At 45.2% G+C, this 91,188-nt stretch carries 92 protein-coding genes and 1 tRNA gene (1 of these 93 cut by a window edge); 23 read left to right on the forward strand and 70 right to left on the reverse strand.

Features of this window, described 5'->3' with window-relative positions; translation table 11 throughout:
- Positions 1 to 347, forward strand: the 3' portion of a protein-coding gene (locus ACUC6J_RS24495) for a TetR/AcrR family transcriptional regulator (protein ID WP_025366224.1). It extends 235 nt beyond the left edge of the window; the window shows 347 of its 582 coding nt (coding positions 236-582); its start codon lies beyond the left edge, outside the window; it ends in the stop codon at positions 345 to 347.
- 146 nt (positions 348 to 493) lie between these two features.
- Here the strand turns inward: ACUC6J_RS24495 and ACUC6J_RS24500 are convergent, their stop codons facing one another.
- Positions 494 to 904, reverse strand: coding sequence for a YjdF family protein (locus tag ACUC6J_RS24500; RefSeq protein WP_016822512.1), 411 nt, complete (start codon positions 902 to 904; stop codon positions 494 to 496).
- A gap of 286 nt (positions 905 to 1,190) precedes the next feature.
- Between ACUC6J_RS24500 and ACUC6J_RS24505 the strand changes: the two genes are divergently transcribed.
- Positions 1,191 to 2,636: a DEAD/DEAH box helicase gene (locus ACUC6J_RS24505; protein ID WP_102997389.1), complete on the forward strand. Its 1,446-nt coding sequence runs from the start codon at positions 1,191 to 1,193 to the stop codon at positions 2,634 to 2,636.
- Between the two features lie 62 nt (positions 2,637 to 2,698).
- Here the strand turns inward: ACUC6J_RS24505 and ACUC6J_RS24510 are convergent, their stop codons facing one another.
- Positions 2,699 to 3,778 carry an elongation factor G gene (locus ACUC6J_RS24510; RefSeq protein WP_447249566.1) on the reverse strand — a complete coding sequence of 360 codons (1,080 nt, stop codon included), beginning with the start codon at positions 3,776 to 3,778 and terminating at the stop codon, positions 2,699 to 2,701.
- A 241-nt stretch (positions 3,779 to 4,019) separates the two neighbouring features.
- Here ACUC6J_RS24510 and ACUC6J_RS24515 point away from each other — a divergent pair, with 241 nt between their 5' ends.
- Together ACUC6J_RS24515 and ACUC6J_RS24520 are read left to right on the forward strand one after the other, a co-directional pair.
- On the forward strand, positions 4,020 to 4,610 hold the full coding sequence (locus ACUC6J_RS24515; RefSeq protein ID WP_113050661.1) for an RNA polymerase sigma factor: 591 nt from the start codon (positions 4,020 to 4,022) through the stop codon (positions 4,608 to 4,610).
- Positions 4,571 to 5,638 (forward strand): DUF4367 domain-containing protein, encoded by a 1,068-nt coding sequence (locus ACUC6J_RS24520; RefSeq protein WP_113050662.1) that lies wholly within the window; start codon positions 4,571 to 4,573, stop codon positions 5,636 to 5,638. The genes ACUC6J_RS24515 and ACUC6J_RS24520 overlap by 40 nt, the downstream gene beginning before the upstream one ends.
- A gap of 89 nt (positions 5,639 to 5,727) precedes the next feature.
- Here ACUC6J_RS24520 and ACUC6J_RS24525 read toward each other — a convergent pair whose 3' ends face one another.
- The 4 genes from ACUC6J_RS24525 to ACUC6J_RS24540 all read right to left on the reverse strand — a co-directional run bounded on the left by ACUC6J_RS24525 (position 5,728) and on the right by ACUC6J_RS24540 (position 9,703).
- Entirely contained in the window at positions 5,728 to 6,303 is a 576-nt protein-coding gene (locus ACUC6J_RS24525) for a histidine phosphatase family protein (protein ID WP_107733658.1), read from the reverse strand.
- A gap of 166 nt (positions 6,304 to 6,469) precedes the next feature.
- On the reverse strand, positions 6,470 to 7,180 hold the full coding sequence (locus tag ACUC6J_RS24530; protein WP_113050663.1) for an SDR family oxidoreductase: 711 nt from the start codon (positions 7,178 to 7,180) through the stop codon (positions 6,470 to 6,472).
- Between the two features lie 79 nt (positions 7,181 to 7,259).
- Positions 7,260 to 7,838: a TetR/AcrR family transcriptional regulator gene (locus ACUC6J_RS24535; protein WP_016822504.1), complete on the reverse strand. Its 579-nt coding sequence runs from the start codon at positions 7,836 to 7,838 to the stop codon at positions 7,260 to 7,262.
- A 365-nt stretch (positions 7,839 to 8,203) separates the two neighbouring features.
- Positions 8,204 to 9,703, reverse strand: a complete 1,500-nt coding sequence (locus tag ACUC6J_RS24540) for a malate:quinone oxidoreductase (RefSeq protein WP_016822503.1) — start codon at positions 9,701 to 9,703, stop codon at positions 8,204 to 8,206.
- 544 nt (positions 9,704 to 10,247) lie between these two features.
- Here ACUC6J_RS24540 and ACUC6J_RS24545 point away from each other — a divergent pair.
- On the forward strand, positions 10,248 to 10,604 hold the full coding sequence (locus ACUC6J_RS24545; RefSeq protein ID WP_016822501.1) for a hypothetical protein: 357 nt from the start codon (positions 10,248 to 10,250) through the stop codon (positions 10,602 to 10,604).
- A gap of 137 nt (positions 10,605 to 10,741) precedes the next feature.
- Here ACUC6J_RS24545 and ACUC6J_RS24550 read toward each other — a convergent pair whose 3' ends face one another.
- The 5 genes from ACUC6J_RS24550 to ACUC6J_RS24570 all read right to left on the reverse strand — a co-directional run bounded on the left by ACUC6J_RS24550 (position 10,742) and on the right by ACUC6J_RS24570 (position 17,131).
- Positions 10,742 to 12,304, reverse strand: coding sequence for a sigma-70 family RNA polymerase sigma factor (locus ACUC6J_RS24550; protein ID WP_090889189.1), 1,563 nt, complete (start codon positions 12,302 to 12,304; stop codon positions 10,742 to 10,744).
- Positions 12,305 to 12,397: 93 nt separating this feature from the next.
- Positions 12,398 to 13,261, reverse strand: coding sequence for a hypothetical protein (locus ACUC6J_RS24555; RefSeq protein WP_017426028.1), 864 nt, complete (start codon positions 13,259 to 13,261; stop codon positions 12,398 to 12,400).
- Between the two features lie 94 nt (positions 13,262 to 13,355).
- Complete coding sequence (gene araA, locus ACUC6J_RS24560; protein WP_016822498.1) at positions 13,356 to 14,780, reverse strand: L-arabinose isomerase; 1,425 nt, start codon at positions 14,778 to 14,780, stop codon at positions 13,356 to 13,358.
- A 40-nt stretch (positions 14,781 to 14,820) separates the two neighbouring features.
- Positions 14,821 to 15,516: an L-ribulose-5-phosphate 4-epimerase gene (locus tag ACUC6J_RS24565; RefSeq protein ID WP_031462514.1), complete on the reverse strand. Its 696-nt coding sequence runs from the start codon at positions 15,514 to 15,516 to the stop codon at positions 14,821 to 14,823.
- Position 15,517: 1 nt separating this feature from the next.
- Positions 15,518 to 17,131 carry a xylulokinase gene (locus tag ACUC6J_RS24570; protein WP_017426026.1) on the reverse strand — a complete coding sequence of 538 codons (1,614 nt, stop codon included), beginning with the start codon at positions 17,129 to 17,131 and terminating at the stop codon, positions 15,518 to 15,520.
- 290 nt (positions 17,132 to 17,421) lie between these two features.
- Here ACUC6J_RS24570 and ACUC6J_RS24575 point away from each other — a divergent pair, with 290 nt between their 5' ends.
- From ACUC6J_RS24575 to ACUC6J_RS24585, 3 genes are all read left to right on the forward strand, one after another.
- A complete protein-coding gene (locus ACUC6J_RS24575) occupies positions 17,422 to 18,510 on the forward strand; it encodes a GntR family transcriptional regulator (RefSeq protein ID WP_016822495.1) in 1,089 nt (362 codons plus the stop codon).
- 215 nt (positions 18,511 to 18,725) lie between these two features.
- Positions 18,726 to 18,965, forward strand: coding sequence for a hypothetical protein (locus ACUC6J_RS24580; RefSeq protein WP_025366236.1), 240 nt, complete (start codon positions 18,726 to 18,728; stop codon positions 18,963 to 18,965).
- A gap of 315 nt (positions 18,966 to 19,280) precedes the next feature.
- Positions 19,281 to 20,702, forward strand: a complete 1,422-nt coding sequence (locus ACUC6J_RS24585) for an MDR family MFS transporter (RefSeq protein ID WP_447249567.1) — start codon at positions 19,281 to 19,283, stop codon at positions 20,700 to 20,702.
- A gap of 38 nt (positions 20,703 to 20,740) precedes the next feature.
- Here ACUC6J_RS24585 and ACUC6J_RS24590 read toward each other — a convergent pair whose 3' ends face one another.
- From ACUC6J_RS24590 to ACUC6J_RS24600, 3 genes are all read right to left on the reverse strand, one after another.
- Entirely contained in the window at positions 20,741 to 21,274 is a 534-nt protein-coding gene (locus ACUC6J_RS24590; RefSeq protein ID WP_017426023.1) for a YceI family protein, read from the reverse strand.
- Between the two features lie 425 nt (positions 21,275 to 21,699).
- Entirely contained in the window at positions 21,700 to 22,254 is a 555-nt protein-coding gene (locus ACUC6J_RS24595; protein WP_017426022.1) for a GNAT family N-acetyltransferase, read from the reverse strand.
- Positions 22,255 to 22,410: 156 nt separating this feature from the next.
- The gene (locus tag ACUC6J_RS24600) at positions 22,411 to 23,745 is read right to left on the reverse strand and encodes an SMI1/KNR4 family protein (protein WP_242211437.1); all 1,335 of its coding nucleotides are present in this window, start codon (positions 23,743 to 23,745) and stop codon (positions 22,411 to 22,413) included.
- A gap of 275 nt (positions 23,746 to 24,020) precedes the next feature.
- Here ACUC6J_RS24600 and ACUC6J_RS24605 point away from each other — a divergent pair, with 275 nt between their 5' ends.
- Positions 24,021 to 24,401, forward strand: coding sequence for a hypothetical protein (locus tag ACUC6J_RS24605; protein ID WP_017426020.1), 381 nt, complete (start codon positions 24,021 to 24,023; stop codon positions 24,399 to 24,401).
- A gap of 72 nt (positions 24,402 to 24,473) precedes the next feature.
- Here ACUC6J_RS24605 and ACUC6J_RS24610 read toward each other — a convergent pair whose 3' ends face one another.
- From ACUC6J_RS24610 to ACUC6J_RS24630, 5 genes are all read right to left on the reverse strand, one after another.
- Positions 24,474 to 25,001: a hypothetical protein gene (locus ACUC6J_RS24610; RefSeq protein WP_017426019.1), complete on the reverse strand. Its 528-nt coding sequence runs from the start codon at positions 24,999 to 25,001 to the stop codon at positions 24,474 to 24,476.
- Positions 25,002 to 25,122: 121 nt separating this feature from the next.
- Complete coding sequence (locus ACUC6J_RS24615) at positions 25,123 to 25,764, reverse strand: hypothetical protein (RefSeq protein ID WP_017426018.1); 642 nt, start codon at positions 25,762 to 25,764, stop codon at positions 25,123 to 25,125.
- Positions 25,765 to 25,797: 33 nt separating this feature from the next.
- Positions 25,798 to 26,151, reverse strand: a complete 354-nt coding sequence (locus tag ACUC6J_RS24620) for a DUF4303 domain-containing protein (protein ID WP_017426017.1) — start codon at positions 26,149 to 26,151, stop codon at positions 25,798 to 25,800.
- Positions 26,152 to 26,256: 105 nt separating this feature from the next.
- Positions 26,257 to 28,221 carry an elongation factor G gene (locus tag ACUC6J_RS24625; RefSeq protein ID WP_017426016.1) on the reverse strand — a complete coding sequence of 655 codons (1,965 nt, stop codon included), beginning with the start codon at positions 28,219 to 28,221 and terminating at the stop codon, positions 26,257 to 26,259.
- Positions 28,222 to 28,458: 237 nt separating this feature from the next.
- Positions 28,459 to 28,923, reverse strand: coding sequence for a VOC family protein (locus tag ACUC6J_RS24630; protein ID WP_447249568.1), 465 nt, complete (start codon positions 28,921 to 28,923; stop codon positions 28,459 to 28,461).
- Between the two features lie 102 nt (positions 28,924 to 29,025).
- Between ACUC6J_RS24630 and ACUC6J_RS24635 the strand changes: the two genes are divergently transcribed.
- Together ACUC6J_RS24635 and ACUC6J_RS24640 are read left to right on the forward strand one after the other, a co-directional pair.
- On the forward strand, positions 29,026 to 29,949 hold the full coding sequence (locus tag ACUC6J_RS24635) for a helix-turn-helix transcriptional regulator (RefSeq protein ID WP_019689064.1): 924 nt from the start codon (positions 29,026 to 29,028) through the stop codon (positions 29,947 to 29,949).
- A gap of 66 nt (positions 29,950 to 30,015) precedes the next feature.
- Positions 30,016 to 30,168: a DUF4062 domain-containing protein gene (locus ACUC6J_RS24640; protein ID WP_447249569.1), complete on the forward strand. Its 153-nt coding sequence runs from the start codon at positions 30,016 to 30,018 to the stop codon at positions 30,166 to 30,168.
- A gap of 20 nt (positions 30,169 to 30,188) precedes the next feature.
- Here ACUC6J_RS24640 and ACUC6J_RS24645 read toward each other — a convergent pair whose 3' ends face one another.
- Complete coding sequence (locus ACUC6J_RS24645; protein ID WP_447249570.1) at positions 30,189 to 31,568, reverse strand: FAD-binding oxidoreductase; 1,380 nt, start codon at positions 31,566 to 31,568, stop codon at positions 30,189 to 30,191.
- A 276-nt stretch (positions 31,569 to 31,844) separates the two neighbouring features.
- Positions 31,845 to 33,563: a methyl-accepting chemotaxis protein gene (locus ACUC6J_RS24650; RefSeq protein WP_447249571.1), complete on the reverse strand. Its 1,719-nt coding sequence runs from the start codon at positions 33,561 to 33,563 to the stop codon at positions 31,845 to 31,847.
- A gap of 722 nt (positions 33,564 to 34,285) precedes the next feature.
- On the opposite strand from ACUC6J_RS24650, the gene ACUC6J_RS24655 reads away from it, so the two are divergent.
- Positions 34,286 to 34,837, forward strand: a complete 552-nt coding sequence (locus ACUC6J_RS24655; protein WP_257126515.1) for a DUF421 domain-containing protein — start codon at positions 34,286 to 34,288, stop codon at positions 34,835 to 34,837.
- A 101-nt stretch (positions 34,838 to 34,938) separates the two neighbouring features.
- Here the strand turns inward: ACUC6J_RS24655 and ACUC6J_RS24660 are convergent, their stop codons facing one another.
- The gene (locus tag ACUC6J_RS24660) at positions 34,939 to 35,781 is read right to left on the reverse strand and encodes a helix-turn-helix transcriptional regulator (protein ID WP_340866030.1); all 843 of its coding nucleotides are present in this window, start codon (positions 35,779 to 35,781) and stop codon (positions 34,939 to 34,941) included.
- A 141-nt stretch (positions 35,782 to 35,922) separates the two neighbouring features.
- On the opposite strand from ACUC6J_RS24660, the gene ACUC6J_RS24665 reads away from it, so the two are divergent.
- Both ACUC6J_RS24665 and ACUC6J_RS24670 read left to right on the forward strand, forming a co-directional pair.
- Complete coding sequence (locus ACUC6J_RS24665; protein WP_447249572.1) at positions 35,923 to 36,525, forward strand: isochorismatase family protein; 603 nt, start codon at positions 35,923 to 35,925, stop codon at positions 36,523 to 36,525.
- Positions 36,526 to 36,686: 161 nt separating this feature from the next.
- The gene (locus tag ACUC6J_RS24670) at positions 36,687 to 36,938 is read left to right on the forward strand and encodes a response regulator transcription factor (protein ID WP_306459322.1); all 252 of its coding nucleotides are present in this window, start codon (positions 36,687 to 36,689) and stop codon (positions 36,936 to 36,938) included.
- A gap of 280 nt (positions 36,939 to 37,218) precedes the next feature.
- Here ACUC6J_RS24670 and ACUC6J_RS24675 read toward each other — a convergent pair whose 3' ends face one another.
- Positions 37,219 to 37,878 (reverse strand): TetR/AcrR family transcriptional regulator, encoded by a 660-nt coding sequence (locus ACUC6J_RS24675; RefSeq protein ID WP_231124970.1) that lies wholly within the window; start codon positions 37,876 to 37,878, stop codon positions 37,219 to 37,221.
- Positions 37,879 to 38,002: 124 nt separating this feature from the next.
- On the opposite strand from ACUC6J_RS24675, the gene ACUC6J_RS24680 reads away from it, so the two are divergent.
- A complete protein-coding gene (locus ACUC6J_RS24680; protein WP_019689072.1) occupies positions 38,003 to 38,830 on the forward strand; it encodes an SDR family NAD(P)-dependent oxidoreductase in 828 nt (275 codons plus the stop codon).
- Between the two features lie 302 nt (positions 38,831 to 39,132).
- On the opposite strand, the gene ACUC6J_RS24685 is transcribed toward ACUC6J_RS24680, so the two are convergent.
- Entirely contained in the window at positions 39,133 to 39,921 is a 789-nt protein-coding gene (locus tag ACUC6J_RS24685) for an ABC transporter permease (protein WP_031462530.1), read from the reverse strand.
- Between the two features lie 14 nt (positions 39,922 to 39,935).
- Positions 39,936 to 40,865: a daunorubicin resistance protein DrrA family ABC transporter ATP-binding protein gene (locus ACUC6J_RS24690; RefSeq protein WP_017426002.1), complete on the reverse strand. Its 930-nt coding sequence runs from the start codon at positions 40,863 to 40,865 to the stop codon at positions 39,936 to 39,938.
- Positions 40,866 to 41,009: 144 nt separating this feature from the next.
- Here ACUC6J_RS24690 and ACUC6J_RS24695 point away from each other — a divergent pair, with 144 nt between their 5' ends.
- Positions 41,010 to 41,471 (forward strand): MarR family winged helix-turn-helix transcriptional regulator, encoded by a 462-nt coding sequence (locus tag ACUC6J_RS24695; protein ID WP_123797855.1) that lies wholly within the window; start codon positions 41,010 to 41,012, stop codon positions 41,469 to 41,471.
- A 197-nt stretch (positions 41,472 to 41,668) separates the two neighbouring features.
- On the opposite strand, the gene rlmH is transcribed toward ACUC6J_RS24695, so the two are convergent.
- The gene (gene rlmH, locus ACUC6J_RS24700; protein ID WP_447249573.1) at positions 41,669 to 42,148 is read right to left on the reverse strand and encodes a 23S rRNA (pseudouridine(1915)-N(3))-methyltransferase RlmH; all 480 of its coding nucleotides are present in this window, start codon (positions 42,146 to 42,148) and stop codon (positions 41,669 to 41,671) included.
- 179 nt (positions 42,149 to 42,327) lie between these two features.
- Positions 42,328 to 43,161 carry a DNA-binding protein gene (locus ACUC6J_RS24705; protein WP_447249574.1) on the reverse strand — a complete coding sequence of 278 codons (834 nt, stop codon included), beginning with the start codon at positions 43,159 to 43,161 and terminating at the stop codon, positions 42,328 to 42,330.
- A 165-nt stretch (positions 43,162 to 43,326) separates the two neighbouring features.
- Here ACUC6J_RS24705 and ACUC6J_RS24710 point away from each other — a divergent pair, with 165 nt between their 5' ends.
- On the forward strand, positions 43,327 to 43,671 hold the full coding sequence (locus ACUC6J_RS24710; RefSeq protein ID WP_016822479.1) for a helix-turn-helix domain-containing protein: 345 nt from the start codon (positions 43,327 to 43,329) through the stop codon (positions 43,669 to 43,671).
- Positions 43,672 to 43,734: 63 nt separating this feature from the next.
- Entirely contained in the window at positions 43,735 to 44,079 is a 345-nt protein-coding gene (locus tag ACUC6J_RS24715; RefSeq protein WP_447249575.1) for a helix-turn-helix domain-containing protein, read from the forward strand.
- Positions 44,080 to 44,159: 80 nt separating this feature from the next.
- Here ACUC6J_RS24715 and ACUC6J_RS24720 read toward each other — a convergent pair whose 3' ends face one another.
- The 4 genes from ACUC6J_RS24720 to ACUC6J_RS24735 form a co-directional block, all read right to left on the reverse strand.
- Entirely contained in the window at positions 44,160 to 44,648 is a 489-nt protein-coding gene (locus tag ACUC6J_RS24720; RefSeq protein ID WP_290409636.1) for a DinB family protein, read from the reverse strand.
- Between the two features lie 4 nt (positions 44,649 to 44,652).
- Complete coding sequence (locus ACUC6J_RS24725) at positions 44,653 to 45,618, reverse strand: DUF6597 domain-containing transcriptional factor (RefSeq protein ID WP_447249576.1); 966 nt, start codon at positions 45,616 to 45,618, stop codon at positions 44,653 to 44,655.
- Between the two features lie 81 nt (positions 45,619 to 45,699).
- Positions 45,700 to 45,867 carry a CxxH/CxxC protein gene (locus ACUC6J_RS24730; protein ID WP_013373879.1) on the reverse strand — a complete coding sequence of 56 codons (168 nt, stop codon included), beginning with the start codon at positions 45,865 to 45,867 and terminating at the stop codon, positions 45,700 to 45,702.
- Positions 45,868 to 45,972: 105 nt separating this feature from the next.
- Positions 45,973 to 46,737, reverse strand: a complete 765-nt coding sequence (locus tag ACUC6J_RS24735; protein ID WP_447249577.1) for a class I SAM-dependent methyltransferase — start codon at positions 46,735 to 46,737, stop codon at positions 45,973 to 45,975.
- Positions 46,738 to 46,970: 233 nt separating this feature from the next.
- Between ACUC6J_RS24735 and ACUC6J_RS24740 the strand changes: the two genes are divergently transcribed.
- On the forward strand, positions 46,971 to 48,692 hold the full coding sequence (locus ACUC6J_RS24740) for a cellulase family glycosylhydrolase (protein ID WP_447249578.1): 1,722 nt from the start codon (positions 46,971 to 46,973) through the stop codon (positions 48,690 to 48,692).
- 86 nt (positions 48,693 to 48,778) lie between these two features.
- Here ACUC6J_RS24740 and ACUC6J_RS24745 read toward each other — a convergent pair whose 3' ends face one another.
- Entirely contained in the window at positions 48,779 to 50,014 is a 1,236-nt protein-coding gene (locus ACUC6J_RS24745) for a S1C family serine protease (RefSeq protein ID WP_102997369.1), read from the reverse strand.
- Between the two features lie 503 nt (positions 50,015 to 50,517).
- Here ACUC6J_RS24745 and ACUC6J_RS24750 point away from each other — a divergent pair.
- Positions 50,518 to 50,724, forward strand: a complete 207-nt coding sequence (locus tag ACUC6J_RS24750; protein ID WP_013373883.1) for a hypothetical protein — start codon at positions 50,518 to 50,520, stop codon at positions 50,722 to 50,724.
- On the opposite strand, the gene ACUC6J_RS24755 is transcribed toward ACUC6J_RS24750, so the two are convergent.
- From ACUC6J_RS24755 to rpsF, 24 genes are all read right to left on the reverse strand, one after another.
- On the reverse strand, positions 50,693 to 51,499 hold the full coding sequence (locus ACUC6J_RS24755) for an MBL fold metallo-hydrolase (protein WP_016822471.1): 807 nt from the start codon (positions 51,497 to 51,499) through the stop codon (positions 50,693 to 50,695). The two genes, ACUC6J_RS24750 and ACUC6J_RS24755, sit on opposite strands and share 32 nt — an antisense overlap.
- A 6-nt stretch (positions 51,500 to 51,505) precedes the next feature.
- Positions 51,506 to 52,270, reverse strand: a complete 765-nt coding sequence (gene yycI, locus ACUC6J_RS24760) for a two-component system regulatory protein YycI (RefSeq protein ID WP_016822470.1) — start codon at positions 52,268 to 52,270, stop codon at positions 51,506 to 51,508.
- 21 nt (positions 52,271 to 52,291) lie between these two features.
- The gene (locus ACUC6J_RS24765) at positions 52,292 to 53,629 is read right to left on the reverse strand and encodes a YycH family regulatory protein (RefSeq protein WP_019689082.1); all 1,338 of its coding nucleotides are present in this window, start codon (positions 53,627 to 53,629) and stop codon (positions 52,292 to 52,294) included.
- The gene (walK, locus tag ACUC6J_RS24770; protein WP_025366252.1) at positions 53,626 to 55,455 is read right to left on the reverse strand and encodes a cell wall metabolism sensor histidine kinase WalK; all 1,830 of its coding nucleotides are present in this window, start codon (positions 55,453 to 55,455) and stop codon (positions 53,626 to 53,628) included. Before walK ends, ACUC6J_RS24765 begins: the two co-directional genes overlap by 4 nt.
- Positions 55,452 to 56,183, reverse strand: a complete 732-nt coding sequence (gene yycF, locus ACUC6J_RS24775) for a response regulator YycF (protein ID WP_447249579.1) — start codon at positions 56,181 to 56,183, stop codon at positions 55,452 to 55,454. Before yycF ends, walK begins: the two co-directional genes overlap by 4 nt.
- Before the next feature lie 232 nt (positions 56,184 to 56,415).
- Entirely contained in the window at positions 56,416 to 57,939 is a 1,524-nt protein-coding gene (locus ACUC6J_RS24780; RefSeq protein ID WP_447249580.1) for a peptidoglycan DD-metalloendopeptidase family protein, read from the reverse strand.
- A gap of 309 nt (positions 57,940 to 58,248) precedes the next feature.
- Positions 58,249 to 58,905: a hypothetical protein gene (locus ACUC6J_RS24785; protein ID WP_025366254.1), complete on the reverse strand. Its 657-nt coding sequence runs from the start codon at positions 58,903 to 58,905 to the stop codon at positions 58,249 to 58,251.
- A gap of 229 nt (positions 58,906 to 59,134) precedes the next feature.
- Entirely contained in the window at positions 59,135 to 60,421 is a 1,287-nt protein-coding gene (locus ACUC6J_RS24790) for an adenylosuccinate synthase (protein ID WP_016822464.1), read from the reverse strand.
- Positions 60,422 to 60,798: 377 nt separating this feature from the next.
- Positions 60,799 to 62,157, reverse strand: a complete 1,359-nt coding sequence (gene dnaB, locus ACUC6J_RS24795; protein ID WP_013373892.1) for a replicative DNA helicase — start codon at positions 62,155 to 62,157, stop codon at positions 60,799 to 60,801.
- Positions 62,158 to 62,159: 2 nt separating this feature from the next.
- Positions 62,160 to 62,603, reverse strand: coding sequence for a 50S ribosomal protein L9 (gene rplI, locus ACUC6J_RS24800; RefSeq protein ID WP_016822463.1), 444 nt, complete (start codon positions 62,601 to 62,603; stop codon positions 62,160 to 62,162).
- Positions 62,600 to 64,588: a DHH family phosphoesterase gene (locus tag ACUC6J_RS24805; protein ID WP_016822462.1), complete on the reverse strand. Its 1,989-nt coding sequence runs from the start codon at positions 64,586 to 64,588 to the stop codon at positions 62,600 to 62,602. Before ACUC6J_RS24805 ends, rplI begins: the two co-directional genes overlap by 4 nt.
- 11 nt (positions 64,589 to 64,599) lie before the next feature.
- Entirely contained in the window at positions 64,600 to 65,517 is a 918-nt protein-coding gene (locus ACUC6J_RS24810) for a DUF2232 domain-containing protein (RefSeq protein ID WP_016822461.1), read from the reverse strand.
- Between the two features lie 5 nt (positions 65,518 to 65,522).
- Positions 65,523 to 65,825 carry a MazG-like family protein gene (locus ACUC6J_RS24815; protein WP_013373896.1) on the reverse strand — a complete coding sequence of 101 codons (303 nt, stop codon included), beginning with the start codon at positions 65,823 to 65,825 and terminating at the stop codon, positions 65,523 to 65,525.
- Between the two features lie 189 nt (positions 65,826 to 66,014).
- Positions 66,015 to 66,443 carry a CBS domain-containing protein gene (locus tag ACUC6J_RS24820; RefSeq protein ID WP_013373897.1) on the reverse strand — a complete coding sequence of 143 codons (429 nt, stop codon included), beginning with the start codon at positions 66,441 to 66,443 and terminating at the stop codon, positions 66,015 to 66,017.
- A gap of 45 nt (positions 66,444 to 66,488) precedes the next feature.
- A complete protein-coding gene (locus ACUC6J_RS24825) occupies positions 66,489 to 67,550 on the reverse strand; it encodes an LCP family protein (protein WP_447250319.1) in 1,062 nt (353 codons plus the stop codon).
- A gap of 233 nt (positions 67,551 to 67,783) precedes the next feature.
- Positions 67,784 to 68,725, reverse strand: a complete 942-nt coding sequence (locus tag ACUC6J_RS24830; protein ID WP_016822459.1) for a D-alanyl-D-alanine carboxypeptidase family protein — start codon at positions 68,723 to 68,725, stop codon at positions 67,784 to 67,786.
- A 160-nt stretch (positions 68,726 to 68,885) separates the two neighbouring features.
- Positions 68,886 to 69,851: an ABC transporter ATP-binding protein gene (locus ACUC6J_RS24835; protein WP_447249581.1), complete on the reverse strand. Its 966-nt coding sequence runs from the start codon at positions 69,849 to 69,851 to the stop codon at positions 68,886 to 68,888.
- Positions 69,848 to 70,831: an ABC transporter ATP-binding protein gene (locus ACUC6J_RS24840; RefSeq protein WP_016822457.1), complete on the reverse strand. Its 984-nt coding sequence runs from the start codon at positions 70,829 to 70,831 to the stop codon at positions 69,848 to 69,850. Before ACUC6J_RS24840 ends, ACUC6J_RS24835 begins: the two co-directional genes overlap by 4 nt.
- A gap of 13 nt (positions 70,832 to 70,844) precedes the next feature.
- Entirely contained in the window at positions 70,845 to 71,768 is a 924-nt protein-coding gene (opp4C, locus tag ACUC6J_RS24845) for an oligopeptide ABC transporter permease (protein WP_016822456.1), read from the reverse strand.
- 11 nt (positions 71,769 to 71,779) lie between these two features.
- Positions 71,780 to 72,742 (reverse strand): ABC transporter permease, encoded by a 963-nt coding sequence (locus tag ACUC6J_RS24850; RefSeq protein WP_016822455.1) that lies wholly within the window; start codon positions 72,740 to 72,742, stop codon positions 71,780 to 71,782.
- 68 nt (positions 72,743 to 72,810) lie between these two features.
- Positions 72,811 to 74,550, reverse strand: coding sequence for an ABC transporter substrate-binding protein (locus tag ACUC6J_RS24855; RefSeq protein WP_447249582.1), 1,740 nt, complete (start codon positions 74,548 to 74,550; stop codon positions 72,811 to 72,813).
- 529 nt (positions 74,551 to 75,079) lie between these two features.
- Complete coding sequence (gene rpsR, locus ACUC6J_RS24860) at positions 75,080 to 75,352, reverse strand: 30S ribosomal protein S18 (protein WP_013312800.1); 273 nt, start codon at positions 75,350 to 75,352, stop codon at positions 75,080 to 75,082.
- A 21-nt stretch (positions 75,353 to 75,373) separates the two neighbouring features.
- A complete protein-coding gene (gene ssb, locus ACUC6J_RS24865; protein ID WP_010346813.1) occupies positions 75,374 to 75,865 on the reverse strand; it encodes a single-stranded DNA-binding protein in 492 nt (163 codons plus the stop codon).
- A 49-nt stretch (positions 75,866 to 75,914) separates the two neighbouring features.
- A complete protein-coding gene (gene rpsF / locus ACUC6J_RS24870; RefSeq protein ID WP_025366259.1) occupies positions 75,915 to 76,199 on the reverse strand; it encodes a 30S ribosomal protein S6 in 285 nt (94 codons plus the stop codon).
- A gap of 318 nt (positions 76,200 to 76,517) precedes the next feature.
- On the opposite strand from rpsF, the gene ACUC6J_RS24875 reads away from it, so the two are divergent.
- Both ACUC6J_RS24875 and ACUC6J_RS24880 read left to right on the forward strand, forming a co-directional pair.
- Entirely contained in the window at positions 76,518 to 76,712 is a 195-nt protein-coding gene (locus ACUC6J_RS24875) for a YjzC family protein (protein WP_013373906.1), read from the forward strand.
- Between the two features lie 366 nt (positions 76,713 to 77,078).
- Positions 77,079 to 77,396 (forward strand): hypothetical protein, encoded by a 318-nt coding sequence (locus tag ACUC6J_RS24880; protein ID WP_016822453.1) that lies wholly within the window; start codon positions 77,079 to 77,081, stop codon positions 77,394 to 77,396.
- A 207-nt stretch (positions 77,397 to 77,603) separates the two neighbouring features.
- Here ACUC6J_RS24880 and ACUC6J_RS24885 read toward each other — a convergent pair.
- The 3 genes from ACUC6J_RS24885 to ACUC6J_RS24895 form a co-directional block, all read right to left on the reverse strand.
- A tRNA-Ser gene (locus tag ACUC6J_RS24885) sits at positions 77,604 to 77,694 on the reverse strand.
- A 77-nt stretch (positions 77,695 to 77,771) separates the two neighbouring features.
- Entirely contained in the window at positions 77,772 to 77,996 is a 225-nt protein-coding gene (locus tag ACUC6J_RS24890) for a DUF951 domain-containing protein (protein ID WP_016822452.1), read from the reverse strand.
- Positions 77,986 to 78,936, reverse strand: a complete 951-nt coding sequence (locus ACUC6J_RS24895; RefSeq protein WP_019689092.1) for a mechanosensitive ion channel family protein — start codon at positions 78,934 to 78,936, stop codon at positions 77,986 to 77,988. The genes ACUC6J_RS24890 and ACUC6J_RS24895 overlap by 11 nt, the downstream gene beginning before the upstream one ends.
- A 250-nt stretch (positions 78,937 to 79,186) precedes the next feature.
- Here ACUC6J_RS24895 and yyaC point away from each other — a divergent pair, with 250 nt between their 5' ends.
- Positions 79,187 to 79,789, forward strand: a complete 603-nt coding sequence (gene yyaC / locus ACUC6J_RS24900) for a spore protease YyaC (RefSeq protein ID WP_019689093.1) — start codon at positions 79,187 to 79,189, stop codon at positions 79,787 to 79,789.
- Here yyaC and ACUC6J_RS24905 read toward each other — a convergent pair.
- From ACUC6J_RS24905 to rpmH, 11 genes are all read right to left on the reverse strand, one after another.
- Positions 79,743 to 80,264: a DUF4446 family protein gene (locus tag ACUC6J_RS24905; RefSeq protein WP_016822449.1), complete on the reverse strand. Its 522-nt coding sequence runs from the start codon at positions 80,262 to 80,264 to the stop codon at positions 79,743 to 79,745. The genes yyaC and ACUC6J_RS24905 overlap by 47 nt on opposite strands.
- 204 nt (positions 80,265 to 80,468) lie before the next feature.
- A complete protein-coding gene (locus tag ACUC6J_RS24910) occupies positions 80,469 to 81,311 on the reverse strand; it encodes a ParB/RepB/Spo0J family partition protein (protein WP_016822448.1) in 843 nt (280 codons plus the stop codon).
- The gene (locus ACUC6J_RS24915; RefSeq protein WP_013373915.1) at positions 81,304 to 82,065 is read right to left on the reverse strand and encodes a ParA family protein; all 762 of its coding nucleotides are present in this window, start codon (positions 82,063 to 82,065) and stop codon (positions 81,304 to 81,306) included. The genes ACUC6J_RS24910 and ACUC6J_RS24915 overlap by 8 nt, the downstream gene beginning before the upstream one ends.
- A gap of 186 nt (positions 82,066 to 82,251) precedes the next feature.
- On the reverse strand, positions 82,252 to 83,070 hold the full coding sequence (gene noc, locus ACUC6J_RS24920; protein WP_447249583.1) for a nucleoid occlusion protein: 819 nt from the start codon (positions 83,068 to 83,070) through the stop codon (positions 82,252 to 82,254).
- Positions 83,071 to 83,456: 386 nt separating this feature from the next.
- Positions 83,457 to 84,179 carry a 16S rRNA (guanine(527)-N(7))-methyltransferase RsmG gene (gene rsmG / locus ACUC6J_RS24925; RefSeq protein WP_044786764.1) on the reverse strand — a complete coding sequence of 241 codons (723 nt, stop codon included), beginning with the start codon at positions 84,177 to 84,179 and terminating at the stop codon, positions 83,457 to 83,459.
- Positions 84,179 to 86,068, reverse strand: a complete 1,890-nt coding sequence (gene mnmG, locus ACUC6J_RS24930) for a tRNA uridine-5-carboxymethylaminomethyl(34) synthesis enzyme MnmG (RefSeq protein WP_016822445.1) — start codon at positions 86,066 to 86,068, stop codon at positions 84,179 to 84,181. The genes rsmG and mnmG overlap by 1 nt, the downstream gene beginning before the upstream one ends.
- Positions 86,069 to 86,165: 97 nt before the next feature.
- Positions 86,166 to 87,542, reverse strand: coding sequence for a tRNA uridine-5-carboxymethylaminomethyl(34) synthesis GTPase MnmE (gene mnmE / locus ACUC6J_RS24935; RefSeq protein ID WP_016822444.1), 1,377 nt, complete (start codon positions 87,540 to 87,542; stop codon positions 86,166 to 86,168).
- 130 nt (positions 87,543 to 87,672) lie between these two features.
- On the reverse strand, positions 87,673 to 88,431 hold the full coding sequence (gene jag / locus ACUC6J_RS24940; protein WP_016822443.1) for an RNA-binding cell elongation regulator Jag/EloR: 759 nt from the start codon (positions 88,429 to 88,431) through the stop codon (positions 87,673 to 87,675).
- Positions 88,428 to 89,297: a YidC/Oxa1 family membrane protein insertase gene (locus ACUC6J_RS24945; protein WP_016822442.1), complete on the reverse strand. Its 870-nt coding sequence runs from the start codon at positions 89,295 to 89,297 to the stop codon at positions 88,428 to 88,430. Before ACUC6J_RS24945 ends, jag begins: the two co-directional genes overlap by 4 nt.
- 71 nt (positions 89,298 to 89,368) lie before the next feature.
- Entirely contained in the window at positions 89,369 to 89,719 is a 351-nt protein-coding gene (rnpA, locus tag ACUC6J_RS24950; protein ID WP_013373922.1) for a ribonuclease P protein component, read from the reverse strand.
- A 256-nt stretch (positions 89,720 to 89,975) separates the two neighbouring features.
- Positions 89,976 to 90,110: a 50S ribosomal protein L34 gene (rpmH, locus tag ACUC6J_RS24955; protein ID WP_007433250.1), complete on the reverse strand. Its 135-nt coding sequence runs from the start codon at positions 90,108 to 90,110 to the stop codon at positions 89,976 to 89,978.
- Positions 90,111 to 91,188: the final 1,078 nt, after the last annotated feature.

Genomic DNA, 91,188 nt, shown 5'->3' on the forward strand with positions numbered 1-91,188 from the left:
CTGTAAAAGAAGCATTTCGTACTTTTTTTGAGGGTGTAGTTGAAGAGGAGTATGCGGAAAATCCTAGAAAAGGATGCTTTTGCATTAATACAATGGTTGAACTTGCGCCCCATGATGAGAAGTTTGAAATTCTTACAAGGGAGCATCAAATGTACCTAGCGGTCATTTTTCAAGAAACCATTGAACGAGGTATACAATTAGGTGAGCTTGAGATCGAACTAGATGCGAAGGCTGTATCACAGGCACTAGTTGTATCGTTAATTGGTCTGACCGTCATGATAAAGTCTCGTCCAGAACGATCATTTATTGATAATACAATAGAGGTAACACTGACACTGCTTAAGTAAGTTGAATGGATTCTTTTAGCGGATAACAATCTCTATAAGACAGTTTAAAGGGCACCCAGTCGGGTGCCCTTTGTGCGTAACACATATTTTCACATATGTTGATATAAAACAATGCGTTACAATTGCGGATAAGGATGGAGGTTTTATTAATGTCCACGATGTTTTTCTTTCGCTTTTTTCTCCTTTAATTCCCTTATCCGTGCCTTCATAGATTCCTTTTGTTGTTTGGAGTAAGTACGTTTCTCCAACTTACGCTTCTCATACTCTAACTTTAAGGCCTCTTGTGCGTTGGAGGAGACTCCCTTTCGCCTTAATTCATACGCTGCCTGCCTTGCTAGCCGCTTTGGATTGATCTTCTTCGTTTCAGACCCCTTTACAGCCACCTCTTGTGACAGCCGACTAACAAGTTCACACATTTCCTCTCGGATAAAATGGAGAATTTCTTCGTCTTTAGGCTCTGTACCAAAAATGTACCTGGCTGCCTTCAATTTCCCTTGGTCCTGCTCCTCCACGACTCCAACCCAATACTGTCCATCATGATAAATCGTAAGCTTCATTTGAATCCCCCTCATTTTAAATCGAAACGATGGACATCCCGAGGGGGGAAGGTTACTGACATGGCACTCTTGCTAATATAGAGTCGTCCATGCGTCTGGACTACCAACCAGACTGTGTTTTTTCGTCTCAGAAAAAGTATAGTTGCCTTACTGGAAAACAGCAAGTTAATCGCTGATATGTATTAGAGTGAACCTGGATATAGAGTATACTAGATGAGTATAAGTTCGGTACACGATGACATGATATATGTAATGGTACTTAAATACAGCGCAGAAGAGGTTGAGAATGAGTCAGAAGCATTTTGCAGATTATCCATTAAGTGAAGAAATTGTGAGGGCTCTGAATAGCTTGGGCTATGAGACGCCAACAGAAATTCAAACGGAGGTTATTCCCGTTGCGCTTGCGAAGAAGGATCTTGTGGCCAAATCGCAAACAGGCAGCGGCAAAACGGCAGCATATGGTATTCCACTTTGTGAGCTAGTAGATTGGAATGAGAATAAGCCCCAAGCTTTAATCCTGACACCAACTCGTGAACTCGCATTACAGGTTACTGAAGACATCACGAATATTGGACGCTTTAAGCGGATCAAAGCAACGCCCCTTTATGGTAAACATCCTTTTCATATACAAAAGGCCGAGCTAAAACAAAGAACACATGTGGCTGTAGGTACGCCTGGACGTGTACTGGATCACATTGAACGAGGCACGCTATCCTTAAATCGAATTGCCTATCTCGTGATTGATGAAGCTGATGAGATGCTGAATATGGGCTTTATCGAGCAGGTTCAGTCGATTATTCAGGCGTTGCCTAGTGACCGGGTTACGATGTTGTTTTCCGCTACTTATCCCGAAGATGTAGCCAAATTATCACGTAAATATATGAAAGATCCTGTGGAAATTGAGATTAAGGCAACAGGTGTAACGACTGCTACAATTGATCACTCTCTTATTCAGGTGCGAGAGGCGGACAAACTGGCTCTGCTCCAGGATCTGCTCATTGTTGAGAACCCTGACAGCTGCATCATTTTCTGCCGTACGCAAGAGCATGTAGATACACTATTCAGAGCATTGGCTGACCTCGAATATCCATGTGATCGCATTCATGGCGGCATGGAGCAGGATGAGCGATTTGAGGTAATGAACGCATTCAGAAGGGGACAATTCCGTTACTTGATCGCAACGGATGTAGCCGCCAGAGGGATTGATATCACAAATATCACCCATGTCATCAACTACGATATTCCCCTTGAAAAGGAAAGCTATGTTCATCGTACAGGCCGTACAGGACGTGCTGGCAAAACGGGGAAAGCCATTACTCTAATCACTCCTAAAGATAGCAACCGATTAGCTGATATTGAAGCATATATTGGATTTGCAATTCCGCAAGTAAAAGCCCCTACAGAAGAGGCTGTAGATCTCCGCAGAGAAGATTTCGAGCGGAACCTACATGTAAAAACTGTACTCAAAAACGACAAGCGCGAGCAATTAAACCAACAGATTATGAAGCTCAATTTTAACGGCGGTAAGAAGAAAAAACTTAGAGCTGTCGACTTTGTGGGTACCATCGCTAAGCTTGACGGGGTAACAGCAGATGATATCGGGATCATTACGATTCTGGATAATGTGACAGATGTTGAGATTCTGAATGGCAAGGGCCCACTTGTGCTTGAAATTATGAAGAATACGACCGTAAAGGGCAAGCTGTTAAAGGTACGCAAAGGGCATAAGTAGAAGGTACGCTGCATAAAAAGAGTGAGGCCATCCCGTCAAGAACAGCCGAAGGTTTTCGTAAGCTATACAGGCGGGATGGCCGAGTTCATCTCTTGCTCCTCTAATTCATCTTTCCATTTACCGATATTATAAATGACTTTGAATTTCTCTTTTAACTGAGTAACACCTTCAACTGGCACATAGCTGTCCAATTCTATATGGAAGTCCGAAATATCTTTTTTATGGTTATACATCTCTTCTAGAATATCAATGATTGTGGAAAGTCTAGATTTAAACGATAACTTATAATCATCTTCGTCCTCGAGTATACATAGATTTTCTACCCCTCTAAAAAAGGAGTTCTCTTCAAAATATAGCTTGTTACAGATCATATGGACCTGCATCAATGGTTCGCATATTTGCCAATCTGCTTGCTGCATGGCGGTTTTGAGTGATATATGTGCTCCACTAATGTAATAATAATCTCGATAAAAACACATTGAACAAGAGGCCTTCATTATTTTAATTTTAGAATCTACAGCAGGATACCCTAATACAAATCCTTCAGCTAACAATTTCTTGGAAAAGTAATCTAACGATTTTACGAATAATTGGTATCCAAGCCCCTTACCTTCCTCATCATCTTTATGACAGCAATAATGAATAATATCTTCATTCACTTGTGTATTTTCATATCGATATCCCATTCCAGCCTCTAAACGATCAATATGAATTTCGACTCCAGCAAAGAGGTCATTCAAACTTGTTATTCTGGAATGATTGCCTTTCAAATTTATGTTTAAGTCGGCAGTACATTCTCTATAAAGTATGCAGGTGTCTTTGATATTCAGGTTAACGTCTTGTCTATTCATAAAATTAGCGATTCTCTTGAGATGCAAGTAATCCATTCCTATAAAAATTATGTTCTCATATTCAATAGCCCCAGCATCAGATTGATTAAAATGAACAGCAATACAAACGTCCCCATCGTGTGCTATCAATGTCTCAATACTCTCAATCATCCTATTCCGTAGTGCAGCTTGTCGAGGAAATGGCATGGTTAATCCAATGTATTTTGATTCCAGGTTAGGCAGCAGCTTCATTTGATCATGAAGGTAAAGCATCACACGATCAAAATTATATTTCTTAGCACTTTCATTCATTAGAAACCGTAGACCTCCTTCTTATCAATATCTAATTTCATTTTACCATTCCCTCACTTCCACAATATACCTTTAACTCTATAAAACTAACTACGTGGGTGATAATTGTTCTGCTTTATCGTATTCTCTTAAAGAGTTGATAGAACACTTAAAAAAATTTTAGACAAGGTGTCCCTTTTGGTCATCTTCGTTTGTTATACAGATATAGTTTGCTTTTTGATCAGAGGGGGTGCCTAAATCTTTGAATGAGGACATCGAATACAGAATCAAACGAGTTCAAGCTGGCGAGATCCAGGACTACGCCTACATTGTAAAAGAGTACCAGCGTCAGATTTTTGTGTACTGCTGGAGGCTATTAGGAAGTGAGCAGGAGGCGGAAGAGGCTGTGCAGGATATTTTCGTCAATGCTTTTGAGAAAATCAGCAAGTACAAGCCGACAGTGGGCTTCTCCTCCTGGCTGTATAAAATGGCCTATCATCACTGCCTGAACCTGATTCGCAGGAAGAATCTACAACGCAAATTTAAACTTACCCTGTTCACCTCAGCTGACATGACTTCAGACAGTGCAGCGCAGGTTATGGAACGTCAGCTTTTCAGTGAACCGCTGAGCCGAGCGTTGGACCAACTGAACGCGGAGGAGCGTAACCTGCTGGTGCTGCGCATTTTTGAAGAAAAAACGTTTGGAGAAATCGGGGAAATCATGAACAAAAGCGAGGATGCTATCAAGAAAAAATACGGCAGGACAAAAACAAAGCTCAAAAAAATAATGGAGCCCCTAAAGGAGGACCAAAAATGCGTGAGTTACAAGACAGAATTCAAAAACAAAGCCTGAAATACACCGATCTGCAAGACAGGGGATTAAAAAACATGGACAAGCTAACCGAGCCAGAGAACGCTTTGAAAATTCAGGCTTTTGACGTCTCTGACAAAGTGATGGAACAGGTCTACCAAAAGGCGATGCCCAAAAAAGGAAATATCGGAAAAATCCATTTTCAGCCTCGCTTGACTGTCCCCATCATGATTTTGCTTTTTGTAGTAGGGGCCTCTGTGACCGGATACGCAGCTTCACAATATCTTGAGTTCCGCAACAGTAAGGGCGCCGTTGTATTAAATACCGCCAAACCCCCTACCGAAACGGACGCCTCCAAAGCATATACCTCGACCTACGCACAGTGGGACAAAGAGGTGAAAGGCCGTTTGCAGCCAGGAGAGTATGCTGCCTATTACGTCAAGGACGATTCTATGAATCAAAAAAACCTATCTAATCCGGCCCTGTTTGCGTACAAACCGGCTGAACTCTCAAGTTTCAACAGCTTACAAGATGAAATCAAGCGGACTGAGGCTCCATTACTCAGCAATCCCACTCATCTACCGGATGGCTACAAGTTTGAATTTGGATACGTCTATCCAGTCGCTGCATATCCTGGAATGATGGATAAAAAGGAATATCGCGCTTTAACCGATCAACTGATGCAACAGGCCAAAGCTGCACCGGAGGGTGAAAATCTGTTTATTCAAAAGCTAAGCTGGGACAAGTCAGACTCCTCCTTTGCCCGGTATGCGAAAGGAAACGACTATGTAAACATTACCGTCACCAAATACACTCCTGAAGTCACGAAGACGACCATCATGCAAAATGAACAGGATTCGGCTGAGCAAGTGACAATCAAAGGAACCAAGGTCTATTACATCAGGGCAAGTGAAGCAAGCAAGCCCTTGGAAGCAGGAAAAAACCGACTGGGATGGCTCGATGAAAAAAGACATTTACACTACAACATATCCGATAACCAAGACAGCCCGCTGACCAAAGAAGATTTGGTTAAAATAGCCGAAGATTTGCTTAATGGTTCACCACAATAGCTGCAACGGTAAGATTTAAAAAGAGACTGCCCTTCGCCAAGGGTAGTCTCTTTTTAAAGAATAGTCCCTATACCTTTCCTCACAAACCACTACCGCATACACCATAATCTTTTTACCTCGACTAACTCCTGATCGTTGAACTTCATTCTGTATACATCTGGTTTGGATGTGTGTAGTAGAAAATCCAAGTCGTACTGCTTGTCATAATACCCCATCATTAAAGTCATAACTGCCCCATGAGTGCCTAATGCAACTTTCTGTCCTCGATAGGTTTTTAACAATTCTTTTAGAACTGCTATACTTCGGTTCTGACAAATCGTATTAGACTCTCCTCCCTGTAAAGCAAAGTTTGGATCAGAAAATGACTTATCTAATAAAGGGAATAATTCCTCATCGGGCATTCGGTGGTCTTCATTCAAAAAGATCCTTTCTTTAAGATCCTCGAATACCAAAACTTCTTGTCCTGAACATCGGGCTAATTCTTGGATGGTTAGGATTGCTCGTTGATATGGACTTGAAACGAAGACCCCGATCCCCTCTCCTTTCAGTAATTCCGTTATTCGATAGGCATCTGACTTCCCTTTATCCGTCAACCCTCTAGTTCTTTCATTTCCTTCCGTCTTCGGTGATTCGCCATGTCTCACCATGTAAATGAAAGTTTCCAAAATAGCCTCCTTAAAGGATATCGTTTTGCTCTCGTGATTCCTGAAACCGCCCATTGTTTTAGAGCAAATCTTTCGGTATGACCAATCCAGTCTGCACTCACCATACACGAACTGATAATTGCTGTTACGATGTCATATATTATCTTTTTCTTTCATGCATAATGCTTTACCACGGAAGCTGATCATCCATGTAATAGAATCCGCCTGTTGGACCATCCTCTGGCAGGGTCGCCAGTCGGACCGCCGTTTTTGCTCCATCCTCCACCGACAGTTCCGCCTTTTCCCCACCCATCTGCGTTTTGACCAAGCCGGGGTGTACGGAGTTAACCTTCAGATGCGTCCCACTGTTTTTTTGTGCCCAGTAGGCCGTCAGCATATTCAAAGCTGCTTTGGAAGCTGCATAAGCCGGGGTAGCAAGCCGCTGCACCCGTTTATTGGAAAGTTGGAACTGAATCGAGCCTATAGCGCTGCTTTGGTTGACGATTCTGCCTGCTTCGCTCTTTAACAGTAATGGCAACAGTGCTTCTGTAATCAAATAGGGTGCGAACGTGTTCACCTCAAAAGTATCTCTGAAAGCATCCCCGTCATAACCCGCTTTTTCTGCCAAAATGCCTGCATTGTTGACCAAAATGTCCAGCCGACCGTAAGTCTTCTCAATGAATTGCGCCAATTCCGCGATATGTGCAGAATTCGTAACCTCCAGCTTCACGCCGACTGCCTGAATGCCATCTTGCAATAGCCCGGCCGCTGCTTCATCTGCTGCTGTTTTCGTGCGCGCAGCAACCAATACCGTTATGCCTTGCCGCCCCAATTGTCTGGCAATCTCCAGTCCGATTCCTTTGCTTGCTCCGGTAATTAACGCGATTTTGTTTGTCATGATTTATTTCCTCCTCATTTTTATAAAATTGAGAATGATCGTTCTAATAACATGAAAAAAATTTGTTTTCGTGTATCGTCTATGTCTCTAAAATACGTAGATTTAACTCGGCTATCCGTTGCAGCTTTTCTTTCGGAACGGAAGTCCGCACCATCACCCTCAGTCCCGCTAAGGCATTTTGCAGATACTCAGCCAATTCCTTCGCTTCGTACTGCTGTGTGAATTCGCCATTTTGCTGTCCCCACGTTACGATTTCTGCAAGCAGCTCCTCCGATTTTGCAAAGGCCTTCGTCGCTATCGCATCAATCTCCTCATCCCGAGCTGCTAATTCGACAGCCGAATTCACGAACATGCAACCGGGCGGTACGTCCTCTTCACCATTAATGATAAAGTCGAAAATGAACTGAAGTGCCTGCTTAGCCGTCTGGGATTGCTTGATCCCTGCCGACCATCTACCACTAACTCGCTCTCCGAATCGGTCCATCACTTTAAGAAACAGGGTGTGCTTGTCGGTAAAAGTATCATAGATACTTCTTCGATGGATCCCCATGTGCTCGACAAGATCATTCATCGAGGTTTTCTCATACCCCTGCTCCCAGAACAGCTTCATAGCTTTTTCCAGAACAACGTTTTCCTCAAATTCTTTGCTCCTGGCCATCGTAGCTACCCCCTGACCACTTAGAATAGGTTTGGATTAATTTGCATGACCTTTTGGAAACGATCGTTCTACATTGGTCGCTGATATGTCTTTCTTCTCTGTCTGGCTTTATCCTAACATATCGGGAACGATCGGTAAAGAATTACTTTTCCTCCTTTATAGCCCGCTCCATGATTACTGTAATCGCTTTAGCAAACACCAATAAACACAGAAGGATTACAAAGTTTCGCACTCGTAAGCAAGCATTTTAGCGGTGGGAGCTCCCCACCGCTTCACGTTGTTGCTTATGCGACTGAATACGTATTGTAAGATTACTTTGTATTTTATTAAAATATTTGGATGATCGAGTTACTAGCCATGTAAAATTAACGATGCAGCGGTTCTTTTTCGCCCAGACCCAGCACCTCTGTAGTGGTATTGTGGATCTGTTGGTAAAGCTCTGAGTTTTCCGCTAACGACAATCCATAAGAAGGAATCATCTCTTTTATTTTTGGTTCCCATTTTTCCATATGTTGTGGGAAGCATTTCTCTAATACCTCCAGCATAACGTGAACAGCAGTAGAAGCCCCCGGAGAAGCACCGAGCAATGCAGCCACCGAGCCGTCAGCGGAACTAACCACTTCCGTACCAAATTGAAGGGTTCCTTTACCGCCCTCTGTATCTTTGATCACCTGCACACGCTGACCTGCTACCACGATATCCCAGTCCTCAATTTTGGCGTTGGGAATAAACTCGCGTAATTCCTCCAGGCGCTTTTCATTCGATAACATCACTTGCTGAATCAGGTATTTGGTCAATGCCATCTCTTTTGCCCCTGCCGCCAACATCGTGATGAGGTTATTGGGTTTTACGGAACCAATCAGGTCCAGATTTGAACCCGTTTTCAGGAACTTTGGTGAGAAGCCGGCAAACGGTCCAAACAGCAGCGCTTTTTGGTTACCGATGTATCTAGTATCCAGATGCGGGACAGACATAGGAGGAGCACCGACCTTCGCTTTACCGTATACTTTTGCATGATGCTGGGCGACCACTTTAGAATTGTTACATACCATAAATAGTCCACTTACCGGGAATCCCCCGATATATTTGGACTCAGGAATGCCAGTTCTTTGGAGTAAAGGTAGACTTCCGCCCCCACCACCGATAAAAACGAATTTGGCAGTATGATATTCGATTTTTCCGTTATCCAGATTATGCACTTTGACTTTCCACGAGCCATCGCTCGCACGTTTAATATCCTTTACACTATGCTTGTATTTAATCTCGACGTTTTTGCTTTTTAAATGGTCAAACAACATGCGTGTTAAAGCACCAAAGTTGACATCTGTTCCAGAGTCGATTTTGGTTGCCGCAATCGGTTCATTCAATGTACGACCTTCCATAATTAGCGGAATCCATTCCTTCAGCTTTTCAGGGTCATCGGAAAATTCCATGCCTTGAAATAGCGAAACACTTGAAAGCGCTTTAAAGCGCTTTTTTAAAAAAGATACGTTTTTTTCACCCATTACCAAACTCATATGGGGTATGGGCCTGATAAAGTCCTGTGGATTACGAATCAAATTACTGTTGACAAGAAAAGACCAAAACTGTCTTGAGAGCTGAAACTGTTCGTTGATATTAACCGCTTTACGAATATCTACAGATCCGTCCGCTTTTTCGGATGTGTAGTTCAGCTCGCACAGTGCAGCATGACCCGTGCCTGCATTATTCCATTCGTTAGAGCTTTCTTCTCCTGCACTTGCCAGTTTCTCAAACACTTTAATTTCCCATTCCGGTGCTAACTCTTTCAGCAATGATCCCAGAGTCGCGCTCATGACTCCGGCACCAATTAAGATAACGTCTGTATTTTTCTGAATACTATTCATAAAAACCTTCCTTATCTCTTATATTTGCAAAAAAGAGCAGGCCCTCCTGCTTAACTGACTCAAGAAGCAAGGCTCCACTCAGGAACATACCTTTTCTATCTCCATTATAACTTAAATATAATCATTTAAAAATTATATCTACTTTTATCTGATAATTATAAATCATTTCTGCTAAAAAGTGAGAATTTTCTTGCGAAAATAAAAATTGAACTCAGCTTTTTATAAGAAACATAGCTGATTTTGTTACTCTCGTGGAATACAGCTTCCCAATAATTAAATCAACAGTTTATGTATATGAATAACCAGGAATTGTTATGTAGGATTTCAAGAATTAATGCGCGATCCATCTTGGGACTGTACGCAAACTGTACAATGCATAGAAATCAAGTAAAATAAGGGACATAAGGCGAAGATCCCCCATGACCTGGACTATTGTTGGAATATTTTCTTTTGTCAGGGAAGAACGGTTTTCGGACTGAAATGCTGAAGAAGCAGAATCTGTAATGATTCTGTAAACCTTGTAGGAATGGGGGACTAGAGTGCTATGAGGAAAATAGTAGTTAGTGGGAATACGTACTTGTGGAGTTATAAAACAGTCAGAGATATTTACTGTAGATCCAAGTTGACTATTATTTCTGAAAATAAAGATATAAAATTTATAATTCAGTTTACTACTAAAGATACAATTGTCACTGGTAGCCCTTTGAATGAGGGATTACGGGTGATGAAAGAGGGTAAACAATATTCTATTAATCTGAACCAACCTAAGTATGTTGCTGAAGTGTTGCAGTATATACTTGATATGGAGTTAGATGTGACAGTGAAGAAAGTGCATGAGCTAAATGGTAATGAATTGTTGGTTAGTATGGGGTATCAGGATGTGACTGGACTTTTGATATGAACTAAGCCTGTTCCACATTCTAAATCAAGCAAAGGGCCTCCCCCGAAGGAATGGCCTATTTGTTATGGAAAGACACCTCATTTTTCATGCCTCACTCTTAGTCACTTTATAGAGAACTTGCTGTTATTTAGGATAAGTTACGTATACACCAACTGCTTTCCCTCTGAATCCCAACGCCATGCCAAATCACCTTGTAGCCATAAACCACCATAGCACTCGTCTATTCCCTTTATCTTCACCCAGTCATGTACTCCTGCCACTGTATTCCTCCCTACTTCCGATAATGCAACAACGCATTGGTCAAAGGATGGGGTTGTTTTCTTTTGATGATCAGAAAATGAGTGGCGACCTTGAATCTCCAATAGTGCATGTGGTTGCTCCGACATATTCCTCAAACGATACCAAAATTCCAAATCACCCAGGCCCAAACCACTTATTCGGTTCCCAATCTGCTTAAACAATTCTTGTGGAGTATTTACTCCTTGCTGGATGAGTTCCAAAGTTGTCTGCTCTACGATGCCCAGCCCATTGGCGGTAGAAGGTAGACGAGATAGGTGCAGTTCAAGTGCCGCATGAGCAAAAGGCAGGGCAGATGTGTCTTCGTGCAAAATATCAATATGCCGCGTTATATCCGGGGAGGTATATGCTTCCCAGATTCTTTTGCCCATCTCAAGCTCCTGCTGGCCAATCTGCTGCCACGTGCCTGACAATTTTTCTAACTGCTTCGTTGTAAGCTGTCCCAAGCCCCTAAACGGTTCAATACCTGGGTAGTTGCCGATGCACAGCAAGCTCAGTTTGGTTTGGCCTAGAGTTTGCATTGAAAACCAGTACAACAAGTAACTTAGCATCAGCTGGTCGAACAAATCGTGCTCAAACCATAGCACGACTTCGTCGTACTTATGAAAGTTATGCAGAGTCTGCTCCTGAGCCTTGCAATTGGATACATATTCTTCTGCTGGAATCCCGAGAGTTCTCTCCAAATATTCCACTCTTGCTGCTCTAGATGAGGGCTCGCCCATTTCAAGGAACACCGGACCTACCGGATACACTTCTCTCCAGACCAGGATATCTCCGCGAATGTTCCCTTTCCTCAGCTTGTCACCAACATGGTCACCGTTGACTATATGTAGCACCGATTCTCCTCCTTCGTAAATATCGTTAAACATGGATACAAAGTCGCTGACAAGCAGTGAAGCTCTCAGCTTATTGCGGGCATCGAACAACCGTTTCTTCAACACGGATGGAGATACACATAGATAGCTTGATATTTCACCGATTGAATACCCTTGAAAATAGTACAGCTGAACTGCCAGTTTCAACTTGTCAGATAAACCCTCGACGGATTGATGAAGCTTTTGGTGCCATTCCCTTCTTTCAGCGATAAGCTCCACATCAAATTTTCCTACATCCATGACTATAGTTTCGTCCAACGGCATCATCGTCGGCTTCTTGCGGCGCAGAAGACGATGACATTGGCGTTCGACAATGACCTTGAACCATCCAGGGAACGCCTCTGCTTCCTGTAATTTATGGAGGTTGGCAAAAGCCTCAGCGAACGCCTCCTGAACTGTATCCTCAACCAGACCCCAATCCCCCAACCTCGTATATGCTACTGAAAAAGCCATCCCACTGAAATGCTGTACAATTTGCTCCCATGCGATTTGATCGCCTAGCCGGGCTTCCTCAATCCAACGCTGCACCTCTTGCACCTCCTCTGTATGTAAATTCTATATATAAGTGCCGGTAAGGCTGCAAATGGTTACTTTGTCTAATTAAACTATCGTTTCCCGAGATTATAAATACTTCATCATGATGTTCGAAACAGTCCGCTGTTGATTCTCCCAATCATAATCGGAGTTATCCATTATAAAAGTTTGAAAAGGAAGCTGCTCAATAATGTGCAATTCTAGCTCTCGTCGATGTTCAAGGAACTGTATATATCCATCGTACCCGTGCAACCCCTTATTTTTTCCATAATCCTGCTCCGTATGGTACCAAATCACAAAATCTAGCCACTCTTGAGGCCTCATCGTTTTCACTCGCTCAATCGTCTCACGGACACTAGGTTGCTTCAGATAGAACAAAATTGGATTAAGGTCCTGAATTTGCTCCGCAATCTGTAATACGTGCTGAACAAATCGATCATTTCCAGTATCATGTCGAGCGAGTAATGCACACCCTGGGTTCTGTAAAAAACAGCATTCGAGTATGACCAGCTTATCCTTTTCTCGCTGATTCTTAGCAAAAGAACTCCAACGTTGAACCATCAACTCGCAATATTTTTCTACAGGTATTCCATCGTAGATTTCATAGCGCCGGATTTCCTCATACAAACTAGAAGGAATTTCATTTTGTGCTGATTGCTGCGCAAGCGCGTATGCGATTAATGAGTCGTTACCGCTTAGCGATACAAATGGATCAATATCATGAAATACATCGGCATAGCTAGACCGGAGCCTATCAAGTTCCTCATTCGGCACACATGCAACCGATTCATAATCAGCGGGATGTCGTAAGTTCCCTTCTAAAAATAGCTCTGATTCTATTCGATGCGTGTTTAAGGTGTCCTGTATATATTGGGATAATGTAGATTTTCCAGAGCCAGGTATACCTTCAACCATAACCAATTTTGTTGCCGCAGATGGTAAATTCGCCATAGTATCACATCCTTAAGAATTAAAATCCTCTGAGAAACAATAAAAAGCATTGGGTCCTGAGGACTGACCCAATGCTGTTATAGATGATCTATAATTACTTAATAATTACGTATTCCAGGTTAACCAGTTTTGCATAAGCAACAATTTGGTCTGTAGTTAGATTCAAGGAAACTACAGTATGGTGACCACCACCGTTTTCAATCCACGCTTTAACTCCATCTTGGAAGTTTGGCTTCACATTCCACAGTACACGAGCCACTGGAAGTTTGGGAGCAGGAACTGTTGGTTCAAATGCAGTAACCTCATTGATCAGCAGTTTGTAATGTGTGCCAAAGTCAGCCATGGAAACAACCACACCGTCTCCTGCCTTACCGTCAAATACCAGACGGGCTGGATCTTCACGATCGCCGATACCTAACGGAGAAACGATAATTTTAGGCTTGTTGCTTGCCAACGTTGGATCAACTTCAAGCATATGCGATTGAAGGATCGATTCCTGACCAGCCGCTAATTCATAGGTGTAGTCTTCCATAAAGCCAGTGGATTGGTTATGGCTCATGACTTTAAGCAGACGATCCAGCGCTGCAGTCTTCCAGTCTCCTTCACCAGCGAAGCCGTATCCTTGTGCCATCAAACGTTGAACGGCAAGACCAGGAAGCTGTTTCATACCGTAGAGATCTTCAAAGTTTGTAGTGAAGGCAGTATAACCACCATCATCCAGGAATCGTTTAATAGCAATTTCATAGCTTGCTTGCACTCTTACGCTGGATTCCCAAGCTTCCTTGCTGTAAGTACCATAATCAAATTCATACAGTTCGGAATATTCCGCGAACAAAGCATCAATTTCTTCTTCCTTCACAGCATTGACGTACTGAACAAGGTCGCCAATTCCGAAGTAGTCAACGGTCCATCCAAATTGGATTTGGGCTTCGACCTTATCCCCTTCCGTAACACCAACGTTACGCATGTTGTCGCCAAAACGGGCAACTTTGATATTGAAGCTTTCGTTATAAGCAACCGCTACATCCATCCACTCTGCGATTTGCTTTTGCACTTCCGCGCGTTCCCAATACCCTACGACCACTTTATTCTGTTTTTTCAGACGGGCATTGATAAATCCATATTCACGGTCACCATGAGCTGCCTGGTTGAGGTTCATGAAGTCCATGTCAATTGTAGCCCAAGGAATGCTTTCATTATACTGAGTAGCCAAATGAAGCAGCGGTTTTTGCAACAATTTAGTACCGCGAATCCACATTTTTGCAGGTGAGAAAGTATGCATCCAAGTGATGACACCAGCAACCTCATCACGATAGTTGACTTCTTTCATGAGGCTGGTGATTTTGTCTGCACTAACTGCCAGATCCTGCAATACGAGCGGATAAGGCAACACACCGCTTTTATTTAAGGCATCGGTCATTTCTTGTGCGTGTGCTTTCACTTCTGCTAATGCTTCTTCCCCATACAGATGTTGTGAACCTACGACAAACCAGAACTGTTTTGTACCTACTGTTGACATAACATTCATCCTCTTTTCTTCGTTTGTTAGTATAGTTGTCTTATTTTTGCCCGTAGTAAGCGTCTTTCCCATGTTTGCGCAAATAGTGTTTATCTAGAATACGCTGCGGCAATTCTTCAGCAAAATGATTCAATTCCCGTGCGAATAGGTTCATTTTCGAAACTTCTTCCAACACGACGCTATTCATAACTGCGGATTTCGCATCTTTTCCCCAAGTGAAGGGAGCATGACCCTTAAGCAGGACACCTGGCACTGCTAAAATATCCAGCCCACGCTGCTCAAAAGTTTCGATGATGACACGGCCTGTTTCGGCTTCGTAACCACGATCAATCTCGTCTTGTGTCAAGAAACGAGCGCAAGGAACAGAACCATAGAAGGTGTCTGCATGAGTAGTCCCCATTACAGGTACGTCCAGGCCGGCTTGAGCCCAAACGGTCGCCCAGGTCGAATGCGTGTGCACAATACCGCCGATTTCTGCATAGTGCTTGTAAAGTACGGCATGAGTCGGTGTATCCGATGAAGGTCTCATCTCTCCTTCAACAACATTGCCGTCAAAATCAACAACTACCATATCGCTAGGTTTCATCGTGTCATAGCTAACACCACTCGGTTTGATAACGAATAAGCTGCGCTCACGATCAACAGCACTTACGTTACCCCAGGTGTATTTCACGAGTCCATGTTTAGGCAAATCCAGATTGGCTTGAAATACTTCTTCTTTCAGCTGCTCTAACACGTCAATTCCTCCAGTTTTCCACTAGATTATCTACAGCAGCCTGCTCAATCGCCAGGCCTTGTGTGTAGCGTTCCAAGAATGTTTCGAATCCCTTAACATCGGAACCGTCGGGATGAATTTCTTGTCCCTCAACATCTCTGAATACTTTTTGGTCGAGGAAGTCTTCCAGACTTTCTTGCTGATCCTTGTTCATCATGTAAGAAGCCAGAATAGCCATACCCCACGCTCCGCCTTCTCCAGCTGTTGCCATCACGGATACCGGAACATCCATAGCTGCCGCGACAATTTTTTGTCCGACGATAGGAGTTTTGAATAAACCGCCGTGAGCCAGAATGCTGTCAATTGCGACATTTTCTCTCTTCGTCAAAATATCCATCCCGATTTTCAAAGCAGCAAATGCAGTGAACAGATGAGTGCGCATGAAATTGGCCAAATTGAAACGGCTCTCAGGGGAGCGGACAAACAATGGCCGACCTTTCTCTATTCCGGTGATATTCTCTCCTGACAAATAGCCGTAGCTAAGTAAGCCGCCGCCATCTGGATCTGCTTCTAAAGCCTTGTTCAGCAACACGCTGAATAATTGATTCGGGTCCGCCTTTTGCCCCATGGCCTCATAGAACTCACGGAACAAGCCCAGCCAAGCATTGAGATCACTTGAGCAGTTGTTGGCATGAACCATTCCGACTGGATTACCATTCGGTGTGGTCACCAGATCAATTTCCGGATATACCGCCGAAAGATCCTTCTCTAATACGATCATGGCAAAAACTGAGGTTCCCACAGACACGTTGCCAGTACGTTTTCTCACACTATTCGTAGCGACCATTCCTGTTCCCGCATCACCTTCTGGAGGACAAAGCGGAATACCTGATTGCAAATCTCCGGATTTATCTAAGATTTTGGCTCCCGCTGCGGTTAGTACACCTGCCTGCTCGCCTGAGATATGAACTTTAGGAATAATGTCTTGTAATTTCCAATCGTAGCCTTTGGCTGCAATGAGTTCATCAAATTGCTTAACCATCGACTCGTTATAATCATGTGTAGTCTCATCAATTGGGAAGATCCCCGAAGCGTCTCCGATGCCAATGGCTTTGTTGCCAGTCAGCAGCCAGTGAATATATCCAGCCAACGTCGTAATAAAATCAATATGAGGAACATGTTGTTCTTCGTTCAATATCGCTTGATACAAGTGAGCAATACTCCATCGCTCAGGAATGTTGAATTGGAATTTATCAGTTAAAGCTTTTGCTGCAGCACCAGTTGTCGCATTCCGCCAAGTCCGGAACGGAACAAGTAATTCACCTTTGCTGTCAAAAGCCATATAGCCGTGCATCATTGCAGAGAATCCTATAGAACCAACCGTATGAAGGGTGATTCCGTATTTTTGTTCAACCTCTTGTTTCATTTCACGATAAGCCTCTTGTAGACCTGTAATAATGCTCTCTAAGTTGTACGTCCAATATCCATCTACCAAGAGGTTTTCCCACTCATAGCTTCCAGATGCGATTGTTTCAAAACGATGATCAATCAGCACTGCCTTGATACGTGTGGATCCAAATTCGATACCAAGTGAGGTTTCTCCCTTAGTAATCGCTTGTTTAATGTCTTGATCCATGCTCACGTTACTCCTCTCTCTGAACAACTGTTATAATCGCAATAATTGAAAGAAGGCGCTTTCTTTTGTTTACAGCCTTAGTATATTTTTTGTGCGTACATTTGTCAATACAAAACCATAGTTATACTTACAAATACTTTGACGAACCGAGTGTTTTTCTATTTTAACTTTAGTATTTATACAGATAGGACAATAGATTATAATAAACTCATAATTATGCTAAAATATGTACATACAAATATTATAGATACATTAATTAGTATTAGAACAACTTGGAAAGAAGGAATAAAGTGAAACCAAAGTATCAGGTCATCCTTGAGGATATAAAAAGCAACATTCTTTCAGGGGCATACAGCGTAGGAGAACAAATCCCAACGGAATTCGCTTTGCAGGATAAGTATAAAGTTAGTCGCCAGACGGTCCGAAAGGCTATTTTGGAACTATCTAACGAAGGTTTTTTAAGAAGTGAAAAAGGATCTGGCACCTATGTCAGCAACCAATTTCGGTCAAAAACCGGTGGCAATTCCAGCAATAAAACCATCGGAGTCATCACAACCTACATCTCTGATTACATCTTTCCCTCTATTATTCGCGGGATTGAAGCCAGATTGAACGAAGATAATTATTCATTACTATTAGCCAGTACCAATAATGATGTCGCACAGGAAAAGAAAGCTTTGGAGATGATGCTGTCCTTTGGTGTCGATGGTTTGATCATTGAGCCTACGAAGAGCAATCTATATAATCCCAATATCGCTTACTATCTGACGTTCAAGGAACAGGATGTTCCATTCATCATGATTAATGCCTATTATGAAGAGTTGGAGGTTCCTTACTTCTGTCTCGATGACGTACAATCCAGCTATCTGGCAACCAAAGAATTGATCGCTAACGGACACACACAGATTGGCATCATTGCCAAAATGGACGATTTACAAGGGAAGTATCGAATGAAGGGTTATATCAAAGCGCTTGGAGAAGCCAAATTACGCTTTCACCCCGAGCAAGTGCTCTCATTCTATACAGAAACGAAGCAGGATCTGTCCACCAATTTGAAGAAATTCTTGACCGAACAAAGAGACGATTTAACCGCAATTGTCTGCTATAACGACGAGGTCGGACTAGAAGTTGTACATGTATGCAGACAACTTGGTATATCCGTTCCCGAAGATTTGTCCATTATTGGCCAAGACAATTCCTATATTTCCAAAAATGCAAACATCAAACTCACGACATTGACACACCCACAGGAACAAATGGGCCGTGATGCCGCCGATTGGGTAATTAAGAAACTGCAAGGGAAGAAGGATCTAAGCAACCAAACCTATTATCAGCCCGTGTTAATTGAAGGAGAGACGGTAAAGAAGAAATTGAAGTGAAGGGGGAAATTTGTGATATTCACATACTCGTAATATACAAAACGCTACTGACAACGGAATGTCAGTAGCGTTTTGGCCTTTTTTGGATTCCTTGCCAGATGCGAAGCGAAATAACTTATCCACCATTATCACCTGAAAACTAAATCTGTTGACATTTTGTGGGGAATACTGTATATATTCAAAGCCAATATGAAAGGCAGTAGAGGAGGATCTGCGTGCACAGAGTGATCAAGATCAGATTTACGCTTTTTTACGGTGAAGTGCCTGAAGCAAAATATTACGGGTACTTGGAGTTGAATCAGGATGGAAATATAATCGCGCTCTACAATAGGTACGGTGAGGAAATAGACATGTATGGCGGACATGAATTTGTTAGGGTAAGGGCACTTGGCAAATTTGATGACCAAGACCGTGATAATTTTTATTCTTTGTTAGAAAGTGATGGTGTAGGATAATTTGCACGATAGGCTGACGATTCCGGTGCCAAGGCACTACGAAAAATCAGCCTTTTTGATTTTATTTGCCTTATAGAGTTGACCGGCACGTTATCATAATCCCCTAACCTCATCTTGTCAAGAAATAATGCGCGAATGAGCGACACCGTGGCGGACCCCCCTTTTGCTTTCGAAATATGAATGAATTTCCGAGTATGATGAGTAATTTCGCTTTTTCCAATTCATCCCACTCCACGTAAAATGATCTTCAGGCGTTGCGGGATAAGCGATATACAAACAATAGTCGGAACGTCATGAACAATCGGGAGGTAGAAGATGGACAATCAGGCTCAAGATGCAAGAGAAATGAAGAGAGGGGCAATATTAACCGCTCTACTCATCGGTACATTTGTCGCATTTCTTAACGAAAATTTACTTACCAATGCGTTTCCTGCATTGATGAGAGAATTTAACGTTGCTGCTTCGACCATACAATGGTTATCGACCGGTTATATGCTCGTGATCGGCGTACTGGTGCCGGTGACCGCATTACTACAGCAATGGTTCACGACTCGCCAGATGTTTATGTCTGCGATGGCGTTATTTTTGGCAGGTACCTGCTTGTGTGCAGTATCCCCGGCATTCGGAATCTTGCTGATGGGCAGGGTTGTTCAGGCTTGCGGAACAGGATTATTGATTCCGTTGATGATGAATACGATTCTCGCCCTCTATCCTCCAGAACGCCGGGGTGCCGCCATGGGTCTCATGGGGCTGGTCATCATGGTCGCTCCTGTCATCGGGCCAGCTTTGTCTGGCTTGATTATCGATACCTTTCAATGGCGATGGCTGTTCTACATGGTGCTTCCTATCGCACTGTTTTCGATGATTTATGCATTCGTGTACTTAAAGAATGTGACAGAACTGACCAAGCCAAGGGTCGATCTTGTATCCATTGTGATGTCAACCGTCGGTTTCGGCAGCGTCACCTATGGCTTCAGCCAAACAAGTGTCTCACTTGAGCCTGAAGGTTACGGATCGATTGCAATAGGCAGCCTTTTCTTGCTCTTGCTTGTATGGCGCCAGCTTAAGATCAAAGAGCCGTTGATCGATCTTTCCGTATTCCGGCATTACACTTTTTCTCTGGTTGCGGTATTGATTGTAATTCAGATGATGGTTCTATTCGCCACAACAACATTGCTGCCGTTCTATATGCAGGATGTGATGAAGTTGACAGCATTTGCGACAGGCTTACTTCTAATGCCAGGTAGCATTTTGAACGGGATGCTGATGCCGGTATCGGGTAAGTTACTCGATAAATTTGGGCCGAGACCCGTCATTGCGCCCGGACTATTCCTGATCGCCATATCGTTGTGGCTGTTTACCGGCATCGACAGTGATACAACACAAGGTTCCGTTCTGTTCAATCATATCCTCTTATTCTTAGGCATGTCATTCGTCGTCATGCCGGCTCAGACAACAGGATTGAATCAACTTCCACGTCACCTGGTTCCTCATGGCACAGCCATATACAATACGCTCCAACAGATTACAGGTGGAATTGGCATCGCATTGTTCGTCGGCATCATGTCGTCTGGAGCCAATCGTTATCTTCATCATTCGCTCAATCCCACTGCAATGCATGAGAAGACACAAAGCATGGTTTCCGGTCTACAAACAGTTTTTTGGATTGAATTTATTCTTGCAATACTTATTATAGTGCTGGGTTGGTTTATAAAAAAGCCATCTGAACATAATTAATTCATTACTAGGCACAGATTAAATCATGTATAGGATCGCTACTCTATTTTAATTGCCTCGATATAAAGTTCAATTCTCACTTCATTCGCGACAACAATCCCGCCTTTTTCCAGATGGGAGTTGAATGTCAAGCCGAATTCATTGCGTTCAATACTGGCTGTAGAATGAAATCCTACACGTTCCCGGCCGCGAGGGTCTTTGTTAAGTCCTTCAAAAACGGTATGAAAAGTGATGGGTTTTGTTACTCCATGCAGAGTTAGATTGCCCGTAAGTTCATATTGCCTTTCGCCAGCAAGGACGCAGCTGGTGCTTTCAAACGTAATGGTTGGATACTTGTCTGCATGAAGGAAGTCGTCGCTCTTCAGGTGCTCATCTCGTTGCGATTGGCGAGTTGTGATACTATTTGCATCTATGGAAGCCTGAATACCCATGGTTGCTAAATCATTAGGATCAAAACTCAAGATCGCTTGGAAATGCTCGAATACTCCTTTGATTCTATTAATCATTAAATGCGTTACTGAAAACTCAACGGAGCTGTGGTCCGGATCAACTTCCCACTTGATATTTTCCATGAATAAGTTCCACCTCTATAATAAGATTTTGAGAAGGGTCGCTCCCTCTCAAGGCACTGCGATATTCGCATACTCCTAATATACAAAAACGCTACTGACAACGGGATGTCAGTAGCGTTTTAGCATTTTTTTGGCTTCCTCGTTGTCTATAGTCAATAAAGTTATGTACTAAACAATAAAGTTGTGTTCTAACTTATAGTAACTTGTGAGTGACTGGAAGCTTGCGGAAACAACCTGTGAAGCTGAGTAAGGACGAAGATCGATCAAGGTCAGCAGATTGCAAAGCCGTTTTGGGGTAGCTAAACCAGACCCTATATCGAAACTTTAAACCAAACGGACTTTTCTTTGCAATCCACTAAAGAGAAGTCGCCGTATTTGTTATGTGACGTTTCTTAGTTTTAAAAATGAGTTTAATCTCTTGTTTTTTATTTCTGATTAGCACGTTGAGAGAGCCATTCTTTTTTCAGTAATGCATATTGATACGTATTCTCGTATTTCGGCGTGCCGTCTTCGTATTTAACAAATGAAACGAATTCCATGAAGCAGCCTTCCTGGCGAAAGCCCAGTTTATCACACAGCTTCTGGGAACGGAAGTTATCGTCCTCGACATAGGCGTACAGTCTCCTTACTTCCTGTTGCGTAAAGAGATATTCTATGAAGGCGTTGGCGCTCTCACTTGCGTACCCTTTCCCTTCAAATCTGGCATTAAAATTCCATCCAATACCATACGTATCCGAATCTCGTTCTTCCTTCATACCAAATAGTTCTCCGATCAGTTCGTTGCTGTCTTTCAGGCATACCGCGATATGGGAGTCGTCACCGCTTCTTTTTTCGACCTCCTCTGTAGCTTCCTCCAACGTCGAAATCTGGTGATCCATAAAGCAGTTAACTCTTGGATTAGCTGTATACTCCAACAATCCGGCAGCGTCGGTTGCGGCAAAATTCCGCAGGATCAATCGGTTGGTTTCAAGTATTTGCATGGATATACCTCCAATTGTTATTTAAACGGACAATAAAGTTGTGTACGAGATATTAATGAAACATCACGAAGGTGAGCTTGCAGGTGCCAATCAATTGAAGGCTGATACTCTAAACTTATCCGTCAACATTTTATGGATAATTTATACACGCCTTCCTCACGATTCGTCTTTGTCGAAATAATCATTTGGCAAATGCAGTTCTCGCAAACAGCTGATAAATTCTCCTTTGAAATTCGGATTGCTTTTATATTCCGGCCATACCGCCTTATAGTAAGGTAGCAACTTCTCATGTGGGATAATGCCCCAGTATAAAATCAAGTTATTCAGAACCTGCGGGCCGCCCCCCATCAGCATCTGTTCAATGATCTGCCAGCTTCCCAGCTTGTTTTCGCAACTGCGCGCGGCATAGATGGCAGTGGTTTGCATTTTCAGGTCGGCATGACACAAGAAAGGCGCAAAGTTCTGAAGCGTAATCGCACCGTAATTCTCCAAAATATACCCTGCATAACGCAACGCTTCTGGGTCGTCAATCCTGTCAAGCCTTTGCAAGATCACTGAAATAAACTTCGTTAAATCCTCAGTTTTACTGGAAGCGTGCAGAATCTGTAAAGCTTGAAGAAAATCCTCATGTTCATCCGATTGCAACAGCTCCAGAAGATATTTTCTACCCGTGTCAAAGGAAGTTTTGCAGATAAGCCTAATGGCTGTGGTCCGATTTTTGGGGCTTTGTTCCGCAATATTTTTCAAAAAAGCAAGGGTTAGCTGAGAGACCTTCTTAAACTTGAACAATCCATCAAGCGCTTTAGCTTGGATTTCTTCGTTTGGAGCGCTCTGATAAATCTGGATCAGTGCATTCTCATCACCCGGCATTCGACTGCCAAACCACCCGATATCATAATCCAGAATAATTTCATCCAGCCAGCGCTCATACCAATCCAGAAAGCTACCTTCATAGACAAAGAAAAAAGGATGATCGGGATGAAAATCGGAGGTGCACACAATTCTCCCCCTATATTTCCCTTCAAGTACGAGATACATGTCGTATTCGCAACCTTGGGTACCTATGCACAACATGCCGCCCAACACCTTATTACAGGTGTCGTCGTATTCCTCATCGGGAATGTCCTCGTCCCTGGTCAGGGGCTCAATCAGATGGTTCCATTCCTCTTTGGTCATCCCGGGATGCAGAACGGATTTTGCAAGGAGCACCTGGCGCTCGGTGTAGGAAGTTGCCTTTCCAAGTGAATAAATTCCATAGTAGGGTCCGGCGCCTCCGTTGCCGATTTTCATTAAAAACAGCGCGTAAGGCTCAGGAAGTGTGACCTGATTGAGGGTTTGCCAGTCCTCTAGCTCTTTTGCTGTAAGCTTCTCTTTAACCCTATATTGATGTGAGGATGCTCCAAACACCGAGAAGTCCGCGTCCTTGCGCATGGCTTGACTCAGTTTGTTTTTTATTCGATCCAGTTGCGTTTCTTTCTTCCTAAACCACATATTTGAACTCTCCTGTTGACCATAGCCAGGTTTCCTTGTTTGCTTATCCAGCAATTTTATTGTTTTTTCTATGGGTCGTACCTCTTTAAAATGATATGTATCTAGAGTACCACAGGAAAAATCCATATGAATGGAATCTATATGTGGATTAGACTATAATCACCTTGTTATTCATGTAAGCCACTCCTCATTTCTCGGAAATTAACGACATAATTATTTAATTAAACTCATTAAACGCAGTTCATTTTAAACAACATAGAGTGAGGGAGAAAATAATGAAAAGCCAATTAAGAAATATTACGGTCGACGGTTATGCCTTCGTTTATTGGTATTCAGGCGGGTCTCGCTTCATCCTAAACCTATCTCCCAAAGAGAATAAAAACATCAAAGTCACGCTCATCTTCCAGGCAGATCCTCCCGATGAAGAGCCTCGTACTTATTGGGCCTTTTATGATATTTCAGCACAAAATAATAACATGGAAACTGTCCTCCATCTGGGTAAACCCAAGCATATCGCTGAAATTATCTCTTACTTGATGGCAAAACGACAAGAGCTTTTGACCCAGGGGAAACCTCAGGTTCTGGATAATGCCTGGGATTTATTAAAGGAGATGGGCTATTCCGAGCTAAATCCAATCTGGATTAGACAGTGGTAGTCCTAATGGCTTGTGGGCTAGCCCCCTTTGACCTGACCACTCAAAGGGGGCTTAAAGTCCACAGGGGTACGATTATTCGTTATTCGGCGTAGTCGGACTAGCCGAGGGCATCAAGCCTTTAACAGCGCCGAGAAACGGGCGAATAGACTTGATCATGCCGTAGCCCATCTTCACAACCGGGACAAATTTCTGGATCATGCCGAACAGTCGCAAGCCGCCGCCGAGCATACCGCCAAGCCCTCCTGCGCCTGCAGTGGAGCCGCCAAGGCCGCCTAACAGCGAGCCCATCATCGGCAGGAATGCCGACACCTTGGCGTCCGGCTTGCGAGAGCGCGAACGGCTAGACGGTTTACGTGCACCGCTTTTCCGGTTGCCGAGACGGACGCCCGGGGCATGCGAACTGGCTCTGCGTTTGAGAGATCGGGAATCTTGCTTCCTGGAAGGAGCACGCGGGGGAGCCCCAGCACTGGAAAGTACCAACCCGCCGCGATTAACGTCGGTGATGTAGCCGACATAAGTCTCTCCGCTGTGCAGGGTGACACAGACCGGACGGCCTTGAAACTTCTTAGCCCGTGCACGCATCTCTTTCGATTGTGCCATGGAAGTTCACCTCGCTCACTGATTATAATTCAGTTTACGCCAGGGGCGGGCTTCCTGCTTGTGCGAATGGGGCATACGCACGCCAAAAATCGCCTAACGTGCTCGTTAGCCCCACGCCAAATCAAGAGAATTGCCAAAAACCTGCTACTGGATGTTGTATCTCAGTCGTCCCCACGTTGGCGAAAATATATAGTGATCCAAAACCAAAGGGATAATTGTAATCCTCTTGAAGCAACGTTTTGGGATAACCATCTTCATCTACCTGAAATAAAAAAGAGAATGATTCCTCTTTCAACTTCGTAAAATAATAGTCTTCATTTTGAATAAGTCTCGGGTTTCCGCCTACTTTGATCAAAAAAGGCTGATCCATCGATTTTTTGTCATGGCTTAATTCCCCATCTGAAATTGCATGCTTTACAAGCCCTGGGTTAGTAAACATATCTTTGACACTTTCAGTTGAAGTGGGATGCTCAATCACCTTGACCGAGCAATTAGGATAAATGTTGTTTTCTAAATACTCCTCATAGTCTTCAGGGATGAAGATCGAAATCATGCTCTCCGGTTTAAAGGGATGGACGAGGCTCAAGTAAAAAACATATTTTTGGTTATCTTCGTGGATGAGGTCCGATTGATTATCAAAAAATTCGGGCGCATTCCCGCCGATCCAGCCCGCACTATGCTTGTTCGATAGGATCGACCCCGCATAATAAAGAATACATTCCGTTCTCTCAGCTAAAATATTCATTTGATATTCATTAGGCATTTTACAACTCTCCCTCAAGAAACGCGAAACCCCTTACTCCGCTGCTTCCGCCAGCCATGCTTGCATAGCTGGCGACTCTGCCTGATTCAAACGCAGGGCGATTTCGGTATTGATCTCATCTGGCCGCATGATCTCGACAAGGACACATACAGACTCTCGCGGTTGATTCAAGGCAAACACGCCTTCATCATCGAGCATTTTCATCGCCAGCTCCATGGCCTTCAGCCTCGAATCAAATTCACGATTCCATTCATCAGCTTCAAGCTCCACAATGGAAGGACGCTCCATAAATAATTGTTTAACATCATCGAAGTCCTCATCCTCGTAACAACAATAGGGTGAATCGGCTTCTGCCGCCAGCGCCTGTATTTCATGCGTCGGTTCCATGACAATCGCCCCTTAGCCCTATAAAATATATATCTTATTTCCATTATAAAAATTGTTCGTTCTAAATTTACCTACTTTTCGCCTGAATCCTGGAAATGTGTGCGATTAAGGTTCTAATTCAAGGTGCATCTTGGCTTCCGCCTCATCCCATGGCACCGAGTAACCCGCCCCTTTGGCGCAAAAGATAGAGGAGGATGTATACAGTGGGTCTGCCCCTTTGCGGTAGCCCATCCGTTCTATGACTTCCTCCGTATTATGACAGCGATCGTAGCCGCTGAACACGCAACGGATACTGCCTCGTCCATGCGTAAAGGATGCAAATTCGGTACTGTAGTTCATGAAAGTCGACACAGGCACCCTGCCCGTGACCACCGCTTGCGTTCCGGTTGTCTGCGGTGGATTAAAAATACCCGAAGCACGCTGAATATCGGACAGCACCCTGCCCATTTCATCGATAGCGACCTTGATTTTGAAATCGTAATAGGGCTCCAGCAGCACATTGTCCGCCTTCTCCAGCCCCTGCCGTAGTGCTCGAAAAGCAGCCTCACGAAAATCGCCACCATGGGTATGTTCTTTATGCGCGCGCCCCCTCAGCAGCGTAATGTTCACGTCGGTGACCGGCATGCCAGTCAGCAGTCCGTGATGCTCCCGTTCATAGAGATGATTCCGAATCAGATTCTGATAGCTGACATTCAGATCATCGGCATGACATCTGCTATCGAACATAATGCCGCTGCCCCTTTCTCCCGGTTCAATCAGCAGATGCACTTCCGCATAATGCCTGAGCGGTTCGAAGTGGCCGTACCCTTTCACAGCCGATTGAATCGTTTCCTTATACAAGATTTCCGGTTGTCCAAAAGAGATAGCAAAGCCAAACCGCTCTCTAACAAGCTGCACCAGCACTTCCAGTTGAATCAATCCCATGACGCGGATAGAAATCTCCTGCAATTTTTCATCCCAAACGACGTTTAGAGACGGCTCCTCCGCCTCCAGTGTGCGAAAAGCACCGAGCACCTTCTGTACATGTATCGAATTGTCGAATAATACCTTCGATTGTAATGTCGGCTCCGAATCGTAAGCTAACTTGTCCGATATCGACCCCAGACCTTGTCCGGCCTCGGCGGCGGACAATCCGGCAACCGCAAACAAATCGCCGGCCTCCACTTGTTCCACCGGCTGCGATTTAAGTCCGTTAAACAAGAAGAGCCGCGTAATTTTTTCGTCATATTGAACCCCGCCGCTCTCGTAACTAAGCTGTTCTCTCACCTTCAGCCGACCACCCAGCGCCTTAATGAACGTGAGTCTCACTCCGCCTGCATCGTGCCGAATTTTATAAACCCGCCCCTGGAACGAAGCATTCTCGTCATAAGTGGTTGTCGTCAGCAGATGCAGCTGATCCAGAAATTCAACGACGCCTGTATCCTGAAGCGCAGAGCCGTAAGCACAGGGGAAGAGAAGACCCGCCGCTATCATCCTCTGCAAGGCCTCCAGCCAGAAGCCGGAATCCTCTCTCCCCTCCAGGAATGCTTCCAGCAATGCTTCGTCTCGCTCCGCCATGGCCTCCCGCAGCGGCTCGCCGACTATGCCGTCAGCCAAGCTCTGTGTAATGCAACATACTTCCCCCGTTAACTGCTGTCGGATATCTGCCTCGGTTCTGCCTACATCCGCGCGGATCCGATCCGTTTTGTTGATAAAGAAGAACGTCGGAATCCGATGTTTGCGCAGCAGCTGCCAGACCGTCTCCGTATGGCCCTGGACACCTTCAACTGCGCTTACAATCAGGATGGCATAATCAATGACCTGAATCGCTCGCTCCATCTCCGGGGAGAAATCGACGTGTCCGGGCGTGTCTATTAAATAATAACTGTCTCCTTTATATTCCATTACCGCCTGATCTGCGAACACCGTAATGCCCCTTGCCCGCTCGATGTCGTGGCTGTCCAGAAACGCATCCTGATGATCCACCCGCCCACGCGACCGGATACTGTTCGTATGGTACAGCAGCTGTTCCGCAAAAGTTGTCTTACCTGCATCCACATGGGCGAACAGGCCAATCGTTAGTCGCTTCATAGAATCCCACTTTCAACGTTTCTTGTTGATACTACTCATTTTATTAAAGCATAGAAATCGGGAGAGTGGGTAGAAGTTGGTTTGCGCTCACAACTTGCTGGTAAGCCAACATAACTTCAAACTTGGTAGTGGCATCACCACATTAGGGATAGCAAACATAGCAAACATAAGATATCGGAAAGTAAAATAACTCCTCAATTAATGCCGAAAGCGAGTATTGTCAGAAATGGGTCTGAGTTACTGTTTGTTTGAAATAACATTATCGAGAAACTGAACTGCGTCACTATTAAATTTCCAGGAGATCCCAAACTTATCAACCAGCATTCCAAAACACGAAGACCAAGGCGTATTTGTTAACGGCATCACAACATGGCCGCCAACAGACAAATGTTTAAAGTATTCTTCCAATGTTTGTTTATCATGATTAACTAGACTAATAAATACGTTATTTCCTTTCACTAGTTCCCCTGTTACCGCCATCATGGAAGGCAAAACATCCGACATCATGATTTTTCCGCCTGCAAACTCGACTGAGGACTCCATGATCATATTTAATTCATTCTCCGATAATGGATAGTTTGGATCTTGCGAGAAATCCTTAAATTTAACTTTTTTAACTTCTCTCGCGTTTAAAGCCTTCGAATAAAAATCAATCGCTTGTTCTGCAACTCCATCAAAGTTTAAATATACAATAGCTGACATAAAGTAAAACCTCCTTCGTGTTATACATGCAGTATAATGAATAAGAGGTGACAGATGTATGTCACCATTTATAGATATAGTACAAAAAAAGAAGGAGAACCTATGGAAAAGGTCGAGAGGTTAATATCCATCATCATGATATTGCTGAAAAAAGACATCGTTACAACAAAAGAATTCGCACAATTATTTAACGTTTCCAAAAGAACGATCCTTCGGGATATGGAAACTCTGAGTTTATCGAACATCCCGATCTATTCTATTCATGGAATTCATGGCGGCTATGGCATTATGGATGAATACAAGGTTGATAAACGTCTTTTAAGCAACTCTGACTTGGAGAATATATTGACTGCGCTCGGCGGATTAGGACAAATTCTAATTAGTGAAGAAGTTGAAGTGACTATTAAAAAAATAGAAGCCATGGTTAGCCCATTGTCTCCAAAAGGTTCAATCCAACTGTCATTTTATGATTGGGAGGGTCGGTCTGAGATTCTTCAAACCTTGAAGATATGCCAAGAATCGATATCAAAGAGAAAGTTGGTCTCATTTGATTATATAGATAAAAATGGCACCGCGACGAATAGAATTGTCGAGCCATATCAGCTCCATTTTAGCGAAATGAGTTGGTATTTGAAGGGATTCTGTTTACATCGTCAGGGATATAGAACATTTAAATTATCCAGGATCGATCATCTTCTTATGGAGGAAATCACATTTAACCCTAGAGTTGATTCATTGGGACAAGAACATGAAGCAAGTTATCAATCGGAATCAGTCTCTATTAAGGCATTAATTTCGCCTAGCATAAAAGATCAATTTATAGAAAGGTACGGCCGAAAGAGTATTGAAAACTATAGTCCTGATTATCTCTTAGCCACCATCCGTGTTCCTCAAAACACTAATGGATTTCAATTTTTAGCAAGCCTCGGTACAAATCTAGAAGTCGTAGAGCCCAAAGCATATGTTGAAGAATTTCGAAATTATTTAAATAAAATGGTGGCGATATATAATGAAAACCCCAATTAATTCTGATAAATAAAGAGAGAGTGTGGTGGATTCTTTTTATACTAATTCTTTAATTTGGGTGGCCCCGTGAGGGAAAATTTACAGGTTTACGTATCCTCCACTTTCAACGATCTTATTGAGGAGAGACATACCGCTGTTGAAGCCAATGATACGGTTCAGCTTAACGTCGCTATCAGCGAAATTACTAAAGGAGCTGCCGCCGTCAGCTCCTTGTTTTAACTCGTCTGGTGTACGTATTGTCATTTTCTGTCCTGTTTACCCACTGGAATGCTCTGAGCAAAATGAAATACATTATGAGGGTCGTACTTTCGTTTCACTTGCTTCAATCTGCCAAAGTTCACGCCATAATACGCCTTGGGCCAGTTCTTAATCTGCAGATCGGGAAAATTCACATAATTCCCTTTAACAAAGGGACGTAACGCTTTACGGAACCTTTCCACCCACTGAATATTCCGCTCCTGCTCCCCACTATTTCTCCAACGGGCTGACAGTTCGTAGATTGTCTCAGCCTTCCGATGAGGATAGGCCGTTGCAGTAGGCGATACTCGACTCACCGCGCTTCTTGCACCGCCTAAGCTCTGACTCCACACGCTAGAATGCCTGTTGGGTGCTTGAGCTAAAAAGTCGCGTATAATTCGTACTCCTTCAGGCGGTAAAGGTTGGAACCCGTAGGCCCCAGTTATTTTAAACTTTGGTTCCAAATTCAGGTCCGATTCGGCAAAAAAATGGGTTGCTTCAATAAAAGGTACTGTCTTCACCATCACCTTCACCGGGGTGCCTGCTCGCAAGAGCGGTCTAATCAATCGACGCAGCTCCTCTGCACCACCAAGCAATTGCCCGGTAGATACAATGGTTCCCACCTGCTTGGCAGCCACCTCAATGGTTGAGGTTAAGCGGTTTGTGACCGATGGGGCCCAGCGTTGCCAAGCCGGTAATACCTTCTCAAGATCGCTCCATTTCCACGTAATACTGTATATAGAAACCTTCGAAATCGGTCTAACTCGAAATGTAAACTCGGTAGCAACACCAAAGTTCCCTCCCCCTCCGCCTCGCGATGCCCACAACAGATCGGAATGTTTCTTGCTGTTCGCCACAATCGTCTTTGCCCCATACCGCCCCGAAGCTACGACCATCTTCACTTGTTTCAAGTTATCGCACGTAAGTCCATATTTGCGGGAAAGAAGTCCAATGCCTCCTCCCAGGGTGAGCCCAGCTACGCCTACATCGGGTGCAGTCCCCGCCGGAATGGCCACACGCTTATTCCACAGCTTCTTGTACACACGGGCAAGTGGATTTCCTGTTTGGACAATGGCCACTCTATTTTTTCGATCAACTGTAAACTTATTCATCTCGCTCACATCGATAATAATACCGCCATTTACAGTTGAGAAGCCTTCATAGCTATGCCGTCCGCTGCGCACTCGTAGCCGTATGCCCCGCTCACGAGCCCATTTGACTGCGTTGATCACATCCTGAGTTCGTTGGCAAAAAACAATGACCCTTGGAAATTTGGAAAAACGCCTATTGAACTCCATTCTGGCCATATTGTATGACGGATTCCCCGGAATTACGATCCTTCCGGTTAATCGCGTACTTTTCTTTTGCAACTTTTGTGCCATCTACTTTACACCATCCCCGTTCATGACATAAGCCTTTCTCTTCAGCTTATTTCTATGTAGAGACACCTGGCCTAGTAACGGCACACACCCAGTGTGAATCGTAAAATAGTTCAAACCACTATGAACTAAGACATGGTCATTTATCTAAGTTGCCGATTCGCTTTGCGTCTGAGGGGTTACACCTAGAGGTGAGACGATACGCACGCTTTTCATCAACGAGGGCAGAAAAGGAGCCATCCGTAGTCAGATAGCTCCTTTTCTTATTCTCAGTACGAATTATTCTTGTACAATTCGAAATCTGCTAATCCTTTCGCTCACTTGTTGGCTTGATTGTTTCAATTGTTCAGCTGCACTATGCAGATGGGAATACGCTTGACTCTGATCGTTAGAAGCCGAACTTATCTCTTCTGTGGCAGAAGCTGCGTCTCGAGCTACATCGGATATCTTGATAATGGATGAGATGACCTGTTCCCTGCTAACATTCATCTGCCCTATATCCCCATCCATCTCTTGAATCGAACTGATGATTTCCTTTAGCATATCCATAATCGATTCAAAAACCGTTCCCGACTCCTGAACAATAAGAGATTGTTCGGAGATAATCACCTCTGTCTGATTCATGACCTGCAACGTTTGGGAAACTTCTGCCTTGAGGCGTGCAATAGTTGTGTTAATTCTCTCTGTTGATTCATAAGTCATGGTCGACAGCTTGCGAATCTCTGTAGCGACGACTGCAAATCCTTTTCCGGAATCGCCGGCACGCGCCGCTTCTATGCTCGCATTTAATGCGAGGAGCTTCGTTTGCTCAGATACTTCATTAATCGTTTGTACGATTGTGGAAATCGTAAGCATCTGTTCTGCCAGGCCTTCAATATGTTGTACGACTAATTGGTTTGCTTCTGTCGTTTGGAGATTGTGATCCTGTAATTTCTTTACTTTATCCATGCCGCCTCTTAAGACGATTTCCGCCTCCGAAGACAAGCTGGTCATTTTTTTGTTCCTTACATTTACCTTTTCAATCGTGTCCGATAGCGCCATCGTTTCACGGCTCGTTGCCTCTGTCAAGGACGCTTGCTCGGAAGCACCAACTGCAATTTCATTAATGCCTGACGTCATTTCCTCGCCGGTTGCCGTTGTTTGTTCCGCGATAAAGGTAAGTTCATGAGCGGAAGTATTTACACGGCCAATCGATTGGCTTACTGTCGAAATGAGTTCTTTCATACGAGATACCATTATATTAAAATCAGCGGTTAATTGCCCGAGCTCATCCTGGGAGAAGGTACGTATATCGACGGCCAGATTGCCCTCCGCAATCTCTCGCACACGTCCACGCAAATAACGGATCGGATGATGGATGGATCGGATGATCAAATAACCAAGCAACGACGAAGCGATCAAGCCTGCCAATGTTAAAAGGATACTGATCAATCGCAGGAAGCTGTATTGTTTTTGTGTGCTGTCCAACATGATTTGGTTATCATCGTAGTACAGATCGCCTATGTGATCCAAAGCGTCTTCCATCTGGTCAAACTTTTCGCTGCCCTCCTGATAAGAAAGAAGATTCGCCCTTTCACGGACAGTTGAATCCTTTGACGATAATCCGTCAATCACTTTCTTGGAGACCAATTCATACGCTTCAACCGTTGCTTCGTAGTCTTGAATCAACTTTTCTTCATTATCAAAAATAGTTCCAATTGACTTATACTTATTAAGCTTCTTCTTTGCCGACTCCTTTTGTTTCCCGTAATCCTCCAGTTGTTTCGAAAATTGTTCCGACCCTGGTTCATAACTGTACAGCGATCGCTCTGCCAACAGCATCTGATATAGGTCGATATCTGCTGTACGAATGAGATCAATGACTTCCGCCCTAACACTAAGGCTCTCCTCAAGCGAGGATTGTACCCGCTTCAGATTGTAAATCCCAACGCCTCCGATCACAAGGCTAGTGATTACAGTAACGACGATCGTTAGAATTACCTTGTTCCTGATCGTCATCGTGAACTTCCTACCTCTCATTATGCCTCACTCCCATCTAGTCCCTCTCGAGGTAACATAAAATAATATTCGACAAATAATATTCGACATGGTTTGCTAAACACCTTTCTATACAGCAGAGTTATGACGAAATCGTGAAATTGTTAGAAACCAAGAGTCACACACATGGGATTACGTTTCCAAACCCCATTTTTCCTAGAGAGGGAATGCTTAATTTTTAAATCACAATCGAAATACTCTGCCCCTTCATCCTTCGCTTCATTTTGACAGCAAAGGACCCTTCTGCATGGATTGCAGAAGGGTCAACGGTTAAAAATGGTGTGCTGTTACGGTTCACCGTATCGGATCTAACGGCAAATAAAAAGGGTCTGTTTACAGTGTCTCACTTAAACAACCACTTTAGAGTAATCCTGGAGTCATTAATCCGAACGATGAGACGACCGTTACATTCGGATAGGTCCATGCGCTGACGATTTTAGCCATATCCACAACTCACCCACTTGCATTTTTTTACAAATTGGAATCATACTAACATGACGATGTTGTTCATTATTCCATCCCGCTAAAGAAAGGTCACCTGCCAAAATGGAAATAATTAGAGGTTTGGGGCTGGTCGCAGGGAGAATCATTACCATGATCCCGCTCATGTTGTTTGTCACTTTATTTATGGGGAGAAAAGCCATTGGGAACTTCCTGTTTTTGATTTTTTAGTTATTTTAATTTTGGGAGCTCTTGTTGGAGCAGATATAGCCGACCCTGATATTCGCCACATCCCAACAGCCTTCGCTATCGTTAGTATCGGGATCGTTCAAAAGATTTTCTCAGTTGGGGTACTTAAATTTCGTTGGTTCGGTAAATTGGTAACGTTCGAGCCTATCATCGTTATATCTAAAGGTAAGTTCATAGCTAAAAACATTAGAAAAACGAAATATTCCATAGATAACATCCTGCAAATGTTAAGAGAGGAAAAGATTTTTGATGTCACTCGCGTAGAAATTGCAGTCATTGAGGCAAATGGAAAATTGAGCATTCTCGAAAAGGCCAATCGTTCAAGCTCCTCCACCATATCTTATCCCATTGCTCGGGAGGGGAAAATCGAGAAACGAATCCTCCACGAACCTGGAATAAACGAACTTTGGGTTAATGCCCAATTAGCGGCACAGCAAATTCAAATCAATGAAGTCTTTCTAGCGACAGTTGACGATCTGCATCGTGTATCTATTACAAAATATATGGATAGCGATCTTACAAACTTGCCCCCTGTTCATCACTAGCCTAAGGAGAATTTCATTTATGGCTGTGGAGAACAAGGAGCTTGAAGTTAACCTGGTCATAACAAAATGGAATAACTTCAACGGACGTGGCAAATGCTGAATTATCGAGTAACCGCAGAAAGAAGTTTTCTCATTCTTTCAATTGTTGGGGTATCCAAAGGAATATTAACTGTAACCTGGAGGTCAACGGAGTCCATAGCCTGAAAGGAAAGATGACCAAAACGAAGAGAACCGACAACAGGATGATTAAGCAGCTTTTCACCTTCCGGCACATTTATAACTTGATGCAACGGCCACCATTCCCGGAACTCCTTACTTTGCTGGTGCAGGTCCTCAATAAACTCTCCCCACCAAGGATCCCCGACTGTATTTGCATAGTTGGCCCGAAACTGGGCTAACCGATGTTTGGCGTTCGCTTCCCAACTGTCACCCAGCATCCGCTTCGCATTATTCGTAGTGAATAGGCGCCATATCGAATTTCTATCTCTTGCCGACATTGCTTCGTAATCTCCAAAAACAAGAATCGCGGCCTGGTTCCAGGCTACGACATCCCACCTTGAATTTACCACAAAGGCAGGGCTTTCCCCCTGTCTGTCCAAAAAATCCTGCAGTAGCCGGCTTACCTTGTTCTGTGGCGCTTGATTACTCGGGGGTAAGTGTCCTGCAGCGAGCAAGAAGAGATGTTTTCGCTCAATGTCATTCATTCGCAGCGCACGGGACAAGCCATCAAGCACCTGGATGGATACCTGAATATCTCTCCCCTGCTCCAGCCATGTATACCAATCCACACTGATACCAGCGAGTATGGCAACCTCTGCCCTCCTAAGACCAGGTGTCCGCCGTCTTTCACCGGAAGGCAAACCTACCTGCTCCGGAGTCAGACGGGCCCGTCGGGTACGGAGGAATTCAGCTAATTCTCCGGTCTTTTCGCGTTCCTCCTGCATTTCATCTCATCCCTCCAGTATTTCTTTGTATTCTGGGAGTAACACTCCTAGGTTAATTCCTTCTCTCGTTATTCTATATCATCGATTATATACTGATGTAGTCATATTTTATTACAAGATAAGGTTAGGAGGAGATTCTATATGAACCAACTAAATGGCAATCATTTGAAGGGTGGGGAACGAGCACCGTTATTGGATTGGAACAAGACTTCTCTGGTCGTCATTGACCTCCAAAGATGGATTGGCAGTCAGTATGCTCCTTATTCTGCCGAGATGGTCATTGCAAATTCAGCTAAGCTGGCCAATCTTTTTCGTAACAAGGGGGCTTTTGTGAATCTTGTACACGTATCCAGTAAAGACTTCAAGGATATACCTTCTCCCAAGCTCGATATCACGGTACCTAGATTGAACCTGATAGAGGGCTGGGATGAATTTGTTCCCGAGCTCGGAGTGACCGAGACAGACCATATCATCTCCAAAAAACAATGGGGGGCTTTCCATGGAACAGACCTTGACCTGCAGCTGCGCCGCCGAAATATTGATACGATCGTTTTATGCGGTATATCCTCAGGTATCGGAGTCGATACAACCGCAAGAGAGGCATTTCAGCACGGCTATCAACTTATTTTTGCAATTGACGCCATGACCGGGTTCACCAAGGCCGAACATGAGCATGTACGGGATGTTATTTTTCCGAGGATTGGCCGGATTCGCACAACGGAAGAGATTCTAGAAGGGATTTAGGTTCGCTTTAAAAGGGAAACCCGATTGTGTCTAGAATCAAAATATGCTTTTAAAAATATGGTTGGCTATGGCTCAAGGCCATCCATCCCAAGGATCTGGCTGCAGGCATACGCGTGGTTCATGCCGGAGGCACCTTAATAACGCAAGAGATGGCGGGCAAAATGATTAAAAGCATGAGCATGAACAATACCTCCACCGTAAAAAGTAATGAGTACGGGCTCAGCGCCCGTGAACTTGAAGTGCTGCATAAGCTGGCTTCCGGCCTGCGCAATCAAGACATTGCTGAGGCGCTTTTTCTTAGTGAAGGGACTGTTAAGAATTACATCTCATCGATTTACTCGAAGCTTCAGGTCAAGGGAAGGCGAGAAGCTGCCCGCATAGCCCGGGATTCGGGCATATTGGATCACAAGTAACCATAAACCATGTCATGACCAAAGAACACTATCTCTTTATGACTTTTCCAGCATAAACTCATAGCTACCAAACGTTATAGGAGCTGATGAAGGACATGAGGAAAGTAAGGTCCAAAAACATAGAGAGGCTGCTTCGCTTTCCGATAATCTGGATGCTTATGGGTGCGGTTCCCTGCGCTGTCTGTAACGGCAAGTTTTAAGGCCATCCTTTGCTGGATGGCCCTTTTATCATGTCCCATTCGTGGGGGCTCTTCTTTCTGCAGGCAAAAGGCCGCCTTCCTTATTCCGTTTCATTTGGAGATGTTAACGGATTTTTGAGGGCAGGGAGTAGAACGCCGTCGATTAGCGAAGTGTAGAAAAGCTTGTCGAATGTTTTGCGCTGTACGAGTCCGCGATAAGAAGCCATTGAAGTAATAACCTGGCAGGCCATTTCAATGTCCGCACGGGTGGAGATTTCACCGCGGCCGACGGCCCGCTGCATGAGCTCACGATTCACTACAGCCCACGGTTCGAAAATTTCTCCGTTAATTGATTCCCGATTCTGCGAAAAAAAGGAGCCCAGGCCTGCGAGTACTCGAAGTTTGCGTTCACCTTCTTCGAGCGATTGCGGCTTCAATAGCGCAAGCAGATCATCGCGCAACGTTCCCGTATCGGGCAAGAGGTGAAGCTCAAGATGATTTCGATTCATCCAGGTTAAGGCATCTCGGACTAACTCTGTCTTGGAGGACCAGCGGCGATACACCGTCGCCTTTCCGGCCTTCGCTCTAGCTGCGACCATGTCCATTGTCATTCCATCGAAACCGGCTTCGGCGAGGATGTCGATTGTCGCTTCCAGGATTTTAGCATCCCGCGTGTGATCTCGTTTCCGGCCTAATGTTTTCTCTGGCTTTTCCGCTACTTCGTCAGCTAATTTAGACCCGATTGACTCTCTACTTTTCATTTTATTCATTACATTTAACCTTCCTTTTCGGAACTAATTAGTTTCGGAACTTGACGGTATCGTATTGTGGTGCTTTAATTTAAGTATCCCACACAGAACAGGGAATTTAAAGGAGGAGTATACCATGGATAAAAAGGTCTGGTTTATCACGGGGGCCTCTCGCGGTTTAGGACGCATATGGGCAGAAGCCGCGCTCACGCGTGGCGATAAAGTTGCAGCTACCGCCCGCAAATTGGAGGACGTTGCCGATTTGAAGGAACGTTTCGGAGATCTCGCTCTTCCCATGACACTCGACGTAACGGATGCTGAGCAGGTCCGCCAGGTCGTTCAGCGGGCTCATGCCCATTTCGGCAAGCTGGACGTTGTCCTCAACAATGCCGGTTATACTTTGGTCGGAATGATCGAGGAGGCAAGCGAAGCCGATGTCCGCGCTCTGTTTGATGCGAACTATTTTGGTTATCTTCGAGTCATCCAAGCTGCCTTGCCACTACTGAGGAAGCAGGGCAACGGCCATTTGCTCAGCGTTTCAAGCTCCCTTGGGATCGAGGCAAGACCGCTCATCGGCTTCTATTGCTCCTCCAAATGGGCGGTCGAAGGACTCCACGAAAGCCTGGTGCAAGAGGTCAAGGACTTTGGGATTAAGGTGACACTGCTTGAACCCGGTGCCTATGCGACTGAGTTTGGCGCTTCAGGTAGGCGTGTACCGGAAATGGACGTCTATGCCGATGTACGGAAGCAGGTGTTCACGCATCTATCAACCGAGAAACGCGGCAACCCTCAATCGACTGCAGAAGCCGTTCTCAAGATCGTGGACGCAGCGGAACCCCCACTACGATTTGTGCTCGGCTCGGAAGTCCTGCCTATAGCACGCGGCATCTATGCTGACCGTCTAGCCACCTGGGAAGCCTGGGAGACTGTCTCGAATGCAGCGCAAGGCAACCCTATGCAATAAGCCGTTGCAATTGGACTGGAACGGACATCTACATCACTTAGCAGAATATATATCCGATAACCAACCGGCTTTCTATTTTAGCAAGGAGCCTCTCCGAATTTTTTTTCGAAGAGGTCCCTTGTTGTAACTATAGATTTAGCCCTACTTGTGATACGGTTCACCTTATCACTCTAACGGCGAAAAAAAAGCCGTTGTATTTCGGTTCTCCGAGCTATAGGTAATGAAAGTTTTAGGGCCATCCTTAGCCTCCCTCATCTATGAAGAAAGAACAGGGCGGTCGCCCCTGTCCTTTTTTACTTTAACTAAATTTTTCTATTATATATTTTAACTGTAATTGGAGCGACAATCATAACAAGGAGTATGCCGATAAAGATGGTCATTGATGCGCTTGAAGTGAACTGTCCATGATTGGCTAAATCTTTAAAAGCCGTGACCAAATAAGTAATAGGATTATGTTCAGCTACGCTCTGCAAAAAATGGGGCAACGTATCAATAGGCACGAAGGCGTTGGATAGGAACGACATCATCATGGTAACCATTGTCGAAATACTAGAGATCGTTGATGCGGATTTGGATAGCAGACCAATCAATGCAAATACCCAACTGATTGCGCATGCGCCGAATATGGCCAAAAGCGAAGCGACGATCAACCACCCAAACCCGGCTTCCGGACGCCATCCAAGAATAAAGCCCGTACCGATCGAGAAAAAAGCCGCCGCGACATATCGTAAAATATCTGATGCCACTAAACCAGCCAGTGGAGCAATCCGGACAATGGGTAATGATTTAAACCGATCAAAAACGCCAGTATCCAAATCTTCTCGTAATTGCGTGCCCGTTGCCGATGACGACATGACCAGTGTTTGAATTAGAATTCCCGGCACGATGATTGGCAAGTATCCTTGTACACCTCCAGCAATCGCACCTCCGAACAGATAAGAAAAGACGATCATGAAGAAAATAGGTATTACAGTTACATCTATCAATTTATCGGGATTATGTTTGATTTTCAGGATATTTCTTTTTGCCATTACAACAATATCATACAGAGCGCTCTTTAAGTTGTTTTGTTTGCTTATCATGGATTCCATGTTTATCCCCCTAATTATTTAGTTAGTTCCAAAAACACCTCATCAAGCGTCGGTTTTCTAACCGAAAACTCTTTGATTTCTATATCTTGCTGAGTTAAATCTAATAGTAATCTCGTCATCACTTTCGTGTCTGCCAGCTTAACGGTCAATTTGGTTCCTTCGGGTGAGATCATGGCCTCCTGAGCGATCTCCGCCTTGATTAGTCCTTTGGCTCTTTCGGCGTCCCTCATATACTCCAGAGTAATTTCAAAATGGGTATCGCTTAACAAAGACTTCAATTCATTCGGCGTTCCCTGAGAAATGATTCTTCCATGATTAATTATTGCTAGTCGATCTGCTAGTTGATCCGCTTCCTCCAAATACTGAGTTGTCAGCAAGATCGTTGCCCCGTCGCTTGCCAAGTTGCGGATCACTTCCCACATCTCTCCTCGTGTGCGTGGGTCTAAGCCCGTTGTCGGTTCATCAAGAAAAATGAGTGGGGGCTTCACGATTAAACTCACCGATAAATCCAACCGTCTACGCATCCCGCCCGAAAATTCACGAATCGGTCGATCCTTTGCCTCGGTTAATGAAAACTGGTTGAGAAGTTCAAGAGCCCTCGCTTTGGATTGACTCGCTGATAAACCATTCAATTGCCCAAAGAGCTTCAGGTTTTCCATCGCGGTCAATTCCTCATCAACGGTTGCATATTGGCCCGTCAAGCCAATCAAACTTCGAACCTTTTGAGCGTCTTTGGTGACGTCTTTGCCAAAAATCATTGCTTTGCCTTTTGACACTTTAGTAATCGTTGCAAGCATTCGTAAGAAAGTTGTCTTTCCTGCACCATTCGGACCCAGAATCCCGAAGATCTCTCCTTTCTTAATATCCAAAGAAATACCATCGACTGCTCGCTTGTTAGGAAACTCTTTAACGATCTCTTTAGTTGAAACGGCTAGCTCTGTCATTCTGTTTTCTCCTTTGCGCATTTAGTAAGGGTACCTTTCCAATAATATAAGGTACCCTTATTAAATTGTCAACAATATAATTTGAATTACTTCGGTGACCTGATAAAATAGAGGGGGACGGAGAACAAATAAGGGGAAATTATTGTGGATGAAAAACAATTAAACGTCGATATAACCACTAACTTCATGAAATATAATGATTTACTTACGGCGTTCTTAAAAGAAAGCAAACTTAAAGGCAGCAGCGTGTTTACCTCTCCAAATCGAGGGCAAGGGAAAATATTGAGTATCCTTCATCAGACGCCAAGTATTTCCCAAAAGGAATTAGTCAATCAATTGGATATGCGCCCGCAATCTGCTTCTGAAATGATTAAAAAGCTAGAAAAAAAGGGATTCATCGAGCGGTATAAATCTGAAGAGGATCAACGCGCGATGATGATTACGCTAACTAAAGCCGGCAAAGTAGTTTTAAATCAACCCGGAGATTTTCAGCCTGTATTTTTAAATGTTCTAACGATGGATGAAAAACAACAATTTAATCGAATACTCGAAAAACTTGTATCCGAAATTGAACCCGAAGTCGCGAAATTTCGAAACAAGCAATAGGGGCGTCATTTATAGATGCCGAAGGGGGGGTACCAGCAGCACGCTTGAATTTCCGGAGAAGGTAGGTTGCGAAAATCAAAGGGAGCCGTCCCTAAGTCGATGATTTGGGGACGGCTCCCTTTACTGTTTACCTCACTTTTCGCTTGCTATTAATTTTTTTGGGACAATCCAACGTATTGCAGCGAGCAAATTTCGCCCTACTTATGATACGGTTCCCCCCGATTAATCTTCACCGCCCGATAAATCTGTTCCACCAGCACCAATCGCATCAGCTGATGTGGCAAAGTCATTCTTCCGAAACTCAGCTTTTGCTGGGCGCGGCGGAGGACTTCGTCAGAGAGTCCGTGGCTTCCGCCAATGACGAAGACAACATGGCTTGTACCGTAGGTCCCAAGCTTGTCCAATTCCTCCGCAAGTTCTTCCGAGCTCCACAGTTTGCCGTCGATGGCGAGCACAATGACATGTGCTTCACTTTTCACATGAGCAAGGATACGCTCACCCTCTCGCTCCTTGACCTGTCGGACTTCCGCCTCGCTCAGTGTATCAGGAGCCTTTTCATCCGCTACCTCGATCATTTGGAGCTTGATGTATGGTCCTAGCCGTTTAGCGTATTCCTGAATGCCCATGACCAAATACTTCTCTTTTAACTTCCCCACACCTATAAGCTGAATAAACAAATTCCATACCCCTATCTATGTCGAATGATAATGTAAAATCGTATTTACGATCCCTAACTTAAAAACATACCTGTATCATAGTTATTTTAGCACCTGAAACGTCTCTTACCTATCTATTTCCTCTCCGTTACAAGCCTATTCCCTGTTCAGATCATAGCGGATCATTCATTTAGGCCTCATCACAATGGAATGCTTTCAGTTCCGTATTCATCAAGACACTGCATTACTATCTGTCGATATTCGCTGATTTGCTCCGCTGTCGCTGACTCGCGTATTGATTCGAACAATGCTGTACATTTCTTGAAATTTCGATCGTTACCCGACTGATCGGCTAATTGCATCGCCTGCACAGTAAGTCCCACTGCATCCTGTAATCTGCCGCACTTCCGATAGTACAAAGCCAAATGATAGCAGTAGCTATAATAGTAAGATATGTTCTCTGCGTCTTCATAACTCTCAAATTCATCAATCTGCTCTGCAAACGTATGTAAGATATCTGCCACATCCAAATGATACATAAGCGCTGCCTGTAATATGGTATTTAGCCCCGGTAATATTTCCTCTAGATTATCCTGCAAAAAGGCTACATATTCCTCGATCAGCTCTATATTTCCAGATAAAATATCTACTGCATATAAATTAGTTTTGGCTAAAAACCTGAATTCCTCGACAACCTGATTGTCTTCTTCCTCTAAATCCTCCATCCACCCTAGCTCAGCATACTTATAGATGCACTCCCTTGCCTGCTCATATGCACCCTGATGCTGGTGAGCCATTCCGCACATCAGGTGACTGAGCCCAAAATAATATACCAACGGACGTTCTAAATTGACATGCGGGATGGGTAATTTCATTGCTTTATAATACTGCCTTTCTTCGTAGATACGCTGGACACATTGATACAAAATATCCGCCGTCTCCATCACCTTTTTCCAATTTTCAAAAGCCACAGCCATCTCCAAAATTTCAACAATGATGTCCGGTTTGAGTGATTTCAGGATAGAAGTTTCCAAGAGTATCCTCTCCTCATATTCCCATGTACAGCCAATTGTATAGAAATTGGAATAGGAGGTCAATATAAAAAGTACTTAAGAGTACAATTTTATGTTTTTTTATTTTGCATAAGATGGTCTGTAACGATATTCTCTCCTCTTCTAACCTTAAGTGGAGGTGATCACATGAGTTTACCAGAAAGTGTCGGAAACCGGATACGGGAGCTAAGAAAGGCTAAAGGATGGACACAGGAACAACTGGCAGAAGCCGCAGGACTTCATTACAGTTATATTGGCGGAGTTGAACGTGGAGATCGAAATATTTCATTGGAGACGTTGGAAAAAATTATTTTAGCGCTAAAAGTTCCAGCCTTTGAACTTTTTCAATTCGATGAGCCTACGGATCGAAAACAAATCATAAATGAACTTATGTTACTCATAAATTCAAGAGAAACAACAGAACTCGAAATTCTTACTACTATTACTAAAAACATTGTTGGTTTAGTTGAGTTACAGCATAAAAAGATTTGAACTATTCCCTTCTACCTGACTTTTACACTTCATCTTCCATAAGCTTGTTATGAGGTGGTTAATATGACAAAATTACGAAATTCGGTTGGGGAAAGAATTAGAGCAATTCGGAAGGCTAAGGGATTAACACAGCAACAACTTGCGGAGCTTTCAGGATTAGATGATGCATATATCGGATCACTAGAGCGTGGCGAAAGGAACTTTTCGATTGATACCTTGGAGAAGGTGTTAACCGCCTTAAACGTGTCTATCAGTGAGTTGATGTTTTCCGAAGAACATATGACTACAGACGAAATGATTCGGCAAAAAGCGATAGATGAGTTTGTTGCGCTCACCAGCAGATTAAATAAAGAACAAATCGGGATTCTTAGACGTGTTAGTAAAGAAATTTCACGCGCGTTCGACTAAGCCATTCCACCCTGAAAAGTCTTAAATAAAACCAAAAAGAGCACCCCACAGGTGCCCTCAAACCTTTTTATATAAAAAACTTAAGCATATAACATAAAAAAGCTCACTTCATGTCCCAGTTGCTTCAAATAATTATAGATCTGGGAACGGTGATGGAACACATGGGTCACAGTCTCAATCTGCCATTGAACCTGTAGATGCCCATGCTCCATATAAAAGGCCTTCGTCGAACGATTCAGATAATCGTCTTCGCTAAGCGAAAGAATGTAAGCCTTATATGCCTCAAAATTCTCCCTAAAAGTCTCAGCCAAGCGCTCGGGATCTTCCACTCCGGACAGGCTATTTTCAATCTCTCCTACTTCTACCTCGGACTTCTCCTGCATAATCGCAAGATCCGAAGCTGGAATAAGCACAAAGTGGTGCACTAACTCCAGCAGCGAACGGAAATTGTCCTGTGGACGAAAGCTCCAATCCTCTGGACGTATTTTACGAATCAAGGCTTCCCCCGTCCGTACCCCGGTCTCCAGCTCATTCAGCAGATGATCGCGAACTTGCAGCGTTCCACTCATATTCTCATCTCTCCTTTGCCATTCTTCTTCCTATTTTGAGTATAGCCGAGGGTTCCGAACGTGTATTGTAAAAATCGGACAACTTCCGAAAGTCCTTAGCCGCAGTAAGCGGGAAAGCTCCATAAAATCTGCGAAAATCACGGATTAGATGCGCTTGGTCAAAAAAGTTATGCTTCAATGCCAACTCCATCGAATCGACAGAATCACCATTCTGAATACTGTGTAGAACGCTCTGGAAGCGGACGACTTCACTGAACTTTTTGGGGCTGATTCCGATCCATTGTCCGAACTTACGATTGATCTGTCTTTCACTGATCGCTTCACGCTCCGCAAGCTCCTTAACCCCCACACTCCCGCCGCTCACAAAGATGCGATGCAGCAGATTTTTCATCAGGTCACAATCGCTTGTCCTACGACGCAGTAGAAGCTGGTTGAGATACTGATCCATTATGCGCACCCGTTCATTAAAGTCTCGTGCCTCCAAAATGCGCTCACCTATGATCTCGACATTCTCGGGCCATATCTCTTCCAAGCGATAATTACCGCCTGTAAACAAATGAGTCGGCATGCCGTGAAAATAGTGTGCTCCACCGGGAAAAAATCGCACTGCAAAAATACGTGTTTCGGACCCTGCTTGTCTGGTAGACACGAACGGATTCGTAAATGTCCCACAGTATGAGAGTTCCTGACGCTTACCCACCGGGTCGTATTCTAATAGAATATCCGTACAACCATCAGGTAATACCCGGTCCACTGCCTCTTCTTCCTCCAGCCAGCCTAATGAAGCTTCGCCTCTATCCGATACTGCCACATTCCGTTCGGAAACTTCTCTAGTAGCTGGACCCGACTCCCAATAGCAGGCTACGTAAGCTCTCAGCGCAGCAGACGGCTTTTGTTCAATATAATATGCATAGGGATCACTTCCATTGACCTGAAGCGGACGAAACAGTGAATGCAGCAAAGGGTCCATCCAACGTTCACTCCTGTCTCAGTACGTGGTGGGGATATATACAAAAAGGACGTTTCTGCCCGAAACGCCCGTGCTTGTTGTTTAGACGACCAAAAACTCTGCTTTTTTCTCACATTCCTTGCACTTCACTGGAGGGTCCCAATCCGAAAATTTCGTTTCTTTGAGATCGACGACATCCGGTGCATCCTCGTATTCATCGACGAACATATCAATTGCCAGTTCCACATGCTCTTTACATACCACGTACATTCCAGTTGCATCCCTTTCCGTTTGAAGCTCTTCCTGTTGTAGGTGTGTCAAAACCGCCTTCTTTTGTTCTACCACACTTGACGCGGAAAGGAAAGGGCTTGCCCACTATCCCTGACGTTTGGTCTTAAAAATGAGAAAATTACTGACGTTCAGGTCTTCACGGAAATGGGGATATTTCTCCAACATGTCAGCAGACGGCTTCGGTTCGACCATCCCATCCAACAACAAACCCGACTCCACAATGGTCTGTACATAGCTGCCCAGCGTACGGTGAAAATACAAAAGCTTTTCCTCCTGATCATAAGGAATGGCTTGCTCCAATGGGCCTTCATTGAAATATTGATCCACTTTCCAATACAGCTTTTTCCCTGTCTCATCCTTCACCCATCCACTCTGCGGCGTCAGAAAGCACGGATGCAGAATAGAAAAAATAAAGCGGCCTCCTGGAACTAATAATCGCCGCATTTCGGCAATCGCCTGCTCATAATGAGCCAAGTCCTGTATGACCATATTGGACACGATCAGATCAAAGCTCTGGTCCCCGAACATCTCCAGCTTCTCCAAATTGCCATGGTGATATGTAATTCCCAACGCTGATGGTGTTCGCTCTTTGGCTAGCCTCAGCATCTCTGTCGAGTAATCGACAGCCTCTACCAAAGCACCCGCCTTGGCCATTTTCCGGCTCAGGTAACCTTCGCCACATCCAGCATCCAGCACTTTTTTACCTTCGATCAGTCCCATACACTCTTGCAAAGCAGGATTTAGCAGCACTTCACGAGAGCGATCCCCTTCTTCAGTGTACTTAGCAGTAAAATTTTCTGCATGCATATTCCAGCGTCGAATGGCCTCTTCGGTGTTCCATGTCCCCATATTTAGCTCCATCTCCCTTCCGTACTCAGTAGCCCTTTGCGAATCCATCTTTCGCGTAGGGTCATAGATTCTACACTCATTTCTGTATTTTTTCAATAATAACGCTTACAATTGTAAAATAACTAATTCACACATGATTTTTACTTGAATTATGCAGGTATTCCATATTGCATTAGTATGATAGTGTTTTATTAGAAAACGCTTTCAAAAATAACTTTGTAAAGGGGCCTGTTATGTTAAAACGAAGACCCATTTCATTGCTGTCGTTGACGCTTGCCATTACTCTATTATTATCCACGTTCGCATCCGTTGCCGCTGCTGCTGAAACGGACGAACAAGCACAACCAACTGCTGCAACAAGCAATATGCAGTCATACGTGGAAGCCATGCAGCCTGGATGGAATTTAGGAAATTCGCTGGATGCTGTCGGGGCGGATGAGACCGCCTGGGGCAATCCGCGCATTACCCAAGCTTTGATCCAGCAAATTGCTGCCCAAGGGTACAAAAGTATTCGGATTCCCGTCACCTGGGATAAGCATATTGGAGCCGCACCCCATTATACCGTTGAGTCTGCCTACATGAACCGTGTGGAAGAGGTTGTTCGCTGGGCACTGGATGCCAATTTGTATGTCATGATCAATGTCCATCATGATTCATGGACGTGGGTAAGCAGTATGGAGCCCAAGCATGATGAAGTGTTAGCACGCTATAACGCATTATGGACACAAATTGCCGACCGCTTTAAAAATCAGCCCAACAAGTTGATGTTTGAAAGTATTAACGAGCCCCGGTTTTCTGAAGGGGGAACCACGGATGAAGCGAAAATGAATCAGATGCTTCATGAGCTAAATGTATCCTTCCACAAAATCGTTCGCGCCTCCGGTGGTAAGAATGCCACTCGTCCCCTTGTTCTGCCTGGATTAGATACTTCACCTGCTCAGGCCAAAATCAACGAACTGTATAACACGATAACCAAGCTGAACGATCCCAACCTGATTGCAACCGTTCACTATTATGGCTTTTGGCCTTTCAGTGTAAACATTGCCGGGAATACAACATTTGATAAAGCGGCCCAAAACGATATTGTTCAAACCTTTGATAATGTCTATAACACCTTTGTAGCCAAGGGAATCCCGGTTATTGTCGGTGAATATGGCCTGCTCGGTTTTGATAAACATACAGGTGTTATTGAACAGGGTGAAAAGCTGAAGTTTTTTGAATTTTTGACTTATTACATGAAAGAGAAGAAAGTAACAGGCATGCTCTGGGATAACGGCCAGCATTTGAATCGGAGCACTTACAAGTGGTCTGATCCTGAACTCTTTAATGTCATTAAGGCCAGCCTGAAAGGACGTTCCTCCAATGCAGCTAGTGATCTCATTCACTTGAAGAAAGGCTCTTCTGTTCAGGATACCAAGATCACTCTAAACCTGAACGGCAACCAGTTGAAATCGCTCAATGCCAACAGCAAGCAGCTGAAACAGGGCACCGACTATACGCTGAGTGGAGATACATTAACCTTCAAAGCCAGCTTGCTCACCAGTCTGACCACTTCCGGTAAGTATGGGGAGAATGCCGTCATTACCGCTAAGTTTAACAAGGGGACAGACTGGAATTTCAAAGTAGTCGTGTATGATACTCCAAAATTAAGTGCTGTCGAAGGGACTACACAAGCCTTTACCATTCCAACAGACTTCCGTGGTAGCCAGCTTGCGACGATGGAAGCCGTGTATACGAATGGAGGCAATGCCGGTCCACAGGATTGGACACCTTATAAAGAGTTTGGCAATACTTTTGCCCCTGCCTATGATACGAATGGCATCAAGCTGCTGCCTGAATTTTTCAACAGCGTGAAGGATGGTGAAGTCACGTTGAAGTTCCACTTCTGGAGCGGCGATGTAGTGACATACAAAATCACCAAGAACGGAACCCGCATGACGGGTACGACATCTTAATCCAAAGCACTGCAGAAATCAAAAAAAGGCGTTCCCGGAAATAAGCCGGAGAGCGCCTTCTTTATAGTTAAGTCTATCATTCAACCTTAGCCTTCCGGCTTATCTGTTAATTTTAACGTCACCGACTCTTCCTTGCCTGCCCGGTAAAAGGTAACTTTAAGCTCATCGCCAATCTTCTTGTTATCGTACAGGTAGCGACGCAAATCAAGCGTAGAGTTAATCGGTTCGCTATCAAACGCTGTAATGACATCGTTCAGCTTCAAGCCGCCCTCCTTGGCAGGACCATGGGCCTCCAGAACAACGGCTCCATCCTTGACGCTGTCAGGCAGCTTGAGTTCCTTGCGCTGAGTTTCATCCAGCGGTGCATATTCATTATTGAGGTCCACCGTGTACACCCCCAGATAAGGGCGGGTAATCTTGCCGTCCTCAACCAGTTCATTCACCGTCTTCATTACCTCATTAGCAGGAATGGCGAAGCCCAGTCCTTCAACACCTGTATCGGCGATTTTCATCGTATTGATGCCAATCACCCGTCCGTCCAGATCGACCAGCGCTCCGCCGCTGTTTCCTTCATTAATCGCTGCATCGGTCTGAATCACATGCTGTTCCCAGTCATATACACCATCCTGATTAATGGAGATCGGAATGATGCGATTCGTATAGCTCACAATGCCGGAGGTCAGGGTGTCTCCCAATCCGAGCGGGTTGCCAATCGCAATGACCGTCTCACCCAGACGAAGTTTGCTGGAGTCCCCGATATCCGCTACTGTGCTAATACCTTTATCATCAACGGCCAGTACAGCGATATCACTAATGCGATCCTTTCCGACCAGCTTCGCCTCTTTTCTGACACCGTCTACGGTTACAATATCCAGATCATCCGATCCTTCAATGACATGGTTGTTTGTCATAATAAAGGCTTTGCCTGAGCTCACACGGAAAATGACGCCCGATCCAAGCGCGGATTGTTCCGTACTTTTACCGTCTTCCCCCTTCAGGTTTACGATGCTAACGACGGCTGGGCGTACCTTGGCTGCCGCCTGCACAATCCGATCATACGGATCGCCCGCTGCTTGCCGCAAGGGATAATGACTTGCTCCGGTTACCGCTGTAGTGGAGGGCAGACCTGTAACAAAGCTGAACAGCAGCACGGAAACCACTGCACTCACCGCACCGCTAATGACAGCAGCCTGCACCGGACTTACCCGACGATTCCTGTGCGGCCAACGTCCTCGTCCTCCGCGACGCGCCTTAAATGCCGTTTTTTTAGCCGCACGTGTGGACACCTTCGTTGAATAAAAATCATCATCAAACAAGCCCATGCTAATCCTCTCCCCTTCGTTGTCATGCACCGACACTCACTAAAAAATTAGGGCTATTCGGGCTTGCGCCAACCTATGCTACAGAGAACCTGCTCCGTTGAACATCTCAAATGGATTGAATATCCCCTACCATCGGAATTCAGCAACTAATCGTTCCGGTCTACTTATTAATCACCACAAATGGAACCTTCCTAAGCAACCAAATCTCATAAATTAGCATACACGCCGAATCTGACCCCGAATAGAGGAAAAAAGAGGAATGATTTCCAAACCAATGGACTACAATAGTAACAAGTCTTCTATTCTATTACAAAATGATCGTCTCATAGAGACGTTCTGGCTTGTTCCCGTCCGCTTAAAGCAGCCTATACTTTCGATGAGAGCCTTCCTTCAGAAAGCTTTCTGTTGTTAGCTTTATTGTATCACAGCACTTGGCAAAACCACAGGCAGAACCAAGCTTATTGCACGCCATTTTAAAAATATTTTTACAGGAGGAATATAGGATGAATTCCCATCGTTCCGCTATGGATGAAGTTCGCATGGCAGCCAAGCTTGCGGATTTGAAAGACGAGCACTACCGTAATACACTGGCGCTAAGTACATTGATTGAGCTACTGGTGGACAAAGGCATAGTGACCCGTGAAGAGGTCGAGCGCAAAGCCGCCGAGCTGGACAGCTTTATGGCTCACTTACCTTATCCCAAGGTGTAGGACGATCATAATACGTATCACACAATCGAAACTCACTATCCTTGTAAAAACAGCCGCGGTCTTCCATTGCCCCGCGTACGGTCAGCTTCGCAAGCTCCATCATATTGTGGTCGCGGCTCAAATGTGCCAGATACGTCCGCTTTGTCCGTCCGGTCAACAGCTCGCTAAGAATCGCACCTGCCATCTCATTGGATAAGTGGCCGATATCACTGAGTATACGGCGCTTGATGTTCCAAGGATAGCGGCCCATACGCAGCATTTCTACATCATGGTTAGCCTCTAGCACCAATACATCTGCATCTGATATCGCTTGTTTTACCTTATCGCTGACATAGCCGAGATCGGTCGCTACGCTAAGCTTCTCTGCCCCATCATAAAAGCTGTATCCTACGGGCTCAGCCGCATCATGGGAGATGCCAAAAGACTCTACACGCAATGACTCAAATTCCCGTGTCGCGCCTGTCTCCAATATTCTGCGGTTATCATCCGCGATTTGCCCAACAGCGTTGCTGATGGCAAACCATGTCTTCTCGTTAGCATATATAGGTAAATTATATTTACGCGCCATGGCGCCTAGTCCTTTAACATGATCGGAATGCTCATGCGTGACCAAAATACCATCCAACTCTTCTCCGCTCAGATCGCGTTCTTTCAGCAATTCGTCAATACGCTTTGCGCTGAGACCTGCATCGATGAGCAATGTCGTGTCTTCGTTCCGTACAACGGTAGCGTTGCCGGTCGAACCGCTCGACAGCACGGTAAAAGAAATCCCCATATCTGTTCAAGACCCTTCTGTATGTTCTGTCTTTGGACTAATGACATCTCCGTTCATCTGTACATAATACACGCCTTTTCCGTTGTCCAGCATAAACCGCCACACCGGAGCAGCCACCTGGCTATCGGAGTTAAAGGTCTGTCCGTAATATCCGAGCCGGATATCCTTCACTACGGAGTCACGCGGCAAATAGCCATCGATCAGCCTCGCCAAGGCTTTGGACGCAGGCAGCATTTTCTTTGCCTCATCCGAGGGCTGGAGCTCTACCTGAATTTTGCGATACCCTGTAATCTTCTGATTGCTGTAAAACAGAGCTAGCTTCACATTAAAGAGCGGCCACTTGCCCTGTACCAACGGATGCAGTACAAAAGCATCTGCCTGTCCGGATACGAACTCCTCCTGGACATCCAGCGGATCATACTGATAGCTATCGATATCCTTGATTTGCGGCTCCAAAGCCTCCACTAGCGCATCATGAGTGAATACCAGCTTGCTGTCCACTGGTCTCAGCAGCTGCACAAGTTCATCTTTCTCTCCACTATGGACATAGGTGTAAGACAGCTTGGGCAGCTGCGGGGTATCTCCGGGAATCGGAGCCAGCACCTGAATGCTTTTCTCTTCCATTAAACGCTGCGTGTTTTCATCCAGTGAAGTAAAATCCAGATTCGGCCCGGCCGTTTCCTGCGCATCATGCCACAGTTGATAACCCAATACCACATTGAGCAGCAAAAATGTACAGATCAGTACGTTTTTAGCGCGGCTCCAATCCATTCCCGTTCCCCCTTCCTATTATCACTTTGTCTCTTGGTCTGACTTTTTTAATGTTGTATTGGATGCTGTCGTTACAGGAACAGCATGAATCTCTGCAACAGAACCGTCGCTGAACGTAACACGCCACTCTGGGATGAGCTTCAATCCGTCATTGATCAGCTCTGGCTGATATACAGGAGTCAGATCTCTAATCGACTTGCCGTCGCCTACCGTTTGCAGTTGCTTCTCCAAGGTCTCACCACCTGGCAGCATCACTTTCTTCGATGATTGCTCCCCGCCCTTGAGATACAGCAATGAACGATCATAGACAGATGCCGTTTCCTGCTGGATTTGCAAGGAGATCGTACCAAAGCGGAACGATGGCGTGTCCAGCACCGGATAAGCGCCATAATACTGCTGGAACATCACACTTGTGCGATTTTCATCGCTGCTTCTCAATTTCATCTGATACGCAGCATCCCAACCGCCATGCTGATTCACAAAATCAACTGCGGCCAACACGTCCCTAATTGGGCTGCTTCCATCCGCTCCCGGTGCACTAGGATCGGTATAGCTCATCCAACGTTGATCCTGCTTGATCTGTAAGCTACGCTTGCTATCTGTATAAATCTGGGAACCGTCTTTTTCCTGAATATTGCGCGTAATGCCCGGATCGAAAAATAAATTCCGCTGCATCTGTTCTGTCGTAAACAACCCGGCATATACCACAGGCTGTACAGTCTCCAGGTCATCCACGGGAATGTAATACTGATTATTCACCAGCTTGTACAACGGGGCATTTTTTCCAAAATTCACATGCTGCCGAATGTCTTCTACCGTCATATCGAACTGGTTCGCCTCATACACCACATCACCTCTGGCACTGAAAAAGAGTGCGTGCGGCTTGGCATTCTTTTCGTCGATATAGATCCAGATGCGGTTAATCGTCTCCCCCTGAAATACTGAATCCGGCGTCAGACGCATGACCCGCTCCAGTAATGAAACCGGAACCCCGCCGGAAAATGATAATTCGATCCCCTCATTCTCACTGCGAATCCGTGCCCAGTCCGCTGACTGGATACTCCGACGTTGGAAATTGTTAAAGCTTCGGCTTTCCAGCCGTGTATAAATCAAATCGTAAAAAGTAACCCCCGGATAAAAAACGGTATGTTTCTTCTCACCTTGATGAATTAGCATCCTATCAGGGAATACAAGATTTTCAATCTTTTTCTCCTGCCCCATGCTTTCAGTTTTGACATAGTTCGTTTCTGAAGTGAGTACAGAATCACTGCCCGGAAGACGGTAGATCAAAAAATAAGTCTGAACCAGACTGGAAGCCACCAGCAAAACAAGCGTCCAGGACTTCAAACGTTCCTTCACTGTGCTTCCCTCCCTTCACCCGACATAGGTAGCGTAAAGGTTGTACAAGTTCCCTGACCATATTCAGACTCCAGGAAAATCTGACCTCCATGGGCCTTTACAATTTCCCGGGCAATCGACAGCCCCAGTCCTGTGCCACCCATATTGCGCGATCTCGCTTTGTCCACACGATAAAACCGTTCAAAAATCCGGTCCAGATCTTTTTTGGGAATACCAATTCCGGTATCCTGCACCGAAATAGCCAGCATCCCCTCATGGTTGCGGCGAGCCTCGATCCGAATACTTCCACCTTCCGGCGTATATTTCAACGCATTGGACATCAGATTGTCCAGCACCTGATCAATCTGATCACGGTCGATCACGACCTTGCCAATCCCCTGCTCTACGAACATCCCTGAGCGAATGTGTTTTTGCTTCATTTGAAAAGAAAACCGATCCGCGACCTCGTCCAGCATCTCCATCACATCGGCAGGCTGCATCCGCAGAGGCGCCTCATTGGAATCGAGCCGCGACAGATGCAGCAAATCCGTAACCAGCCGGATCATACGCTCCGTCTCGTTACGGATGACACCTACAAAACGCTCTGCGAGCTGCGGCTCAGCCATCGCGCCGTCATCCAGCGCTTCAGCGTAGCTGCGGATCGTCGTCAGCGGTGTGCGCAGCTCATGAGATACATTAGCGACGAATTCCCGCCGCGTCGTCTCCATCTCTTCCTGCTCCGTCACGTCCTGAAGCACAGCAATCGTGCCCGTAATGCCAAATTCGCGCCGATGAATGGGTGTAAAGGTCACGCGGATGACGATGGGTTCATCCTGACCGGCCGGCTCCAGCTGCAAGAGCGTAGAAGCGGACGATCCGCTGTACAGGGCCTCAGTTTCCTCCGGGTCGATCCCCAGAAGTACCGCGATATGTCTACCGGTCATTTCATTCTCGTTCACGCCCAGCATGGCGCTGGCCCGGCGGTTGACCAGAATGACCCGGCCATGATCGTCGGTAGCGACCACACCGTCGCTCATATTGGTCAAGATGGAGGAGAGCTTTTCCTTCTCCTCCTCATTCTGCGACAGGGCCTCACGTAGACGTCCTGTCATATAGTTAAAGGCCACACTCAGCCTACCGATTTCATCTTCGCCAAACACTGGCATCTGCTGGTCAAACTTGCCCTCAGCGACCTCCGTCGCATGCCGTGTCATTACTTTGATTGGATGCGTAATCGTGTGGGCCAACACCACGCCCAGCACAGCCGTCAACGCGAGCGCAATCAGCATACCTGAGAGAAACACATTGTTAATGCGTTTCATCGTATCGTACAGCTCAGCCATCGAAGCAGCGATGTACACTGCACCGACAATTTTGCCTTGGCTGATGACAGGCTTGGCGACGACCTTCTTGCGGACGTTATCTTCGTCCACCATATATTCCTCGTTATCACGGATTCCTTGGAGTGCGCGGCTAACCACTGTCTGCGTATTTTTACGTCCGACATAGTCAGCATGAGAGCCTTGAGAAGTAATCAGTACTTTGCCACTGGCATCCAGCACCTGAATTTCCGCGCCGCTGAAGTCAAACAAGTTATTCACGCGTGCACGCAGACTTTCGACGCTATCTTCTTCCATTTTGCCATCACTGCCACTCAGATCCTGCTCCGCCAGCACGGACAGCATCTCCGCCCGTGCTTGCAAATCCTGCGTAAAATTACTCGTCAACGAGTTCTTCATCGAGCTGACAAAATAGACTCCAATCAACTGCATGGCCACCAAGATTAGCAGCACATAGATAATAATCAGCTTGGCATGAATGGTGCGAAAGAAGGACAGCCATCTCATGCCCGCAGGCCACCTTTGCCCCCGCTAACGATGTATCCGAGGCCGCGGCGTGTCAGGATCGTCTCCGGCTTGCTCGGGTTCTCTTCAATCTTCTCGCGCAGTCGCCGGATCGTCACGTCTACCGTCCGCACATCGCCGTAGTACTCAAATCCCCATACCGCTTGAAGCAAATGCTCGCGAGTCATGACCTTGCCTGCATTTTTCGCCATATAGTACAGGAGCTCATACTCGCGGTGCGTCAGGTCAAGTGGAGTTCCGTTTTTATAGGCTGTATACATATCCGCATCAAAAAAGAGATCGCCTACGCGCAGCCCCTGCTTATCCTCCTGTGTGCGACTTTCCGGCGTGCCTGCTACGCCGCGTTGCTGTCTACGCATCTGTGCCTTCACGCGTGCCAGCAATTCGCGTGTGCTGAACGGCTTCGTCACATAATCGTCCGCACCCAGCTCCAGCCCTAGCACTTTGTCGATTTCCCCATCCTTCGCAGTCAGCATAATAATTGGCGTCTGAAGCTGATGTCCGCGCACCTCGCGGCATACGTCCATACCGTCCATGCCCGGCAGCATCAGGTCCAGCAAAATCAGGTCTGGCTGTTGCTTAACCGCGATATCCACCGCACTGATTCCATCAAAGGCGCAAATGACCTCGTAGCCCTCTTTTTCCAAATTAAATTTCAAAATATCAGCGATAGGTTGTTCATCATCCACTACTAGAATCGTCCCTTGCATACAGCGTTCACCTCTTCTCACGGATCATCATCTATTATTAACTTTCGTTTGTCAGTACCCATAAGATGCTTATTCTATTCTATCATACCCGTACGCTATTCCATTACTTTTCCAGACCCTTTTCTTTACGCAGAAAAAACCATGCCTGCACCTGACTGTTAAGCATGCAGAAAACATGGTCTTTCTCCTTGATCCTCATCGAATCACATAACTCTCGATTTAAACATCCAATCTATCTTAAATACGTCATTGGATTTTGTGGCGTATTATTTTTGCGAATCTCAAAGTGAACATGTGTGCCTGTGGAACGTCCGGTGCTTCCCATGATACCAATCGCTTCACCTTGCTGAACAACCTGTCCCACATGGACACCAATACTGTTCAAATGCCCGTATACTGTTTGATAGCCGTTGCGATGATCAATCATAATGACATTACCGTAGCCATTCTGCTGACCGGCAAATGTGACGACACCTTCATCTGAAGCTTGAATCGTATGATCGCCGACCAAGTCAACACCTTCATGCATACGTCCCCAACGTCCTCCGAAGCTGCTCGTCATGATTGCACCCGCAGTCGGCCAGGCAAATTGGCCCGAGCCTTCCCCCTCGACTTTCGTTCCTCTCAGAACCACCTCGGTAACAGACGGCTGTAACACCTTTTGACCGAGCCATTCCTCTTGCACGACCTCACCGTTCTCCTTGGTCAAACGGTAGTCCATTTCTTTAAGACCTGCTTGTCCCGGTCTGACGACTTTCGTAACTCCTGCTTTCAATTCATCGCTCTGGCGAATCTCTACTTCAGGCTCGATAGCAATCTGCTCGACGACCTTTTCTACCGTTCGTACCGTAACAGGTACCTTGGGAGCCGTGACCTTTAACTCGTCCCCAATTTGCAAATACAACTCACGCAGACCGGGATTGTTCTGCTTAATCTCCCAAGCCGTCGTATCGAACTTCGTAGCAATCGACGACAAAGAATCGCCTTCTTGCACCGTATAGGTTGTAGGAGCTTCACGCCCCTCGGTCAATACTCTAACCGCTTCTGCCTCCGTCAGCACCTTGTTCGGATCTGCTTTCACCGGCTCATACGCAATCTTTTCACGGATACTGGCAGACTCCAGCCATGCTTTAGGCGCCTTCGTGCTTGCGCTAGCATGACTACTCCCCACGGATGTTTTGCGAACCAGCCCCTTAATGCCTGTCGCCGTACCTTCACCCGCAGGTGTGTATTTCTTCTGCACTTGCTTTAAAGCCGCTTGTGCAGTCGCTTTGTCCTTTACAATGCCAACCATCTGTCCGTTGACCTTCACTTCTACTCCTTTGGCATAGGCAGTCAGCATGCCGTCCAACTTCTTCAGCGTGGCTGCGCTATCGATATCCGCCTTATATGCCTTTTCTGTGCTCGTCGTGACCGCGCTCGTATTGAGCACCATTTCCACGTCAGGATACTTGTCTTTATACTGCTTGCTCTTCGTTGTATACAGCTGCTTAAGCTGCTGCTCATTCAGGATACTGCCGACCTCAACGCCTTTAACATACACTTTATAATAAGGAACCGTATTGGCACCAACATACTGATTGCTAGCAAAAATAAGACCGCCAACAATCACAATGCCGCCTGCCGTCCAACTTAACCATCTTTTCCGTCCGTTCCACCATGTTGCTATTTTCCCAGCTTTATCGGCAGAATTGCTTTCAACACTTGAATTCCCATTCCTGTGGTCTGGTGATAACTTCCCCTTAGAAACCTCCATGGTTCTCTCCTTTTCAGCATATCCTATCTCTATTAAATGCGTTCATTATTGTCCTTTTACATGATAAAAGTAGCCATTTTACAAGCTTATCTATGATAATAGTCGCTATCTAGCATTGCATAGTTATGTAAAAGGTTTCAAAAATTTAACCTTTTCACAACACAGTTTACTTTAACATAGCTTTTACAAAGAATTCAACTGCACTCCAATTACTTCCTAGCACGCAAAAAAATCCGCGCCCGGCGCGGATTCTACAGTCCTGTTTTGAGCATTAACATTGCCCATACATTTATGCGTTTTATTTATGCATTATTTAAGCATACCCATCAATTTGTTATATTCCTCTTTGGTCAAATACTTCGCAAGCACCTGCTGAATATCTTGCAGCTCCTGCTCGGTGAGACCGCCTTCCATCGCAGCTGATATTTTCTGCATCTCTTCTGGTGGCAGTTTATTCATAAGAATCGTAAAAATCTCCTGCTTCTGAGCCGCCGGTAAATTGTTCTTTTTCTCCGTCAGATGGTCGGGCGTAATGACCAAATCATGGCCTTCGATACTCGTTTCAGGTGTAGCTGTACCTTCTGCCTGCTGACGCGGCTCGCTGTCTGGTGTTCCCGCCGACGTGGTCCCTTCCTGAGATCCCTTGTCATTGGATGCACCACCTGTCTTATTTCCGCTTTCTTCTAAGCCCTGTCCCATGACAGGCAAAGCATTATCAGGCGGTGTTACACTTCCAGAGTCGCTCCCTGTCGTCTTGCTCTTCCCTGTACCTGTACTTTGATCAGTACCAGCGCTGCCTTTTAGCCAGCCCCATCCCCATATCGGCTGATGATCGAGCTGAATGTTAAATTGCCGTAACAGCGATTGAACATAAGCATTCACGACCACACCGGTCACTGCCAGTGTCAGCGCGCTGACCAGCACCACCGTCATTCCTTTTTTAAGCAGCCATCCAAGCCACCTCATATCCCGTTACCTCCTTATACGCATCTTGCCATGTGTACATCATGAAGTGCATATAGACCAGTATTGACGAGATATGACGATTTTTAACCCTTGGAATATGTAAAACTAGCACCAACACATCCATATAAAAAAGAAGAGGGAGGCATGAATTGCCCCTCTCCCCTTGATTTAGCAGGAATAGTTATATGATTAAACAGGCATGACGCCCTCATAGAATCCTACGGATATTTTACAAATAAATCGGAAGCACTTGGTTCGTTTGATCGCGGTTACGACCAACCGAGAAAATAGCGATTGGAATACCTGTCAACTCGGATACGCGTTGTACGTAATGGCGGGTAGTCTCCGGCAGTTCCTCCAGCGTCTTCACGCCAGTAATGTCTTCGTTCCAGCCTGGCATTTCCTCATATACCGCCTCGCACTCTGCCAGCATTTTCAAGCTAGCTGGATAATGCGTGATGATCTCGCCGCGGTATTTGTAGCCTGTACAGATCTTAACTGTTTTCAGGCCTGTCAATACGTCCAGCGAGTTCAGGGAAAGACCAGTTAATCCACTAACACGACGGGCATGGCGCACAACGACGCTGTCAAACCAGCCTACGCGGCGAGGACGACCTGTAACCGTACCGTACTCATGGCCTGTTTCACGAATGTAATCGCCGACTTCATCGTGTAGTTCCGTTGGGAAAGGTCCATCCCCTACACGAGTTGTGTACGATTTAGCTACACCGATCACTTGTTGAATTTTGGATGGGCCTACACCAGAACCGATACATACGCCGCCAGCCGACGGGTTAGAGGACGTAACGTATGGATACGTACCTTGGTCGATATCGAGCATAACGCCTTGTGCACCTTCAAACAACACCTTACGATTGGCGTCAATTGCATCGTTCAGCACAACAGACGTATCCGCTACATAAGGACGAATAAACTCAGCATATTCCAGATACTGTTTCAATATTTCTTCAACATCCAGCGGCTCGCCGCCGTATACTTGCTCAATCACTTGATTCTTTTCCTTCGTTAGATGGCGCAGTTTCTTTTCGAATTCTTCTGCTTCCAGCAAATCAGCAATACGAATACCGTTACGAGCAGCTTTATCCATATAAGCAGGGCCAATCCCTTTACGGGTAGTACCAATTTTGTTAGGACCTTTGCGGTCTTCTTCCAGCACGTCCAACGTCATATGGTAAGGCATAATGACATGTGCGCGGTCACTAATGACCAAATTTTTCGTGGAAAATCCATTATCATGAATATAAGTAATTTCTTCAATAAGAGCGGCTGGATTCACTACCATGCCGTTGCCAATAACACACTTTTTATCTTCATAAAAAACGCCGGATGGAATCAGGCTCAGCTTATACTTTTTACCGTCAATGAGAATCGTATGACCAGCATTGTTTCCGCCTTGGTAACGGGCCACTACTTCAGCGCTTTCCGCCAGATAGTCCGTGATTTTACCTTTGCCTTCGTCTCCCCATTGTGTCCCCACAACGACTACAGTTGACATGTTTCATTCCTCCGTGGAGTGCCCACAGACACTCTGATTTTGAGCTGACGCGCTAACACATATCTGGCTTCAACCGCCTCAGCGGGCAGGTATGGAGCGTTCTCGGACAGCAGGAAAAAACGTCCGTCGCAGACATTCCGTAAGTTCGGAAAGCCCCGGGCGTAATGATCTCCCCACTACGTTGAAGCAGCACTATAAGTGTACCAGTACCATTTTTCAAAGTCAAATAAAAAGCGAACATTATATTACATGAAAATAGTATTGTTCGTAATTGAGAGTTTCAATCGTTCTATGAAAATATATGAATTCTATAAAAAAGGCTCTCTCGTAATCGCGATACCCGCGTCGAAAGAGCCTTTTCTAATCATACAACTATATTAACCGGCGAACGCATCCGAATGGGCACGCTCGTAATTAGCGAATTTATTATAATTTTTGAGAAATACCAGCTCTACCGTACCGACCGGGCCGTTACGCTGCTTGGCAATGATAATTTCAATAATATTCTTCTTTTCTGTTTCCTGATTATAATAATCATCCCGGTACAGAAACGCAACGATGTCAGCATCCTGCTCAATGGAACCCGATTCCCGCAAGTCACTCATCATGGGCCGCTTATCTTGACGCTGCTCCACACCCCGGCTCAGCTGGGAAAGGGCAATTACAGGCACTTCAAGCTCACGGGCGATTTGTTTCAATGTCCGTGAAATTTCGGATACCTCCTGCTGCCGGTTCTCGCCCGCTTTGCCGCGTCCGTGAATGAGCTGCAAGTAGTCAATAACGATCATACCCAATCCCTTTTCCGCCTTGAGACGGCGGCATTTGGCACGGATATCAGCCACAGTGATGCCGGGCGTATCATCGATATAGATTTCCGCCTCTGACAAGGCTGCAATGCCCATCGTCAGCTTCGCCCAATCGTCGTCGCCTTTAAATTCACCTGTCCGCATGACGTTCGCGTCCAAGTTAGCCTCGGCACAGATCATCCGCTGCACGAGCTGAGCCGCCGACATCTCCAGACTGAAGATGGCAACCGTCTCTTTTGCCCGTACTGCAACGTTTTGTGCAATATTCAGGGCGAATGCCGTTTTACCTACAGATGGACGGGCAGCCACAATGATCAGGTCATTGCGCTGGAAACCCGCCGTCATCTTGTCCAGGTCAACGAATCCGGACGGAATTCCGGTCGTGTTTCCCTTGTTCTGATGCAGCAATTCAACGCGGTCGAACACTTCCATCACGACATCGCGGATGGCGATAAAACCACTGCCTGAGCGCCCGTTGGAGATTTCCATAATCTTGCGCTCAGCATCACTCAGCATACCGGCGACATCCTCGCCACTGCTATAGCCTTCACTTACAATCTGTGTAGCTGCACGAATCAAGCGACGAAGCATCGCTTTTTCTTCAATGATCTGGGCATAGTAATCCACGTTAGCCGCTGTTGGCACCCCGTGAGCCAGCTTCGCCAGATAACTGACACCGCCGATATCCTCCAGCTGACCTTTGTCCTGAATTTTCGAGGTCAGCGTAACCAAGTCAATCGGCTGTCCGGATTCACCCAGCTCAATCATTGCTTCGTAAATCATTTGATGAGCTTTATCGTAAAAGTCCTCGGTCTGCACCCGCTCCATTGCGGTAATCAGTGCTTCAGACTGAAGCAAAATAGACCCAATAACCGCCTGTTCAGCCTCCAGATTTTGCGGAGGAATCCGATCAAAAAATTCGCCGCCCATAATTATTCTTCAGTCACCTGTACTTTCAGCGTAGCTTTGACCTCAGGATGAAGCTTGACGGTCATTTGAGTCACGCCCAACGTACGAATCGGTTCTTCCAGCTCGATTTTGCGTTTGTCCAGCTTGATGCCTGTTTTAGCAACAGCCTCTGCGATTTGCTTGCTTGTAATCGCGCCGAACAGACGTCCGCCTTCTCCAGCCTTTGCTTTGAGCTGAATTGTAGTCTCTTCCAGCTTTTTGCCGAGTACTTGTGCCTCTTCCTTTTCCTCTTGCTTGCGTTTCTCCTCAGCAGCATTTTGGTTTTCCAGTGTCTTCATATTTCCTTCCGTTGCTGGACGGGCAATCCCACGCGGCAACAGAAAATTCGCTGCATAACCGTCGGATACTTCCTTAACCTGCCCCTTCTTACCTTGGCCCTTCATATCTTTAATGAATATTACTTTCATTCAAATAACCCCTCTTCCCCATCAATTTCGGCCAGTACGTCGACCACTCTGCGCTTAGCTTCCTCCAGCGAGCAATCCAGCTGAACCGCTGCGTTCGTCAGATGTCCTCCGCCGCCTAGCCGTTCCATGACGACCTGTACGTTCATGCGTCCGAGTGATCGGGCGCTGATCCCCACCAGGCCGTCAGGACGTTCACTGACCACAAAGGAGGCCAGTACATCCGTCATATTGAGTAATGAATCCGCCACCTGAGCAATCAGGAGCTGCGGTATTTTTTGTCCGGGCTCGGTCACCGCAATTGCGATATGCCCATATATCATTTTAGCATGCTTAATAATTTCCGCCTTAGCAATATATTCATCCAGGTCCTCTTTTAACATGCGCTGGATCATCACTGTATCTGCTCCACTACGTCTTAAGAAGCCAGCTGCCTCAAACGTGCGTGAGCCTGTATGCAGGGAGAAATGCTTGGTATCCACCGTAATCCCCGCCAGCAGTGATGTTGCCTCCAGCGGTGTCAGTTGGACCTTTTCATGGATATATTGCAGCAGCTCAGTCACCAGTTCACAGGCCGATGACGCGTATGGCTCCAAATAGATCAGAACAGAATCATTAATAAATTCCTCGCCCCGACGGTGATGATCCACAACCACCACCCGGCTGGCCGTCTGCACCAGACGCGGCTCAATCGTCATTGACGCCTTGTGCGTATCCACCACAACCAGCAGGCTATGCTCGGTCATCACCTGAAGCGACTGCTCCGGTGTCATGAGCGCTTGCGACAGCTTCTCATCCTTGTTTACCTGCTCCATCATTCGGTCAATAGACGGATTGGATTTGTCCAGTACGATATGGGCCTCTACATTGTAAAGTGCCGCAGCCTTCCACACACCGATAGCTGCTCCTATTGCATCCATGTCCGGTATTTTGTGTCCCATAATCAGCACACGGTCGCTCTCCTGCATCAGATCACGCAACGCATGCGCAATGACTCGGGCACGCACCCTGGTACGCTTCTCGACAGCATTGGACTTGCCTCCGTAAAAGGACAGGCGCTGTCCCGCTTTCACTGCTGCCTGATCTCCCCCACGTCCAAGCGCCATATCTAGACTGGATTGAGCTAGCTCGCCCAGCTCCTTGATACTCTCTGCGCCGAAAGACAAGCCAATGCTCAATGTCATCGGTACTTTCAAATCTGCTGTCATTTCCCGCACGGTATCCAAAATGACGAATCGGCTTTGCTCCAGCTCCTGGAGTGCTTTATGATTCAGCATAATAAGATAACGCTCAGATGACAACCGGCGCAAATAAATATTGTATTGATTGGCCCAAGACGTAATCTCGCTGGAAACCTTCGCAATAAGCGCGGTACGCTGCTGATCGTCCATTCCCTGAGCAGCCTCGTCCATATTATCAAGCATGACAATACCAAGCGCTAACCGCTCGTTCTCATACTGCTTGCGCAGTACCGCGAGCTCCGTCACTTCATACAAATATATCAGACGCTCATCAGGCACGATTAGAAACTGATAATGACGCTCATCATGCTGTAATTCCACCTTTAGTTCACGAGCAGACTCTTTCGTTTCCTTTTTAGTGCTTAGCGCGTTTGCGAGTTGAGGAAACAAATCTTGAAGGGGCTCTCCAATCAACGATTGCTCCTCGAACATCTCACTGGCAAAGCGATTGTGCCATTCTACCGTTCGATTTTCACTGTATAAAATGATACCGAACGGCAGTGTACTGATCGCTTCTCCCTCCACCCGCTTGATCCGGAAGGAAAGGCCACTGATATATTGATTCAGTTCCCGACGGAAATCCAGCTCCGTCTTCAACATCAATCCGCCGAGCAAGAATGATAGCAGCAGTCCTATCACACCCAGTTCCCAGTTGTACATGGAAATACATATGACAAGCACCAGCAGCAGTAAAAACGCCCAGACCGTCTGATAGCCGTGCCAGCGTTTTTGTAGAAATTTAGGCATGACTGTTCACCCTATTTCTTTGATCTTGTAATAGCTTCACGCAGCGGAAAGGCCAAATCAATAATACCTATAATGCGGAGCGGCTGGAACACCAGAACGACGAGCGACAGCAGCAACGCAATCACTGGGCTCATTTTACGGCTATGCGTCCAGAAGTATACAAAACCAATTGTCTGGATAATAAAACATGCATGGATCAGCGGTAGCATACTAATGGAAACCGTTTGAATCCAGCTGCTATCGGAGGAATCCGCTATCCATCCAATTACAATTGCCAGCAGATAGTACCAGATCAGCGTGCGTGGTAGCATCCACTCGCGGGCAGGCTTCATTTTACGTACCGGCACATCGAGACTGCTCAATGCTGGACGTGCCAAAGCATGTGTGATCACTGCCAGTATAAACGAGCTGACGATCATCACATATGGAACTTTACCAATCAGCATTGTACCGAGTTTCTGCGTATCTTCAGCTGTCCAGCTCATATTCGCAAACATCGGATTCGCACTTAAAATCTGCTGTACAATACTGGCCGATATCTCAGCCTGATCCCGAAGGGACTGCGAAAGATCAAACCCGAAGGAATACGTAGCGATAAACAGTACAAACAACAATTCGGCTAAAATAATGCCCGTTCCGGTCATCAAAGCCTGAAAAGCAGATCCTCCCTTTTTATATATCCGTCCCATCAATATAGAAGGAATCAGAAAGTAAATCGCAGGAAGCAGCGAATACACATCGAGTAGCGCTATAATTAAAAGCACCGGTATGACGTGAACCAGAAATCCTTTGAAAGGCAGCGATGAAAACAATACAGCGCCAGGCACAATCAGAAAAAATACGGTAATAATTCTAAATGGTGTCAATAGAGTCAGCAGCAGAAGCAAATAAATAACGCTCCATGCTACAGTGGCCAAGCGGAATTTCAACGTTTTCACCTCTTACGCATATGTTCTTCCAGTGCGGAAATGTCCTGATACCAATCCTCCAGCTGGTGTCCTTCTTTTCTGTGCTTTCTTAGCTTGTCGATGAGTAGATCATCCAATTCACGGTAAGACACCCCAAGACGCCTCCCCAGAATATAACTGCTCATCACCAGGCTGGCCAAACAGTCACCAATACGGACTGTACTGCCTTCCCACATCGCCTTAAACAGACGGGAGACTTGGTCAAGCACCTCTGTTTTAAGCCATTCAATAACCTTGGCTCGTTTAACTACATCCATTTCTTTAGGCATATGATGAAGAGTCACACCCCTCTGAAAAAGCTTTATTCTCCATTATAGCATATCCTATTTTGAAAATAACTGTTACCCCATAGGGTAAATCGTTATTTTCAGAGCAGCTTTGCTACTTATTATAAGCCCATGTCAACACTGTTAGCCCCTAGGGTAATAGTAATCTTCAGTGCGGATTTGCTGCTTATTTTAGCTTGAAGTATTAAGCGATTCCTTGGACACAAATTTCTCACAATACTCAATAATTTGGCTGCGGCGCACGATACCGATAAACCTTTCCATATCATCCACAACGGGCACAAAGTTTTGTACCTTCGCCAAATTAATCAGATCCTCCATATTGGCATCAATGGATACAGGTTTCATCGAAACCCGTAGCGGAACGTCCTTGAGCATAAACTTAGAAGCGTTTTCAAAGGTGATTTTCCCCTCAGACTCTTTCATATGCCACAATAGGTCACCCTCTGTAACCGTACCCGTATATCTACCTTCCTTATCCAAAATAGGAACCGCTGTGAATCGGTGATATTCCATTCGTTCCAATGTTTGCCGTAGAGTAGCATCCGCCGTTACACAAGCGACCTCTTGTTTGGGAAGCAAGAAAAAAGCAATATTCATGAGAAACGAATCCCCCTCAAAATCAAATATAAATCCATTGATTACTCACTGAATGTCCTGTTTGTCGGGAAGCCTCAGCGTCTGCGGGGTTGTATCAGAGTCTAGCCAGTTCGCAATCATAAGTCTGGCATATTCAAGTTCCTGTTCATTAGCCCGGTCATAGTACAGGCCCTTCTTCTTGAACCCTTCCCCCGTAATCGTAAAACTTGAGATTTGTGGATTCCCTTGTGAAATAGCTTGCTTGCCAAGCCCAGTAATAAAGGCAGGTTCCATATCCGTTGTGAAATTGGCCCCCATGATATCGAGCAACTCCGGGATCTTGGTGATTCCGTCGATATTCAGTAGCCTATCGGCCATAGCATTCAAAAAAATTTGCTGACGTTTTGTACGGTTGAAGTCGCTATCTTCCCGATACCTAACATAATACATGGCTTCTTCACCATTATAAAGTGGCTTGCCCGCCTCAATACGGAACTTGATATGCAGCGGTTTTTTATTCTCGATGGGCTGGTCGATAGGTAACACTACTCCGCCCACTGCATTCACGGCATCCTGAATACCCTGGAAATTAATCGTAGCATAATAATCGACCTTATGCTCCATCAGCTTCTCTACAGTGGCCATGGACATATTCTCGCCTCCGAACGCATAAGCATGCCCCAACTTATCAAAATCATCCTCGCCATCTCGATTGGAATCATGTCCGGCAATCTGTACATACGTATCCCTTGGGATAGAAATCAAGAGCACACGCGATTCTGCGGGCCGTACAGCAGCATATATCACCGTATCTGAGCGACCACGTGCCTTTTCATTGGGCCGTTGATCTGTCCCCAGTAATAACACCGAAAAAGGCTCCTTCTGGTAAGCAACGGTCTCTTGGGGCTGTTGTTCCTTGGATTGACGAGGCTGGTAGGATTTCTCCAGCTTGCTTTCCAGCGTCGGTGACACAAACCAGTCAAAAGCCACGAGCGTCAGCTGTTTGCGGAATAGATAGCCCCCTACTGCAACTAAAAGCAAGACAATACATGAAATATATAGAGCGGTAAACCTCTTTTTCTTTTTGGGCTTTCCACGGGTCCTTCTCTTATGTCTTCTCTCCATCATGGCTTCCTTCCTTCTTTCGTCCACAAATCCCATCTCTTCATTAAACCGGATTGATCCCTCATGAAGCGGAAACTTCCCCTCAAAGCATAAAAGGTCTGCTACCTTGTTGTCAAAAGTGCCATGGCGTGGTTAGTTCCTCAAACTCATGACAAAAAAGGCTTTGCCCTTACGGTCAAAGCCCTCATTTACGTTTATATAAGTATTCTATGTAGCTTTCAAAGTTATCTTTTATCTTAATGCAGAGACAGTTTCACCAAATTTTGCAATCGTACCGGAAAAGAGGTGGACAGAGAAAAACCATAATCAAACAGCTTCCGTGTCTGTGCGAAACGCTCTTCCTTGCTCGGTGCACCCAGCACTACAGCAACTAATCGTTTGCCATGCTGCTCAGCTGTACCAGTGAAGCAGTATCCAGCATCGCTTGTGTACCCTGCTTTCAATCCGTCCGTCCCCGCATAAGAGTACGGTCCAGCCAAGGAAGGCAGCATCCAGTTCGTATTACTGATGTAAATGCCCTTATCCTTCAATTCCATCTGTGTGCGGCTGGACGTTCTGAGAATCTCAGGATGTGACGTAATCAAGTAAGAGGCCAACTTTGCAGTGTCGCTTGCCGTCATTTTTGTTTCTCCGCGAATATCCTTAGGATGGTTCGGCCCCAATTCACTCTGACCAGCCCCAGAGGCATTACTAAAGCGACTACCGGGTGACAGCCCAATTTGAGCAGCCTTTTCATTCATGCGCTTCACAAAAGCGGACTCATTCCCTGATGAACGCTCTGCCAGCGCTACAGCGGCGTCATTCGCTGAATACACAACCATACTTTGGAACAGTTCAGATACGGTCATTCTTTCCCCATACCGAAGAGACAGATTCACACCACCCACCGTACTGGCATAACGACTAATTCGCACCTCATCATTCCAGCCTAACCGTCCGGTCCGAATATCCTCCAGTACCAATAGCTCGGTCATGAGCTTGGACATATTTGCAGAAGGCATAGGCTTATCGCCATTCACATCCATCAGTAATTCCCCGGTGTGCATGTCCATCAGCACTGCAGCGTCTGCATCCACATTCGGCTTTCCGATCAACAAGCGGGGTCCAAGAGTAATAAAAATCAATATAATAAGTACCGGGACGACAATAGCCCAACGTAACCAATGTTTTTTCATCATCGTAATAACCTCCATATCTTATTAGACGATGAAAAATCCATTTTGTCTGCAATTTTTCGAAAAAAAGATACAATTTTTTTACCTTTTTTTATTTCACGACAAAATATCCGCCAATCCTTGTTACAGGATGACGGATATTTTGCTTCTTCAGTATGTCGTATCAGGCAAAGTGACAGGCTACAAAATGCTGGTCGCCCGCATCTCGGTATACTGGAGCCTCTGTTCTACAGCGCGCTTCCGCCATAGGACAGCGTGTATGAAACTTGCATCCTGACGGCGGATTAGCTGGAGACGGGATGTCCCCTTTTAACACAATCCGCTGCCTTTTGATCGTCGGATCTGGAATCGGTACTGCTGATAGCAGAGCCTTGGTGTATGGGTGTAGCGGATTGCCGAACAGATCCTCCTTGGAAGCCAACTCTACCATCGAGCCCAGATACATCACACCAATCCGGCTACACAGATGCTCGACTACACTCAGATCATGCGAGATGAACAGGTACGTCAGTTGGCGTTCCTGTTGCAAATCGCTTAACAAGTTAATGATCTGGGCCTGAATCGACACATCCAGAGCAGATACCGGCTCGTCAGCCACAATAAAATCAGGATTCAAAATCAAGGCCCTTGCAATCCCGATCCGCTGCCGCTGACCGCCAGAGAACTCATGCGGATAACGATCATAGTGATATGAGGACAGCCCACAAATGTTCAGCGTTTCGTTGACCTTCTGCCGTAGCTCATTACGATCAATCAACCCGTGATCCAGCAAAGCCTCTCCGATCGCCTCACCCACCTTAATTCTCGGGTTCAGTGAACTAAAAGGGTCCTGGAAGACGATTTGCAGCTTTGGACGAAGCGCACGAATCTGCTCCTTGTTTAATGCGTGCAAATCTTCGCCCTTGTACCGTACTGATCCCTCTGTCTTATCCATCAATCTGAGAATCGTGCGTCCAATCGTACTTTTACCGCAGCCCGATTCTCCTACCAGACCAAACGATTCACCCTTATGAATATGAAAGGATACATCATCGACCGCCTTGACATGTCCGACCGTACGCTGAAAAACCCCGCCTGTGATTGGGAAATACTTTTTCAGCCCTTCCACTTGAATTAAAGGCTCGCTCATATTCGTTGCCCTCCTTCTTTCTCATATAGCCAGCAGGCAACCTTATGGCCATTCTCCTTTTCATTCAAGGGAGGGGCCTGATCCTTGCATATTTGCATACAATGTGCGCATCGATCATGAAAATGGCAATTTTCGCCCAGCTCAATGGGGTTTGGCACCTGCCCTGGGATGGAATATAGCCGATCCATTTTCTGATTAATGACAGGCTTTGCCTTTAATAGTCCTTGAGTATACGGATGCTGCGGATTTTTGAACAGCTCAATGACAGGAGCCTCTTCAATAACGTTCCCGGCATACATAACGACCACATAATCCGCCATTTCTGCCACGACACCCAAGTCATGTGTTATCAGCATAATGGACGTTTTAAGCTTATCCTTCAAATCCCGCATTAAATCGAGAATCTGTGCCTGGATCGTTACATCCAGTGCCGTTGTCGGTTCATCCGCAATCAACAGCTTCGGATTACAGCTTAAAGCAATAGCAATCATAATCCGCTGGCGCATACCGCCACTCAACTCATGAGGATAGGAATTGAATATTTCCTCCGATCGCGAAATGCCCACCAAATTAATTAGTTCAATTGCCCGGGCGCGTGCTTCCCTTTTACTCATTAATGTATGCATCAGCAACGGCTCCGTAATCTGTTCCCCGATCGTAAGCACCGGATTCAGAGAAGACATCGGTTCCTGAAAAATAATCGAAATGTCATTGCCGCGAATTTGCTGCATTTGCCCTTTATTGAGTTTTAGGAGATCCTTGCCCTCAAACCAGATTTGTCCGTCTGAGGTGTGGGGAGAATCAATCAACCGCATCATTGTCATCGCAGTTACACTCTTACCACAGCCAGATTCTCCTACCACACAGAGCGTTTCACCCTCACGAATTTTAAAACTGACGTCATTGACCGCTTTGACAGTTCCGTTAGAGGTATGAAAGTGGGTTTTCAGGTTACGAAATTCAATCAAAGCATTTTCCATAAACGTTCGTCTCCTACTTCTTCATTTTAGGGTCCAGCGCGTCACGCAAGCCGTCACCAATCAGATTAATCGCTACAACGGTAATTAGAATACACATTCCCGGTGGTACCCATATCCAGGGCCGTTTGCGGAAGTCAATCAGATTATTCGCAGCCGATATCATGTTCCCCCACGAAGGTGTGGGCGGCACGACGCCAATCCCCAAGTAACTGAGCGCAGATTCTGTAATAATCGCACCAGCCACTCCAAGCGTAGCCGTAACAATAATAGTAGGAATCGTGTTCGGTAGCAGATGTCGGAATATTTTGCGGCGGTCTCTCAAGCCCAGCGCTTCCGTCGCCTGCATGAACTCCTGTTCACGCAGCGTAAGAATCTGCCCTCTGACCAGACGGGACAAGCTCGTCCAGCTCAGGACCCCAATAATAAGCATCAGAAAATAAATACGGTTCGACGGATCAACCTTCAAATCCGATAGAACAGCACCTAAAATAATAAGCAGCGGCAATGTAGGCAGCGCCATAAAAATATCAGCAATCCGCATAATAACCGTATCCACGCCTTTACGATAAAACCCTGCCAGCGCACCCAACGTTGCCCCGATCATGACCGAAATAAACGTGGCGACCAGCCCCACTGTCAAAGAAATACGGCCAGCCAGCATCGTACGCAGTAAAATATCTCTACCGAACTTATCCGTACCGAGCCAGTACTTCGCATTAGGGGATAAGTTTTTGTCAGATAGCTTGTAATCATCTAAATGATAAGGTGAAATCATGGGACCAAATACACAAATGATAACCATCAGAATTAATATAACGAGACCTGCCAAAGCCAAGCGGTTTTGGTTAAAACGGCGAACGGCGATTCTCCATGGAGACGCTTCAGGACGGATCGCCGCCTTTTGATTCGTTTCAATCGTGACTGTTTCTGCGGACAATAGTATCCCTCCTACTTCAAGCGAATTCTTGGATCTGCCATGCCATACAATACATCAGAAAGTAGATTGCCGATGAGCGTGAGAACAGCCAGGAAAATGGTGAAGCCCAACATAAACGGATAGTCCCGCATACTAATGGACTCCAGGTAGACCTGCCCCACACCCGGCCATACAAATACCTTTTCCAGGATCATTGCCCCACCAAATAAGGCTGGAAGCTCGAACCCGAGCAGTGTGATTGCTGGAATCAGGGCATTGCGCAGTGCATGTTTGAAAATAACCGTCCGTTCCTTCAACCCCTTGGCGCGTGCGGTACGGATATAATCCTGACGGATGACCTCCAACATGCCTGTACGGAAATAACGAGTCAGGCTTCCTGTACTCAGCATCGTAAGTACGAGTGTCGGCAGGAACATATGCTTGAGGACATCCACCATATACGCCCACGAACCTGCTTCCATCCCTGCTGTAGTCATACCCCCAACCGGGAGAATTCCCCATTCAAGGGCAAATATTTTGATGACCAATAGACCAATAAAAAATGAAGGCAGCGACATACATAAGAAAATGAATAGCGTCACGAACTTATCGAATAAGGAATATTGAAACTTAGCTGAGAATACCCCTGCAACAACTGCAATGAGCCAGCTAAAAATAAGACTAAAAAAAGCGATAATAAAAGAGTTCCATACATAATTGCCAATGACCTTCGTTACCGGCTGCTTATGCTGTAATGAATCCCCCATATTTCCCTTTAACATATTACCGGCCCATATAAAATAACGTTGGTATTCCGGCTTATCCAGCCCGTAGATATGTCGTAGCTGTTGCGCCTTCTCGGCGGTCATATTCGGGTTCTGCTTGGCTGTAATATAATCACCCGGCACCATGGCTGAAATCGCAAAAACGATAATGGATATGCCAATAAGTGTGGGGATGAGTTGCAGCAGTCTTCGAATAATGTACTGCTTCATATTCATTCCTCCAGACGAATAAAGTGATATGCCCAGCTCGTGAGAGCTGAGCATACGGTTGGCATCCCTTATTGAGCGATTTGAGCGTTATGCAGAGTGAACTCAAAATCTTTGTATGGCGTAATTTCTAGGCCGGATACACGTCCATTCACTGGCCACATATCTCTGCGTTGGTACATAAAGATAGTTGGCAGATCTTTGTTCAACTCTTGATAGAGCTGTTTGTAAATCTGTTTGCGTTTCTCTTGATCCAGTTCATGCTTACCAGCAAGCGTTAATTCATCGACCTTTTTATTAGAGTAGCCGATATCGTTTTGTGCACCATTCGTAATAAAAGTCGTTGTGTCCGGGTCTGGAGTTAAGCCCCAGGCCGCAAAGAACATATCAAACTTGCCTGTATCCTTTTTATCCATAATGGCGTTAAAATCTAGAGTTTCAGAAGTCAGCTTGATGCCTAGCTCCTTATAGTTATTGGACATGATTGGTAGCAAGGCCTCTACTACTGGATTATCAGCAGTTGCGGAGAAGTTAATGGTCAGCTTTTCGCCGTCCTTTTCGCGAATCCCGTCAGCACCAACCTTCCAGCCTGCCTCATCCAGCAAAGCCTTCGCCTTCGCTGTATCAAATTCATATTTGTTGATGCCTTCATCCGTATAAGACCAAGATTCTGTAGATTGTGGAATGTTAATGACATTCGCATATGGGCCATACACGCCCTGTACAATCTCTTTACGGTTTAAACCAATAGTTAAAGCCTGACGTACTTTAGGGTCCTGGAATTTCTTTTCCTTATGATTAAATGCAATATATCCATAGCCATTGGTCGGCATAATATTCACGTCCAAGAAGCCTAGAGCCTTTAATTCCTCTACATTGTCTTCCGTAACTGTGATGTTGTCCATGTCCGTTTCGCCTGTTTGCAGCATAGACAGGTTTGTTTCTTCTGTTGTCGTCTTGAAAATAACTGATTTCACCTTTGGTGCGCCCTTGAAGTAGTTTGGATTCGCTTCAAGTACGACTTGCTGACCCGGGGAAAAGCTCTTCAGCACATACTGCCCGGAGCCGATTGGTTTATTATTAAGCGCCTTGATGCTGTCCAGGTTACCCTTCTTGAACCCTTTTCCGTAATAAGCTTCTGGCATGAAGTATTGCTCACCCAGATAATCCTTCGTATAAGCTGTTGCTTCTGTAACGGTTACCTCTACTGTATTATCATCGATGACCTTGATACCCGAGATATCATTCGCCTTGCCATCGTGGTATTCCTTACCGCCTTTAATCTTAAAAGATAATATATCGCTTTCTCCATCATAATTCGGATCATGCAGCACTTTGAGAACAAAAGCATAATCCTTTACGGTTACTGGAGTGCCGTCACTATACTTCACACCTGGTTTCAGATGGAAGGTGTATTTTAGACCATCCGGCGATACATCAACCTTCTCAGCCAAACTATTTTCATATGTACCATCTGCCTTCACCTGTAAGAAGGAATCAAATACCGTTCTGACTACATATAAATCGTAAGTTGTTTGCCAGAATAGCGGGTTAAATACCCCTTTAGGTGATGTCATACCTACTACAATGTTATCTTTTCGATTTGTTGCTCCCGGAGGATTTTGTGACAAATCCGTCGCTTTAATTACACCCTCTGTAACTGGTGGGCTGCCTTCATTTCCCTCTGTTTTCTTATCCGCATTACCTTGCTGCAGCTGTGCCTCATTAGCACCTCCACTACATCCTGCAAACAGAACACCAACGATCGTAAGCACCATAAGCAAAGAAACCCATTTCTTCGTTTGCACCATCCTGTTAATCCCCCTTAGTCGGTCTTTATTTAACAGCCTGTCTCATTCCTGCGGTGATTCGTTAAAGCTTGAGGTTTGAAAATGAAGTTTGCACATCCTCCTTACTGTTCCTAATGATAGCGTAGAACACATGTTTTAGACCCTTGGTCAATTTTGTGCACCGACAACCATTACATTTTTATTAAGGTTTATCTTAAGTGTAAAATAATATCACGTCAATATCTTTTTTTATGTAATATGCAATTGCAAAACATCTATTTTTGTAAAGTTTATGAAATTTACTTAAGGAAAATGACAAAAAATTCGAGTGTTATGTAATATAAAATAACATTTCGAATGATCGAAATGTGTACTCTGGCGAGTTGGGGAGCTTGAAATTTCCTAAGCCACTAAAAGGCAAATCATACTTAATGGGTAAACATGGATTGTATTATTAGTAAGTTACAATAGATGGCACTTGTTGTCAATAAAAAAAATCATAAAAAAAGATGCCCCCACAATTGGGAACATCTTTTCTTTCCACCCACTACTATTCAGTAGTGTAAGGAAGCAATGCGATTTGACGGGAACGTTTAACAGCGATTGTCAACATACGTTGATATTTCGCGCTTGTTCCAGTCACACGACGAGGAAGGATTTTCCCACGTTCGCTGATGAATTTTTTAAGCAGGTCTGTATCTTTATAGTCAATGTGAGTAATTTTGTTCACAGTGAAGAAACATACTTTACGACGTTTGTTGCGACCACCACGACGAGCTGGTCTTTTGTTATCGTCTCCGCCTTCTCTTTGTCTGAAGCCCATTCTTTGTCAGTCCTTTCCCAATTAAAATGGTAGATCATCATCCGAAATATCGATCGGTTTTCCGTCATCGGAAAAAGGATCCTGATTGTTTCGCGAGTTATTATTCCCGCGCCCACTATTGCTGTTACCGCCTCCGAAAGGAGACTCCTCACGCATACCTCCACCGCTATTGCCGCCACCGTTGCCGCTATCGCGGTTAGATTCCAAGAAACGTACATTATCAGCAACAATTTCAGTCACGTATACACGTTTGCCTTCATTGTTCTCATAATTACGCACTTGTACACGGCCTTCAACAGCCGTCAAACGACCTTTACGAAGATAGTTAGCGCATGTTTCAGCAAGCTGACGCCAGGTTACGATCGGCAAGAAATCCGCTTCCCGTTCGCCGCCTTGACTTGTAAACGGACGGTCTACAGCCAGGGTGAACTGGGTTACTGCTACACCAGACGGTGTATAGCGCAGCTCTGGATCTTTGGTCAAACGACCGATCAGAATGACACGGTTCAACAATCCAATCCCCTCCTTTGAGCGTTGTTCATTACATAATCACGTACAATAATTAAGCTACGTCGTTCGTAATGAGATAACGAATTACTTCGTCAGAAATTTTCATGATACGCTCAAGCTCAGTAACAACAGCAGGTTCTGCTGTGAAGTTTACCAGAACGAAAGAACCATCACGGAATTTCTTGATCTCATACGCAAGACGGCGTTTAGTTACATCGTGACTCGTAATTTCGCCACCGCCGTTAGAGATGATACCTTGGAATTTGTCGACTGTCGCTTGAACAGCTTCTTGTTCAATGTCAGGACGAATAATGTACATCACTTCATATTTGCGCATTCTTTACACCTCCTTATGGACATAAGGCCCTCAATCTCAGTTGAGAGCAAGGAACGAGCCTAAACTCGCACTAAAACAGTTTACCAAATCGAGCACCTGAATGCAACCTGCAATTTCGAGCACAAGGCTAAAAGCTGTTCACACACAACCTATTATTAGCTTTATACATTTTTATATCACTTCACAAATTTTGCATATATAAAGGAAATCATTTTTGATTAACTACTATCTGTGTGCCTTGATTTCGCATGTTTCTGTTTAAGACAGCGCACAATAACCGTTGCAGTCCAAATTCATTATCTAAGGAGGCACAACCGTATGGGTGAAAAGACTGAGTTCGTACCCGGGGATAAGGTCCCAAATGACGGCGTATATATGGAGGTTGGAGAAAAAAGCTTTCATACTGAAATCCAAAACCCGCAGCAAATAACGTTGGAAAGAGGCGATTCTTTTCCGAAGACCACCAACCATAATCGCAAGTGGAAGAAAAAAACGAAAGCTCGTGTCCACTAATGTATATTTCTTCGGAATCCTGGCCATATTATGATTAGGCGATACAACAGAGAGGTGTGGTTCCGTTGGACGACGTAGCCTTACAAACTGTTAGGAGATCCATTCCGGGCATTAGAAGCGTTAGGTTTGTGTAAAAGGACACTGTCTTTTCAACACGGTATTGCTAGTCAGTACACCGAGTTTCATGATGTGATTGGACAGATCGTATCCTGTTAAAAATGTATCGCCTACGATGGAGGACCTTTGTGGTCCTCCTTTGTTGCATTATCGGACTTTTTGCATATGCTGGTAAAATGCAGATTAATTCAGCTCCTTCTGCTAGAATATATCCAAGTACAAAGACCTACTATCTACGGAGGTTTAAAGATGAGCTATTCTCGTATATTAAAGTGGATATCAGGTATATTCGAATTGGTGCTGGCTGTACCGATTGTGGGAGGAGCTATTGTCATGGGGACTGGCTACTCAGCACTGGGGTTTATGCTTGTCCTGCATGCAGTAACACTTATCCTGTCGTTACGCAATCAGGAAGCGATCTACGGTTCTGTCTGGGGAGTACTCACTTCCTTGCTAGCCTGGATTCCTTTTGTTGGCTGGGCACTCCATTTGATCGCTGCCATCCTGCTGATGATCTCTGGCTCAAAGAGAACAAAACGCTATCATTACCCGCCTAACCAGCTATAACAAAAGAATGCTCCTGACGGCAATTATTTCAAACGCTGTTAGGAGTTTTCTTTTACTTTAACACCTTATTCATTCACCAAAAGGTTCTTAATCATTTCTTCGATAACGCTACATTCATTTTTATAACCTAATAATGGTTTATTTCCATAAACCAAAAAATCCCCTACGTCAGCAGACGTAAGAGATTGATCAAGTTCATGAAGTTAGTGGCGGAAAGAGTGGGATTCGAACCCACGCACGCCTTGCGACGCCTAACTGATTTCGAGTCAGCCCCCTTGGACCTCTTGGGTACCTTTCCGCAGCAAGGATAATTATATCATCATTGCTACCATGACGCAAGCTGATTTCTTGTTCACCATGATCCACTTTCTCTGCTCAAATGGTTTCCGAATTTTGCTCGCCAGCGCTGGACTTTGAGCGCAGCACTTTCTTCATATTCTTTTCGAACTTGGCACGCGGAATCAGCACACTATGCTGGCATCCGACACATTTGATTCGAATATCCATCCCCATCCGGATAATTTCCATCTCGTTCGTTCCACATGGATGAGGCTTCTTCATCTGCACAATATCCCCTAGTTCAAACGACTTACGCTCCACCCTTCTCTCCCCCTTTTCTTCCTGACTCATCTTCTTTTTCAAGGGTGATCGCCGTCTCCAGTGCGGCCTGACGATGTTCCTCGTCCTCTAGAGCCCTCTTGATATTATTCTGAATATCACGCTCTACCAAGGCCCCTGTGTTCGGCATACATTCCGCCACAACCCGTACGATATACTCTGATGTAGTCATGGACTGAACGCCTAACACATCCGGCATATTAAGTATCTGCGCATTGGACTCTTCGATGCCTTGGATCGCCTGCTTTACCAAACTGACGGCTTCCTCCAGACTACGCTCCGCCTTCATCGGCACATCTACCACCGCCAACGCGTTGGACATAGAGAAGTTCGTTACCGTCGTAATGGAGCCGTTCGGTAAAATATACACCTCACCTTTCCAGCTCACCAGCCTGGTTGTACGCAGCCCAATCATTTCTACCGTCCCCTTGAAAGTTCCCGTCTGAATGACGTCTCCTACGGCAAATTGATCCTCAAATATAATAAAGAATCCGGTAATTACATCCTTAACCAAGCTCTGTGCCCCAAAACCTACAGCCAACCCAAGCACTCCAGCTCCAGCAATCAGAGGGCCTAGATTTATACCCATTTGCGATAGCACCAGCATAATCAAGATGAAATTGAACACAATATTTGTTACATTTTTCAGCAGTTCGCCCACAGTCGTTAACCGTCTGGTATTCAATCGGAATCTGCCGTTATCTCCCTTTTGCTCCATCGACTTATCTATAATTTTATTAATAACTCGAATAAAGATACGTGTAATGATGAAAATAATTACGATTTTCAAAACCACAAACAAAAAGGTCGACCACATCGCACTATCTGTAAGCCATTTCCATACAGCATCCTTCCAATGAATCGCACCTTGCACTACGTCATCCGTGTCTAAATTACCGGCCAACCAATGTATAAAGGTCATGCTGTACTCCTCCTCAAACCAGGGAACCACTCTTTCTATTTCCCACATTCTATTTCCTATCTGTATAAGCATATCTCCCGACTTCAAACATACGACTATGAATAATCTACTTTTCCCGAGTATAAAAACGCAAGTTTATCCATATACTAGCTACTATCTTGAGAATAATTGTTACCCGCAGGCCAAGTGAAATCTTAAAAGTAGGCGAGCACAACCTGCACGCTCCATTACAGGACGAAAGGAAGATTCCATGACTCATTCTGACTTCATTCCGGGGCAAGAACCCCTAAGCTTAAAAATATCACACACCGATCCCGGGATCCAATCAGCCATCATCCATCGTTTGCTGTTCCATCTGCATCAGGCACGGAGTCTGCAAAATATCGTCATCATTTGCATCGGCACCGATCGTTCTACTGGAGATTGCCTTGGTCCGCTCGTTGGTACCCATTTGTCACGCTATAAAAGCCCCCTGTTTAACTTGTATGGGACATTAGATGAGCCTGTACATGCTATGAACCTTCAAACGACGCTGAACGGCATACATGACCGATACGAACAGCCTTATATCATTGGGATAGACGCATGTCTTGGACAAACCTCCAGTGTTGGATGCATTCAGGTTGCAGAGGGTCCTCTCAAGCCTGGAGCAGGTGTAAATAAAGAATTACCGCCGGTCGGCGATATCCATTTGACTGGTATCGTTAACGTCGGCGGCTTCATGGAATACTTTGTGTTACAAAATACAAGACTAAATTTGGTCATGAAATTATCAGATATCATAGCTAGTAGCTTATACTCCGCAATTAAGGAGTGGCATTACCGGTCTGTCCTACTTGCTGCGCAAGAGTAATAGCTTCTTTCTCTTCAGGTGATAAGGAATAAGAAGATTGTCCCGCTTCCAGAGGCTTGGCATACACATATGAGCCATCCCGGTTATAAATACCGGTCAATACTATTCCGTCCTGATTATCGTCTACAATAGCCAGAGAGAAGCTTAGATCGCTCCCTCTCTCACCAAAGGCATTATAGCGTTTGATGCCTATATGTCCCTTCAAGCCAGTCAATTTGCTGCGTAGTGATTTCATACTTGCACGGTGGGCTTCCTGCTCATCTTCAATCGTGTCCATCTGTACCTTTAAATCAATCAGCAGCGTCTCCAAATTCTCTACCCCGCTGCCTGCCATCATGGTTTCATACTTTCGCCGCATCTTCTTTAGCTTTGATCCCTGTACAATAACAACAATCAACAGGATAAGCAAAATAAGCACGATCCCTGCAACAATACCAGCAAGCTGCTCCATGATTAGTCCATTCAATTCAGCCATATGTTTGTTTCTACCCCTCTACCTCAAAAATCATGTTACTGCTTTGCTTACCTTTTATTTTAAACGTTTGAGAACAGCGAGACAAATAACACAAGGCTATTAGTTTATCCATCAAAACCATTCTAATTCCTGCAATTCCAGACAAAGCAAAGACATATCTCACTTTCCATTTCACTCAAGGAGACATGTCCATATTTTTACAGACTACTGTAATAGCTCCAGTAATCTTTCCAAATCCTGCTGGCTGTAATAATTCAATTCGATTTTTCCTTTATCTTTATTGTGCTTGATCTTCACAGTTGTTTTAAAACGCTCGCGCAGGGACTCTTCCATATGGTCAATATAGGGGTCCTTTTTTCGCACCTTTGCTTTAGCTTTTGTTTCTCCAGGCTTATGATCCAACTGTTGTACGGCTTCCTCAAGTTCACGAACGCTCCACTGTTGCTCAATACATTGCATGGCCAGCTGTTTTACCATGTCTGGATCTTTGAGCCCGACAATTGCTCTAGCATGCCCCATAGACAATGTTCCACGTGAAACATGATCTTTAACCTCCTCAGGCAATGCGAGCAAACGGAGAAAATTGGCAATGTGTGAACGTGATTTTCCCACTTTCATGGACAACTCTTCCTGAGTTAAAGAAAACTGATCCATTAACCCCTGATAAGCCACCGCCACTTCCATTGCATTTAAGTTTTCACGCTGCAAATTCTCAATCAGGGCAATCTCCATTACCTGCTGATCTGTAAAATTGCGAACAACCACAGGTATGGTTGGATTCCCGCAAAATTGAGAGGCCCGAAACCGTCTTTCCCCGGCTATAATCTCATAACCTCTCAAGACACTACGCGCAATAATGGGTTGGATAACACCGTGCTGACGAATGGATTCCGCTAATTCCTTAATGGACTCCTCATCAAACGTTTTCCGAGGCTGGTATGGGTTCGCCCGCAACTGACTGAGCGGAATGTCAACAACCTTATCCTCGTCACTGACTGTAAGGGAGGGAATAAGTGCGTCCAGTCCCTTTCCCAACCGTTTACTCATAAGATACCACTTCCTTTGCCAACTCAATATATACCTCTGCCCCACGAGACCGGGGATCATACGTAATAATGGACTGGCCATGTGATGGTGCTTCGCTGAGTCTCACGTTGCGTGGAATAATCGTCTGATAAACTTTGCTTTGAAAATATTTTTTCACTTCTTCAATCACCTGAATACCCAAGTTCGTGCGGGCGTCAAACATGGTTAGCAACACACCCTCAATTTGCAATGAGGTGTTTAGATGTTTTTGCACTAATCGCACGGTATTCAACAATTGGCTTAATCCTTCCAGCGCGTAATATTCACATTGGATTGGAATAATGACTGAATCGGAAGCCGTCAAGGAATTGAGCGTCAAAATCCCCAGTGATGGAGGGCAATCTATTAATATATAATCGTAATTATGCTTGACGAGTTGAAGTGATCTTTTTAATCTCAATTCGCGAGAAATAGTTGGTACCAGCTCGATTTCAGCACCTGCTAATTGGATGGTTGCCGGGATAATATCCAATCCCTCAACCTGTGTACTGATAATCGCCTCGCTAGGGTCAACTTCGTTAATGAGTACATCATAAATACAATTTGCCACATCCGCCTTATTGATACCCACACCGCTAGTTGTATTACCTTGCGGGTCGATATCCACGAGCAATACCCTTTTGCCGAGGGAAGCAAGTCCGGCGCCCAAATTCACGGAAGTAGTCGTTTTGCCTACTCCGCCCTTTTGATTGGCTACGGCTATTATTTTTGACACTTCATTCACCTCATAATTTAATCGGAATCCTGCTACGTTCCATGATTGCAAAAGCTCTATGAAGACGTTACTTAGTCCTTAACTTACGGATAACGGCAATTTCAAAATAGAATACGAGTATGCTGCGGTTTTATGTTGGCGTTAGACAGAAAAAGCGGCAATTGCTGCCGCTGTACGCTTCATCCCTTACTTACGTTTGGGAATTTGAATGACAATCTCATAGTGATCCTCATGATCAGATTCCTTTGTTTTGATATCCAACCCTGAGCCAGACACCATATCAATGGATTGACGAATCGTATTCAGCGCAAGCCGGACATCCTTGGTAAAGGAAATCCGCTTAGATTTCTTAATCGTGGATACTTGTTTATAGAAGGCAACTCGTGCCTCTGTTTGCTTCACATTGAGTTCCTTAGCAATCACTTCATCTAAAACCTTGTACTGTAGCTCTTCGGTCTCTAACGACAATAATGCACGAGCGTGACGCTCGGACACCTTCCGCTCCATTAGAGCCTCTTTCACTCTCTCCGGCAAATGAAGCAGCCGTATCTTATTAGCAATAGTGGATTGGCTTTTGCCAAGTCGCTGAGCGAGGCTTTCCTGGGTGAGTTGATGCAGGTCAATCAGCTTTTGATAAGCTACAGCCTCTTCAATCGCAGTTAGGCCCTCCCGCTGAAGATTCTCAATCAACGCGATGGATGCAGCTTGTGAATCATTAAACTCACGAACAATGGCTGGAATCGTCTCCATACTCAGCTTGGTGACAGCTCTCCAACGACGTTCCCCTGCTATAATTTCATATTGTCCATTACGGAAACGAACGACAATCGGTTGAATTACACCATGCGTCTTAATAGTCTGGCATAGCTCATCAATCTTTTCGTCGTCAAATATGGTGCGGGGCTGATAAGGACTGCTGACAATATCCCGAACTGGAATTTGTTTTATTTCGTCCCCATTGGAGCGCTCCGTCAAACCAAATAGCTTGGAAAATTGTTCTTTCATTCCGTATAATACCACCTAATTTCATAATAGCACCATACAAACAGCGCTTCGTGAAAAACAGTTCCTTACGGGGATTGTAGACCCTTCTATATGAAACAGCGCCGTAAGCGGGTACACTCCACGTACTCCCCTGACATTTGTTGTCCCACTTCCCTATATGTATATCTGAAATCATGGGTACGGGAAGCAGCCAACTTACACTAAAACGATTATCTCTATTCTATCACTTTTCCAGTCATAATCCTATCGTCTCTAACAGCTTTTCAGAAGGATAAAAGAATAAATTATGTAGAGGGCATTCGGCAAGGAGTCATCTTAAGTAAGGAGTTTATAAACCATAAAAAAAGTGAATGTTTCACGTGAAACATTCACTTTTTTTCAAACATTTACACTAAAGGTGTTTTCAAAGGAGTACCTGGCTTACGCGGGTATTTCCGTGGTGTAGCTGCTCTTTTTTCAATAATAATCATATGTCTGGCTGCATCCTCAACAGGTAGCTGAAAGGCCTGAACATGCTTGATTTTTCCCTTTAGCTCTTTCAAACTGTAGGAGGCTTCCCTGATTTCTTCCGTTGGGTCGCTACCCTTCATCGCTGCAAAGTGGCCCCCTTCACGGACAAAAGGAAGACAAAATTCATTTAGTACCGCGAGACGGGCAACGGCTCGCGCTGTGACCAGATCATAGCTATCACGATATCCTGCTTTGCGTCCCAATTCCTCTGCCCTGCTGTGAATCAGTTCGACATTTTCCAGTCCCAACTGCTCTACAACATGAGCTAAAAATTGTATGCGTTTGTTCAAGGAGTCTACAATGGTCAATTGAATATGTGGAAAGCATATTTTCAAGGGGATCCCAGGAAAACCAGCGCCTGACCCAATGTCAGCCAGGCTCCCCACATCATTTAACGGAACATAAAAGGCAAGTGAAACAGAATCGTAAAAATGCTTGGTGTACACTGCATCTCGCTCAGTAATGCCCGTCAGGTTCATTTTTTCATTCCATTCGACCAGCACACGGTAATACGTTTCAAACTGCTCTAACTGACTGTCATTAATCACAATGCTATGCTCTGCCAGCCGCTGCTTAAACTGCTGTTGTATCGCGTCCATTAAGATCCCCTCGCTGCCGTTACACGGTTATAGTGCTCCAGATAAACCAGCAAAATGGAAATATCCGCAGGAGTTACACCGGAGATACGGGATGCCTGACCAATGGACATCGGACGGATCTTCTCAAGTTTCTGCTTGGCTTCAATGGCCAAGCCTTGAACTTCATTGTATGCGATATCCTCTGGAAGCTTCTTCTTCTCCATCTTTTGCAGGCGTTCTACATGCATTAATTGCTTTTCAATGTAGCCCGCATACTTAATTTGGATTTCCACCTGTTCTTGCTCTTCCTCAGTAAGAGCTACAGGTGAAGGCGAAATTTGTGCCACTTGTGCATAGCTGATCTCAGGTCGACGCAGTACTGTTAACAAATTACTGCCGTCCTGTATCGGTGCAGATCCGCCTTGCTCCAGCATCTCATTTACATCAACCGGACGAACTTTAGCTAAGCGCAAACGCTCAATTTCTTGCTCTACCTTTTGTTTTTTATCCAAAAAGCGCTCGTATCGTTCATCTGTAATCAGACCAATATCATGCCCGATCGGAGTCAATCGCAGATCCGCGTTATCATGCCGCAACAACAGACGGTATTCTGCACGGGATGTCAGCAAACGATAGGGCTCATTTGTACCCTTTGTCACCAGATCGTCGATCAGAACCCCAATGTAGCCTTGAGAACGATCCAGTACAACGGGCTCTTTGCCCTGCACCTTGCGAGCTGCATTAATCCCAGCCATAATTCCTTGACCCGCAGCTTCTTCATAACCAGATGTCCCGTTAATCTGACCTGCTGTGAACAAGCCAGGTACTTTTTTCGTTTCCAAAGTAGGCCACAACTGAGTAGGTACCATCGCATCATACTCAATAGCGTAACCGTTACGCATCATTTCTACCTTTTCCATCCCTGGAATGGTACGCAGTACTGCTAATTGCACATCCTCTGGCAAGCTTGTTGACAAGCCTTGAACATAGTATTCAGATGTGTTTTTACCCTCAGGCTCCAAAAAGATTTGGTGCTTCGGCTTATCACTGAAACGCACCACTTTATCTTCAATAGAGGGGCAATAACGTGGTCCCGTTCCTTCGATCAGACCAGAGAACATCGGTGCACGATGCAAATTATCATTAATAATCTGATGTGTTTCCACTGAAGTATACGTCAGCCAGCAAGGCAACTGCTCATTATCCGAGGACTTCGTTTCATAGGAGAAGAACTTCGGCTGGTCATCGCCTGGCTGTATTTCTGTTTTGCTAAAATCAATCGTATCCTTATGCACACGTGGTGGCGTCCCTGTTTTAAAGCGAACGAGATCAAACCCAAGCTCTCTCAAATGTTCAGAAAGTCTCAGCGAAGGCTGCTGATTGTTCGGACCACTCTCATACATCAGCTCACCCATAATGATTTTTCCGCGCAGATAGGTGCCCGTCGTCAGGACAACTGCTTTACTACGATACTCTGTGCCCGTCTTCGTAATCACACCTACGCATTGGCCGTCTTCTATAATCAGCTCTTCAACCATGCCTTGACGTAAGGTCAGATTCGGTTCTTTCTCCATCGTTTCCTTCATCGCATGCTGATAAGAGAACTTGTCTGCTTGTGCGCGCAAGGCATGCACAGCAGGACCCTTACCAGTATTTAACATTCTCATTTGGATAAATGTCTTGTCGATATTCCGACCCATTTCGCCACCCAATGCATCAATTTCCCGTACTACATGACCCTTTGCGGGACCACCAATAGACGGGTTGCAGGGCATGAATGCGACCATATCCAAGTTAATTGTGATCATCAATGTACGACAGCCCATCCGTGCCGCTGCCAAGGCGGATTCTACGCCCGCATGGCCTGCACCGACGATGATCACATCATAGTCGCCTCCTTGATATCCCATACCTCTCTTGCCTCCTTATACATTCGAGTCTTCACCCCGAATATGCTCTTGTGTATCTATGACGATAGCAGGCTTAAAACAGCCATGCTTGAATGTTCTACTTGCCCAGACAGAATTGTGAAAATATTTGATCTATTAACGCATCATGCGCAGTATCGCCTACAATCTCACCCAAATGCTCCCATGCCAGCCTTACATCAATCTGGATCATGTCAATTGGAACAAATTGATCAGCGGCCTCATAGGCATCTACCAGCGATTGGCGTGCTTTCTTCAGCAAAGCAATATGCCGTACATTGCTGACATACGTCATATCCGCTGATTCTAGCTTGCCGCTAAAGAATAAATTCGATATAGCCTGCTCCAGCCGATCTGCTCCCTCATTTTCCTTCACAGACATCGGCACAATAAGCTCTTCAGGAACATAGCGCAGCAACAAATCCCGGTCTATTTGGGCCGGTAAGTCCATTTTATTCATAATAACAATCGCTTGTCTACCGCGGATTTGTTCCATTAATGCCATTTCATCCTCGTGCAGTGGTTCGTTGGCATTCATAACGATGAGCAACAGATCCGCTTCACTAACTGCCGTTCTCGAACGCTCTACCCCAATCCGTTCCACGACATCCATCGTTTCGCGAATTCCAGCTGTATCCAACAGCTTGAGCGGAATATTATTAATCGTCACATACTCCTCGATAACGTCACGGGTCGTACCCGGAATATCGGTCACAATCGCCCGTTCGCCCTGAGCCAACGTGTTTAGCAGCGACGATTTGCCTACATTCGGTCTTCCGACAATCGCTGTAGTCAGCCCTTCACGCAAAATTTTCCCCTGCTCCGCTGTGTGCAACAGCCGATCAATTTCTGCCATGACTTGGCTGCTTTTATCCTTGATTAACTCAGACGTAAAGGATTCTACATCATGCTCAGGGTAATCAATGTTTACTTCGATATGAGCAAGTGTCTCCACCAATACATGACGCAAACGACGAATATTCTGGGACAGCTGCCCATCCACCTGCTTCAGAGCCATCGAAAAGGCTTTATCCGATTTGGAACGAATTAAGTCAATAACGCCCTCCGCTTGACTCAAGTCAATACGACCATTCAAAAAAGCACGTTTCGTAAATTCACCTGGCTCAGCCAGACGTATATTTTGCAGCAGTAACAAATCCATCACCCGTTTAACGGCTACCACCCCGCCATGAGTGCTGATCTCTACCACATCTTCTGTTGTAAAAGAGCGTGGTGCCCGCATCACTGTAACTAAAACTTCCTCCACCTTCTCTTGGCTTTGAGGATCTATAATATGTCCATAGTGTACCGTGTGCGTTGGAGCCTTACTTAAGGGCGTTTTACTACGGAACAAAGCCTCCACTTCCGTGACCGCTTCTGGACCGCTGACCCGCACAACTGCAATGCCGCCCTCGCCGACAGCCGTTGCAATGGCAGCTATGGTATCGCTCAGCATATCGTTCCTACCTCCTATCAAGTAAAAACGGCATTGCCGCCCTTCATCAAGGACGGCACCCGTTTCATTGTGTGAAATATAAGAAAAAAAGCAATGGCTTCTGCAGCTTGCAGAGAGCCATTGCGTCGGATTATTTCTTGGCAATGACAACGCGCCGATTAGGCTCGTCCCCCTTGCTGTATGTTCTAACCAGCGCATGCTGCTGGAGCTTGGCATGAATCAGCTTCCGCTCCTGGGACGGCATTGGCTCCAGTACCACTTCCTTGCCGTAACGAACAGCCTGGTTCGCTAATCGTTCCGCCAAATCCTCCAGCGTTTTCCGCCGACGTGCACGGAATTGCTCGGCATCCAGCACAATTCGGATAAATTTATCAGAATGACGGTTAGCAACAATATTCGTCAGGTACTGCAATGCATCTAATGTCTGTCCTCTGCGGCCAATCAGCATACCGAGCGATGGACCGGAGATATCCAGTGTACTTTCATCCTTGCGATGACGGACATCGACTTCGACGTCGAGTCCCATTCCTGCAGCTGTTTCACGGATGAAACGTACCGCCTCTTCATAAGGGTCTATATGTCCCCTGGATGCTTCCATGTTCATCTGTGCTTCCTGCGCAACAGACCCAGCTTGTGATACAGCCTGTCCCACGTCAGAAGGTGCTTGAGCCGATACATGAGGTTCAGCCGTGTGTGTGGTTTCAGGAGACGGCTCAGAAAGCAGCGTAAGCTCCACCTTCGCCTTTTTGACCCCTAGCCACCCCAGGAATCCTTTTGACGGCTGTTCCAACACGTTTACGGTTACCCGTTCACGGCTTACTCCCAGCTGGGAGAGTCCTTGTCTTACAGCATCTTCAACGGTTTTTCCTGATGTCACGACTTTGGTCATCTCGACTTTTTAGCCCCCTTCGTGTTTTTGCCGCCTTTTTTCTTACTATTATTAGAGGAACCTGTTTTCGCGAGACTCGCTGTTTTTACATTAGCCAATGCTGCGTCCTTATCATTATTCCGATAAAGGAAATAGTTTTGAACAATCGTGTAAATATTACTGAAAAACCAGTATAACGGCAAAGCAGACGGGAAGTTATACGACATGAATAGAATTAGCACCGGATAGACATACAGCAAAAATTGCATAGGTCCTTGCTGCGGTGTCGGATTCATTTTCATCATCATCCAAGTTTGGACAAAAGTCGTAATCGCTGCTAGAATCGGCAGGATAAAGAAGTGATCCGGTTTACCTAACTGGAGCCACAAAAAGTCATGATCCCGCAATGCCGAGTTATAATAAATGGCATTATAAAGCGCGATGAAAATGGGCATCTGTACTAACAAAGGCAGACAGCCCGCCATTGGGTTAACCTTGTTTTCTTGAAACAATTTCATCGTTTCTTGCTGGACTCGCTCAGGTGTATCCTTGTATTTCGCTTGAATTTCTTTTAATTGCGGCTGAATAGCCTGCATTGCTCTGGAACTGCGTACTTGCTTGAGTGTAAGCGGCAAAATAATAGTACGCACAATGATCACCAGAATCAGTACGGCCAGGCCATATTCTCCAGAGAACCATTGGGCAAATGTATCCAGCGCATACGAAAACCAGTAAACGACATATCTTTGCCACCAAGATCCATTGGCCAAGTCTGCCGTCGTGTAAGAATTGTGAGCCGCCTGGGTACATCCGGACAGCACAGCAACAAGTGCCAATAAGGCAATCAGGAGGAACCATTTTCCTCGTTGAGTCTTCAAACGCGACACTTCATAACCCCTTTCTTAACCAATCCATTCCAACGTAAATCATACCATATCCTGTAGGACAAAGATACTGACTATCGGCGCGTAGACTTGAGCAGCGAGGCTTTGCGCAAAACGTGCAGCACGCTTTTCTCCAGCTCTTGATACGACTTAGTAACCGCACCCTTACGAACGATAAAAATCAGGTCAATCTGCTCCACCAATTCCTGCTCATGATGGCGCACGATTTCCTTAACGATCCTGCGCATCCGGTTGCGTACAACTGCATTGCCGATCTTCTTGCTAGCCGAAATTCCGACGCGGAACTGCTCTACCTCTCTGCGGCGGAACCAGTACACCACAAACTGATGGTTGGCAAAAGATTTGCCATGGCGGTATACGCGCCCAAAGTCCGCCCGGTTTCGTAGACGCAATTTTTTTTGCACGGCGCTTCTCCTTGCTCATTCTTTTACACATATCGGTAAGCAATCCTTACCTCTTATATAGTAAGAAGTATGGACAATATTCCAACATGGTAATCTCGCTTATTTTATATCCGTTTTCAAAAACTTCATCTAATATAGAGCAGGATGTAGGACTTGTCCCTCTTTTTACACTACATTTCTACAATAGAAGAAGCATCCGATCCATAAATACTTCAATTATGAAAAAAAGACCACCGTAGTGGTCTTTATGCACGCATTACGCACTCAATACTTTTCTACCTTTTTGGCGACGAGCTGCCAAAACTTTACGGCCATTCTTCGTGCTCATTCTTTTACGGAAGCCGTGAACTTTTTTACGTTTGCTGACATTCGGTCTGAAAGTCGGTCTCATTGTGCTGCACCTCCTTACAAGGAATACGTTTTATATGGAATATACCTAACATAGCAATCTCCACAAAAAACACCTTTGTACATTTAACCACAAATAGCGATCAAAGTCAATGTACTTCTGAATTCTCTCCCTCTTTTTCACATTCACAAGCCCTCTCCCTCTTTTCGCATCACCCACTCTACTCTTTTCTATCCCTTTATTCCCGATTTTTTCGTTTCTTCTCCATGATCAACATTCATCAGCATTTTACTGTAGCTTACGTTCTTATCTAAAAACTGCCCTTTTTTTCATCTATTCATTTACGACTTAAATCCACGCCGTTTCAAATCCCCACTATCAGTTTCGTCAAAAATATTGTCGGAAACGTTACCGGAAATTTTCAACACAAAAACAACCTGGTGTAACCAAAAGGCAACGGATGTTATACACAGATCCACAAAAAGAATGGAATTGTGATTTAAATGGTCATAACCTGTGCATAACATTTTAGAGCAAAAAAGAGTTATTGTCGAAAACTGAACAAATTATAAACAATATCTTGTGTTGTGAATAAAAATTGTACACAACAGATTGAATTTGTGGATAAATAACCACGAGTCATTGAAATACAAGGCTTCTTTTGCTATGATGATATTACTTTTGAATGTGAATATGTTGTTTTACCCTCCATATTATCAACACCCTGTGGATAAAGTTGTGAACAAGTTCAATTTATCCATCTTTTTATTTTTGTGCGGATTCGGGATTCTGGGGATATATTCTACATTTTTCATTTGATTTCGACATATTGCAGTCCCGTTTTGGCCTGCGGGATCAAGAGAACGGATCGTGCCGCACATTCCCTCCTGAGAAATATCGCCTTTCTTCTGCTGATCAGCAGTGGAATTTTCCAATACTATTTTTCAGGGCATTTTGTGCTGCGTTCTCTCACTACACTGCCGCATGATTTAGGCGGCGGTATGTCTTTTTATGGCCTTCAACAATATTTTTGTGATTTTAGGCGTTTTGCCGAAGCGCCGGGAGCAGCTCTCTGCAGCTTAATTCGGCAAAATGTCAGGATTTAAAAGGAGTGACGTCT

The organism is Paenibacillus sp. JJ1683 (genome assembly GCF_053006485.1).

Coding starts and splice junctions, on each gene's coding strand:
- yyaC (WP_019689093.1), top strand. CDS start 79,187: ATGACTCATTCTGACTTCATTCCGGGGCAAGAACCCCTAAGCTTAAAA.
- ACUC6J_RS24825 (WP_447250319.1), bottom strand. CDS start 67,550: ATGATGGAGAGAAGACATAAGAGAAGGACCCGTGGAAAGCCCAAAAAG.
- ACUC6J_RS24505 (WP_102997389.1), top strand. CDS start 1,191: ATGAGTCAGAAGCATTTTGCAGATTATCCATTAAGTGAAGAAATTGTG.
- ACUC6J_RS24635 (WP_019689064.1), top strand. CDS start 29,026: ATGGAAAAGGTCGAGAGGTTAATATCCATCATCATGATATTGCTGAAA.
- araA (WP_016822498.1), bottom strand. CDS start 14,780: ATGTCAACAGTAGGTACAAAACAGTTCTGGTTTGTCGTAGGTTCACAA.
- ACUC6J_RS24585 (WP_447249567.1), top strand. CDS start 19,281: ATGGACAATCAGGCTCAAGATGCAAGAGAAATGAAGAGAGGGGCAATA.
- ACUC6J_RS24520 (WP_113050662.1), top strand. CDS start 4,571: ATGCGTGAGTTACAAGACAGAATTCAAAAACAAAGCCTGAAATACACC.
- ACUC6J_RS24785 (WP_025366254.1), bottom strand. CDS start 58,905: ATGAGGTGGCTTGGATGGCTGCTTAAAAAAGGAATGACGGTGGTGCTG.
- ACUC6J_RS24710 (WP_016822479.1), top strand. CDS start 43,327: ATGAGTTTACCAGAAAGTGTCGGAAACCGGATACGGGAGCTAAGAAAG.
- ACUC6J_RS24855 (WP_447249582.1), bottom strand. CDS start 74,550: ATGGTGCAAACGAAGAAATGGGTTTCTTTGCTTATGGTGCTTACGATC.
- ACUC6J_RS24665 (WP_447249572.1), top strand. CDS start 35,923: ATGAACCAACTAAATGGCAATCATTTGAAGGGTGGGGAACGAGCACCG.
- ACUC6J_RS24740 (WP_447249578.1), top strand. CDS start 46,971: ATGTTAAAACGAAGACCCATTTCATTGCTGTCGTTGACGCTTGCCATT.
- walK (WP_025366252.1), bottom strand. CDS start 55,455: ATGAGATGGCTGTCCTTCTTTCGCACCATTCATGCCAAGCTGATTATT.
- rplI (WP_016822463.1), bottom strand. CDS start 62,603: ATGAAAGTAATATTCATTAAAGATATGAAGGGCCAAGGTAAGAAGGGG.
- noc (WP_447249583.1), bottom strand. CDS start 83,070: ATGAAAGAACAATTTTCCAAGCTATTTGGTTTGACGGAGCGCTCCAAT.
- yycI (WP_016822470.1), bottom strand. CDS start 52,270: ATGGATTGGAGCCGCGCTAAAAACGTACTGATCTGTACATTTTTGCTG.
- ACUC6J_RS24750 (WP_013373883.1), top strand. CDS start 50,518: ATGAATTCCCATCGTTCCGCTATGGATGAAGTTCGCATGGCAGCCAAG.
- rpsF (WP_025366259.1), bottom strand. CDS start 76,199: ATGCGCAAATATGAAGTGATGTACATTATTCGTCCTGACATTGAACAA.
- dnaB (WP_013373892.1), bottom strand. CDS start 62,157: ATGGGCGGCGAATTTTTTGATCGGATTCCTCCGCAAAATCTGGAGGCT.
- ACUC6J_RS24530 (WP_113050663.1), bottom strand. CDS start 7,180: ATGACAAACAAAATCGCGTTAATTACCGGAGCAAGCAAAGGAATCGGA.
- ACUC6J_RS24620 (WP_017426017.1), bottom strand. CDS start 26,151: ATGGAACCGACGCATGAAATACAGGCGCTGGCGGCAGAAGCCGATTCA.
- ACUC6J_RS24805 (WP_016822462.1), bottom strand. CDS start 64,588: ATGCCTAAATTTCTACAAAAACGCTGGCACGGCTATCAGACGGTCTGG.
- ACUC6J_RS24610 (WP_017426019.1), bottom strand. CDS start 25,001: ATGGCACAATCGAAAGAGATGCGTGCACGGGCTAAGAAGTTTCAAGGC.
- ACUC6J_RS24755 (WP_016822471.1), bottom strand. CDS start 51,499: ATGGGGATTTCTTTTACCGTGCTGTCGAGCGGTTCGACCGGCAACGCT.
- ACUC6J_RS24690 (WP_017426002.1), bottom strand. CDS start 40,865: ATGACAGAGCTAGCCGTTTCAACTAAAGAGATCGTTAAAGAGTTTCCT.
- ACUC6J_RS24590 (WP_017426023.1), bottom strand. CDS start 21,274: ATGGAAAATATCAAGTGGGAAGTTGATCCGGACCACAGCTCCGTTGAG.
- ACUC6J_RS24670 (WP_306459322.1), top strand. CDS start 36,687: ATGATTAAAAGCATGAGCATGAACAATACCTCCACCGTAAAAAGTAAT.
- ACUC6J_RS24895 (WP_019689092.1), bottom strand. CDS start 78,936: ATGACCTTTATACATTGGTTGGCCGGTAATTTAGACACGGATGACGTA.
- yycF (WP_447249579.1), bottom strand. CDS start 56,183: ATGCAAGGGACGATTCTAGTAGTGGATGATGAACAACCTATCGCTGAT.
- ACUC6J_RS24645 (WP_447249570.1), bottom strand. CDS start 31,568: ATGGCACAAAAGTTGCAAAAGAAAAGTACGCGATTAACCGGAAGGATC.
- ACUC6J_RS24625 (WP_017426016.1), bottom strand. CDS start 28,221: ATGAAGCGACTAACGATTGGCCTGTTCGCCCATGTGGATGCAGGTAAG.
- rsmG (WP_044786764.1), bottom strand. CDS start 84,179: ATGGACGCGATACAACAGCAGTTTAAGCAGCGGCTGGCAGAGCATAGC.
- ACUC6J_RS24500 (WP_016822512.1), bottom strand. CDS start 904: ATGAAGCTTACGATTTATCATGATGGACAGTATTGGGTTGGAGTCGTG.
- ACUC6J_RS24545 (WP_016822501.1), top strand. CDS start 10,248: ATGAGGAAAATAGTAGTTAGTGGGAATACGTACTTGTGGAGTTATAAA.
- ACUC6J_RS24555 (WP_017426028.1), bottom strand. CDS start 13,261: ATGGCGAATTTACCATCTGCGGCAACAAAATTGGTTATGGTTGAAGGT.
- ACUC6J_RS24815 (WP_013373896.1), bottom strand. CDS start 65,825: ATGCCTAAAGAAATGGATGTAGTTAAACGAGCCAAGGTTATTGAATGG.
- ACUC6J_RS24875 (WP_013373906.1), top strand. CDS start 76,518: ATGGGTGAAAAGACTGAGTTCGTACCCGGGGATAAGGTCCCAAATGAC.
- ACUC6J_RS24675 (WP_231124970.1), bottom strand. CDS start 37,878: ATGAAAAGTAGAGAGTCAATCGGGTCTAAATTAGCTGACGAAGTAGCG.
- ACUC6J_RS24840 (WP_016822457.1), bottom strand. CDS start 70,831: ATGGAAAATGCTTTGATTGAATTTCGTAACCTGAAAACCCACTTTCAT.
- ACUC6J_RS24780 (WP_447249580.1), bottom strand. CDS start 57,939: ATGGAGGTTTCTAAGGGGAAGTTATCACCAGACCACAGGAATGGGAAT.
- ACUC6J_RS24790 (WP_016822464.1), bottom strand. CDS start 60,421: ATGTCAACTGTAGTCGTTGTGGGGACACAATGGGGAGACGAAGGCAAA.
- ACUC6J_RS24910 (WP_016822448.1), bottom strand. CDS start 81,311: ATGAGTAAACGGTTGGGAAAGGGACTGGACGCACTTATTCCCTCCCTT.
- ACUC6J_RS24660 (WP_340866030.1), bottom strand. CDS start 35,781: ATGCAGGAGGAACGCGAAAAGACCGGAGAATTAGCTGAATTCCTCCGT.
- jag (WP_016822443.1), bottom strand. CDS start 88,431: ATGACCAAAGTCGTGACATCAGGAAAAACCGTTGAAGATGCTGTAAGA.
- ACUC6J_RS24835 (WP_447249581.1), bottom strand. CDS start 69,851: ATGAGCGAGCCTTTAATTCAAGTGGAAGGGCTGAAAAAGTATTTCCCA.
- ACUC6J_RS24830 (WP_016822459.1), bottom strand. CDS start 68,725: ATGATGAAAAAACATTGGTTACGTTGGGCTATTGTCGTCCCGGTACTT.
- ACUC6J_RS24605 (WP_017426020.1), top strand. CDS start 24,021: ATGAAAAGCCAATTAAGAAATATTACGGTCGACGGTTATGCCTTCGTT.
- ACUC6J_RS24715 (WP_447249575.1), top strand. CDS start 43,735: ATGACAAAATTACGAAATTCGGTTGGGGAAAGAATTAGAGCAATTCGG.
- ACUC6J_RS24540 (WP_016822503.1), bottom strand. CDS start 9,703: ATGAATAGTATTCAGAAAAATACAGACGTTATCTTAATTGGTGCCGGA.
- ACUC6J_RS24880 (WP_016822453.1), top strand. CDS start 77,079: ATGAGCTATTCTCGTATATTAAAGTGGATATCAGGTATATTCGAATTG.
- ACUC6J_RS24570 (WP_017426026.1), bottom strand. CDS start 17,131: ATGGATCAAGACATTAAACAAGCGATTACTAAGGGAGAAACCTCACTT.
- ACUC6J_RS24730 (WP_013373879.1), bottom strand. CDS start 45,867: ATGTACGTGGTATGTAAAGAGCATGTGGAACTGGCAATTGATATGTTC.
- mnmE (WP_016822444.1), bottom strand. CDS start 87,542: ATGCTGAGCGATACCATAGCTGCCATTGCAACGGCTGTCGGCGAGGGC.
- ACUC6J_RS24820 (WP_013373897.1), bottom strand. CDS start 66,443: ATGAATATTGCTTTTTTCTTGCTTCCCAAACAAGAGGTCGCTTGTGTA.
- ACUC6J_RS24905 (WP_016822449.1), bottom strand. CDS start 80,264: ATGGCTGAATTGAATGGACTAATCATGGAGCAGCTTGCTGGTATTGTT.
- ACUC6J_RS24745 (WP_102997369.1), bottom strand. CDS start 50,014: ATGGGCTTGTTTGATGATGATTTTTATTCAACGAAGGTGTCCACACGT.
- mnmG (WP_016822445.1), bottom strand. CDS start 86,068: ATGGGATATCAAGGAGGCGACTATGATGTGATCATCGTCGGTGCAGGC.
- ACUC6J_RS24680 (WP_019689072.1), top strand. CDS start 38,003: ATGGATAAAAAGGTCTGGTTTATCACGGGGGCCTCTCGCGGTTTAGGA.
- rpmH (WP_007433250.1), bottom strand. CDS start 90,110: ATGAGACCGACTTTCAGACCGAATGTCAGCAAACGTAAAAAAGTTCAC.
- ACUC6J_RS24650 (WP_447249571.1), bottom strand. CDS start 33,563: ATGACGATCAGGAACAAGGTAATTCTAACGATCGTCGTTACTGTAATC.
- ACUC6J_RS24685 (WP_031462530.1), bottom strand. CDS start 39,921: ATGGAATCCATGATAAGCAAACAAAACAACTTAAAGAGCGCTCTGTAT.
- ACUC6J_RS24735 (WP_447249577.1), bottom strand. CDS start 46,737: ATGGGGACATGGAACACCGAAGAGGCCATTCGACGCTGGAATATGCAT.
- ACUC6J_RS24510 (WP_447249566.1), bottom strand. CDS start 3,778: ATGAATGAAAGTGCTAAGAAATATAATTTTGATCGTGTGATGCTTTAC.
- ACUC6J_RS24600 (WP_242211437.1), bottom strand. CDS start 23,745: ATGTGGTTTAGGAAGAAAGAAACGCAACTGGATCGAATAAAAAACAAA.
- ACUC6J_RS24725 (WP_447249576.1), bottom strand. CDS start 45,618: ATGGACCCTTTGCTGCATTCACTGTTTCGTCCGCTTCAGGTCAATGGA.
- ACUC6J_RS24850 (WP_016822455.1), bottom strand. CDS start 72,742: ATGAAGCAGTACATTATTCGAAGACTGCTGCAACTCATCCCCACACTT.
- rpsR (WP_013312800.1), bottom strand. CDS start 75,352: ATGGGCTTCAGACAAAGAGAAGGCGGAGACGATAACAAAAGACCAGCT.
- ACUC6J_RS24535 (WP_016822504.1), bottom strand. CDS start 7,838: ATGGCCAGGAGCAAAGAATTTGAGGAAAACGTTGTTCTGGAAAAAGCT.
- ACUC6J_RS24720 (WP_290409636.1), bottom strand. CDS start 44,648: ATGAGTGGAACGCTGCAAGTTCGCGATCATCTGCTGAATGAGCTGGAG.
- ACUC6J_RS24615 (WP_017426018.1), bottom strand. CDS start 25,764: ATGCCTAATGAATATCAAATGAATATTTTAGCTGAGAGAACGGAATGT.
- ACUC6J_RS24595 (WP_017426022.1), bottom strand. CDS start 22,254: ATGCAAATACTTGAAACCAACCGATTGATCCTGCGGAATTTTGCCGCA.
- ACUC6J_RS24630 (WP_447249568.1), bottom strand. CDS start 28,923: ATGTCAGCTATTGTATATTTAAACTTTGATGGAGTTGCAGAACAAGCG.